This is a genomic window from Amycolatopsis sp. NPDC004625, assembly GCF_040609695.1.
Lineage (GTDB): Bacteria > Actinomycetota > Actinomycetes > Mycobacteriales > Pseudonocardiaceae > Amycolatopsis.
Genome location: NZ_JBEXKX010000011.1, coordinates 112318 through 222393, shown reverse-complemented (window position 1 = coordinate 222393; position 110076 = coordinate 112318). Strand labels below are relative to the sequence as shown.

Genomic DNA, 110076 nt, shown 5'->3' with positions numbered 1-110076 from the left:
CGATGTCGGCCACCGACGCCGCGGACGGCCGCTACACGCTGGGCCGGCTCGAGGTCGACGTGCACGACGGCGTCGCCACCCTCGCCGACAACGGTTCGCTGGCCGGCAGCACCCTGACGATGGACACCGCCTTCCGCAATCTGGTCGGGGGTGCGAAACTCGGCATCCTCGACGCGGTGCACGCGACGTCGCAACGGCCCGCGGAGCTGCTCGGCATCGCCGACCGCACCGGGATGCTGTGCTCCGGCTACCAGGCCGACATCGTGGTCCTCGACCAGGACCTGCGGCCGGCGAAGGTGGTGCGCCGGGGAGAATGGGTCGCCGAGGTGGGAACGGCTACCTTGAGCACATAGGTTTTCTGCGAGCGGACGGGCGGAGATGAGCGAGCCGAAGGACCCCGAGCAGCTGCTGGCGGACGCCCTTCGCGCGCAAGCCGTCTTCGCCCCGCAGGCGTCGCCACCGCCGTCGCCGCCTGCCGCCGAGCCGAGCACGGAAGCGGTTCCGACCAGCGCGATCAACGAGCTCCCCTCGGCGTACGGCCTGCTGTCGGGGGCGAGCGCGGACTCACTGGAGCGCGAACGAGCGGCCCTGGACGCCGAGGCACCCACGGCGTACGCCCCACGCCCCCCGGCCCCGACGCGCTCGTCGGCGCAGCTGCCCGCGTACTGGATCCTGTTGCTGGCGGTGCTGCTGGGACTGGCCGCGGGGTCCGTGGTGGGCCTGCTGACGCTGGTCTGACCGGGTCTCAGTAACGACTCAGGGTGACCCTGTACCGTTTTTGAGGTGATTCTCGCCCAGAGCACGGTCAACACGATGTCGCTGCTGCCGTCATGGCTGGACCCGCAGCACCTGCTGAGCGGCCTGACGACGCCGGTCATCGCGGTCCTGTGCCTGATCATCTTCATCGAGAGCAGCATCTTCCCGGTGCTGCCCGGTGACTCCCTGCTGTTCACGGCGGGCCTGTTCATCGCGAACGGCACGCTCGACGCGCCGTTGTGGCTGGTCTGCGTGCTGGTGACGGTGGCCGCCCTGCTCGGCAACGTGGTCGGCTACTACCTCGGGTACTTCGTGGGGCCGAAGCTGTTCAACCGCCCGGACTCGAAGTTCTTCAAGCGCGAGTACGTCGACAAGACGCACGAGTTCCTGGACAAGCACGGCCCGAAGGCCGTGGTGCTGGCCCGGTTCGTCCCGTTCGTCCGCACGTTCATCACGTGGATCGCGGGCATCGGCCGCATGGACCCGAAGCGCTACTTCACGTACACGGTGATCGGCGGCATCCTCTGGGCCGCGGGCATCACGATCCTCGGCTCCCTGCTGGGCAACATCTCGTTCATCCGCAACAACGTCGACGCGATCTTCGTGCTGATCGTGCTGGTGTCGGTGGTCCCGATCGGGTTGGAGTTCCTGAAGTCGCGGCGCGAGAAGAAGGCGGTCGCGGAGGCGGATCCCGAGGTCACGCAGCGGATTCCGCGCATCAAGGACTGATGTCCGCGCCCGGGCTGTCGGTCGGCAGCCCCATCGCCTCGGCCACGGCCAGCAGGCGTTTGTCGTAGGTGACAAAAGCCGTGAGCTGAGTGCCGAACCCGGCGTGTGCGGTCGCGAGGTGGACTGCGTCCAGCGAGCGCGGGCACTTCGACTTCGGCCGACGTCGACGTGACGAGCACGGTGCCAACTAGACGAGTAATGCGTAACTCGCTCAGCGGTCGTAGGCGGTCAGGGATCGGTGACGGGTTGGCCGGTGGCGCGGTTGTGCCAGATGGCGGCGGTCAACGCGAGGAGGCGTTGGGCGATGCTTCGCATCACTCGTCTAGGTCATCGAGAACATCGAGCCGGGGTTGAACAGGTTCTCCGGGTCCAGGGCCCGCTTGATCTCCTGGTGCACCCGCAGCCCCACCGGGCCGATCTCCCGGGCCAGCCACTCCCGCTTGATCTTCCCCACCCCGTGCTCCCCGGTCACCGTCCCGCCCAGCGACAGCCCGACCTCGAGGATCTCGTCGAACGCCCGCTGCGCCCGCGCGAACTCGTCCGGGGAGTCCGGCTGGTAAACGATCGTCGGGTGCATGTTGCCGTCGCCCGCGTGGCCGACCACGGCGATCCGGAGTCCCACCTCCGCGCTGATCTTCTCGCAGCCACGGATCAGCTCCGCGATCCGCGTCCGCGGCACGCAGACGTCGTCCGTCAGCCACTGGCCGTACGTCTCCAGGGCCGTCAGGACCACCCGGCGGGCCTGCAGGAGCATCCGCCCCTCTTCGAGGTCCTCCGTCGTGTACGCCAGGTCCGCGCCGCAGTCGACGCAGATCTGCTCCAGGGCTGCCAGTTCGCGCCGCGCGACTTCGCCGCCCGCGTCCGACTGGCCCAGCAGCAGCGCCTGGCAGTCCGAGCCCGCGCCGAGGTCCGTCTTCAGGTACGCCTCCGCCGCCTTGATCGAGGACGCGTCCATGATCTCCAGCAACGACGGCACCAGGCCCTCGCGCACCACCCGCGCCACCGCCTCGCCGGCCGCCTCGGTCGTCGAGAAGCCCGCGACCAGGGTCGCCGGGGCCTGCGGCAGCGGTTTGAGCTGGACCGTCGCCTGGGTGATCACGCCCAGCGTGCCCTCGCTGCCCACGAACAGCCGGGCCAGGTCGTAGCCCGCGACGCCCTTGACCGTCCGGCGGCCCGTCTTCAGCAACGACCCGTCCGCCAGGACGACCTCCAGGCCGAGCACCGAATCCGTCGTCACGCCGTACTTCACGCAGCAGAGGCCGCCCGCGTTGGTCGACAGGTTGCCGCCGATCGTGCACCAGTCGTAGCTCGACGGGTCCGGTGGGTAGAACAGCCCGTGCTTCTCCACCGCGTTGCGGAAGTCCAGGTTGACCACGCCCGGCTGGACGACCGCCAGCCGGTTGCCCGGGTCGATCTCGACGATCTCGTTCAGCTTGGTCAGCGACAGTGTGACGCAGCCGTCGATGGCGTTGGCCGCGCCGGACAGGCCGCTGCCCGCCCCGCGCGGCACGATCGGCACCTTGGCCTCGGCACACGCCTTGACGACCGCCTGCACCTCCGCAACGTTCGCGGGCAGCACCACGGCGAGCGGCGTGCCCGACGGTGCCAGCGGCATCATGTCGCGGGCGTAGGAAGCGGTGACGTCGGTGTCGGTGAGCACGGCGTTCTTGCCGAGCAGGTCGCGGAGCCGGGTGACCAAAGCTTCGTTGCTCATGGCCTCATCGTAAGCCCGGCCAGTCCGCAGTGCGGAAATTTTGTTTCGAATCCGGCCGGATCGGAGCAGCGTCAGCGGACGAGACCCAGGAGCTTGTCGATGTGGATGGTCAGCACCACCCGCTGGTCGGCGACCATCGCCGAGCGGTATTCGGCCCAGTCGGAGTGCTCGCCCGCCGCGCGCCGGTAGTAGGCGACCAGCGCCTCCACCGTTTCGTCGTCGGCCGCGGCGGCCGGCGCGGTGAGGGAGGCGCGCCCCTCGGCGACGACGTAACTCCAGCCGTCCTCGCTCCCGACGTGGTAGGTCACCCGGGGGTCGCGGCGCATGTTCTTCGCCTTCGCCCGGGTTTCGGTGATCGACGCCGTGATCGTGTTCGACTCCGGGTCGTACAGGTGGGTGATGGTCGACAGCTGCGGCCGGCCGTCGCGGCGGATCGTGGCCAGGACGCCGTGGCGACGGGCCGCGAGGAAGTCCTTGAACGCTGTGTCGTCGGTCATACCCCTTGAAACCGGCGACCGCCCGCTTTGTTCCGAGGAGAGCCCGGACGAAATCTGCTTGCATACGGCAACTAAAGTGTGTTGCACCACAACACGAGGTACTCCGCTTGCAGAAGAGCTGATTAAGGCACATCCTTGCGTGAGGCAACTAGTTGCAGCCGCCAACCAACGCCGTGAAGGATCACCATGGCACCCACCAGCTCCGCCACCCGGCCCACGGCCGAACTGGACCTCGCCGACCAGCTCGGGCACGAGCTCGTCCGCCTGGTCCGGCTGATCAACAAGGCGAAGTCCCAGGTCGCCAAGCAGGGTCCGGACGGCATCGAACGGGCGGCGTACGCGATTCTCTTCACCCTCATCCACGAGGGCCCGCAGCGCACCAGCCGGCTCGCCGAGTCGCTCCACTCGGAGATCTCGACGATCAGCAGGCAGTCGAGCTCGCTCGTCCAGCACGGCCTGGTCGAGCGCCAGGCCGACCCGGAAGACGGGCGGGCCTGCCTGCTCGCGCCGACGACCGAGGGCATGCGGGTGTTCGAAGAGAACCGCAAGCAACGCAACCACTGGCTGGCCGAAGTGCTCGGGGACTGGACTGACGGGGACATCCAGACCCTGAACCGGCTCTTCGCCCGGCTCAACACAGGTATCGAGAACCACTCTCCACAGCTGGCCGACGCGCACGCGTCCGCCGGTGCACCGGCCAAGGGGACCAACGCATGAGCACCACCACCGTCGAACAACCCGTGTCGAAGGAACCACCACGGCTGAGCCACCGCCAGATCGTCACGATCCTGAGCGGCCTGATGTGCGGCATGTTCCTGGCCGCGCTCGACCAGACGATCGTGGGCACCTCGATCGTCAAGATCGCCAACGACCTGCACGGCTTCGACCTGCAGGCCTGGGCGACCACGGCGTACCTGATCACCTCGACGATCGTCACGCCGATCTACGGCAAGCTCTCCGACATCTACGGCCGCAAGCCGTTCTACCTGGCCGCGATCGGCATCTTCGTCGCCGGTTCGCTCGCCTCGACCTTCGCGACGTCGATGTACCAGCTCGCCGCGTTCCGCGCGGTGCAGGGCCTCGGCGCCGGCGGTCTGATGTCGCTGGCCATGACCATCCTCGGCGACATCGTGCCGCCGCGTGAGCGGGCCAAGTACCAGGGCTACATCCTGGCCGTGTTCGGCCTGTCCACCGTGCTCGGCCCGGTGCTGGGCGGCTTCTTCGCCGGCATCGACAGCCTGGCCGGCCTGCACGGCTGGCGCTGGGTCTTCCTGATCAACGTCCCGATCGGCGTCATCGCGCTGTTCGTCGTGGCCAAGGTGCTGAACGTGCCGCACGAGCGCCACGAGCACAAGATCGACTGGTGGGGCGCGCTGACGATGATCGTCGCGGTCGTGCCGTTCCTGATCGTGGCCGAGCAGGGCCAGAAGTGGGGCTGGGGCGACCAGAAGGCCATCCTGTGCTACGTCGTCGGCGGCGTCGGCGTGATCGCGTTCATCGTGGTCGAGCGGCTGATGAAGGACGCCGCGCTGATCCCGCTGCGGCTGTTCAAGAATTCGACGTTCACCGTGGCGATCATCGGCGGTGTCATCGTCGGTGTCGCGATGTTCGGCGCGATCACCATGATCCCGCAGTTCATGCAGGTCGTGCAGGGCTACACGCCGACCGAATCCGGCCTGCTGATGCTGCCGCTGATGGCGGGCATCATGCTCAGCTCCATCGTGTCCGGCCGGATCACCGGGAAGACCGGGCGCTACAAGGTGTTCCCGATCGTCGGCACCGTCATGATCGCCGGCGGCGCGTTCTTCTTCGCCCAGGTCAAGTACGACTCGGCGCTGTGGCACCCGCTGGTCGCGGCGGCCATCATCGGCCTCGGCCTCGGCCAGTGCATGCAGACGCTGATCATCGCGGTGCAGAACGCGGGCCCGCGCAGCGACATGGGCGTCTCGACCGCGTCGGCGACGTTCTTCCGCCAGATCGGTGGTACCGCCGGTGTCGCGATCTTCCTGACCGTCCTGTTCAACACGCTGCTGCCGAACATCACGAAGGCGTTCGGCGGGCAGCTGCCGGCCGGCGCCGGCGCGGGCATCGGCAGCCTGTCGGAGAACACCAGCGGCATCCAGAGCCTGCCCGAGGCGATCAGGACCCCGGTGCTGATCGGCTTCACCGAGTCGATCACCACGGTGTTCTACATCGCGGGTGCGGTGGCCCTGCTGGCGACCGTGGTGCTGCTGTTCATGAAGGAGATCCCGCTGACCAACGCGGCCCCGGCCGCGGCGGCCATGGAGGGCGGCGAGGCGCTGCTCGAGGCGGACGACCACGCCGACGAGCCGACCGAGATCGTCGAGCCGGTCAAGCCGGTCGACCGCGAGCCGGCCCTGGTCGGCGGCGGGCGGCACGCGCTGAGCAACGGCCACGGTGACTACCAGGCCGTGTCGGGTGCGCTGCCGATCACGAACTCCGTGGGCCAGGCCGAGCTCGACACGCCGGTCGGCGCGGGCGGCCTGCCGGTGACCGGCCACGTCCGCCGCCAGGACGGCAGCCACGTCGCCGGGGCGGCGCTGACCCTGATCGACCAGCGCGGCCGCCAGGTCGCGCGGGCCACCGGGGCCACCGACGGCAGCTACTCGGTGCCCAGCCAGGGTCCGGGCGCGTACGTCCTGATCGTGTCCGCGCACGGCCACCAGCCGCAGGCCTCCAGCGTCGTGATCAGCAACGGGCCGGCGACGGTCGACGTCACGCTCACCGGGTCCGGCGAGCTGACCGGCACCGTGAAGGAGGCCGCCACCGGCGCTCCGCTGCCGAACGTGACGGTGACGCTGACCGACGGCCGGGGCGAGGTGAACGGCGCGTTCATCACGACCACCGACGGCACCTACGCCTTCGTCGGGGTCGGCGCCGGGGCCTACACCCTGGTCGCCAGCGGCGCGGGCTACCGGCCCGTCGCGCTGACGCTCACCGTGCCCGACAGCGGCGTGCTGCGCCACGACGTCGAACTCGCCAGCTCGGTGCTGCTCGCCGGCACCGCGCGGACCGAGGGCGACCGGATCGTGCCGGACGCGCGGATCACCGTGCTCGACGCCGAAGGCAACGTGGCCGCGGTCGCGCGGACCGACGGCGAAGGCCGGTACGTGGTCAGCGACCTGCCCGCGGGCGCGTACACCGTGGTCGCGAGCGGCTACCCGCCGGCGACCAGCCAGGTGGAGCTCACCGGCGGCGAAGCCGACCACGACGTCCGGCTGAGCTACGACCAGGCCCTCGACGAGCTGGTCGACCGGTCATGACCGGCCTGCGCGCCACCCTGCGCACGGCCGAGGGCTGGGTGGTGGAGCACGCGGTGCTCACCGTCACCGACCCGGCCGGGCGGCAGGTCGCGCGGCAGGCGGCCGACGTCCGCGGCGAGGTCGTCACCGACGCCCTCGCGCCGGGCGTCTACACCGCCGTCGTCACGGCGGCCGGGTACACCCCGGTCGCCCGGACGGCGCAGGTCGCCTCGGACGGCAGCGGCTCGCTCGGCGACGTCGTGCTGGCCCCGGTCGCCGAGGCGATCGAGCTGCCGCCCGCCGGGCCGTGGGTGATCGACCCGATCCACTCGTCGGTGGTCGCGACCGCCCGGCACCTGGGCATCGCGAGCATCAAGGCGCGGTTCCCGGACGTCTCGGGCCGGATCGAAATCGGCCGCCCGGCCGAGCGGTCGTCGGTGCACGCCGAGATCAAGGCGGCGAGCATCGAAACCGGCATCAAGATGCGCGACGACCACCTGCGCTCGCCGGACTTCCTCGACGTCGACGTGCACCCGGTGATCACGTTCACCAGCACCGGGCTGCGCCAGCGCGGCGTGGACTCGTGGACGCTGCTGGGCGAGCTGACGCTGCACGGCGAGCACCGCGAGATCGAGCTCGAGCTGACCTACGGCGGCTGGGGCCCGGACCCGTGGGGCGGCGTGCGCACCGCGTTCCACGCCGAGACGACGCTGCACCGGAACGACTTCGCGATCAACTACAGCGCGCTGGCCCGGGCCGGTGTCGCGGTGGTCGGCACGACCGTGAAGGTCGAGCTGGACATCGAAGCGGTGCAGGGCGAGACGCTGCCGCAGTTCTGAGTTCACCGGCCGGAGGCCCTCTCACCACTGGGTGAGGGGGCCTTCACCGTTCGTGAAAGCTGAAACTTCCGGAGAGCTCGATTTGACCGTTAGCCGCGGGCCGTTCACCCGGGCCACGTAGGCTCGCGGGGTGAACGTCGTGAGCATCGAGGCCGCGGGCGTCGGCGTGAGCTGGCTGGACACCGCCGGGCCGCTGCTCGTCTGGGTGATCGTGCTGAGCTTCGTGCTGGTCGAGTGCGCGCTGATCATCGGGCTGTTCCTGCCCGGTGACTCGCTGCTGTTCGGGGCCGGCGTGGTGCTGGCGCAGCACGGTTCGGACGCGAACGCGTGGTTCCTCTCGGGGGCCGCGCTGATCGTCGCGGTCCTCGGCAACCAGATCGGGTACTACATCGGCCGCGGCAGCGGGACGAAGCTCATCGCGCGCCGCGACGGCAAGGTGCTGAACCGCCACAACCTCGAGCGCGCGCAACGGTTCCTGGACCGGAAGGGCTTCTTCGCGATCGTGGCGGCCCGCTGGATCCCGTGGATCCGCACGCTGGCCCCGCTGATCGCCGGCGCGGCCCGGATGGACCCGCGCCGCTTCATGGCGGCGACGGCGCTGGGCGGCCTGCTGTGGGTACCGACGCTGGTGCTGCTCGGCTACTACGGCGCGGGCCTGCTGGACGCGTTGCCGTGGCTGAAGACGGCGGCGCTGTGGATCAGCATCGCGTTCTTCGTGTTCGGCACCGGCTACGGCGTGCTGCGCTACCGCCAGGAGATGCGCCGCCCGGTGGACGAGCGGGACGACGCACGGGCCTGACGCAGCGTCAGAGCTGCGGGTCGGTCCAGATCTCCAGCTGGATGCCGTCCGGATCGCGGAACACGATCACGCGCGATCCCTCGAACGTGCGGGACGGCGCGACCGGCACGTAGGACACGCCGAACTCCTCCAGCCGGCTCTCCCATTCGGCCAGCTCGGCGGCCGAATGCACGCGGAAGGCGACGTGGTCGAGGCCGGTGCGGCGCTCGTCGAACCCGCGCCGCCCGGTGTCCGCGTGCTGCACCAGGACCACGGAGAACTCGTCACCGGCCGAGCGCAGCACGACCTTGCGCAGCCCCGTGTCCGGCTCTTCGCGCCGGGTGACCTCCTCGAGGTCGAGAACACGCACGTACCACGGCACGCTGCGGTCCACGTCGGTCACGGTGAGCGCGAGGTGGTGCACGGACATGAGTTTGGCCATGGCTTCCGAAGCCGTCCTTTCACGTGGCGGCTTCCCAGAGTTGCACAGCGTTCGACGCGCAAAACGCGAGTGACCAAGTTCCCCGTCCGATCGTGATCTCGCCGTCTCCGGCCGTCTCAGCAGGCGGACAAAACCCACCCAGCGCAACTGCTCTCTTACACGAGGTTACGGATACGATCCAGCACGGCGAGCCGTCCCTCGCGTTCGATGCGCCGGGTCGTCACCCGGTCCGGGTAACAGCGCGTGAACATGTTCGTGAAGTGCGTCCCGTAGTGGATGACCTCGTCCCCGCCCGCCAGCGGCCGGACGCTGGTGCCGAACGACGGCTCGTGGAAGTACGCCAGCGTGTACCGCTCCCGGGTGGCGAGGCGCACCTTGTGCGGCGTCGACAGGAGGCGGCCACCGGTGAGGAACTGCAGGATGTCGCCGGGAAAGACGGTGAACACCGCCGGCTCGGGCTCGACGAAGTGCCACGGCTCGTCGTCCTGGTACACCCCGGCAGTGCTCTCCCCCGGCAGCCAGTTGCGGTTGCGGTGTTCGCCGGGCACGGGCGGCCGGACGAACAGGCCACCGACGTCGTCCTGCGCGGCGATCACGAGCAGTCCGTAGTCGGTGTGCGCGCCGATCCCGCGTTCGGTGGTCGCGGACCGGGCCGGGAACCGCAGCACGCGCATGTGGTGCCAGCCTTCGCGGGTGAGCCGGGTCAGCCGGTCGATTTCCACGCCCAGCCCGAGCGCCACGAGCTGCAGCAGCCGCTCGCCGATGCCCCCGACCTCCCGCAGGTGGGCGGTCATCGCCGCCCGGTAGCCCTCGTCCGGCCACGGCACCGGCCCGTGGCACGGCCAGCCACCGGTGACGCGGGGATCCTCGGGCGGGATGTCCGGACAGACGGTGAAGATCTCGGAGAAGTCGGCTTCGCCCGCGGTCACCTCTTCACCCGAAGCGATGTACCCGCTGTAGGTCAGATCGCTGACGAACTTCACCTTTTCCGGTAACGACCGGGCGAAGAACCGGCGGCTTTCGGCAAGCGCCTCCCGGGTGATCCGGTCCTGCTCGCCGGTGGCCGCGACCTGGAAGATCCCGTCGGTTTCCCAGGTGCGGACCAGCTGGCGGCCCAGGATCCGGTCGACGGTCCGCCCGCCGACGGAATCGGGCAACTCGAACGTACGCATGGCTGTTCACCTTTCGCGCGGTGGTGGGAACGCACCCCACACGAAAGCCGGGAAAAGCCGGTTCACAAGGATCAGCGGCCCCCGCCGAGTTCCAGCACCGCCCCCGTCGTGAACGACGCCGCCGCCGACAGCAGGAACAGCACCGCCTCGGCGATCTCCGCCGGCTGCCCGGCCCGCCCCATCGGAATCTGCGGCGCGTACTTCGCCATCCGGCCCGGCAAGCCGGCGGCCGCGTACAGATCGGTGTGGACCATGCCGGGCCGGACGGAGTTGACCCGGATTTCCTCGCCGCCGACCTCTTGGGCGAGCCCGAAGGTCAGCGTGTCGACGGCGGCCTTGGACGCGGCGTAGTGCACCCACTCCGCAGCAACGACTGCGCGAGATGAATGAGTGGATCACCTCGCTCGACTACGGCGGCATCGCCGGCGATGGCGTCGCCCTCAGGCGAATCGGAGATGCGATGCTGCGCTCCCTGCAGTCCGAGCAACAGCTGGTCGAGGCAGTGAGCACGGCGCGCGCCACCGGCCACACTTGGAACCAGGTGGCAGCCGTGCTCGGAGTGTCCCGTCAAGCAGCCGCGGAGAAGTTCGGAGCGCCGGCCGCGGGTCAGTAGCCTCGCGGCCGGCTTCCTACCGGGCGACGACGAGCGTCAAATCGCGAAGTTCGCCAGCGGCAGGTTCTCCAGCACCAGGTCGGCCCGGTCCCGGGTCTGCGAGATCAGGTCGGCGTTGCGCTGGTCCGAGCCGAGCGCTCGCTGGCGGGCCTCGACCAGCGAGCGGCCGTAACGGCGGTGGCGCGACACGAGCCGTTCGATGCGCTCCGGTTCGTCCGGGGCGAGGAACCAGGCCTCCGTCAGGAGTGGCCGGATCGCGCTCCACGGGTCGTCCGGGAGGAGCAGGTAGTTGCCCTCGGTGATCACCAGCTGGACCTCCGGTGGCACCGCCACCGCGCCGGCGATCGGCTCCTCGATCTCGCGGCGGAACTCCGGCGCGTACACCGTTTCGCGGCCTTCGGCCAGGCGGCGGATCAGGTGGTAGTAGCCCGCGGCGTCGAACGTGTCCGGGGCGCCCTTGCGGTCGGTGCGGCCCAGCCGGCGCAGCTCGACCTGCGCGAGGTGGAAGCCGTCCATGCCGACCACGGCCGCGCGTGAGCCGAGCGCGTTGGCCAGCGCCCAGGCCAGCGTGGTCTTGCCGGACGCGGGCGCGCCGATGATGCCCAGCACGTTGCGCTGCCCGCGCACGGTCAGGCCCTCGGCCCGGGCCAGCAGGTCGTCGAACGCCGTCATGTCCTGTTCCTTCCTGCGATCGCGGTCGTCCACGACCGCGGTCCCACATGCCGCACCCGTTCGGCGGCCACCTCGTTGGCGAAGCGGATCCGGTCACTCACCGTCGGTTCGCGCACCACGGCCACGGCGAGCGCGCCGTGCCAGACGTCGCCCGCTCCTAGTGTGTCCCGCGCTTCCACGGCGGGCACAGGCACCTCACCCGAGGCGCCGTCCGCAGTGGACCAGCGCACCGGGCCGGGGCCCGCGGTGGTGATCACGGTCGGGACGCCGCGCTGGTGGAGGCCGGGTTCCGGCGCGGTGAAGTGCGCGGAACACGCGGCGACGTCGACCAGCGGCAGCAGCTCGCCGAGGACGGGCTTCCAGCTGCCGGCGTCGAGCACGACCGGGACGTCCCCGGCCGCCCGGGCGACCGACAGCGCGAGGTTGGGGTGGTGGCCGTCGACGAGCACCACGTCCGCGTCGACCGAGCCGCGCCAGGAGGCTTGCGACCCGGCCGCGTTGCGGGAGACGACCGTGCGCTCGCCGTCGCGGTCGCGGACGGCCACCGCGCTGACCGGCGGCGGGTCGGGCAGCTCGGGCGCGAGGTCGACCAGCCGGACCCCGTGCGCTTCGAGGTCGGCGCGGACGAGGGCCGCCAGCGGGTGTGCACCGAGGACGGTCAGCAGGGTCGCTTCGGCGCCGAGCGCGGCCGCCGTCACCGCGGCGTTCGTCGCGGGCCCCCCGGCCGCGACGTCCACCCGCAGCGACTGGACCTTCTCACCCGGCGCCGGCAGCTCGTCGACCCGCTGGACGACGTCCACAGTGCACAAACCCGCCAGCAGCACCTTCACTTCAAGCCGGCCACGTGTGCCGCCCCGGCTTCTTCGACTTCGCCGTTTTCGTTGAGCCGCAACGCTCCCGTGAGCAGGCCGACGACCTGGTTCATCGAGTGCGTCTTCGGCGAGACGACCGCCACGCGCTTGCCGAGGCGGTGCACGTGGATGCGGTCGGCGATGTCGAACACGTGCGGCATGTTGTGGCTGATCAGCACCACCGGCAGGCCGCGGTCGCGGATCCGGCCGATCAGGTCGAGCACCTTGCCGGACTCGGCGACGCCCAGAGCGGCGGTCGGCTCGTCCATGATCACCGCCTTGGTGCCGAACGCGGCCGCGCGGGCCACCGCGACACCCTGGCGCTGACCGCCGGAGAGCGTCTCGACCGGCTGGCTGATCGACTTGATGTTGATGCCCAGCTCGTCGAGGATCCGCTGGGCCTCGGCCCGCATGGCCGCGGTGTCGAGCTTGCGGAACAGCCCGAGTGGCCCCTTGAGCCGCTTTTCCCGGCCCAGGAACATGTTCGACGCGATGTCGAGCGCGGGCGCGACCGCGAGGTCCTGGTACACCGTCTCGATGCCGAAGTGCCGAGCGTCCAAAGGGGACTTGAAGTGGACGGTCCTGCCGTCCACTTTGATCTCGCCTTCGTCCGGGATCACCGCGCCGGACAGGGTTTTGATGAGCGAGGACTTCCCGGCGCCGTTGTCGCCGACCACGGCGAGCACCTCGCCGGGCAGCAGGTCGAAGTCGGCGCCGTCGATGGCGGTCACCCGGCCGTAGCGTTTCACCAGGCCACGGGCCTGCAGGATCGGTTCGGTCATGACTGCTGCTGCCTCCTCGCGATCCGGTCCACCACGACGGCGGCGATGAGCAGGGCGCCGGTGGCGAGGTCCTGGTAGTTGCCGTCGACGTTCATCTGTGTGAGGCCCGACCGCAGCACGGCCACGACCAGCGCGCCCATCAGCGTCCCGAGCACCGAACCGCGGCCGCCGAACAGGCTCGTGCCGCCGAGGACGACGGCGGTGATCGAGTCGAGGTTGCCGAGCTGGAACTGGTTCGGGTCGGCGTTCGGCGTCCGGCCGAGCGCCTGCCAGGCCGCGATGCCGAAGGTCAGCCCGGCCACGATGTACACCGACAGCACCGTGCGGTTGACCTTGATGCCGGACAGCCGCGCGGACTCCGGCGCGTTGCCGACCGCGTAGACGTGCTTGCCCCACGCGGTTTTCGTCAGCGCGTACCAGATGCCGAGGTACATCAGCAGGGCCAGCGTCATGCCGTAGGTGATCGGGATGCCGCCGAAGAGGTAGCGCTTGGTGCCGAGCCACTGCAGCAGCCCGTCGGTCACCGGCACGGCCTGGCCGCCGGCGATCAGCTTCGACACCGCGGTCAGCATGGTGAACGTGCCGAGCGTGATGATGAACGCCGGCAGCTTGATCCGCGTCGCGAGCCCGCCGATGAAGATGCCGACGATGATCGTCAGGACGACGCCGGCGAGCAGCGCGACGAAGCCGTTGGTGCCGGCCGCGGCGAGTTTCGCCATGATCAGCGTCGCGACGACCATCGAAGCCGCGTTGGACAGGTCGATGCCCGCGATGAGGATGACGAGCGTCTGTCCCAAAGCGAGCGTCCCGACGACCAGCGACTGCTGGACCACTGTGGACAGGTTGTCGAGGTCGAAGAACGTGTCCGTGGCCAGCGAGAACACCACGATCGCGACGACCAGCGCGAGCGCCGGGCCGACCGCGGGGGCGCGCAGGAGGAAGTCGCCGAGGGATTCCCGGTCCTTCGGTGCCACTGCCGTTGTCATTTCGCTCCTCCCCAGCAGTTCTGCAGGCCCCAGGCCGAGTCGTGGCTCTCGATGCCGGGCAGGGGCTTGTCGGTGATCACGGCCGACCCGGTGTTCACGAACCCGGACGGCTTCTTGCCGGTCTTCGCGTATTCGACGGCGGCGAGCACACCCTGCTCGGCCATCTTCTTCGGGAACTGCATGACGGTGGCGGCGAACTGGCCGTCCTTGACGTTCTGGACGCCTTCGCAGCCGCCGTCGATCGAGCCCATGACGATCTGGCCGGTGAGCCCGCGGGCCTTGAGCGCCGCGTACGCGCCGCGGCCCATCGGCTCGTTCATCGAGTAGACGGCGTTGATGTCGGTGCTGCGCTGCAGCAGGTTCTCCATGCCCTGCTGGGCGAGGCTCTGGTCGCCGTTGGCCGCAGTGTGGCCCCTGATCTCCGGCGAGCCGTCGGTCAGCCCGATGCCCTTGAGGAACCCGCCGTGGCGCTGGGTGTCGACCGAGCTGCCGGCCGTGCCGTCGACCATCAGCAGCTTGGCCGGGACGCCCTTGAGCGCGGCCTTGACGTAGGCGCCCTGCTGCTCGCCGGCCGCGAAGTTGTCGGTGGCGAAGGTGGCGTCGACCGCGTCGGCCGGTTCGGTGGCCGTGTCGAGGGCGATCACCAGCACCCCGGCGTCGCGGGCGTCCTTGATCGCCTTGAGCACGCCGGTCGACGAGCTGGGCGTGATCAGGATGGTGTTCGCGCCCTGCTGGCGGAGGTTCTCGATGGCGCGGACCTGGCCGTCGTTGTCGCCGTCGAACTGGCCGGCGAGCGCGCTGAAGTCGGCGCCGTTGGCCTGCGCGGCGGCTCTCGCGGCGTTGCGGAGTTCCACGAAGTAGGGGTTGGTGTCGGTCTTGGTGACCAGGCCGACCTTCGCCTTGCCGCTCCCGCCGGTGTTCGTGTTGCCACCCCAGTGGCGTTCGACCGTGCACCCGGTCGTCGCGGCGAGGACGGCGGCCAGCGTGAGCGCGGTGAGACTTCGCTGTCTCATGGGTTCCCACCCTTTGTTCGGTTCGAGGCTTGCCGATGGACCGGAAGGTAGACAGACTGCTGCGTGGACGCAAGCGTTTGCGCAAACGCTTGCCGGGAAGGATTGGTATGCCTCAGCCGAGATCTTCGCGGCCGACCCAGCGGGACATCGCCGAGCTCGCCGGCGTCTCGATCACGACCGTGTCGCACGTCGTGAACGGGACGCGCGCGGTCGCCGAGGACACCAAGGCCGCGGTGCTGCGGGCGATCGAAACGACCGGCTACACCGGTGACGCGATCGCGCGCTCCCTGGTCACGGGCGGCACGCGGTCGATCGGGATGGCGATTTCGCTGGTGGCCAACCCGTACTTCGCGACGCTGATGCAGGCGATCGAGCGGGAGGCGTCGCTGCACGGCTACACCGTCCTGCTGGCCGACACCCACGACCGTGCGGACACCGAGCGTGACACCGTGCGGGCGCTGCGCTCCCGTCGCGTCGACGGCCTGCTCATCACCCCCGCCCCGGGGGACGGGCCGGTGATCGGCGAGCTGGTGTCCCTCGACGTGCCGACGGTGCTGATCGACCGGCTGTCCACCCGCACCGACGTCGACCAGGTGGGTTCGGAGAACATCCAGGCGACGTCGGCGCTGACCGCGCACCTGGCCACCCTCGGGCACCGGCGGATCGGGATGATCAGCGGGGTGCCGGGGCTGTCGACGAGCGAGGAGCGCGTGCTCGGCTACCGGCTGGGGCTCGGCCGGTCCGGGCTCACCTGGTCGTCGGACCTCGTGGCCTGCGGAAACTCCTCGCGCGAGGGCGGCGCGCTGGCGTTGAGCACGCTGCTGGCGCTGCCCGAGCCGCCGACCGCGCTCGTGGTCGGGAACGACAGCATGATGGTCGGGGTGCTGCACGAGGCGCGCCGGCGCGGGCTGCGGATCGGGCGCGACCTGCCGGTGGTGGTCTACGACGACGTCGAGTGGGCGGACCTGGTCGACCCGCCGCTGACGACGATGGCGCAGCCGATCGAAGAGATCGGCCGGCAGGCGGTGCGGCTGCTGCTGGCCCGGATCAACGACCCGGCGCGCAAGGCCGAAACGGTCCGGCTGGCACCCACCCTGCGTCACCGTGAGTCGTGCGGCTGTCCCGCGGTTCACTCACTTCAGTGAATCTGGGTTCCTGACACTCCCGCGCGGCCGTTCAGCGGATACGTTTCCGCTGAGCGTCTGCGAGGGCTTATGACCGCACTTTCGCCGGAGCTCCGGTTGTGGGACCCCCCGGTCACCTACCGGATCGGCGTCGCGATGGGGATTTCCGCGAACCCGTACGCGGGTGAGCTGCTGCGCGCGATCAGGGCGGCCGCGGCGCAGGCGGGGTGCGACGTCGTGCTGGCCGACACCGGCGACACCGCGAGCGAAGAGGCCGCGGTCGTGCGCGAGCTGCGCGCGGACCTGGTGGACGGCGTGCTGCTGGTCCCCTCGGCCGGCGACGAAGCGGTGGTCAACGGCCTGGTCCGGATGGGCGTGCCGACGGTGCTGGTGGACAGGGTGGCCGCGCGCAACGACGTCGACCAGGTGGGCACGGAAAACGTGCACGCGGTGGCGTCGCTGGTCCGGCACCTGACGTCCCGCCGCCACCGGAAGATCGGCCTGGTTTCGGGCGACGAGGGCCTGGAGGTCAGCCGCGAGCGCGTCCGCGGCTACCGGCTGGGCCTGGAGCAGGCGGGCCTGCGCTTCAACCGCGAGCTGGTGGAGTGCGGTTTCTCGAACCCGGGCGGCGCGACCCGGGCGACGGCCAAGCTCCTGGACGGCTGGCCGTCCCCGACGGCCCTGGTGGTGGCGGACGAGTCGATGCTGGTGGGCGTCCAGTACGAGGCCCACCGCCGCGGCATCCACATCGGCTCGGAGCTGGCCGTGGTGGGCTACGGCGACATGGACTGGGCCCGCCGGGTGAGCCCGGCGGTGACGACGCTGGTCCAGCCGGTGGCGGACCTGGGCCGCCGGGCGGTGCAGCTGCTGATGTCCCGCATGGCCGACCCGGACCGGCCCGCCGAGTCGGTCTGGCTGGCCCCCAAGTTCCTGCACGGCGCTTCCTGCGGCTGCTGACCTCTGCCGCGGCCCTCGTGAGTGGTAAGGAGCGTTCTAACTCGCCTTAACACTCACGACAGCGTGGCTGCGGCTTCGAGGAGCATCCAGCCGCCCACCTGGACCGACATGTCCCGTTCGGGGGCGTCCTCCGGCAACGGCCAGGGAGCCGGGCGGTCCCAGTACGCGCTGAACACCAGGCCGGTTGCCGCACCTGACCAGCAGGCCTCCGCCGACGTCAGCACCAGCGAGCGGGCCGTCGCGGCTTCCGGTCCTGGCAACGCGTGTGCCGCCAACGCCAGGTACCGGGCCAGGATCGCCGCGAACAACCCGCCGTCGCCACCGCTCTGGCCGCGGATCACGCCGCCGGGCGCGCAGTGTTCCGCCACCGCACGGACCGTCCGCGCCGCATCGTCCATCAAGGACAGCTCCAGGCACGCACCCAGGTAAACCCCTTGGCAGTACGTGTAAATGTGCTTCACCAGTTCGCCCGTGTCCGAGTGAATGCCGTCCCAGACCAGACCGGACTCCGGATCGACCAAAGTGGACGTCAGCCACGAAGTCATCTCGCTGGCCCGCGCGAGATTCCCCGACCGGGCGTGGAAGATCGCCGCCGGGCCGTTGGCCGGGGCGTTCTTGAAGTCGTCTCCGCGACGCCACCAGATGCCGCCGCCCGCGGCCGGCGTCCAGCCCGACAGCAGCTGCGCGTCGATCGCCGCCAGGGCCGGGCCGACGTCGATGCCCAGCGACGAAACCCGTTGCAGCGCAAGGCCGAGCCACGCGATGTCGTCGTAGTAGTCGTTGGTCCAGCGACCGAAGTTGCGCAGCCGGACCGAACGCACGAAAGACCGGATCAAGGCGAGCCGAGCGGAAGCGGGGGCACGCAGCTGCGCGTCGACCAGGGTGTCCAGCAGGTGGGCCTGCCACCAGTAGTTCCAGTGCCAGTGCAGCCGCTGGTCCACCGCGGCCGGCCAGCGGCTGCGGCCGAGGACCGTGCCGGGCAGGCCCCACACCCGGCGCAGGTGCCGCGAAGTCACCGCGCGTTCCGCGGCCGAGACGTCCATGTCGCAATCGTGCCTTGCCGATCGACATACCGCTCGGTATGTTCGGTGGTCATGACGACCGCCCACGTCACCTGCCCGCTGTGCGAAGCCACCTGCGGCCTCGAAGTGACGCTCGACGCGAACCAGCAGGTCACGCGGGTCAAAGGGGACGAGAAGGACGTCTTCTCCCGGGGCTACATCTGCCCCAAGGGCGCGTCGCTCGGCGCCCTGCACCACGACCCCGACCGGCTGACCGCGCCGCTGCTCAAGCGCGACGGCGAGTTCGTCGAGGTCAGCTGGCAGGAGGCGTACGACGAGATCGCGCGCCGCGTCCCGCCGATCATCGAGCAGCACGGCCGGGACGCGGTCGCGGTGTACGCGGGCAACCCCGGCGTGCACAACATCGCCCTGACGCTCTACGGCCGCGTGCTCTACAAAGCGTTGGGCACCAAGAACTTCTACAGCGCGACCTCGGTCGACCAGCTGCCGAAGCACTACTCCGCCGGCACCATGTTCGGTGACCCGCTCGCCATCCCGGTGCCCGACCTCGACCGGACGCGGCACCTGCTGATCCTCGGCGCCAACCCGCTCGTCTCCAACGGCAGCCTGATGACCGCGCCGGACATCCGCGGCCGGCTGCGCGGGATCCGCGAGCGCGGCGGCAAGATCGTCGTCGTCGACCCGCGCCGCACGCGCACCGCCCAGTTCGCCGACGAGCACCACGCCATCCGGCCCGGCACCGACGCCCTGCTGCTGTTCGCGCTGGTCAACGTCCTGTTCGCGGAGAACCTCGTCGCACTCGGACGCCTGGAAGCACACCTCAACGGCCTCGACGACGTCCGCGAGCTGGCCCAGCCGTTCACGCCGGAAGCCGTCGCCTCGCGCACCGGCATCGACGCCGGAGAGATCCGCCGGATGGCACGGGAGCTGACCTCGGACAACGCCGTGGTCTACGGCCGGATCGGCACCACGACCCAGGCGTTCGGCACCATCGCGAGCTGGCTGGTCGACGTCCTCAACGTGCTCACCGGACACCTCGACGAGCCGGGCGGCGCGATGTTCCCGCTGGCCGCGTGCCAGCCCACCGGGAACCGGCGGCCGTTCGCCGTCGGGCGCTGGCGCAGCCGCGTGCGCGGCCTGCCCGAGGTCGTCGGCGAGCTGCCGGTCGCGACGCTCGCCGACGAGATCGAAACCCCGGGCGAGGGCCAGGTCCGCGCGCTGATCACGGTCAGCGGCAACCCCTGCCTGAGCACGCCCAACGCCGGCCGGCTCAGCGAAGCCCTGAAGCAGCTCGATTTCATGATCTCGGTCGACGTCTACCTCAACGAGACGTCCCGGCAGGCCGACGTCATCCTGCCCGGCCCGTCGCCGCTCGAGCGCCCACACTTCGACCTGGCCTTCTACCAGCTGTCGATCCGCAACGTCGCGAACTGGACGCCCGCCACGCTGCCATCGAAACTGCCGCAGGAGTGGGAGACCATGCTGCGGCTCACCGGCATCGTGGCCGGTCAGGGCCCCGAGGCCGACGTCGCCGCGCTCGACGACTTCGTCGCCGCCGACGTCGCCCGCCGCGCCGGGCTGGAAGTCACCCACGACCGGAGCGGGCCCGCGCGCCTGGTCGACCTGATGCTGCGCGCCGGGCCGTACGACGTCACGCTGGCCGACCTCGAAGCCGCGCCGCACGGCATGGACTTCGGGCCGTTGAAGCCGCGGATCCCGGAGGTGCTGTGCACCGCGTCCGGGCGGATCGAGCTGGCGCCCGGGCCGATCGTCGCCGACGTGCCGCGGCTGCGGGACGAACTCGCGAAGCCCGCGGACGAGGGTCTCGTGCTGATCGGGCGGCGGCACCTGAGCTCGAACAACTCGTGGATGCACAACCTGACGCCCCTGGTCCGCGGCGGCAACCGCTGCACGGTCCTGGTCCACCCCGAAGACGCCGCACGGCTCGGGCTCACCGACGGCGCCCTCGCCTCGGTGACGTCCCGCGCCGGCAAGCTGGAGGTCCCGGTCGAGGTCACCGACGAGGTCCGGCCGGGCGTGGTGAGCATCCCGCACGGCTGGGGCCACGACCTCGACGGCGTCCGGACCCGGGTGGCGCGCGCGAACCCGGGCGTCAACTCCAACCTCGTCGCGGACGAGACGCTGCTGGACGTTCCGTCCGGAACGTCGGTGTTGAACGGCATCCCGGTCGAGGTCGCCCCCGTCTGACGCTTGACACCGAGCGGGCGGCGGGCGCATCCTCGGCCGGCATGTTGACGTAAACATCGATCATCGGACATCGGAGTTCGCATGACCTTCCTCCGTCGCTGCCTGCGCGCCTTCGCCGTCGCGGCCCTCGCCGCGCCCCTGCTCGCCGTCCCCCAGAGCGCCTCCGCCGCCACCAGCTCCTTCCGCGGTGTGAACTGGGCGGACGCCCGCGACAACTACGTCGACGGCTGGGTGATCCCGACCGGCCTCACCGCCGGGGACAGCTACGCGAGCGTCCGCAGCAAGGCCGACGGGATCATCGGCGGCTTCCAGCAGAAGCTCGGCGCGAACACCGTGCGGCTGCCGATCAACCCGCAGAGCGTGAACTCGGACTGGTGGGGGCGGTACAAGGGCGCCGCCGACTCGGCGCTGGCCCACGGCATGAAGGTCATCTTCGGCTACTGGGAAGCGAACAAGGACGGGTTCGTCGACGACGTCACCGCGTGGAACACCATGTGGGACAAGGTGACCGCCGACTACGGCGGCAACGGCAACGTCTACTTCGAGCCGATGAACGAGCCGTTCGGCTACAGCCTGAACGCCTGGGTGTCGTTGTGCTCGGCCTGGCTGTCCCGGCACGCGAACATCCCGCGCGGCCGGGTGCTGGTCAGCGGCACCGGCTACAACGACAACGTGACGGGCGTCGGCGCGGCGAGCGCCCTGGACGGCACGCTGCTGTCGCTGCACTTCTACGGGTTCTGGGCCTCGGACACGACCCGCTCGGCGTGGACGGCGAACCTCAGCAACCGGCTCGGGTCGTACTCCGGGCGCACGATCATCGACGAGGCCGGCGCCCCGATGACGACCGGGCTGGACTACTCGGCCGGGCACCAGGACGGCAACAACTTCACCGCGTACTTCGCCGCCACGACGGACCTGGCCCGCTCCCGGCAGATGGGCGTCGTCTACTGGCCCGGCCTGCGGTCCGGGGACACGTACTCGATCACGCGCCAGAGCGGCAGCGGCCTGGAGACGAACAACGCGACCGGCGTGGTCCAGCTGCGCTGGGGCTGGGGCCTGTAGGTCACCAGGCGCGGCCGAGGTCGGCGTGCTGCCGGATCCAGGCGTGCATGACGATCCCGGCCGCGACGCCGGCGTTGATCGAGCGGGTCGTGCCGAACTGGGCGATCGACACCACGAGCGACGCGGCTTCCTGCGCCTGCGCGGAAAGGCCGGGGCCTTCCTGGCCGAACAGCAGCACGCAGTCGCGTGGGATTTCGGCCGTCTCGACCGGTTCGGACCCCGGCGTGTTGTCCACCGCGACGACGGCGAGACTCCGGTCCGCGGCGAAGGCCACCAAGCCGGAGACGTCGTCGTGGTGGCGCAGGTGCTGGTAGCGGTCGGTGACCATGGCCCCGCGCCGGTTCCAGCGCCGCCGGCCGACGATGTGCACCTCGGCCGCGGCGAACGCGTTGGCCGTCCGGACGACGGTGCCGATGTTGTGGTCGTGCTGGAAGTTCTCGATGGCGACGTGGAAGGGGTGCCGCCGGCTGTCCACATCGGACACGATGGCTTCGCGGCGCCAGTAGCGGTAGGCGTCGACGACGTTGCGGCGGTCGCCCTCCCGTAGCAGTTCGGGGTCGTACCGCTCGTCCGCGGGCCACGCACCCGGCCACGGGCCGACGCCGACCTCTTCGCGGCTGACCCATTCGGTGGGTCCGGGTGTGGTGTTCACCCGGCGATTGTCGCCTAGCCCAGGTGGACCGGGCGCACGTGGGTTTCCTCGTCGTGGCGGTGGCGCCAGCGGTGGTAGACGCCGACGTAGGAGTAGGCGACCACGACGATCGCGACGATGCCGATCGCCGGCAGCCACGACTGGGGGAAGACGGTGCCGTAGAGGTAGTACGCGTTGAAGCCGCCGGGCAGGTCGCCGAGGCCCTCCTGGTGCCGGAAGAAGTTCTCCAGCGCGGTGAGCGGGCACGGCACGGGCGTGACGTTGACGAGGACGCCCCAGGCCGCGGCGAACATGTGGACGAAGATCAGCTTCGGCCACCGCCACGCGAGGAAGCCCCCCAACCCGATGAGCAGCAGGGCCAGAATGTGCACCACGACGGTCACGTCGGCCAGGAACTTCGCCATCGCACCCCCCTCCACCGATCCCCCTACCAGCGACTTTACTCCGCCGAGTGGGGTCGCCCGCGGTTATGGATGCCCAGCGGGGTGATGTTCAACCCTGCGGAGCAACCAATTCACCTCGGCGGTGACGGAGGCGTCACACCGGGTGGGAATTCCGGCGGCCGCTTCGCGGGGTACTGCGTGGGCTCCTCGTGCGGGTACTGGTCCGGCGCACCGTCCGGTTTCGTCCGGTTCGGGTCGGCTGGGCGCTGCGGTTCCGGCGGCTCCTCCATGCCCCGACGGTACGCCCGGACCACGCCCGGAGCAGCCGGATTTCACTGAACGCGATCACTGACCGCCGGCTCGTCGTCGCCGGGGATGTGGACGTCGGTGACGTTGATGTTCACCTCGACCACCTGCAGCCCGGTCATCTGCTCGATCGCCGTGATCACGTTGCGGCGCACCGAACGCGCGAGGTCCGCGATGGCGGCGCCGTACTCGACGAGCACCTGCAGGTCGACCGCGGCCTGCTTCTCGCCGACCTCGACCGACACGCCGTGGCCGATGCTGGCGGACGCGCCCGGGATGCGGTCGCGGATCGCGCTCAGCGCCCGTGCCGCGCCGCCGCCGAGGTCGTGCACCCCGCGGACCTCGCGGGCGGCGAGCCCGGCGATCTTCTGCACCACCGTGTCGGCGATGGTCGTGGTGCCCTGCTTGGTGACGAGCGTGGTTTCGGTGGTGGCCACGGTGTTCTTCTCGGCCGTCGCGGTCATGGTGGTCCTCCCTGTATGTGCTGCGGGACAAGGCTTTCCGCCTTGTTCGTAGCTAAGGACACGACCGGCGGGCGACCCTCACTGTGGTCTGCCTCACAGGAACGCGGCGCCGTCGAGGTCCGTGACCTCCAGCCGCAGCCGTGCTTTTTCCCACTCCGTGCCGGCCAGCACCGGGCGCACCGCGGCCGCCGCGCGGTCCAGCAACGGCGGGATCGGCAGCCGCGTCGCGATCAGGCGGATCCGGACCAGCTCCGGGCTCAGGTCCACCGCCATACCGTCCCAGTCCACCGGCAGCCACGTGGTTTCCGGGGAAACCGGCGTCGCCGGGCGAAGGCCGTCCACTTCCTTGAGCACGCCGACGATCTTCTCGACGGCTTCGGCCGCCGTCACCGGTCCGCCGGCTCGATGTCCATGATGGACACCGACACCTCGTCGACGACCAGGCCGGTCTGCTCGGCCACGAACCGCGTCACCGCGCGCTGGACCGCCCGGCCCACCGCCGCCGCCTGGTCGGCCGCCGCCGCGACGAGGTCGATGTGGACAGTCACCCGGCCGTCCGCGGTGCGGACCCGGACGCCGTCCGCCGGGGCCGGGTCGAGGCCCTTCCAGCGCTGGCGGGTCGCGCGCGTCCACGCCGTGACCAGGCCGCGCAGGCCCGGCTCGAGCCGCACGACCCCCGGCGTGGTGATCGCCGCCCGTGCCGCCACGCTGGCGATCACCGGATCGGCGACCACGTAATCGACGCTCATTCCCCTGGCTCCCCGGCGGTGTCGTCCCCATAGATGTCGTCCACGATCAGGTCGAGCTTCGCGAGCGTCAGGCCCACCCGGGCCGCGGCCGCCGCGGTCACCCGCTCCCGCACCCGCGCCAACGCTTCGCCGCCCGCGACGTTCCGCAGGTGCACCGCGAGGGTGAGGTCCACCTCGACGCCGCCGGGAACGGGCCGCACCCGGCAGCGCCGCGCCCGGACGCCGTCGACGGTGTCCGCCGCGTACCGCAGCACCGCCGCCACCGCCTGCTCGCTGACCTCGACGAACCCCGGTTCCGGGGTCGGCAGCCGCACCATCGAGCCGCGCCGCACCTCCGCCCGCACGGCCGACATGATCCGGCCGAACAGGTCCGGCGGCGGCGCGTCCTCTTCGGCCACCAGTTCCGACGTCGCCTCGCGCAGCGCCAGCAGGCTCTCGCGCGCGGCCCGGCAGTGCGGGCAGGTCAGTTCGTGTTCGTCGGCCAGCCCGGCGCCGACCGCGTCGAGCCGCTCCCACACGTGTTCGACATCGCGTTCGCAGGGCAGTTCGTAGTCCGTCATCGCCACGGCTTCATCACCTCCGCCAGCTGGGCGCGGGCGCGCGCGATCCGGCCGCGGACGGCCGTCGCGTTCGCGCCGACGGTTTCGCCGATCTCTTCGTAGGACCGGCCGTGCACTTCGCGCAGCAGCCAGCACGCCCGTTGCTCGGGGGTCAGCTGCGCCAAGGCCGCGTTCAACGCCGCGAGCTGGCTGCTCACCTGCACGGCCCGCTCCGGCTGGAGATCGGTCCGCGGCGACGCGGCGGTGTCGAGGTCGACGTCGGCCTGCGGCTTGCGCGCGCGGATCACGTTGAGACACCGGTTCGTGGTGGCCCGGTAGAGCCAGCCGACGAAGGCGGCGTCCTCGCCGAGCTGGTCGAGCTTGCGCCAGGCGTTGAGGAACACCTCCTGCACGACGTCCTCGGCGTCCCCGCGGTGCGCGAGCATCTTCGCGGCGAGGCGGAACATCGGGCCCTGGTAGCGCAGCACGAGCTGCTCGTACGCCCGGACGTCCCCGTCCCGCGCGCGGCCGACGAGGGTCACGTCGTCGAGCGGCGTAGTCGTCGTCACGGCACCTCCTCGGAGGAAGGACACCGGCGGGCGGAAATCGTCACGCACCGATTCTGGGTGACGACGGTCACCGGGGCGAATCCACGGATCCGCCCCGGTGCGGATCAGTCCAGGCCGAGGTCGTCCTTGCCGAGGACGTACCGGTACTCCAGGCCTTCCTTCTCGATCGCCTCACGCGCGCCCGTGTCGCGGTCGACCACCGTCACCACGCCGATCACGTCCGCGCCCGCCTCGCGCAGGGCCGCGACCGCCTCGAGCACGCTGCCGCCCGTCGTGGACGTGTCCTCCACCGCCAGCACGCGCTGGCCGCGGACCTCCATGCCCTCGATGCGCCGCTGCATGCCGTGTTCCTTGACCGACTTGCGGACGACGAAGGCGTCCAGCACGACACCGTCGTTCGCCGCCGAGTGGAGCATCGCCAGCGCGACCGGGTCGGCGCCCAGCGTCAGGCCGCCGGCCGCCACGTAGTCCCAGTCCGCCGTCAGCTGGCGCAGCAGCTTGCCGATCAGCGGCGCGGCCGCGTGGTGCAGCGTCGCCCGCCGGAGGTCGATGTAGTAGTCGGCTTCCTTGCCGGACGCCAGGGTCACTTTTCCGTGCACCACGGAAAGATCGGTGACCAGCCTGGCCAGTTCGAGTTTCGCCGCTTGATCCAACCCGGGGTTCGCCACGGCCGTGAGTCTTACACACGGCCGGGTTCACTCACCGGCGGATGTGGCCTCGACCGCACGCCCGCGCGTCGCCGCCCAGGCCGGGACCAGGATCGCCACCAGCGAAAGGACCACCGCGACCGCGAGCACCACCAGGTAGACCGCCACCGGGCCGGACGGCAGCGGCGAGCCGGTCACCACCAGGCAGAACGGCACGATCGCGCCCGCCGCGACCAGCGTCCCGAGCAGCACCGCGATGGTCGCGATCAGGCCGCCTTCGACCCCCGCCATGCGCAGCACCTGGCCGCGCGTGAAGCCGCTCAGCCGCTGCACCCCGAACTCCCGGCGCCGTCGCGCGGTCGCCATCACCAGCGTGTTCACCACGGAAATGACCGTGTACGCCAAGATCATCCCGACCAGCAGGTAGTTGACCCAGGCGCCGATCTCGTTGCCCTTCGCGTGCGCAGCGATGAGCGTCTCCCGGTCGCCGACGAACACCGGCAGCCCGGCCGTCGCCTCACGGAGGCGGGCCGTCAGGGTCGCCGGGCCGACGCCGGGCGCGGCGCGGACCAGCAGCTGCGGCGCGAGGCCGAGCGTCGTGTGCGGGGCCAGCAGTTCCGCGGGCAGCACGAGCCGTTCGAAGCCGGGGCGCTGGTTCACGACGGCCGACACCCGCACGTCCACCGGTGTGCCGTCGCCGAGCTTCAGCGACAGCGTGTCGCCGACGTGGTGGCCGAGCATCGCCGGCACCTCGACGGCGGTCCCGGTCAGCTCGCTGACGCCCAGCGCGGGCCGGCCGTCGTCGTCCTGGCCGCCGTCGAACGGCTTCTCGACGAACACCGTGCTCGTCACGTACTCCGACGCGCCGGCCACACCCGGCACCGCACGGACCCGGTCCAGCACCGCCGGGTCCAGCCCGTCCGGCGCGCCGACGACGGCGTCCGCGCGCAGGTCCTCGGTGAAGGCCTGGTTCGAGGCCGCTTCCTGGGTGGTCTGCAGGTAGATGTTGGCGGTCGCGATGCCGACCGCGAGCATGATCGGGGTGACCGCGCCGGCCGCCCGCACCGCGCCGACGCGGGTGTTGCGCAGCGCGACCCGGCCGTTGACACCGGTGAGCGCTTGCACCGGCCACTGCAGCAGCGTCGCCACCAGCTTCGTGACGCCGGGGCTGATCGCCGCCAGGCCGAACGCCCACAGCATCACCGCCGGGCCCGCCGTGCTGGCCGCGACCGGGCCGGTCATCACGGCGACCGTCACGATGGCCAGCGCCGTCCCGCCGCCGAAGCACAGGATCGCGGTGACCAGCCGGACCGGCGTCAACCAGCGCCGCTCGACGGCGGCTTCGGCGAGCGCCTCGGTCGGGCGGACCCGCGAGGCACGCCGCCCGGCCACGAAGGACGCGACCACGACGGCCAGCAGCGACGCGCCCGCGGCGACCGTCGCCGGGACCCAGCCCTGCTCGAACCGGAGCACGTCCGGCACGACGCCGTGGTCGGTGAGCTGCCCGAACAGCCAGTTCCCGAGCGCCGGGCCGAGCGCCACCGCGCCGCCGACGGCGAGCAGCCCGACGACGAACGCCTCGCCGAGCACCATCCGCCGCAGCTGGCGCGGAGTCGTCCCGACCGCTCGCAGCAGCGCGAGTTCGCGCTGGCGCTGCTGCGTCGACAGCGTCAGCGTGCCCGCCACGACGAACACCATGACCAGCGCCGACAGCCCGCCGGACACCGCGGCCAGCACGATCAGGTTCTCGCCGCTCTTGCCCGTCTCCGGGAATTCCAGGGCACCGCGGTCGACGCCGGTGGTCACGACGCCCGCGTTCCCGACGGCCGCCGACACCGCGGCGACGTCGCCGCCGAAGACGCCGATGGCGTCGAAGCGTCCCGGGTGCCCGGAGAGTTTTTCGGCGTCCGAAGGCGCGAAGAACACCGCGGAGTCCCGCATGGCCTGCGGCGCCTCGGCGATCCCGGAGATCCGGTACGGGCCGACACGGCCGTGCGCGGCGACCGGCAGCGTGTCCCCGACGGCGAGCCCGAGCCCGGCGTCGACGACGACTTCGCCCGGCTTCGGCGCTTCGCCCTTCAGCGCGTACGGCGTCAGCACGGCGGAGTCCCAGGCGTGCCCGAGCGCACTCGCGGAGCCGATCTGCGCGGGGAAGCTGACCTCGCCGACCACGTTCGTGACGCCGGGGACCGCGCGCAGGCGGTCCGCCACCGCCGCGTCGAGCCGGACGCGCTCGGGCAGGGTCGCGGTCTCGGACCGGTGCTTGTCCTCCGGGTCGAGCGTCGCCGGGTCCTCCCGCGGCTGGTCGAACGTCTGCTGCCCGCCGACCACGATCGGGGCCGCGGCCAGCCGCTGCACCGGCGTCTCGGACCGGATGCCGGTCTCCATCAGGCCACCGCACGCCGAAATGACCAGCGCGCCGAAGAACACGGCGACGAACGTCGCCAGGAACCCGCCCTTGCGCAGGCGGAGGGTCCGCAACGCCAGCTTGAACATCAGGCCGCCACCCGGCCCCAGGCCCCCAGGTGCGTCATCCGCTCGGCAACGGCTTCGGCGGTCGGCCGGTCCAGCCGCCCGGCGATCCGGCCGTCGGCCAGGAACACGACCTGGTCGGCGTAGGACGCGGCGACCGGGTCGTGCGTCACCATGATCACCGTCTGGCCCGCCGAGCGGACGGAGTCGCGCAGCAGGCCGAGCACCTCGGCGGCGGTGCGGGTGTCGAGCGCGCCGGTCGGCTCGTCGGCGAACAGCACGGCCGGCTCGGTGACCAGGGCCCGCGCGATCGCGACGCGCTGCTGCTGACCGCCGGAGAGCTGGCCGGGCAGGTGCTTGCGGCGCCCGTCGAGCCCGACGTGCGCGAGGATCCGTTCCACCAGCCGCCGGTCCGCGCGCCGGCCGGCCAGCTGCAGCGGCAGCACCACGTTCTGCTCGACCGTCAGCGCCGGGAGCAGGTTGAACGACTGGAAGACGAAGCCGACGCGGTCGCGCCGCAGCTTCGTCAGGTAGGTCTCGTTCTTGCCGTCGAGGTCCTGGCCGTCGAGCACGACCCGGCCCGACGTCGGGCGGTCGAGACCGGCCGCGCAGTGCAGGAACGTGCTCTTGCCCGACCCGGACGGGCCCATCACCGCGGTGAAGCCGCCGCGCGGGAACGCGATCGAAACCCCGTCCAGCGCGACCACGCCGCCGTACACCTTGCGCACGGCCTCGAGCCGGACCGCCTCAGTCGTCATGCTCGAAACGCTAGGGTGGCGCGGCCTCCGGCACAGTGATGAACACCGGAGTCTTCGGGTGGGGTAAACCCCACCCCTCAGGTGCGGCCCTTGCCGCCGAAACCGCCGCTGACCCGGCGCAGCACCGCGCGCGGCAGCAGCCCGCCGAGCGCGACGACGGCCTTGTACTGCAGGCTCGGCACGGAGATCACCTTGCCGCGGCGCAGGTCCGCGAGCGCCTCACGGACCACCTGTTCGACACCCAACCAGGCGATTTTCGGGCCCGGTTTGCCGATGCCGGCGCGCTCGTGGAACTCGGTCGCGGTGAAACCGGGGCAGAGCGCCATCATCCGGACACCCTTGGGCAGCGACGCGGCGATCCCTTCGGTGAACGACGTGACCCAGTTCTTGCTCGCGGTGTACGTCGAGCCGCGGCCGCTGAAGAAGCCCGCCACGCTGCTGACCTGGATGATTTCGCCGTGCCCGCGCTCGATCATGCCGGGCAGCACGGCCCGGGTGAGCCGCAGGACGGCGGTGACGTTGACGTCGAGCTGGCGCTGCAGCGCGTCCGGCGGGATGGTCCAGAAGTCGCCGTTCAGCCCGAACCCGGCGTTGTTCACCAGGAGGTCCACCGGCCCGGCCGCGAGCCGCTCCTCGACCGCCGCCCGTCCGTCCACTTCGGACAGATCGGCGGGGAGCACCTCGACCGCGACACCGTGGCGTTCCCGCAGTTCAGCGGCGTACGCCTCCAGCCGCGCAACGTCACGGGCGACGAGCACCAGGTCGTACTTCTCGGCGGCGAGGGTGCGCGCGAACTGCGCGCCGATGCCCGCCGTGGCGCCCGTGATGAGGGTGGTGGTGGTCATGTGAGTGAACATACCCGCTGGTCACGGGCGGACGTGCGTTCGATCCGGCGGGGAAGTATGGTCCGCCGCATGGGTAAGCACAGCAGGCGCAAAAGCGGCTATCTGCCCAAGGTCGCCGCGGGCGCGGCGCCCGTGGCGCTCCTCTTCGCGGCCCCCGCCACGGCGCTGGCGAGCCCGGCCGAACTGACCCTGCCGCTCGACCACCACGACGACAGCACGTTCGGGCGGGACGTCTCGACGACCGGCGACGACGGCTCGTCGGTGGTGCGCGAGACCGTCACCGCGACCCGCCACGACTTCCTCGCGAAGGAGATCGCCGGCGCGGTCCTGGCCAGCGACCTCACGGAGTCCTCGACGACCGACCGTGAAGAGCAGCAGACGGACACGTCGGCGGCGACCCAGGAGAGCGAAACGCTCAGCCGCGCCGGCCGGCACACCCTGCGGCTCGGCCAGGTCCGCGCGGTCACCGCGAACAACCAGCGGCTGGGCCACGCCGCGGTGCGGGACCTGTCCCTCACGCCCCTCGACGGCTCCGCCGGGCGCCGGGTCGGCCTCGGCGAGGGCACGAACCACGGGGTCTGGCTGGCCGACGGCGTCGACGTGCTGAGCCAGAACGCCGAACAGCTCGACACCGGCCTGCACGGCACCTTCGCCGGCGACCTCCAGGGTGCCCTGTCGGTCCGCCGGTCCTCCGGCCAGGCCGTCGACCTCGGCCGCGTGGGCGCGGTCGGGATGACGTCCGAGCAGCACGCGACCGGCCAGCTCACCGGCGTCCTCGACGTGGGACAGAAGCACGAAGCCGGCGGTCAGCTGGGCCCGGCCTGGGGCCTGGTGAAGACGGGCCAGTCCCTCGGCCCGGCCGGCCCGGCGGGCTCGATCCGCGGCGACCTCGGGGTCGACCACGTGGTCCACGCCGAAGGCGGCACGACGTCGGTGCGCGGCACGCTCGACCGGCCGGTGTCGCTCAGCGTGCTCGACCAGCCGGCGCTCGGCTCCTAGCTTTCGGCGGGCGGTTCCGCGGGCGGCGGCACCGGCGTCCCGGCCGCCGGGGTGCCCGGGGCGGCGGGCGCGGTGGCCTCGGACGGGACCGGGGCGCTCGCCTGGTGCCGTCCGGCGTCGTAGTCCTCGTCGAACGGGTCGACGATGTCCGCGATCTCGCCCAGGTCGCGCAGCAGGCGCTCCAGCCGTGACGGCCCGGCGGTCGGGACGACGCTGGCGAGCACCCACTCGTTCTCCAGCCAGGCCACGCCGACGTCGCCGCCGAGCTGGTCCGCGGCGTCGACGAGCTCCTGGGTGATCACCGCGCGGGCGCCGTCGGCGTCGTCGGCGAAGGCGTAGCGCGCACCGATCGGGCCGAGCATCTCGGGCATGTCGGCGCGCTGGAACGGCACGCTCGACAGCCACATCTCGATCGGGATCCGGTGCTTCTTGTTGCAGCGCACGGCGACGACGACCGCGGGGATCTGCCCCTCGGTCTCGATGTCGAAGATGAACACCGGGCGGCGGCCGTCGGAGGTGAAGGTGGACCCCGCGACGACGTTCACCGCGGCGTCCGCGCCGAAGTAGCCGATCGCGCCGTTGGACCACTGCTGCGGCAGCCGCTCGTCCTCCTCGACGAACTGCCAGCCGCGCAACTGCGCCCAGCGCATGCGCTCGCGGTTGCGCGAGCCCTCCTTCGCCCGGTCGGCGGCGAGCAGCCCCAGCCCCGCCACCAGGGCGACGGCCGCGATGACGAACCAGATCCACGCCGGAATACCCACGACGGCCAGGGTATCGCCTGTTACGCCGGAGGGATGATCGCCGGTCCCCGTGTCGCCGGGCCCATTCGGAGCATTTTGCGCCGGCCCGGGTCGACAAATCGCCACAAGCCACTGTGGACGCCCCAGGCTTCGCAGTCTGCCGCGGCTGTCGTGAGTGGTAAGGCGGGTTAGAACCCGCCTTACCACTCACGACGAGGTGACCAGGGCATACGGTGAGGCGCATGGACGACTGGACGCCCCGCACCAAGGCCATCGCCGCCGGCCGGCCGCACGGACCCGGTGAGCCGCTGAACACCCCGCTCGTCGCCACCAGCACCTACCAGGCCGGTGGCGATTTCGTGTACGCGCGGGGCGACGGGACACCGACCTGGCACGCCCTCGAGGAAGCCGTCGGGGCGCTCGAAGGTGGCGAGGCGACCGCGTTCGCGTCCGGGGTCGCCACCCTGTCCGCCGTCCTGGACCTGCTGCCGGTCGGGTCGCGGGTCGTCGTCCCGACGTTCAGCTACGCCGTGACCCGCGGGGTGCTGGCCCACGCGCAGAAGCTCGGCAAGCTCGCCGTCACCGAGCTCGAGCCGGCCGACACCGAGGCGTGGGTGGCCGAAGCGGCGACGTCCGACCTGGTCTGGCTGGAGTCGCCGACCAACCCGACCCTCGACGTGATGGCCATCGAGACCATCGCGGCCGCCGCGCGCGGCCGGGTCGTCGTCGACAACACCTTCGCGACGCCGCTGCAGCAGCGGCCCCTGGAGCTCGGCGCCGACGTCGTCGTGCACAGCGCGACCAAGCTCATCGGCGGGCACAGCGACCTGCTGCTGGGCATCACCGTGGCCAAGGACCCGGCCGTCGCGGCCGAGCTGCGCGGCGCGCGGACGCGGGTCGGGTCGACGCCGGGCGCCCTCGAAGCCTGGCTCGCCCTCCGGGGCCTGCGGACCATGCCCGTCCGGCTCGCGGAGCAGTCCCGCACCGCCGCGCTGCTGGCCGCGCGGCTCGGCGAGCACCCCGCGGTGCAGCGTGTGCGTTACCCGGGGTTCGGGATGATGATCGCCTTCGACCTGGCCGACGCCGAGACGGCGGACCGCTTCTGCGCCTCGGTCCGGCTGATCCGCTCGGCGACCAGCCTCGGCGGCGTCGAAAGCCTGGTCGAGCGGCGGGCCTGGCTGGCGGGTGAAGAGCGCGTCCCGCCCGGGCTGGTCCGGTTCAGCGTCGGGTTGGAGGATCCGGCTGACCTGTGGCGCGACCTCGCGTTCGCCCTCTCGGAGTAACACGGGCGGGCGAATCGTCGATAGTCGCGACATCGCAGGTCAACCGCCGTTGGGAGTGTCTCGTGGGTAGAACGCTGAGCCGGGTCGCGGGGATCGTGTCCGCGGGCGCGCTGATCACCTTCGCCGCCGCGCCGGCCGCCTCCGCGCAGACCGAGACGGAAACGACCACGGCCTCGTCGCCCTCCGAGACGGCCCCCGGTACGACGACGGCCACCGAGACCACGACCCCGTCGACCCCGGTCACGACCACCGCCACCACGTCGGCGACGGCCACCACCGAGGTCACGCCGACCACGACGCCGAAGACCACCACGACGACCACGACCACGGAGGCGTCCGAGCCGCCGAAGGACGACTACCAGGACAACGTCGGGCACGGCTTCGTCGGCCTCGGCGGCGAAGGCGTCCTGGTCATCGCCTGCGCGTCCGGGGCGCCCGGCAACGTGGCGACGCAGTACCTGAGCGTCACCGGCGGCCCGGACCAGGACGAGTCCGACGGCCGCTACTGGAACTACAGCGTGCGCGTCGACAACGCCCCGGCCGGCACGACCACCGCCAAGTTCAGCTGGACCTGCAACGGCGTCGAGGGCAACGGCACCGTCGAGTTCCAGCAGGAAGCGCCGCCGGTGACGACCACCAGCAGCAGCACCGTGTCGTCGAGCACCGCGCCGATCACCACGGCGACCTCCAGCGCGGCGACTTCAAGCACCGCCCCGGCCGGCAATGCCGCACCGAAGGCCCAGGTCAAGGTCACGCCCAAGGGCGGGGTCGAGACCGGCTTCGGCGGCACGGCGGGATGACCGTCCGCCGGGCGGGTGCCGCACTCGCGCTCGTCCTGACGCTGGCCGCCTGCAGCACGCCGGAACCGCCCCAGGCCGCGCCGGTGCCGTCGTCGGTGCCGGTGACCGCGCCGTTCAAGGGCCTGCGGCCGACGTCGGTCAAGATCCCGAAGATCGGCGCGGAGTCGAGCCTGCTCGCGGTGGCGGTCAAGACCGACGGCTCGATCTCCGTCCCGTCGGTGCACACGCCGATGCAGGCGGCCTGGTACAAGCTCTCGCCGGTGCCCGGCGACGTCGGCCCGGCGATCGTGCTCGGGCACGTCGACGGCGACAAGAAGCCCGGCATCTTCTACAAGCTGAAGGACCTCGCGCCCGGCGACGAGGTCGACGTCGACCGCAGTGACGGGAAGAAGCTGAAGTTCGTCGTCGACCGCGTCACGCAGGTCCCGAAGGACACGTTCCCGCGCGACGCCGTCTACGGCAACAGCGACAAGCCCGAGCTGCGGCTGATCACCTGCGGTGGCGCGTTCGACCACGCCGAACACAGCTACAAGGACAACATCGTCGTCTACGCGAACCTAGCCAACGCCTGAGCCGGGGTACGGGAAGTCCTTCGGCGCGATCGCGGCGGGGTCGACCCACTTGCGCATGCCGGCGTCGCAGGCGGCGTAACCCCAGTTGATCAGCTGCTCCTGCAACGTGCCGGACAGCTTCGTGAGCCGGGTCTTCGTCTCGGCCAGTGCGTGGGTCCGCTCGACCGGTGCGGGCAGCGCGTCCGGCAGCTGGAAGTTCTCGATGTCGCTGTAGGTGGCCCAGTACGTTCCGGCGAACTGCCGGTCCTTGAACGCCTTCAGCAGCGGGTCGGTGCGCAGCTGCCGGACCTGGTTGTCCATCACGGACAGGACCCGCAGCAACTGCAGCAGCCAGGTGCGGTGCGGGTTCTCCTCGCGCTTCATCTTCTTGCCGGCGTCGCTGACGAGCACGATGGCGTGCTGGTTCTCGATCGGGTCCAGGCCCAGGTTGTCGTACACGCCCGCGTCGCTGAGCACGACCTTGCGCCCGCGCCCGAGCGGGTCGGGGATCACGACCGGCGAGAGCATCGGGGGGAAGGCCGAGGACGCGGCGACCGCGGTCGCCAGCGGCACCTGCCCGTTCGGGCCGGCCTCCCGGAAGAACCACCACAGGGTGCCGTCCTGCAGGTTGGTGGCGGTGAACACGAACCGGGGACCGGCCGGATCGAGGTCCGCGAGGCAGCAGTCGCCGAAGAGGTGCTTCGCGTACTGGCGCGCGAGTTCCTCGCCGGCACTGCGCCAGGGAATGAACATCGCCTTCAGCGTGACGGGGATGTCGAGCTGGATACCGGCCAGCTTCCGGATCGGCTGCGTGACCTCTTCCTCGAAGTTCGCGGCCACGCCGTCGCCGTCGAACCGCAGCCTGCGCCACGCGTGCGCCAGCACGCCCGCGGCGATCGAACCGCCGGAAACGCTGGAAACCGTGGTCAGCTTCGGCAGCCAGCCCAGTTCGTTCAGGCGCCGGAGCGCGCCGGCGTGGAAGAGCATCGCCCGGTAGCCGCCGCCGGACAGGGCCAGGCCGACGCCGGACCGTTTCGTGGACTCCATGGCCACCCCCAACGAGTGCGAGTGTAGGGGGAGTCGCGGGCGGTGCGGCCACCGTTACCGCAGCAGCGGCGCCAAGAGCGGGCGCTGCCCGGCCGGGACGTACTCGGCGTAGTTGTCGTACAGCGCCTGCTTGGCGAGCCGGGCCGCGCCGTCGCCGTCGGCCGCGCGGATCGCGTCGAGCACCTCGGCGTGGTGCGCGAGCCACGCGCGCATCAGCGACGTCCGGTTGCTGGCGTGCTCGAGCTTGTCCTCGATCAGTTCCAGCACGACCCCGCGCACGACCTCCTCGCTGACCACCAGCAGCGGGTTCCGCGAGATTCGCGCGATCACCTCGTGGAAGGCCACGTCCGCGCGGCTGAACTCGGCGTACCCGCGTGAGACGCCTTCGCGCATCGACTCCAAAGCCGTGTCGAGGCCGGTCAGGTCGTCTTCGGTGCGGAGCTCGGCGGCGAGCAGGTGCGCCGAGCCGTCGAGGATCATCCGGAACTGCAGGAGTTCCGCGAGCCCGACGTGCTCGGCGCGGGCGAGCCGGTGCATCGAGCGGTGCAACGCGGCGGGCGAGGCGGCCAGCACCTCCGGGCCACGCGGGTCGCCGGGCCGCGACCGGATCATCTCGGCCGCCTGCAGCACGCGCAGGGCTTCGCGGATCGTCGAGCGGCCGACGCCGAACTGGATCATCAGCTCGCGTTCGCTCGGCAGGCGTTCGCCCGGCTTGAGCGCGCCGCTGACCACGGCCTGCTCGATCTGCTCGACGACCCGCTCGTACGCGCGGACCGGAGCCACCGGTTCGAACCGCATCCCTTGACCTCGACGTCCGTCGCGTGCAGGCTACTGGTCAGACCAGTGTACCGACCTGGAGGCCGAATGAAAGCCCGGATTCCCGCGGTGGCAGCGGTGCTGCTGCTCGCGGTGACCGGCTGCTCGGCCGGCTCGTCGGCCAGTGTTTCCGCTGGTCCGGGCACGCTTTCCGTCGGCTTCACAGCCGAACCGGCGAACTTCGACTTCACGCGCACCGACGGCGCCGCCATCCCGCAGGCGCTGCTCTACAACGTCTACGAAGGGCTCGTGAAGCTCGACGCGCAGGGCCGGATCGTGCCGCTGCTGGCGAAGTCGTGGACGATCAGCCCGGACCGGAAGACCTACGACTTCCAGCTGCAGCAAGGCGTCAGGTTCAGCAACGGCGCCCAGTTCACCGCCGAGGACGTCAAGTTCTCGCTCATGCGCGTGAAAACCGCGTGGACGATCTCGATCAAGTCCACCATGGACGTCGTCGACCACGTCGACGTCGTCGCGCCGGACCACGCGCGGGTGGTGCTGGCCAAGCCGTCCAACGGCTGGCTGTTCAGCCTCACCAGCCGGCTCGGCGCGATGTTCAGCCCCACCGGCGTCGCCGACCTGGCGAACAGGCCGGTCGGTACCGGGCCGTACGTCGTGGCGGCCCGCAAGCGCGGCGATTCCGTGGTGCTGAAGGAAAACCCCGGGTACTGGGGCCGCGAACCGGCGTACTCGACGGTGGTGCTCAAGTACATCAAGGACCCGACGGCGCTGAACAACGCGTTGTCCAGCAACGGCATCGACGTCATCTCCGCGGTCACCGCGCCCGACTCGGTCCCGCAGTTCCAGGCCGACGACCGGTTCCAGGTCATCCAGGGCACGTCGAACAGCGAGGTCACGCTGGCCATGAACAACCAGCGGGCGCCGCTGAACGACGTCCGCGTGCGCCGGGCCCTGACCTACGCGATCGACCGGAAGGCGCTGCTCGACACGGCGTGGGCCGGCCGCGGCACGCTGATCGGCAGCATGGTCCCGCCGACCGACCCCTGGTACGAGGACCTGGCGAACGTCTACCCCTTCGAACCCGCGAAGGCGAAGGCGCTGCTGTCCGAAGCCGGCGTGACGAACCTGAACCTGCGGCTGCGGATCCCGAACCTGCCGTACGCGGTGTCGGCCGCGCAGGTCGTCCAGTCGCAGCTCGCCGACGTCGGCGTGCGGACCACGATCGAGCCGCTCGACTTCCCGGCGGTGTGGTTGAAGCAGGTGTTCACCGACCACGACTACGACCTGTCGATCATCCAGCACGTCGAGGCCCGCGACATCACGACGTTCGGCAAGCCGAAGTACTACTGGGGTTACGACAGCAAGCGCGTCCAGCAGCTGCTCGCCGAGGCCGACAGCGGGACGCCGGAGCAGCAGGTCGCGGACATGAAGCAGGTGGCGCGGCAGCTCAACGCCGACGCCGCCGCGGACTGGCTGTTCCTGTTCCCCAACGTGATCGTCGCGAAGGCGAAGGTCGGCGGCTTCGCGGCGAACCAGGTCAGCGAGTCGTTCGACCTCACCGGGCTGGCGCCGCGATGACGGCCAGGGTGCTGCGCCGGGTGGCGATCTTCGTGGTCAGCGTGCTCGCCGCGTCGATCGTGGTGTTCCTGTTCATGGCCGTGCTGCCCGGCGATCCGGCGCAGGTCGCGCTCGGTGTCAACGCGACGCCGGAGCTCCTCGCGAAGACCCGCGCGGAGTTCGGCATCGACCGGCCGCTGGTCACGCAGTACTTCGACTGGATCGGCGGCGTGCTGCACGGCGACTTCGGCCGCTCGTACGTCACGCGGGACGCGATCGGGCCGCAGCTGCTCGACCGCCTCGGCGTCACGTTGTGGCTGGTCGGCGCGGGGATGCTGGTGGCGCTGGTGATCGCGGTCCCGGCCGGGACGTTCGCCGCGGTCAAGCACCGGAAGGCGTCCGGGGCGGGGGTTTCCGGGCTGTCGCAGATCGGCGTCGCGATCCCCGCGTTCCTTGCCGGGATCATCCTGGTGCAGATCTTCGCCGTCCAGCTGCGCTGGCTGCCCTCGGGCGGCTGGACCCCGCCGGACCAGAACGCGGGCGAGTTCCTCCGCGGGCTGATCCTCCCGGCGTTGTCGCTCGGCCTGGTGCAGGGCGCGGTGCTCACGCGCTATGTCCGGTCCGCCGTGCTCGACACGCTCGGCCAGGACTACCTGCGCACCGCGCGCTCCAAGGGCCTGCGGCCCGGGCAGGCACTGGTGCGCCACGGGCTGCGCAACGCGTCGGTGCCGGTGGTGACGGTGCTCGGCCTGCAGCTGGCGACGCTGCTGATCGGCGCGGTCGTCGTCGAGCGCGTGTTCGTGCTGCCCGGCCTGGGTTCGATGCTGCTGGACGCGGTGTCCGCGCGTGACCTGCTGACCGTGCAGGGGATCGTCCTGGTCCTGGTGGCCGGCGTGCTGCTGGTCAACTTCGTCGTCGACGTCCTCTACACCGTGCTCGACCCGAGATTGCGGGGTTCGTGATGCGCAATCTGGTGCTGGGCGGGATCCTCGTCGGCCTGGTCGTGCTGGCCGCGCTGCTGTCGTTCTTCTGGACGCCGTTCGACCCGGTGAAGGTCGACGCGACCCACCGGCTGCTCGGCTTCGGCGCGTCACACTGGTTCGGCACCGACAAGTTCGGCCGCGACCTGCTGAGCCAGCTCATGGTCGGCGCCCGCACGACGCTGTACGTCGGGGTCGTCGCCGTCGGCATCGCCGCGGTGATCGGGACGCCGCTGGGGATACTGGCCGGGATGTCGCTGCGGTGGCTCGGCGAGTTCGTCATGCGCGTCAACGACCTCGTGCTGGCGTTCCCCGCGCTGCTGCTGGCGATCATGTTCGGCGCGGTGTTCGGGGCGGACACGCTGACCGCGATGGTCGCGATCGGCATCGCGACCATCCCGTCGTTCGCGCGGATCGCCCGGTCCGGGACGCTGCAGGTGATGAGCACCGAGTTCGTGCTCGCCGCCCGGGCCGGCGGCCGCTCGCGGGTGCACATCGCCGTGCGGCACGTGCTGCCGAACGTCTCCGGCCTGCTGATCGTGCAGGCGTCGGTGTCGTTCGCGATCGCCGTGCTCGCCGAAGCGGCGCTGTCGTTCCTCGGCTTCGGGACGCGGCCGCCGACGCCGTCGTGGGGCCGGATGCTGCAGGAATCCCAGGAACTCCTGACCGTGCAGCCGCGGCTGGCGCTGGTGCCGGGCATCGCGATCGCCGTCGCCGTCCTCGGGTTCAACCTCCTCGGCGACGGCCTGCGCGACCGCCTCGACCCCCGGTTGGCGGCCCGCGTATGACGCTCTCGGTCTCTCGTCTTCGCGTGGGTTCCCTGGTCCGGGACGTGTCCTTCGAGATCGGCGCGGGGGAGCGCGTCGGCCTGATCGGGGAGTCCGGGTCCGGGAAGTCGTTGACGGCGCTGGCGATCATGGGCCTGCTGCCCGAGGAGCTGCGTGCGTCCGGCTCGATCTCTCTCAGTGGCCGAGAGCTGCTGGGAATGTCCGAAAAGGACCTTTCGCGGCTGCGCGGCGACGAGCTGGCCATGGTGTTCCAGGAGCCGATGACGGCGTTGAACCCGGCCATGCGCGTCGGCCGCCAGGTCACCGAGCCGGGCCGGATCCACGGCCGCCGTCACCGCGCCGAGGACCTGCTGGCCGCGGTGGGGCTCCCGGACACCGCGCGCGCGTACCCGCACCAGCTGTCCGGCGGGCAGCGGCAGCGGGTCGTGCTCGCGATGGCGCTGGCCAACGAGCCGTCGCTGCTGATCTGCGACGAGCCGACGACCGCGCTCGACGTCACCGTGCAGGCCCAGATCCTTTCGCTGATCAAGACGTCGTTGCCGCCCGAGAGCGCGCTGCTGTTCATCACGCACGACCTCGCGGTGGTCGCTTCGGTGTGCGAGCGCGTGCTGGTGATGCTGGACGGCGAGATCGTCGAAGCGGGCTCGACGCGCGAAGTGCTGACATCGCCTTCGCACGCCTACACGCGCAAGCTCCTCGACGCCTCGGACCTGGAGGCCCGGCGATGATGCTCGAAGTCCGCGACCTCGAACGCCGGTACGCCCGGCGAGACGTGCACGCGCTGCGCGGAGTCAGCTTCGACGTCGAAGCCGGGCAGCGGTTCGGCATCGTCGGGGAGTCCGGCTCGGGCAAGTCGACGCTGGTCCGGCTGCTGGCCGCGCTCGACAAGCCGACCGCGGGCACGGTGTCGTTCCAGGGGAAGCGCATCGACAACCTGCCCGAGCGCCGCCTCGGGTTCCTGCGGTCCGAGCTGCAGATCGTCTTCCAGGACCCGATGGGTTCGCTCGACCCGCGGATGCGTGTCCTCGACATCGTTTCCGAGCCGATCGGCCGGCGCGAGCCCGACCGCGTCGCCGAGCTGCTGGCCGCCGTCGGCCTTCCCGCGGACGCGGCGGGGCGGTACCCGCACCAGTTCTCCGGCGGGCAGCGGCAGCGGATCTCGATCGCCCGCGCCCTGGCGCCGAACCCGAGCGTGCTGATCGCCGACGAACCGGTCAGCGCCCTCGACGTCTCCGTGCGCGGCCAGATCCTCGACCTGCTCGCGTCCCTGGTCGAGCAGTTCGCCTTGACGCTGATCTTCGTGTCGCACGACCTCGGTGTCGTCCGGCACGTCTGCGACCGGGTCGCCGTGATGCGCCGCGGCGAGATCGTCGAACTCGGCGACGTCACGCAGGTCTACGACACACCGCGGCACGAGTACACGCGGGAACTGCTGGCCGCCGCGCCGAACCTGCGCGCGGAGCTGGCCCGGCTGAGCGGAGGCGACGATGGCTGAATACCCCGGCGGCCTGCCGGTCGGCGGCGGCTGGGTGTCCACTGTGGATACCGAAGAAATCGTTTTCCCCTACGACGCGAGCGTCATCGGCCGGGCGCCGGTCGGTACTCCCGAGCTGGCTGCTCGCGCTGTCGACGAGGCTGTCGCTGTTGCGCGCGAAGTGGCTTCACTGCCTTCGCGGGTCCGCCGGGCTCTGCTGAACGACGTCGCCGCAGCGGTTCGTTCCCGGCGCTCGGAATTCGAAGACCTGCTGGTGCTGGAGACCGGGAAGCCGCTGGTCGACTGCCGCGTCGAGGTCGCGCGCACCATCGTCACCTGGGAAGCCGCCGCCGAAGAGGTGTCGCGGCTGCACGGCGAGACCGTGCCGCTGGACCTCCTGCCCTCGGGCGACGGGCTGGTCGGGTTCTGGACGCGCAAGCCGATCGGCGTGGTCGTCGGCATCGCGGGGTTCAACTACCCGCTGCTGCTGGCGTCGCACAAGATCGCCCCGGCGATCGCCGCGGGCTGCCCGGTGATCGTCAAGCCGGCGCCGCAGACCCCGCTGGCCACGCTGTGGCTGGTGCACCTCGTGCGTTCGGCCGCCCCGGTGCCCGCCATGGTCCAGCTGGTCACCGGGGACGCGTCCGTGGGTGCCGCGCTGACCACCGACCGCCGCGTCGGCGCGGTCTCCTTCACCGGCTCGGCCGCGGTCGGGCACCGGATCGCGCGTGCCGCGGCCCCGACGAAGACGCTGCTGGAGCTGGGCTCGAACGCGGCCCTCGTGGTGGCCGAAGACGCGGACCTCGACGCCGCCGCGGACGCCGTGCTGCGCGGCGGGTTCTACGCGTCCGGGCAGGCCTGCATCTCGGTGCAGCGGGTGCTCGTCGTCGCGTCGGTGGCCGCGGACTTCACCGATCGGCTGCTGGCCCGGCTCGACGAGGTCGTCATCGGGGATCCGCGCGACGAGCAGACGCGGGTGTCCGCGCTGATCGACCCCGCCTCGACCGAGCGCGTCGCCGCGTGGATCTCGAAGTCCGGCGCTCGCCAGGTCGGCGGGGGTGTCGAGGGCACCGTGCTGCGGCCGACCGTCCTCCTCGACGTCCCGGACGGCGTCGAAGCGTGGGACGAGGAGATCTTCGGGCCGGTCGTCTGCGTGCGGACGGTGTCCGATGTGGACGAAGCGTTCGCCGCGGTGAACGCGTCCCGCTACGGCCTGCACGCCAGCGTCTACAGCAGGTCCTTGAAGACGGCGTTCCGGGCGTTGGACGAGCTCGAAGTGGGCGGCGTCGTGATCAACGAGGTGCCCGGCTTCCGCTCGGACACCATGCCCTACGGCGGTGTGAAGGACTCCGGCATCGGCCGCGAGGGGCCGCGGTTCGCCGTCGAAGAGCTGACCGTGACCAGGATGGCGGTGCTGCGCCCGTGAACTATTCGACGTTGTTCCGCCTGGACGGCCGCCGGGCCGTGGTGCTCGGCGCGGGCGGCATCGGCCGTGAAGCCGCGCGGGCCCTCGCGGCACACGGCGCCGACGTCGTGTGCGCCGACCGTGACCTCGAAGCCGCGCGAGAAGCCGGTGTCGGCGAGGCGTACCCGCTCGACCTCCTCGAACCGGGGGCCCTCGACCGTGCCGCGGCCGAGCTGGGCGACGTCGACGTCGTCGTGCTGACCGCCGCGACCAACGTCCGCAAACGTTTGCTGGACTACACGCGCGAGGAGTTCGACCGCGTCATCGCGCTGAACCTCGGCGTGACGTTCGAGGTCGTTCGCGTCTTCGGCGCCGGCATGGTCGCGCGCGGCCGGGGCAGCATCATCGGCTTCTCGTCGATCCGCGGCACCACCGTCGAGCCGGGCCAGGGCCCGTACGCGGCGACGAAAGCCGGGCTCGTCCAGCTGTTCCGGACGGCGGCCGCGGAGTTCGGGCCGGCCGGCGTGCGGGTCAACGCGATCGCCCCCGGCGTCGTCGAGACCCCGCTGACCGCGCAGATCAAGGCGAACCCGGAGTGGTACGACGCGTACGCGGCGAAGGGCGCGTTGGGCCGCTGGGCGCGTCCGGACGAACTCGCCGGCGCTGTCGTGTACCTCGCTTCGGACGCTTCGTCGTTCGTGACCGGCTCAGTGCTCGCGGTGGACGGCGGCTGGACCGCTGTCGACGGCCGCTTCGACCCGCCTGCCTCGTGAAGGAGCGCTCATGACCGAGCTGCCCGACCTGACCGCCGTCGAGCTCGTTGCGCAGTACCGCGCGAAGACACTCTCGCCGGTCGAGGTGACCGAAGCCGTTGTCGCACGCATCGAAGCGCGAGAGCCGCAGCTGCACGCGTTGTACGCGTACGACCATTCAAGCGCACTCGACACCGCGAAGGCGTCCGAAGCGCGCTGGACGGCGGGCGAACCGCTGGGCGTGATCGACGGCGTCCCGCTCACGCTGAAGGAAAACATCGCCACGCGCGGCACGCCGGTCCCGCTCGGCACGGCGGCCACGGCGCTCACCCCGGCCCCGGACGACGCCCCGGCGGCCGCCCGGGTCCGCGAGGCCGGCGGCGTCCTGCTGGCCAAGACGACCATGCCGGACTACGGGATGCTGACGTCCGGGCTGTCGAGCTTCCACGCCACGGCCCGCAACCCGTGGCAGCCCTCGGCCACGCCGGGCGGCTCGAGCGCGGGCGCCGGCGCGGCGGCCGCCGCGGGATACGGCCCGCTGCACGTCGGCACGGACATCGGCGGCTCGATCCGGCTGCCGGCGGGCTGGTGCGGCCTGGTCGGGCTGAAGCCGAGCTTCGGCCGGGTGCCCGTCGCCCCGCCGTTCCTCGGCCGCGTCGCCGGCCCGATGACCCGCACGGTCGCGGACACGGCGTTGCTGATGGGCGTGCTTTCGCGCCCGGACGCGCGTGACCACCTGTGCCTGCCGCCCGCGGATCTCGACTGGTCGTCGCTCGATCTCCCCGTGGCGGGCCTGCGCGTCGGCCTGCAGCTGGAGTCCGGCCCGGGTCTGCCGGTGGACCCGGCGATCGCGGACGCCGTCACCGCGGCGGCCCGGGCCTTCGAAGCCGCGGGCGCGGTCGTCGAGCCGGTCGAGCCGTTCCTGACCCGCGAAATGCTCACGGGCCTGGACGTGTTCTGGCGGACGCGAGCCTGGTCGGACCTGGCGGCCCTGCCCCCGGACCGCCGCGCGAAGGTGCTGCCGTACATCGCGGACTGGGCGGCGGCCGGCGCGGAGGTGTCCGGCGTGGACGTCTACCGCGGCTTCGCCCAGATCGACGCGATGAGCGTGGCGGCCCTGCAGGCGACCTCGGCGTTCGACGTGGTGCTGTCCCCGACGTGCCCGGTGGCGGCACCCCCGGCGGAGTGGGCGTCCCCGACGAACGACCCGGCCAGGCCGTTCGAGCACATCGCGTTCACCGTGCCCTACAACATGTCGGGCCAGCCGGCGGTCTCGCTCAACTGCGGCTACACCGACGACGGCCGCCCGATCGGCCTCCAGCTCGCGGGCCGGCGCTTCGACGACCTCGGCGTCCTCCGCGCCGCAGCGGCGTACGAGCGGCTCCGCCCGCCGCAGCGGCCCTGGCCGGCGGGGTAGGGAAGAAGTTCCGGCCCCGCGGCGAAGTGGTGGTGGAACTGCCGCCGGCGGGAAGGAACCCCATGACAGAGGCAGCCCCGGTGACTGGCGTCGACCAGTTCACCGAGGTGCACGATCGCCACTTCGCCGAGATCTACCGCTACATCGCCGGCCGGCTCGGCGCGCAGGCCGCGGAGGACGTCGCCGCCGAGACGTTCCTGGTGGCGTTCGACCGCCGCGGGAAGTTCGACCCCGCCCGCGGCGACCTGCGCGCCTGGCTGTTCGGCATCGCGACGAACCTGGTGTCGAGACACCGCCGCAAGGAAGCCCGCCACTACCGCGCCCTCTCGCGGCTCGACCCGCGCGAGGCCGCCGAAGGGCACGAAAACCGGGTCGTCGATTCGGTCGCGGCCGCGCGGGTGGGGAAGGCGCTGACCGGCCTGTCCGCCGGCGAACGCGATGTCCTGCTGCTCGTGGCGCTCGGCGACCTCGGCTACGCGGAAGTCGCCGAAGCCCTCGGCATCTCCCCGGGCACGGTCGGTTCCCGGCTGAACCGCGCCCGCAAGAAGCTCGCCCCCGTCCTCGCCCAGGAGGCTTCCGATGAATGACCTGCAGACCCTGCGGGCCGCGCTGCTGCCGGCCGAACCCGCCCCGGACGTCGCCGACCGGAGCCGGCACCGGCTGCGGAACCGGATGCTCGGCGCACCCCGCCGCCGGGTCCGCCGCCCGCTCACGATCGGCATCGGCTTCGCGGCCGCGGCGGCCGCCGCCGCGGTGGTCGTGGCGACCCTGCCTGCGACCCCGGCCCCGCCGCCGCCGCCCCAGGCGGTGGCGCCGGTCGACCCGGGCCGGCAGATCCTGCTGGCGGCCGCCACGGTCGCCGAGCGCGCCGACGTCGGGACCGGCAAGTACTGGCACTCGACGACGAAGGTGGGCAAGGAGACCTGGGAGTACTGGACCACCGTGGACGGGCACGAGTGGTACCGCGACGCGAAGACCCACGGCAAAGCGGTGCCCCAGCCGCGCCCCCGGCCCATCCGGCTGAACGGCGACGACGACGTCACGATCAGCGGAATCCTGGCCCTGCCCCCGGATCCGGCGGCCCTGCGGAAGTGGCTCGTGGAGGGCCTGACCCGGCACGGCACGCCCGCGAACCAGCGCGACACGGCGGTCCTCCAGTCGCTGATCGACCTGGTCTCCGTGGTGCCGTCGCCCCCGGCGGTCCGGGCGGCGGCGTTCCGCGCGATCGCCGCCGACCCGGGCGTCCACGCCACCCCGGACGGCAAGGGCGTCACCCTCCCGGGCGGCGGCCGCCTCATCGTCGACCCGGCCACCGGCCAGGTCGATGGATCATCGGTGTTCCTGGGCCCGGACGGCAAACCGGCCAGGGACACGAAGGGCCACACGTACGCGGTCAGTGCCGAGTGGACGGACGACCTGCCGAAGTGACCCCGCCGGCCGGGGCCGTCAGCCCTTGACGGCCTCGGCCAGCGCCAGCACCCGCCGCGCGTTGTCGACGTGCAGGTTCTCGATCATCCGGCCGTCCACTGTCACCACGCCACGGCCTTCCTTCTGCGCTCCTTCGAACGCTTCGATGATCCGCCGTGACCGGTCGATCTCCTCCTCGGACGGCGCGAAGATCCGGTTGCACGGCTCCACCTGCGCCGGGTGGATCAGCGTCTTGCCGTCGAACCCGTACTGGCGGCCCTGCTCGCACTCCGCCTCGAACCCCTCCAGGTCCTTCACGTCGTTGTAGACGCCGTCGAGGATGACGCGACCGGTCGCGCGCGCGGCCAGCAGGCACAGCGAAAGCCCGCCCAGCAACGGGCCGCGGCCCGGGACGAACTCCGCGTGCAGTTCCTTGGCCAGGTCGTTTGTGCCCATCACCAGCACGGTCAGCCGCTCCGAGGCCGCCGCGATCTCCGCCGCGTGCAGCATCGCGACCGGCGTCTCGACCATCGCCCAGATCTTCGTGTGGTCCGGCGCGCCGCCCAGCTCCAGCGCCCGCTCGATGTTGTGCACCTCGGCCGCCGAGTTCACCTTCGGCACGACCACCGCGGCCGGGCCCGCCGCCGCGGCCGCGCGCAGGTCGGCGTCGTGCCACTCGGTGTCCAGGCCGTTGACCCGGATCGTCACCTCGCGGGAACCGTACGAACCCACCGCGGCGCACACCCGGTCGCGCGCGGCTTCCTTGGCGTCGGGGGAGACGGCGTCCTCGAGGTCGAGGATCAGCGCGTCCGCCGGGATCGTCTTGGCCTTCTCCAGCGCACGTTCGTTCGCGCCCGGCATGTACAGGACGGAACGCCTCGGCTTCACCTCGGTCATCCGAGGGCCTCCTTCGTGGCCGCGTCGTAGGCCGCGGCGAGTTCGGGGTCGTCCGCCGCGAGGGCGTCCGCCAGTTCGGCGACCACGCGGCACTGCTTCACCGACGCGTCGTCCTGCATCTTCCCGTCGATCATCACCGCGCCCGTGCCGTCGCCCATCTCGGCGATCACCCGGCGCGCCCAGGCCACATCGGACGGTGAAGGCGAGAACACCTTCTTCGCGATGTCGATCTGCACCGGGTGCAGGCTCCACGCACCGACGCAGCCGAGCAGGAACGCGTTGCGGAACTGGTCCTCGCACGCCACGACGTCGCGGATGTCCCCGAAGGGCCCGTAGTACGGCAGGATCCCGTGCATCGCGCAGGCGTCCACCATCCGCGCGACCGTGTAGTGCCAGAGGTCCTGCTGGTAGGTCGTCCGGCCTTCGTCGAGGTCCTCGCCGGTCGGGTCGGTGCGCACGAGGTAGCCGGGGTGCCCGCCGCCGACGCGGGTCGTCTTCATCCGGCGGCTCGCGGCCAGGTCGGCCGGGCCGAGCGAGATGCCCTGCATGCGCGGGCTGGCGCCGGCGATCTCCTCCACATTGGCCACGCCGCTCGCCGTTTCGAGGATCGCGTGCACCAGCAACGGCTTCGTCAGCCCCGCGCGCGCCTCGAGCTGGGCCAGCAGCCGGTCGACGTAGTGGATGTCCTGCGCGCCTTCGACCTTCGGCACCATGATCACGTCGAGCTTGTCGCCGATCTCGGTGACCAGCGTGACCAGGTCGTCGAGCACCCACGGCGAGTCGAGGCTGTTGATGCGCGTCCACAGCTGCGTCTTCCCGAAGTCGTTCGCCTTGGCGATCGCGACGAGCCCGGCGCGCGCGGCCTCCTTGCGGTCGGCGCGGACGGCGTCCTCGAGGTTGCCGAGCAAGACGTCGACCTTCTTCGCGATGTCCGGCACCTTGGCCGCCATCTTCTCGTTGCCCGGGTCGAAGAAGTGGATCATCCGGGACGGCGTCACCGGGATCTCCCGCACGGGGGCGGGCGCGCCCAGGGCGAGCGGGGCGAAGAAGTCCTTCGGGGAGCGCATCGGTCCTCCAAGGCGGGGGCTAAGTAACTGGTGGGTAACTTTAGTCCCCGCGCGCGCGTGACCGCTGCGGCGTAGCTCACCGCCGGCCGGGTGACACCGGACATCCGCAGCTCAGCGGCCTGCGTCCACAGTGGATGACCGGCGGTTTGCGCCGAACGGGCTAGTCCCGGCCGGGTGATCACCGATGGCCGCCTTCTGCTCGGGGTAGTCGGTTGCCGCCGGACGGTAATGCCACTCACCTCGCTCTCACTCGGTTGGCCGCACCGTTCGACCGAAGTCCGATGACCGCCTACCGACCGGTCATCGACCGCTGGGCGCCGCCGATCGCAGCCACTCGCACTACCCGGCGACGCCGCGCCGCCGCGCTGTTAGACAGGTTGGGTGCCGGTTTCCCCCGGTCACGAAGCGGTGCAGGTTAGAAGGAGGCGGACTCGTGGCGGCTACACCTCAGAACACCGAGCGCTCGACGGTCGCCGGTGGCGCGAAGCGCAGCCGGTCGATGCCGAGCCGCGTGGTGCCGCCGATCGAGCTCCCCGCGAGCGTCGACGAGCTCGCCCGCGCCGCCGCGGCCCAGCTGGGCTGGAACGGCGTCGTGCTCCCCGAGATCACCATCCTGGGCCGCAAGGTCTGCGTGGTCGCCAAGCTCCGCACCGACGTACACGCCGAGCGCATCGCGATGGGTGCCGGCCCGGTGGCCGACCGCGCCACCGTCGACACCTGGACCTGGCCGGAGCTGGCCGGAACCGCCCCCGCCCCGGCCGCCGAGATCGTCGGCGTCCTGGCCGTCGCGCGCCACTGGCGCACCGCGATGGCCTCCGCGGTTCCGTTCGCCCGCTACGGCGAGGCCGCGATGGTGCTCCCGTCGCCGGCCGTCCTCACCGAGGACTACGTCGGCAACTGCCTGCCGCGCGCCCGCGCGTACGGCCTCGCCGTCGTGACCGCCGACCCGAACGCGGTCGTCGACCTCGACCTCGAAGGCCGCACCGAGCGCGTCGTGCTGGCCGAGGACCCGGTCTCCCGCCTGGTCAACGAGCTCGTCTACGACCACCTGCTCCGGACCGCAGAGGCGCCCGCTTCGCACTAGGGTCGGCTCCATGCGAGTCGTCATTGCTGGTGGACACGGTCAGATCGCGCTGCGGCTGGAGCGGCTGCTCGCCGCGCGCGGGGACGAAGCGGTCGGGATCATCCGGAACCCCGCCCACGCGGCGGACCTCGAAGCCGCCGGCGCCCAAGCCGTCGTGCTCGACCTCGAAAACTCCGGTGTGGACGCCGTCGCCGAGGTGCTCAAGGGCGCCGACGCCGCGGTGTTCGCCGCGGGCGCGGGGCCGGGCAGCGGCACCGCCCGCAAGGACACCGTGGATCGCGGCGCCGCGGCGCTGTTCGCCGAAGCGGCCGAACGGGCCGGCGTCCGGCGGCACGTCCAGGTCGGGTCCATCGGCGCCGACAACCCGGAAAACCCCGACGTCACCGAGGAGTTCCGCCACTACCTGCGCGCCAAGCGCGCGGCGGAGGACGACCTGAAGGCCCGCGACCTCGACTGGACCATCCTCCGGCCGGGGCAGCTGACCGACGACGCCGGAACCGGCCTGGTCCTGCTGGCCGACACGGCCGGCCGCGGCCCGATCCCGCGTGACGACGTCGCCGCGGTGCTCGTCGGCCTGCTGGACACCCCCGCTTCGGTGCGCCGCACCCTCACGCTCATCTCGGGCGAGGACGCCATCGGCGAAGCGATCTCGGCGCTGTGATCACCCAGGCATCGAGAGAGATCGCCGTCTTCAGCGGCAGTGCGCACCCTGAGCTGGCCGAGGAGATCTGCCGGCACCTCGGCGTGCCGCTGCGGCCGGTCGAGATCCAGCGGTTCGCCAACGACTGCCTCGAGGTGCAGCTGCAGTCCAACTGCCGCGAGCGGGACGTCTTCATCATCCAGCCGCTGGTGAAGCCGGTGCAGGAGCACCTCGTCGAGCTGCTGCTGATGCTCGACGCGGCGCGCGGCGCGTCGGCGTCCCGCATCACCGCCGTGATCCCGCACTACTCGTACGCGCGCTCGGACAAGAAGGACGCCCCGCGCATCTCGATCGGCGGCCGGCTGGTCGCCGACCTGCTGGTGACCGCCGGCGCGAGCCGGGTGCTGGCGATGACCCTGCACTCGCCGCAGGTCCACGGCTTCTTCAGCGTCCCGGTCGACCACCTGCACGCGCTGCAGGAGCTGGCCAAGCACTTCCGGCAGTACGACCTTTCGCGCGCCACCGTCGTCTCGCCGGACCTGGGCAACGCGAAGGAGGCGTCGCACTTCGCGCGGCTCCTCGGCGTCCAGGTCGCGGCGGGGGCGAAGGAGCGCTTCCCGGACGACCGCGTCCAGATCACGTCGGTGATCGGCGAGATCACCGGCCGGGACGTGATCGTGCTCGACGACGAGATCGCCAAGGGCAGCACGGTGCTGGAGCTGCTGGACCGGCTGGCCGAACTGAACCCGCGCTCGATCCGCGTCGCCTGCACGCACGGGCTGTTCGCGGCGAAGGCCATCGAACGCATCGGCAGCCGGCCGGAAGTGCTGGAGATCGTCTGCACCAACACGGTTCCGGTGCCCGAGGAGGAACGCACCGAGAAGTTGAAGATCCTGTCGATCGCGCCGGCGATGGCCGAGGCGATCCGCCGGATCCACAACGGCGAATCGGTGTCGGCGCTCTTCTAGACGTAGCCGAGCACGCGGTCCAGGTAGGTGTTGGTGAAGACGCCGTCCGGGTCGGTTTCCTTGCGCACGCGCAGGAAGTCGTCGAAGTGCGGGTAGCGCGAGCGGAGGACGCCGGCGTCGAGGTCGTGCATCTTGCCCCAGTGCGGGCGGCCGCCGACCGCGCCGGCGATCTTCTCGAACGCGCCGAAGTACTCGCGGTACGGCATGCCGACGAACTGGTGGATGGCGATGTAGGCGGAGTCGCGGCCCTGCGCGGTCGAAAGCCAGATGTCGTCGGCCGCGGCCACCCGCACCTCGACCGGGAACATCACCGGGTCCTTCAGCGTCGGCACCACAGCGCGTAGTTCGGCGAGCACGTCGAGCACTGATTCACGTGGAACAGCGTATTCCGTTTCGGTGAACCGGACGTTGCGCGCGGTGACGAAGACGCGGTGCGAGACGTCGCTGTACTCGCGCGCGGAGAGCATGTTGGACGCGAAGTTGTTCAGCGGGCGCACCAGCCGCGGCATCAGCCGCCCGGTCCGGCAAAGGCCGCCGAAGGCCACGTTCTCCATGATCTGGTAGTCGACGAACTCCCGGACCTTGCTCAACGGCTGTGCGGTTTCGCACCGGTTGTTGCGCTTGACCAGGGCGTTCTTGCCGTAGGGGAACCAGTAGAACTCGAAGTGGTCGTTCTCGGCGGCGAAGTCGTGGAAGCCTTCGAGGACCTGCTCCAGCGGCTCGGGGCGTTCCTGCGCGCGCAGGTAGAAGGCCTTTTCGCAGCGCAGGGTCACGGTGGTGATCACGCCGAGCGCGCCGAGGCCGACGCGGGCGGCGGCGAAGAGGTCGGGCTTTTCGTCGGCCGAACAGGTGACGACCGAGCCGTCGGCGAGGACGAGTTCGAGCGCGGCGACCTGCGTCGCGATGCCGCCGAGCTGCGCGCCGGTGCCGTGGGTGCCGGTGGAAATCGCGCCGGCGATGGTCTGCGCGTCGATGTCACCGAGGTTGGCCATGGCCAGCCCGAGCGCGTCGAGTTCGGCATTGAGCTGTTTGATCGTCGTGCCCGAGCGGACGGTGACGTGCCCGGTTTCGAGGTCCACCTTCTCGACACCGGTCCAGTGCCGCAGGTCGAGCGCGTCGGAGTCGGCGACGGCGATCGCGGTGAAGGAGTGCCCGCTGCCCCAGGGGCGCACGGTGCGGCCGGCCCGGGCGACGCTCTCGACGGCCGCCGCGATCTCAGCCGCGTTGCGCGGCTGGTGCACGTGCTGGGGCGAGGCGGACGCCGTGCCCGCCCAGTTGGTCCACCGGGTCATGCGCGCACCCTTCATCGTCGAGTGCCCGAAACAGTAAGTGAATAGTATTCGCGTTTCAAGCCTTCGTGTCGTACTTTAGACCTCGTGACCAGTGCGACGGTGTACGACTTGGCGACCAAAGACCTCGATCCGCCCCTGGCGGTGGTGGACCTGGCCGCCTTCGACGCGAACGCCGACGACCTCCGCCGCCGCGCGGCGGGCAAGCCGATCCGCGTCGTCAGCAAGTCGGTGCGCTGCCGTGCGCTGCTGGAGCGGACGCTGGCGATGCCGGGTTTCGAGGGCCTGATGTGCTACTCGCTGGCGGAAGCGGTCTGGCACATCGAGCAGGGCACGACCGATGACATCGTCGTCGCCTACCCGACGGCCGACCACGAAGCCCTCCGCCGCCTGGCCGCCTCCGAGCAGGCCCGCGCGTCGATCGCGATCATGGTCGATTCGGTGGCGCACCTGGACCTGGTCGACGCGGCCCTCGGCCACGGCCACCCGGAGATCCGGGTGTGCCTGGAGCTGGACGCGTCCTGGCGCCCGCTCCCGGGGGTCCACGTCGGCACGCGCCGGTCACCCGTGTTCACCCCGAAGCAGGCCTCGGCGTTCGCCCGCCAGATCGTGGCCCGCCCGGGCTTTTGCCTGGTGGGCGTGATGGCGTACGAAGGCCAGATCGCGGGCCTCGGCGACGCGGCGGGCCGCCGCCTCAACCGCCTGGTGGTCGGCTGGATGCAACGCCGATCGGCGGCCGAGCTGGCCCGCCGCCGCGGCGCCGTGGTCCGGGCGGTCCGCGAGGTGACGGACCTGGAGTTCGTCAACGGAGGAGGCACGGGCAGCCTGGAGTCGACGGGCGCGGACGCGGTGGTGACGGAGATAGCGGCGGGCTCGGGCCTGATCGGCCCCACGCTCTTCGACGGCTACACGCGTTTCAAGCCCCGCCCGGCGGCCCTGTTCGCACTCCCGGTGGTCCGCCGCCCGACCCGCAACATCGCGACGCTGTTTTCGGGCGGCTACATCGCTTCGGGCCCGACGGGCCCCTCCCGCCAACCGCAGCCGTACCTGCCGGCGGGCTTGAAGTTCCTGGGCTTCGAGGGAGCGGGCGAGGTCCAAACTCCGGTAACGGGCCGCGCGGCCCGCGGCCTGCAGCTGGGCGACCGGGTGTGGCTGCGGCACGCGAAGGCGGGCGAGCTGGCGGAGCGGTTCACGCACTACCACCTGATCAGCGGGGACCAGGTGGAACGCACGGTGCCTACGTACCGGGGTGAGCACCAGAACTTCGGCTGACCCAGCCGCCGAACCCCACCTGGCGGCGGGCGAGGTCACGCATCCGCTGAGCGAGCTGGAGTACCGCCGCGGGGTTCCGCCGCCACGTGCACTCGCCTTTCTCGGCCGGGTGTTCGCGTCCCCGGCATCGCGGGTGGCTGACCCTGCGGGAGAGCGCATTCCCCGCATCGCGGGTGGCTGACCCTGCGGGAGAGCGCATTCCCCGCATCGCGGGTGACTGACCTGCGGGAGAGCGCATTCTCTCGACCGCGGGCGACTAACCGGCGGGAAGCGCGCGCGTCCCGGCACCGCGGGCGTCTGACCTGCGAAAAGAGCGCATCCCCAGCGCCGGAGAGCAAGCCGCAAATGCGATCCCCGGCACCCAGGCCGGCCGCCACGCGCGCGCCCGCCCTCCCTGGGGGAACCCCCACATCCAGTCTATCGGCCCCCACCGACAACCCGCCCCGAAACACCTCAGTTGTCCACAGCTGTGCATACCTGTGGACAACTTCTGTGGACAGCTACGACTGCTCCCCGAACCGGGCCGCCAAATACCCCTTCACCACGTACTTCGCCTCGGCGACGATCTTCTCGTCCCCGCTGGGTTCCTTCCGGAACGCCAGCTTCAGCAACGCGTCCGCCACCTCGTTCGCGATTCCGATCGCGAACCGCAGGTCCTCCACCGGGCGGTCCACCTGCGTCGACACCAGGTCCGTCAGGGAATCCACGATCACCGCGTTGTTGTCGCGCGTCTCGTCGAGCAGCTGGCGGTCGATGATGTCGCCGAAGTGGACCTTGGAGAAGCCGGGGACCGTGCGGTGCATCTCCAGGTAGATGTCGAGGATCGAGTCCACGACGTCCCACCAGTGCTCCGGGCCGAGCTGCTTCAGGCGCTCGTTCACCGCTCCCACGAAACGGTCCAGGTTCCGGGCGGTGAGCGCTTGGACGACCGCTCTCTTGTCCGGGAAGAACTGGTACAGCGAACCTACGGCGACCCCCGCGCGCTTGGCGATCAACGTCGTCGTCAGCGCGTCGTAACCGAGCTCGTCGATCAGCGCCGCGCTCGCGTCGAGCATCTGCTCGACCCGCTTCGCGCTTCGCTGCTGAACCGGCTGACGGCGCAAGGGGGTGGCTTCTGCCGGCACCTTCGCGGCCTGGATGTCGGACACGGCGCTCCTCCTCGTCTGATCTGCGACTTTATCGTGCCGACGGGCTTCCCCACGGACGAGTGAAGACCTAGTATATGAGAACTTTTCATGTTCACCCGTACGGGTGGCCTGACGAAGGGGTCAGCAGCCGGTGCAGAACCCGATCTTCCCGCCCGACTTCCTCTGGGGTGTCTCGACATCTGCGTTCCAGATCGAAGGCGCCACCAGCGAAGGTGGGCGCGGACCGTCCATCTGGGACACGTTCACCGCGACCGAGGGCAAGATCGCCCGCGGTGAACAAGCCAACGTAGCCGCCGACCACTACCACCGCTACCCCGAAGACATCGCGCTGATGGCCGAGCTCGGCGTCGGTGCCTACCGGATGTCCATCGCCTGGCCCCGCATCCAGCCCGACGGGAAGGGCGCGCCCAACCCCGAAGGGCTCGGCTTCTACGACAAGCTCATCGACGCCGTCTGCGAAGCCGGCATCGCTCCCGCCGTCACGCTCTACCACTGGGACACCCCGCAAGCGATCGAAGACGACGGCGGCTGGCTCTCCCGGACGACCGCTGAGCGCTTCGCCGAGTACGCCCAGATCATCGGAGACCGCTTCGCCGATCGGGTGAAACTGTGGATTCCGCTCAACGAGCCCATGGTCATGTCGATCTTCGGCTACGGCATCGGCGAGTACGCGCCCGGCAAGGTGCTCCTGCTCGACGCCATTCCCACCGCGCACCACCAGAACCTCGCCCACGGCCTCGCCGTCCAGGCCCTGCGCGCGGCCGGCGCGACGAACGTCGGCACGGCCAACAACCACTCGCCCATCTGGCCCGCGGACGACGACGCGCACGACGCCGCGGACTACCTCGACGCCCTGCTCAACCGGCTCTACGCCGACCCCATGCTGCTCGGCAGCTACCCCGAACAGCTCCACGAGCACCTCCCGGCCGGGTTCGCCGGCGACCTGCCCACCATCGCGCAGCCGCTCGACTTCTACGGCGTCAACTACTACGAGCCGCAGGGTGTTGCGAAGCCCGGCCCGGGCAACCCGCTGCCCTTCGAGCTGCGCGACATCGAGGGCTACCCGATGACGACGAACGCCTCGCCGATCGTCCCGCACGCCCTGCGCGAGCTGCTGCTGGACTTCCACCACCGCTACCAGGACAAACTGCCGCCGATCCAGATCACCGAGAACGGCTGCAGCTTCGCCGACGAAGTCGCCGAAGACGGTGGGGTGCACGATCCCGAACGCATCGACTTCCTGCACAGCCACCTGGTCGCGCTGCGCGAGGCGATGGACGCCGGGGTCGACGTCCGTGGCTACTTCTGCTGGTCCTTGATGGACAATTTCGAATGGTCCAAGGGTTACGCGCCGCGCTTCGGCCTGGTGCACGTCGACTACGAGACCCTGCGGCGGACGCCGAAGGACTCGTTCCACTGGTACCGGAAGCTGGTGCGGCATGAGTGAGCTTGCGAACGAATCAGATCGGCGCGTGAGTGAAACGACCCAGACCCTGCCGGAGGCGCTCGCCGAGCCCACCGAGCGGGTCCGGCCGGGCTGGATGAGCCTGCTGTTCTTCGCGAACATCGCGCTGTGGCTGGGCGTCTACGCGCCGATCCAGGTGCTGCTGCCGAAGCAGGCCGAGCTGCTCGACAGCGCGAACAAGGAAGCCGTGCTCGGGCTGGTGATGGGGTTCGGTGCGGCGGTGGCGCTGGTCGCCAACCCCGCGATCGGGCTGCTGTCCGACCGGACCTGCTCCCGGTTCGGCCGTCGCCACCCGTGGACCGTCGCCGGCGCGATCTTCGCCGCCGCCGGGCTGGTGGTGCTGGCGCTCGCGCCGACGGTCGCGGTGATGATCATCGGCTGGTGCCTCGTGCAGGGCGGGCTCAACGGCATGCTCGCCGCGCTCATGGCGGCCTTGCCCGACCGTGTCCCGGTCAAGCAGCTGGCCGTGGTCGGCGGCCTGGTCGGCATCGCGCAGATGCTCGGCACGGTGCTGGGCGCGGTCGTGGTCGTCGTCGTGCTCGGCCTGGCGGGGCTGCCCCTGGCCTACGCGGTCTGCGCCGGGATCGTGGTGATCGGCGCCGCGTTCTTCGTCCTCCGGACGCCGGACGCGCGGCTGCCGCTCGAGTTCCGCCCGCCGTGGGCGCTGCGCCCGGTGCTGCGCGACTTCTGGGTTTCGCCCCGGAAGTACCCCGACTTCGCGTGGGCGTGGAGCTGCCACTTCATGATCAACCTCGGCAACGCGTTCGGCACGCTCTACCTCCTGTACTTCCTCCAGGACGCCGTGCACTACGCGGATCCGGAGAACGGCCTGCTGATCATGATGGGCCTGTACGGCGTCGCGCTCGTCGCCGGCGCGGTGCTCGCCGGGCACTTCTCCGACAAGTCCGGACGGCGCAAGCCGTACGTCCTGGCGGCCTCCGGTGTGATGGCGCTGGCCGCCCTGCTGCTGGTCCTCTGGCAGAGCTGGCCGGTCGCGCTCGCCGCGTCCCCGCTGCTCGGCGTCGGTTTCGGGGCGTACATGGCGGTCGCGCTGGCGATGCTGACGCAGGTGCTCCCGGCGGCGCAGAACCGGGCCAAGGACTTCGGCATCATCAACATCGCGAACTCGCTGCCGCAGGTGGTCGCCCCGCTCGTGACGCCGCTGGTGCTCGCCTACCTCGGCGGCTACTCGGGCCTGTTCGCGGCTTCGGCGGTCGCGACGCTCTTGGCCGCGGTGCTCGTGCTGCGCGTGAAGGCGGTTCGCTAAGCCCCACAAGCCTGAAGGCCACCCTCGGACTATCGAGGGTGGCCTTCAATGCTTTTCGGGGATGGAACCGCGGGCCGGTGCCGGTCGGGGGAGGGGAGTGCAACGGCACCGGCCCGCGGAATTCGAGGGCCGCTCGGGGCGGTCAGCGGTGAACCAGTGGTCCATACCGCTTGTGATGATCAATCTAGCGGGGGATTACCCCCTGGGCTAGGGCTAACGCGGAAAATTTTCGATTAATCGCGGAGGGGACCGGGATGATGGCCGAGGACTGGTTCGCGCTGCTCGGGGGTGCGGGCGAAACAGTCCTCGGCCGGGGCGAGTGCGGGTGCGGGTCCGATGGGGCGATCGGTCGGCCGCGCTCGCCGGTCTGGGGTCAGGCCGTGACCGCTCGGCGCGGGTTCACCAACGCGTGGCGACCGGTGGTCTCGGCCGCGGTGGGCGGCGCGGGGTGCGTCGGCACCGGGCTCTTGCGACGGCCCTGGAACCGGCTGTCGGTTGCGGACTGTTGCTGCGGGGCCAGGCCGCCGGCCACGAGGTGTTCGTGTGCGACCTGCCAGACCGAGCACGGCGCCTTGCAGCGGTGCCACCGGGTCGAGCAGGTCGGGCAGTCGCCGCGCTCGTCGGGCTCGTGCATCTTCAGCATCGCGCGCCACGCCTCCGTCAGGCGGGGCAGTTCGGAGCGCGCAACCGAGACGAGCGACTGGGCGTCGGCGCGGTTCGCCAGGTCGGTCAGCATGTCGAGGCGCTCCCAGACCGCATTGCGGAGGACCTGCCCGAGTACCTGATCCATGTCAGCTCACCGTTACCTTTCCGCCATCTTGGCGGCTTCGTTGAGCGCGGCGCGCAGCTGTCCGAGCTGGCCGGACGTCAACCGCGCGGTCTCACCGGGAGGCGAGACCAGTACCACCTGGTTGTCTTCGACGAACACCGTGACCGCCCGCTCCCGGCTGATCAGGTCGCCGCACTGCACGCGCCAGACGAGCTGACCGCCTTCGTAGTGGCGGACGCTCGCGGTGCGGGGGTCCACCGCGGCGGCGGGGGTCACGGGGCGGACGGCGGAGACGGGAGAGACCGTCGCGACCGCCGGCCGCACGGCGCGGGCGGCCATGCCGGCATGTCCCCCTGCGAACGAGTCCACGAACTCCACGCCCTTCTCCGCTCTGTCGACAGTCTTCGAAGATGCCTTCTGCAACATCGCACCTTGCACAACGCTGCGGTTTTTCGTAGCTCTCCGTGATCGCTACCGGTGTCCGGGCGGTGACGGAGATCTGACAACTACAGTGAGGTGAAACCGGGTGCGATAGAAGGTGGAATCGGCGTCATAGCGGTGACTGGGCTCGGTTCCACGGTAAGCGGTCAACGGACTTCGCCCCGACCGATCAGGGCACCAGTTCGGCTGTTCACACGGTTCCGCAGGTTTGCCTACGCTGTTTCTCAGACGCCCGACCGGACAGTGGAGGGGGCGCGATGGACGCCAGTAACGGTGGCAGTGCCGAAGCCCGGCAGAGCCACGCAGTTCCCGCTGACGCGTGGGAGCAGCCGGAGATGAGAACGGCTCTCGCGTCGCGCGAGATCAGCGCCGTCTACCGGCTCCTGCGCAAGCACGGTGTCTCGCAGCGCCAGATCGCCGCGATGACCGGCCAATCCCAGTCCGAGGTGTCGGAGATCCTCAAGGGTCGCCAGGTCATGGCCTACGACGTGCTCACGAGGATCGCCGACGGCCTGGGCGTTCCCCGTGGGTACATGGGCCTCGCCTACGACGAGGCCACGGCGATACGCGTCGTCGGCTCCGCCGACGGCCAGCAGGCTGAGGAGGACGAGTCCGTGAAGCGACGGAGGTTCCTCGCGCACGCGGCCCAGGTCACGATGGGCGCGGCGGTGTTCGGCCCGGAATCCGGCACCTGGGCGGCCGGGCCGGCCAGGACGCCGGCGCCCGGGCGCATCGGCATGACCGACGTCCGCCAGGTGGAAGCCGCGACGCGGGCGCTGCGGGCGCTGGACTACCAGTACGGCGGCGGGTTCTGCCGCGACGCCGTGGTGGCGCAGCTGTCCTGGGGCCAGCAGATGCTCGAGGCGCACGGCACCGAAATCGTGAAGAACCGCCTGTACGTGGCGCTCGCCGACCTCCACTCGCTGGCCGGCTGGACCTCCTTCGACACCGGCCTGATGGACTCCGCCCGCGGCCACTTCGCGAACGCGCTGGACCTGGCCAAGCAGGGCGAAAACCATCCGCTGGTGGCGAACGTGCTCTACCGCATGGGCCGCGTCTACCTGCACCAGGACGCTCCGAACGACGCGCTCAAGCTGTTCCAGCTGGGCCAGATCGCGGCTCAGGAAAGCGGTTCCGAGCTGGCCGTCTCCGTGCTCTGCGCGAACGAGGCCTGGGCCTACGCGATGATGGGCAACGAAGAGCAGGCGGTGAAGCTGCTCGGCCGGAGCAAGGACGAGTTCGAGCGCGCCAACCTGGCCGAAGCCGAGTCCTGGGTCAAGTTCTTCACCGAGACCGACGTCTACGCCATGGTCGGCACCGTCCACACGGTCCTCGCGCAGAAGAACGCGGAGCACACGAAGTACGCGATCCCCGCGCTGACCAAGGCCGTCGAGTCCTATGACGACGAAATGGCCCGCTCCAAGACCTTCATGCTGAGCGCGCTGGCCACCAACCACCTGCTCGACGGCGACCTCGACCACGGCGCCAAGGTCGGCGGCAAGGCCATCGACTGCGCCGAGGGCATCAAGTCCGAGCGGGTCAAGGACCGGATGCGGCCTCTGCAGGAAGAGGCCGAGCGCCGCCGCAACAACGCCGACGCCCGTGACCTCGCCGACCGCCTCCACGCTTTCTACGCCGCCTGACCCCGAAAGGGCCGGCGCGGTCTTGGACGGCCGGTTCACCTCGGAGAAGCTGCGTGGCGTGCTGGCCGAAACCAGCGCGCTGCTGGGTCTCGACCCGGCGGGCGCGCGGTTGCTGCGGTTCACCAACAACGCGGTGTACGCGCTGGTCACGGCACCGTTCGTGATCCGGATCGTCGGCTCGACGCAGCTGCGGCACCGCGTCGGCACGGTCGTGCGGGTGGCCCGGCACTTCGAGGAGCACGGCGTCCCCGCGATCCGGCTGCTCGGCGACGTCGAGCAGCCGCTGGAGGTCGGCGGGCACCTGGTGACCGTGTGGCACCGGGTGCCGAGCATCGGCCGCCCGGCGACGTCCACCGACCTGGCCCGGCTGCTGCGCCAGGTGCACGCCCTGCCCCCGCCGGAGGGGCTCGCCGAGTGGGCGCCGTTCGCCGCGGTGCGGGCTCGGGTGTCCGACGCCGAGGAGCTCGGCGACGCCGACCGGGAGTTCCTGCTCGACCGCTGCGCCGAGCTCGAGGCGGAGCTGGCCGAGCTGGCCTTTCCGCTGCCCAGGGGCCTGGTCCACGGCGACGCGTACCCCGGCAACGTCATCCCCGGCCCGGCGGGCCCGGTGCTGTGCGACTTCGATTCGTCGTGCGTCGGCCCGCCGGAATGGGACCTGACGCCGCTCGCGGTCGGCCGCGAGCGGTTCGGCGACCCGCCGGTGCGCTACCGGATGTTCGCCACGGCGTACGGCTTCGACGTGACGTCGTGGCCCGGGTTCGCCGTGCTCCGGGGGATCCGCGAGCTGAAGCTCACGACGAGCGTGCTGCCGATCCTGCGCAGCCGGCCGCAGGTGCGCCCGGAGCTGTACCGGCGGCTGGACGACTTCCGCAACGCGCGGACCGACACGCGGTGGACGCGTTACCGCTGACCGTCATCTGTCACTTGGTGTGATCGACACCACAGCCTGCACGTGCATTCGCCGACTGCAAATGACCGTTCGTCGCATCCAAAAGGGCGCCCGCTCAGGGTAGAAAGTTCTGCCCGACCGGTCACCCCCAATGGATGCCGAGTCATCCCAATGCGCAAGTTGCAGCTACTCGCGGTGACTTCGCACCGGGTCCTACCTGCGGCAACGACGTTTCAGGAGGCGACGACCGGCGCCCGCGTCAGCACGACGGCGAACCCGAACGCCAGTCCCATCACGGTCAGCTCGAGCGTCGCCCAGGCGGCGAGCGCCGTGCGGTCGTGCCGGACGATCCGCGGCAGCAGCCGCCAGCGGACGTTCGCGCCGAGCAGCGCGATGACGCCGGTGCACACGACCTTCAGGATGAGCAGCTGCCCGTACGGCGTCGTGAAGATCGCCGTCCAGAAGCCGATGGTCGGGTTGAGCGAGATCTCGGCCAGGCCGTTGAACAGCCCGGTCGCCACCGAGAGGACCAGGCAGAGCGTCGCCAGCTTCGAGAACCGGGGCAGCGCGTGCGCCAGCAGCGTCCGGTTCGCCACCAGCAGCACGGTCATCGCGCCGAGGCCGCCGGTCCAGGCGACGGCGCTCATGACGTGCAGCTCCATCGAGATCATCGTGTAGTCGTGGTAGTTCCAGTTCGACGCGTGCCCGGTGACCGGCAGCGGCAGCAGCGCGAACAGGCCGAGCCCGACCCGGACCTCGGCGGGCACCTTCTCGCCGAAGCGCAGCGCCAGCGCGCCGATCCCGGCGTGGACCAGCGCGAGCGCGGCGACGATGACGAGCGCCTTCCCGGCGCCGACGTTCGCGATGTACTGGCCGATGTCCGACGGCGAGAGCGTCGGCGAGCCCGGCTTGTACTCCGCGGTCTGCAGGACCAGCGCGACGACCGCGGCGGTGGCCCAGACGAGCGCGGCCGCCACGCCGGCCGGGCGGGCCAGCCGCATGACCGGCTCGGTGAGCTTCGGCCGGTCGTAGCCGACGAGCACGGACAGCAGGGCGAGCCCGATGGTCGTGACCGCGGCGAGGTCGAGCAGCACGCGCACGACCGGGATCCCGGCCGAGACCACCGCGCTGGGTTCCACCACCCCGGGCACCGGGGCGGTGGACATGAGCGCGACGCCGACCAGGGCGCCGAGCAGCCCCGCCGTCACGACGCACAGCAGCGTCGAATAGCGGGGTTTCGCGGTGGTCTCGGCCTGGGTCATCAGTTCTTCTCTTCGACTTTGCCGCCCGACCGCAGGGCCACGGTCAGGCCGATCGCGAGCAGCACGACGGCACCGGCGATCCACACCCAGATCGGGACGCCACCCGAGGTCGACGACGTGGACGCCTGGGCGGAGCCGCCCGGCGACCGCGCCGCGTCGACGGTCGCCGGCGTGCCGGAGCCGGCGGTCGTCAGGGTGAAGGTGAGCTCACCGGTCACCGGGTGGCCGTCCGCGGAGAGCACCCGGTAGCCGATGGTGTACTTCCCGGCCGGGCCGAGCGGCCGCAGCGGCGCGCTGATGACGTTGTTCACCACGCTGATCGGACCCTCGGCCCACTGGCCGCCGCCGGGTCCGGTCACCGCGATCTGGTTGACGTCCGCACCCTGCACGTACTGGTCGAACGTCAGGCTGATCTTCGGCGGGCCGGCCGCGACGGACGAGCCGTTCGCCGGGTCCGAGGAGATCAGCACGTTGTGGGCCAGCGCCGGGGTGGCCGTGCCGAGCACGGCCACCGCGGTCAACGCCAGCGCGACGAGCACACCGCGCATTTAGCTGTTGCCTCCCGACTTCGCCGTGGCCTTGCGGGCCCGGATGGTCGCGCCGGCCCCGACGCCGAGGCCGATCGCGCCGACGAGCAGGCCGGCGCCGCCGAGCCAGCGGGCCGTGTTGTCCGACGTCGCCGCGGCTTGAGTCTGCTCCCCGCTGCTGGAGGCCGTGTTCGCGGCCATCCCGGCGTGGTCGCCGTCGCCCTCGGCCTTCGCGGCCAGCTTGACCGACGGCGTCGGGTGCTCCGGCTCTTCGCCGTTCGCCGGCGTCGGCTGGTTCCAGTCGACGACCTTGCCGTCACTGTAGGTCTGGTGGGCCGGGAACTCGACCTGGTCCACGTTGGTCGGCAGGGGGCCGAAGCTGACCGAGAACTCCTGGTAGTCGGTGGCCTTGAGCTCGCTGCCCGGCTGCGCGGTCCAGGTCACCGCGGTCACGGCCTCGGTGATCTGCGTGCCGTTGTCCTTGGTGATCGGGGCCGGCAGCTTCGACTTGGTCACCTGGGCGGTCCAGCCGGGGACGGGCTTGGTGCGCACCGAGCCGATGCCGTAGTCCGCCTTGAAGTCGACGGCGACCTTCGTGGTGGTGATCGGGTCCTTCTCCTCGCTCGGCACGCGGAACACGACCGCCGCGTAGCCGCCCTTCGTGGGCTGCGGGCCGTAGACGTTGGCGGTGACGTGCGCGGACGCGACGCCGGCGCCGAGCAGACCGGCGACACCGACGGTGGCGGCCAGGAAACCGGCGCGCTTGAAGACGTGCTGGGACATGGGTTCACTCCTGATGAACTCAAGAAGGGGCAGCGGACTCGGGGGTCCGCTGGTTCGGGGACGAGCTGGGTTCAGGAGTGGACGGGTGGGCCGCGCCGCCCGCGGATCCGGCGCAGGTCGACGCCGACGAGGTGCCCGGGCGCGTCGACGCGGACGGGCACGAGCGCGGGGGCCGCCGGCACCGGCAGCGGCGTGAGCAGCCGCGGCAGGAACGCGCGCAGCACGGCCAGCACGGTGAGCAGCATCGTGTCCGCGCGGGCGAGCAGGAGCGCGGTCACCAGCGTGGCGGCGGCGTGCGCGCCGATCATGCCGAGCCCGGTGCGGCCGGGCATCGCGTACATGTCGTGGTGGCCGGCGAGCGTGGTGAGCAGCAGGTGCATCACCAGCTGGGCGATCCCCAGCAGGGTGATCGTGGCGACCGGGCCGCGGGCCTTGCGGGCGAACGCGGCCGCCGTCCAGCCGAAGAGGCCGGTGAGCAGCGCGGTCATCGCCGGGTCCGGCAGGCCGCCGTCGGCGAGCCGGTGCGCGGTCACGGAAAGCGCGGCGGCGCTCACGGCGAGCAACACTTCGCGGGTAGCACCCAGCACGGCGGGTCGCCGTGCCGGAACGCTCATGCCGAGCAGCCTAAGGGACCTGTTCGGGCGTGAGCGTGTGATCCCGTGAAGTGAGCACACAAGGAGTTCACGTCCCGCGCCACGCCGTGGTTCAGCCCACTTGTTGCCGATCTCGGCGAGGTGGGCCACGGTGGGCCGGAGCCGGGGGTTTCGGCGGCCCGTGCCGTGGGTACTGAGCCGTCGGTCAGGAACTAGCCCGTTCGGGTGAAGGCCGGCGCGAAGGGCGGGAGAGCGACACGGATGAACCTCTTCGACTACATCTCCGACCGGGCGAGCAAGCTGTGGCTGGAGGCCTACCTGCACACCAGCATGGTGGTGCAGTGCACGATCATCGCCGCGGTCCTCGGCGTGCTGATCGGGGTCGCGGTGTACCGCAGCCCGATCGGCTCGGCGGTGGCCACGGCGCTGGCGAGCACGATCCTGACGGTCCCGTCGTTCGCCCTCCTGGGCCTGCTGATCCCCCTCTCGGGGCTCGGTCCGACGACCGCCGTGATCGCGCTGGTGCTCTACGGCCTGCTGCCGATCGTCCGGAACACCATCGTCGGGCTCGACGGCGTCGACCCGGCGATCACCGACGCCGCCCGCGGCATCGGGATGAGCCGCTTCGGCGTGCTCACCCGGGTCGAGCTGCGGCTGGCGTGGCCGGCGATCCTCACCGGGATGCGGGTGGCCACCCAGATGCTGATGGGCATCGCGGTGATCGCCGCCTACGCGAAGGGCCCCGGCTTCGGCGCCGAGGTCTTCTCCGGGCTCACGAACGCGGGGAGCACGAACTCCCTCAACCAAGCCGTCACGGGCACGGTCGGGGTCGTCATCCTCGCCCTGCTGCTCGACGGCGTCTACGTCCTGATCAAGCGCTTCACCATCTCTAGGGGTGTCCGTGGCTGAGAACGAGGAAGTCTCCGGCGTCGAAATCGAGCTGGAGCACGTGACCAAGCGGTACCCCGGCACCCGTGAAGCGGCGGTCGACGACTTCTCGATGGTCGTGCCCGCGGGCAAGATCGTCGTCTTCGTCGGCCCGTCGGGCTGCGGCAAGACCACGACCATGCGGATGATCAACCGGCTGGTCCAGCCGACGTCGGGCAAGATCACCATCGGCGGCGAGGACGCGCTGAGCCTGGACGTCGACACGCTGCGCCGTCGCATCGGCTACGCCATCCAGCAGGCCGGGCTGTTCCCGCACTTCACCGTCGCGCAGAACATCGCGGTGGTGCCGGGCCTGCTCGGCTGGGACAAGAAGAAGGTCAACGACCGGGTCGAGGAGATGATGGACCTGGTCGGGCTGGACCCGGCCGACTTCCGCGACCGCTTCCCGCGCCAGCTCTCCGGCGGCCAGCAGCAGCGCGTCGGCGTGGCACGGGCGCTCGCCGCGGACCCGCCGGTGCTGCTGATGGACGAGCCGTTCGGCGCGGTCGACCCGATCACCCGCGGCAACCTGCAGGACGAGCTGCTGCGCCTGCAGAGCGAGCTGAAGAAGACGATCGTGTTCGTCACGCACGACTTCGACGAGGCCGTGAAGCTGGGCGACAAGATCGCGGTGCTCGGCAACCAGTCGACGATCCTGCAGTACGACACCCCGGAAGCGATCCTGGCGAACCCGGCGGACGACACGGTCGCGGGATTCGTGGGCGCGGGCGCGTCCCTGAAGCAGCTGACGCTGCTGCGCGTCCGGGACGTCGAGCTGGAGCAGGACGCCCTGACCGTGACCGCGGACGAGTCGCCCGCTTCGGTGCGGGAGAAGCTCCAGTCGTCGCGCAAGCACTTCGCGCTGGTGCTGGACGCGCGCCGCCGTCCCACGCGGTGGGTGCACGTCCGCGAGCTCACGTCGGCGACGTCGCTGGCGAACCTCGGCAAGCCGCTGCGGGACGTCGTCAGCCTGCAGTCGACGCTCCAGGACGCGCTCGAGGCGATGCTCGCCGAGGGCGGCTCGGTACCGGTCACCGGCGCGCGCGGCGAGTACGCGGGCACCATCCAGCTGGACACCGTGATCGCGACCATCCAGCAGCTGCGCGACGAGCACACGAACGGCGAAGAGGTGTCCGCATGACGGCGGCCGCCGTCGACACCGGCTTCAGCACCGAGTCGGGCTCGCGGCGCGCGGAACGCGTCCGGCTGTTCGCCCAGCCGGTCGCGGTGCTGGTGATCGTCGCGGTGACGCTGGTCTCGGTGTTCTCCAGCGGGCTGAACGCGACGGAGAAGGAGACCCTCAACGCGTCGACGCTGCTCACCGCGTTGTGGGACCACGTGCTGATGACGCTCGTGGTGACCGCGATCGTCGTGCTGGTCGCGGTGCCGCTCGGGGTGATCGTGACGCGGCCGTGGGCGCGCTTCCTGGCGCCGATCTTCCTGGCCATCGCGAACATCGGCCAGGCCGCGCCCGCGCTGGGCGTGCTGGTGCTGTGGTTCATCGTCACCGGCGCGACCGGCGGGATCTGGGTGGCGGCGCTGCCGCTGGCGTTCTATTCGCTGCTGCCGGTGCTGCGGAACACGATGGTCGGCATCCAGCAGGTCGACCCGGCCCTGATCGACGCGGGCCGCGGCATCGGCATGTCGGCGGGCGCGGTGCTCTGGCGCGTCGAGCTCCCGCTGGCCGTCCCGCTGATCCTGGCCGGCCTGCGCACGTCCCTGGTGCTGGCGGTCGGCACGGCGACGTTCGGCATGTTCGTCAACGCGGGCGGCTTCGGGCTGCTCATCGACACGGGTTACAAGCTGAACCTGACGTCGGTGCTGGTGACGGGCTCGGTGCTGGCGGTCGCGCTGGCGCTGCTGGTGGACTGGCTGGGCGCGGTCGCCGAACAGTACTTCGGACCGAAGGGGCTGCGATGAAACTCCGGCGACTGGCAGTCGTGGCGCTGCTGGGGGTGACGCTGTCGTCCTGCGGGCTGACGGTCAACCAGGCGGTCCCGTACGACATCAAGCCGGGCTCGATCCAGCCGATCCCGTCCCTGCAGGGGGTGAAGGTGACGGTGGGGTCGAAGGACTTCACCGAGAACATCATCCTGGCGTACATGGCCGAGATGGCCCTGACGGCCGCGGGCGCGGACGTCGTGGACCTCTCGGACATCAAGGGGTCGAACTCGTCGCGCCAGGCCCTGCTGTCGGGCCAGACGGACGTGACGTGGGAGTACACGGGCACGGGCTGGATCAACTACCAGGGCAACGAGCTCCCGGTCCCCGGCGGCGAGCAGGCCCAGTACGAAGCGACGGCCAAGGCGGACGAGGAGAAGTTCGGCGTCACCTGGCTGAAGTACTCGCCGCTGAACGACCAGTACGCGTTCGCGGTGACGGAGAAGTACGGCGCCGAGAACAACCTGAAGACGACGTCGGACCTGGCGGCGTTCATCAAGCAGAAGCCGGACCAGGCGGTGTTCTGCCTGGAGACGGAGTTCACCAGCCGCCAGGACGGCTTCCCCGCCGCGGTGAAGGCGTACGGCTTCCAGAACCCGACGGTGAAGAACTTCGGCATCGGCACGATCTACTCGGCGGTGGCGAGCGGAACCTGCCCGGTGGGCGAGGTCTTCACCACGGACGGCCGGATCTCGGGGCTGAACCTGCGGGTGCTGGAGGACGACAAGAAGGCGTTCCCCCAGTACAACGCGGTGGCAACGCTGCGAACGGAGTGGCTGAAGCAACACCCGGAGGTTCGCGGCCCCCTGGAGAAGATCAGCGCGGCGATCGACAACGAGCAGATGGTCGAGCTGTGCAAGCAGGTCGACGTGGACGGCGAGGACGCGGGGAAGGTCGCCCACGACTGGATGGTGAAGAAGGGCTTCATCCAGTAACCCCTCGTGAGTGGTAAGGCGGGTTAGAACCCGCTTTACCACTCACGAGCGTCAGATCCCCAGCCGGTGCAGCAGCTGTCCTTCGAGCCGTTCCAGCTCTCCGGCGACCGCGCGGTGTACCGACTTCCGCCGTGCCGCCGGCATCCGCTCCGACGCCCGGACCGAAGCCGACAGCTGCTCCAGCGTCCCCAGTGCTCCCGCGGCGAACTCCCGGTCCGCGGCCGATGCCTTCTCCGACTTCTGCAGGTCGCGGCAGCCCTCGGCCACCCCGGCGATGCGGGCGTGCAGGGCCGCGCCGCGGCCGGTGTACTCGCCCAGCTTGTCGACCGAGACTCCGAGCTTGCGCGCCTGGTAGCGGTCGTACGCCTCCCTGGCCGCGCCCGCCGCGCGGACCGCCAGCGGTGCCACCACCGGGATCACCGCCGGGCCGAGCACCTTCGCCACCGCGACCGCGTTCTTCGCCCTCTTAGGGGTGAACCTGGCTTCACCCTCGACCTTGGCCTTGCGCGCCATGGCACCTCCTGCGACGTGTCGACGTCGAACTTACTGGTCGCCCGGGTGGCGGGCATGTCGGCTCGGCGGTGGGAATCTAGAGTGATCTCCATGAACACCGAGGTGGTACTCGACGCGGGCGCGGTCAGCCGCTGCCGTCGGCGCGTGCACCTCGAGCACGACCCCGCCATGCGCGAGGTACCGCTTTCCCCGCCCGACCCCACCGCGCAGCAGCGGATCGCCGACGCCACCGCCCACCGCGAGGACATCGTCACCCGGCTGATGGCCGCGAACGACGACCACTGGGTGAAGATCGGCCGCGACCTGCCGGCCGCCGAGCGCGTCGAGCAGACGTTGCAGGCCTTCGCCGACGGCGCCCGCTACATCTGGGGCGCGCTGCTGCCGGTCGACGCGGCCGGGCACCGGCGCGGCGGCATCGACCTGCTCGTCCGCAGCGGCCGCGGGTACGTCCCGGTGCTCGTCGTGCGCCACCGCATCACCGACCGCGGGGCCGGTGCCATCGTCACCCCGATGACCGATCTCGACCCGGGACACCGGAAAGCCGACGAAGGCCGCAAGGTCCGCTCGCAGCCGCGTGACCAGCTCCGTCTGGTGCACATCCGCCGCATGCTGCAGACGCTCGGGCAGGCCGACGAGACCCGCACCCTCGGCGGCGTCATCGGCCTCGACGCCGACGTCGTCGTCTGGCACGACCTGTCCGCGGGCACCTGGCCCGGCGGCCGCACCGCGCTCACCGAATACCAGGCCCGGTTCGCCGACCGGCTGGCCATCGCGACCGCCGCCGCGAACGGCGAGGAGCCGCTCGCCGAGCCGTCGCGCGTGCTGGAGTGCCGCCGCTGCCCGTGGTGGCCGACGTGCGAGGTCGTGCTCACCGAGACGCGGGACGTCAGCCTCGTCGTCCGCGGCGAGGACGCCGTCGAGCTGCGCCGGGCCGGTGTGTCCACTGTGGACAAGCTGGCCGCGCTCGACCCGGCGGGCGAGCCGCCGGCGGTGAACTGGACCGGCGTCACGTTCCCGGACGCGGTCGTGCTCGCCCGGGCCTGGCTGGCCGACCTGACGCTGGTGCGCCGGGTGGATCGGGTCGAGGTGCCGCGCGCCGACGTCGAGGTCGACGTCGACATGGAGAGCTTCGGCGACGCCGGTGCGTACCTCTGGGGCTGCCTGCTGACCGGCGCCGACATCGGTGTCACGCCGGGCTACCGCGCCTTCGCGACGTGGGACCCGCTGCCCACCGACGACGAGGCCCGCTCGTTCGCCGACTTCTGGGCGTGGCTCACCGACGTTCGCGAGCGCACCGAAGCGGCCGGCCTGACCTTCCGCGCCTACTGCTACAACGCGCTGGCCGAGAACCGCTGGCTCTTCGGCTCCGTCGAGCGCTTCGGCGACCACCCGGGCGTCCCGGCGAAGAAGGACATCCAGTCCTTTGTGGATTCCGAGCAGTGGGTGGACCTCTTCCGCAGCGTCACCGACCAGTTCCTGTGCTCCCACGGCAAGGGCCTGAAGGTGATCGCACCGGTGGCCGGGTTCTCGTGGCGCGACCCCGAGGCGGGCGGCGAGGCGTCGATGCGCTGGTACCGCGACGCGGTCGGCATGGACGGCGAGAAGCCGGACGACGACCAGCGCGAGCGGCTCCTGCGCTACAACGAAGACGACGTCCTCGCGACGCGGGCGCTGCGCGAGTGGATCGACGCGCGGGCGCAGGCCGAAGTGCCGTACATGCTCGACCTCTGAGTATTTCGCCGACTAAGACACTTGCCTGCTGGCGCGTCCTGCGTAATACTCGTCTGCGAGTACTCGTAGACGAGGAGTCGAGATGAAGCGGCGGAAGGTCGGCAACGTCCTCGGGTTGGCCGTGCTGTCCGTCGTGCTGGAACGCCCCATGCACCCGTACGAAATGGCGGCCGTGCTCAAGCAGCGCGGCAAGGACGCCGACCTGCCGATCAAGTGGGGCTCGCTCTACACCGTCGTCGCCAACCTGGAGAAACACGGCTTCGTCGAGGCGGTCGAGAGCGTGAAGGACGGCGGACGGCCCGAGCGGACCGTCTACCGGATCACCCCGGCCGGCCGCGACGAGTTCGAGGACTGGGTGCGCGAGCTCGTCGGCACGGTCGACCGGGAACCGCCGCGGTTCAAGGCCGGGCTGTCGATGATCGGCGTCCTGGGTCCGGACCAGGCGATCGGCCGGCTGCGGGAGCGGCTGGAGCAGCTCGGTGCCCGCGCGGAGGCGCACCGCGCGGCGCTCGAACAGCTGCGGCCGCTCATGCCGCGGCTGTTCTTGGTGGAGGTCGAGTACGACCTCGCGATGACGGAAGCCGAAGCGCGCTGGGTTCGCGGCTTCCTCGAAGAACTGACCACCGGCGCCCTGCCGGGCCTCGATGCCTGGCGGCGCTACCACGAAACCGGCGAATTCCCGGACGACCTGGGGGAGTTCGTGGAGAGGTAGGAACCGATGGAGACGACCCGCAAGCACAGGGTGCCCGAGATGGAGGGCTTCCAGGCCCGCTGGTACGCCAAGAACCGCGGCACCGAGGCCCAGCTCGCGCAGTACCGGCGGCAGGCGGCCGAAGTGACCGCCGGGCTGGCCGACGGCGCGGAAATCCTGGAGGTGGCGCCCGGCCCCGGCTTCTTCGCCGTGGAGCTGGCGAAGCGCGGCTACCGCGTCACCGGGCTCGACATCAGCCACACCATGGTCGAGATCGCCCGCGAAAACGGCGCGGGTCTCGACGTCGACTTCCGGCAGGGCGACATCACGCACGCGCCCTTCGACGCCGGGTCGTTCGACTTCGTGATCTGCCAGGCCGCGTTCAAGAACTTCCGCCAGCCGGTGACGGCGCTGAACGAGATGCACCGCGTGCTGCGCCCGGGCGGGTTCGCGGTGATCCACGACCTCAACCACGAGGCCACCGGCGCGGACATCGACCGCGAGGTGGCCGGGATGAACGTCGGCGTGGTCGCCGGGTTCACCGTCCGGCAGACGCTGGGCTGGCTGCGGCGCCGGGCGTTCACGCGGGAGCAGTTCGAGACGCTGGCCGCGGAAAGCGCGTTCGGCGGCTGCTCGGTCACCGCCGACGGCGTCGGCCTGGAGGTCCGGCTGACCCGCTGACCGGGTGGGGGCGGCACTTTCCCGGGGGAAGTGCCGCCCTCCGGGGTCAGCGCGGAGCCATCCGCAGCGAGCCGTCCATCCGGACGACCTCGCCGTTCAGGTAGTCGTGGTCGATGAGCGACAGCGCGAGCTGCGCGTACTCGTCCGGCCGCGCGAGGCGCTTCGGGAACGGGACGCCGGCCGCGAGCGACGCGCGGAAGTCGTCGCTGACCGTGGCGAGCATCGGGGTGTCGACGATGCCCGGCGCGATGGTCAGCACGCGGATGCCGTGCGAGGCCAGGTCACGGGCCGCGGGCAGCGTCATGCCGACGACACCGCCCTTGGACGACGAGTAGGCGACCTGCCCGATCTGACCGTCGAACGCGGCGATCGAGGCGGTGTTGATGATGACGCCGCGGGCGTCGTCTTCGAGCGGCTCGGTCTTGGCGATCGCCTCGGACGCGATCGTCAGCACGTTGAACGTGCCGACCAGGTTGATCTGGATGACCTTCGCGTACAGCGCGAGGTCGTGGCGGCCCTTCTTGGACAGGATCCGTGCGGACGGCCCGATGCCGGCGCAGTTCACCACGGTCCGCAGCGGCACGCCGGAGCCGGCCGCGGTCGCGACGGCGGCCTCGACCTGCTCGACGTCGGTGACGTCGGCCTCGACGTAGGTGATCCCGTCGACCTGCTCGGCCTTCTCGATGGACGAGGCCAGGTCCAGCGCGAACACCCGCGCGCCCTTCGCCGCGAGGGCCTTCGCCGTCGCCCCGCCGAGGCCGGACGCGCCCCCGGTGACGAGCGCCGCGGTGTCGGTGATCTGCATCTTTGCGGTTCCCTTCGTCTTCACGTTCGCGGAGACAGGTTAACGCTCGTTCGCATGCGGGTGGCTCGTGTCTTCGCTCACCGCTCTCGGGCCCGACCGGTTCCGTTAGCGTCGTGGTCAACTCGGGCTGTCACCTTCAGCAGCATGACGCCAGCTCGCATCGTGGTGGTAGGAACCGGATACGTCGGCTTGACCACGGGGGCCTGCCTGGCCAGTCTCGGGCATTTCGTCACCTGCGTGGACGTCGACCGCGCGAAGGTCTCCCGCCTGGCCGCCGGCCGCGTCGACATCCTCGAACCCGGCCTCGACGACCTGGTCAACCGCGGGCTCGCGGCCGGCCGCCTCCGGTTCGTCGTCGGCGCGCGGGACGCGGTCCGCGACGCGCAGGCGGTGTTCCTCTGCGTGCCGACGCCGATGGGCGCCGGCGGTTCCGCGGACCTGCGCGCGGTCGAGGCGGTGACGGCCGAGATCGGCGACGTCCTGCCCGCCGGCTGCGCGCTGGTCACCAAGTCGACCGTGCCGGTCGGGACGTCGAAGCGGATCCAGGCGCTGGTCGGGCGGACCGACGTGCCGGTCGTGTCGAACCCCGAGTTCCTGCGCGAAGGCACCGCGGTCGCGGACTTCCTCGGCCCGGACCGGATCGTCGTCGGCTCGGACGACCTCGCCGCAGCGCGCTGGGTCGGCGAGCTGTACGCCCAGCTCGACGCGCCGGTCGTCGTCGCCGACGCGGCCAGCGCGGAGCTCGTCAAGTACGCCGCGAACTGCTACCTCGCGCTGAAGCTGTCCTACGTCAACTCGATCGCCGAGCTGTGCGAACGGCTCGGCGCGGACATCGACCTCGTCACCGAGGGCATGGGCTACGACCGGCGCATCGGGCGGACGTTCCTCAAACCCGGCCCCGGCTGGGGCGGCTCCTGCCTGCCGAAGGACACCAGCGCGCTGGTCAAGGTGGCCGAGTCGGTCAACTACGACTTCACCATGCTGACCTCGGCCATCGACGAGAACATCGCCCAGCGCGACCGGATCGTCGCGAAGATCGCCGGCGCGGTCGGCGGGACGCTGGCCGGCGCCCGGATCGGCGTGCTGGGCCTGGCGTTCAAGGCCGGCACGAACGACCTGCGCGACTCGCCCGCGCTCGCCGTCTCGTCGGTGCTGGGTGCGCTGGGCGCGGAGCTGACCGCCTACGACCCGGCCGTCGACGGCGAGATCGCCGGGATGACCGTCGTGGACGACGCCTACCAGGTGGCGAAGGACGCGGACGTCGTCGTCGTGCTGACCGAGTGGGCCGAGTTCAAGCACCTCGACTGGGCCGCGATGGCCGAGCTGATGGACGGCATCGACGTCGTCGACACGCGCAACCTGCTCGACCCGCGGGTGATCGTGGCCGCCGGGCTGTCCTGGCAGGGCGTCGGACGGCCGCGGGCGGCGGCGAAAATCAAGGTGTCCTGACCGCGTGACGCTGGCTACGATCCGGAATCGTGCCAGTATCCGTATCCGTCGAACTCAACCACCTGATCATCCCGTCCCGGAACAACCGGGAATCCGCCGAATTCCTGGCGACCCTGCTCGGCCTCGAGGTCGGGGAACAGTGGGGTCCGTTCATCCCCGTCGAGACGCGCAACGGCGTCCGGCTGGACTTCGCGAGCGTCCCCGAAGCGGACCTCCGCCTGCAGCACTACTGCTTCCTGGTCCCGGAAGACGACTTCGACGCCGTCTTCGCGCGGCTGGTCGAATCGGGCGTGACCTATTTCGCCGATCCGCAGATGAAGCAGGTCGGCGAAATCAACCACAACCACGGCGGCCGTGGCGTCTACTTCCTCGATCCCGGCGGCAACGGGCTGGAAATCATCACGCAGCCGTACGAACCCGAGCGGCGTCGTCCGACGGCTTGGTAATTCGTTAGCTTTGCGTACTATCGGGGTATGTTCACGACGAGGCCGGAACTGACCGGCACCTTCGGGATGGTGGCATCGACGCACTGGCTGGCTTCGGCCACCGGGATGGCGGTGCTGGAGGACGGCGGCAACGCGTTCGACGCGGCGGTCGCGGCCGGCTTCGTCCTGCAGGTCGCCGAGCCGCACCTGTGCGGCCCGGCCGGTCAGGTACCCGGCCTTTTCGTGACGGCGGACGACCCGACCCCGCGGGCGCTGGCCGGCCAAGGCCCGTCGCCCGCGGGGGCCACGCCGTCGCACTTCGCCTCGCTGGGCCTGGACCTGATCCCGGGCAGCGGCCTGCTCCCGGCGACGGTGCCGGGCGCCTGGGACGCCTGGCTCCTGCTCCTTCGCGACTACGGCACGAAGCCGCTTCGCGAGGTGCTGTCGTACGCGATCGGCTACGCACGCAACGGCGTCCCGCTGGTGTCGCGAGTCGGCGACACGATCAACGCGGTGTCGCGCCTGTTCACCGAGCACTGGCCGACGTCGGCGGCGCTCTGGATGCCCGGCGGCAAGCCGGCGTCCGGCCTGCACCGGAACCCGGCGCTGGCCGACACGTGGGAGCGGCTGCTGCGCGAGGCGGAGTCGGTCCCGGGCCGCGAAGCACAGCTCGACGCGGGACGTCGTGCCTGGTCACAGGGTTTCGTGGCGGAAGCGATCGACGCGTTCAGCCGCCAGGCGTTCCGCGACGACTCCGGCCGCGACCACGCGGGCCTGCTGACGGGAGACGACCTGGCGTCGTGGTCGGCGACGTACGAGACCCCGGCGTTCGTCGACCTCGACGACTGGCGCCTGGTGAAGCTGGGCGGCTGGACGCAGGGGCCGGCCCTGCTGCAGCAGGCGCTCCTGCTGCACGGCTTCCGCGACGAGCTGTCCTATGTGGACGGAATCCCGTCGGAACGCACGGTGCACCTGGCGACCGAAGCGGCGAAGCTGGCGTTCGCGGACCGCGAGGCGTGGTACGGCGACACCGACGTACCCCTGGACGTGCTGCTCTCGGCGTCGTACACGGACTCCCGCCGAGCGCTGATCGGTGAGTCGGCTTCGGCTGAGCTCCGCCCCGGCGACGCCCGCGGCCCGGCTCGTCTCCCGGCGATCCTGGATTCCCTGCAGGGCATCGAAGGCGGCGACGGCGCAACGGGCGAGCCGACGGTCGGCCCCCAGGGGCAGACCCGCGGCGACACGGTCCACTTGGACGTCGTCGACGCGGCGGGCAACCTGGTGTCCCTGACGCCGTCGGGCGGCTGGCTGCAGTCGAGCCCGACGATCCCTTCGCTGGGCTTTTGTTTGGATTCCCGCGGCCAGATGTTCTGGCTGGAGCAGGGTTTGCCCAATTCCCTGGCCCCGCGCAAACGCCCGCGCATCACCCTGTCCCCGTCCCTGGCCCTGCACGACGGCGTCCCGACGTTGGCGTTCGGCACCCCCGGCGGCGACCAACAGGACCAGTGGCAGCTGTGTTTCTGGCTGGCCCACGTGTACGGCGGCTTGAACCTCCAGGAGTCGATCGACTCCCCGGCCTGGCACACGACGGCGTTCCCGAGCTCGTTCTACCCGCGCTCGTGGAACCCGCGCGAACTGGTGGCGGAGTCACGGCTGGGCGCGTCCACTTTGGACACCCTGCGCGCCCGCGGCCACCAGCTCGTGGACGCGGGCGACTGGGCCCTGGGCCGCCTGTCGGCGGTTTCCCGCGCGGACGGCGTCCTGCGGGCGGCCGCCAACGCGCGCGGAATGCAGGGCTACGCGGCGGGCCGCTAGGGCTTCTCCCACAGCCAGAACTCGATGCCCTGGTCGTCCGTGCAGTCGGCGGTGTTCCCGTACGGGTGGTTCTCGACGTCGCCCGCCCGACCACCCTGCTCGCGGACGCGGGTGAGCGCCGACGCGAGGTCGTCCACCGCGTACATCAGCTTCCAGCCGGTCTGGCGGTCGCCGCCCCACAGGCCGCCTTCGAGGGCGGGGCCCGAGAAGCCCCACGCGTCCGGCACCGAACCCGGCGTGAACTGCCAGCCCAGCACCGACCCGTAGAACGTCTTCGCGCGCTCGTCGTCGGGGACCTGGAACGTGAAGTACATGGCTTCGCCGTGCCGCGCCGGCTTCGGGCCCGCGGCCGGCGAAGGGGCCTGGGCGAGCAGCCACTTCTGGCCGAACGGGTCCTTGATCGTGCCGGCGAGGCCGTAACCGCGGTCCTCGACCGGACGCAGCAGCTCGGCACCCAGCTCGACCGCCTGCTGGGCCGTCGCGCGCGGGTCCGGGACCTCGATCCGCACCAGCGGACCGCCTTCGGGCGCCACGACGTGGCCCAGCTCGGGGTACTCCTCGGCCAGCATCAGCACGCTGTCGCCGATGGCCACCTCGGCGTGCCCGACCCGCCCGTCGTCCATCACGATCGGATCGGCCCGCCGGACCGCACCGAACGCTCCGACGTAGAAGTCGAGCGCGGCGCGGGCGTCCGTCACCACGAGGTAGGGCGTCAGCGAACGCAGGGCGGCGGCAACCGGCGCCTCGGAAGTGGTCGTCATATCGGCTCCGTTCAAGATCAGGCGACGCAGGTCGTCGCGCAGTTCGGCGGCGAAGGCCGGGTCCGGGGCGACCCGCGCGGAGGGACGGCGAAGCGCGTCGAAAGGCTCAGGCATCGCGACCCTCCTTCTCCTCGTAGTGGCGCCGGAACGCGGCGCGGGCCCGGACGAGCAACGCCTCCGTGGCGTGCACGCTGCGCCCCAGGTGCCCCGCGACCTCGGGCACCCCGAGGCCGTCGACGTACCGCAGGGTCAGCGCGGCCCGGTGGTGCGGCCCGAGCGCTTCGAGCACCTGTCTCGCCCGCAGGGCGTCGAGCTGCTCGTCCCACGGGTCCTCGACGTCCGGCTCGCTGTCGTGCACGAGCCGCAGCCCGCGTTCCTCACGCTCTTTGCGCCGCCAGTGGTCGGCGAGCTTGTGCCGGGCAACGCCGATCAGCCACCCGGTGCTCACTGGAGGTGCGTACTCCTTCCGACAGGCGGCAACCGCCCCGAGGAACGTCTCGGACGTCAGCTCCTCGGCGAGCGTGCGGTCACCACACCGGGACAGCAGGTACCCGTAGACCTCCGGCAGGGCGGTTTCGTACAGCCCGAGCAGCGCGAAGGCCGGGTCCGGTCGTACCCGAGGTTCCGTCACACCCTCATCGTCGCTCCGCACGCCACTTTTCCGACGGGTGAACTTCGGATTTTTCCGGCCAGCGTTTCCGGACCAGGTACGCGTACTCCGTTTCGAGCCGGACGGCCCGGTCCCGGTACCGATCACGGCGGTGCTGCAACTCCCGCTCGCCGGGATCGCCGTCGCTGCCCATGCCGGCAGGTTCTCGCCGCGAACCGGCGTGGACGAAGCCGCAAACGGGAATCCCGCATCGGATTGCCCGCTTTACGATGCGTGGTTGACCGACGGCGAGGAGGTGAACCATGGACCGCCCGGCCAAGCCCAACTACCGGCGGCGCCAGCTCGGCCGCACCCTGCGCAAGTTACGCGAAGCGGCCGGGTTAAGCCAAGAGGACGCGGGCCGCCCGCTGCGGTTCTCGACGTCGAAGATGAGCCGCATCGAGCAGGGCTACATCCCGGGCTACAACGACTTCCTCGCCCTGCTCGACCGCTACGGGATCATCGCCGCGGACTACGCCGAATACGTGCGGATGTTCGACTACGCCAAGGAAAAGGGCTGGTGGCATGTGTTCGGCCTGAGCGACCGCGGGTTCGTGAGCGTGGAGGCCGAGGCGTCGCGAATCCGCAACTACCAGCTCGGGCACGTCCCCGGCCTGCTGCAGACCGAGCCGTACATGCGTGCAACCTTCGCTGGAGCGCGGGACCCCTTCGACGGGCGCAAGCTGGAGATCGAGGTGCAGGTCCGGCTGCGCCGGCAGCTCCGGTTGGTCGAGCCCCCGAAACTGGAGCTGCACGCGGTGATCGACGAATCGGTGATCCGGCGGGCGCCGTGCGACGCCGGGCAGCTGCGCCGCCTGCTCGAGGCCACCGAGCTGCCGAACGTCCAGCTGCAGGTGCTGCCGCAGTCGGTGGGGTCGCACGAGGGGCTGTACAGCAACTTCATCATCGCGAGTTTCCCCGACCGGTCCGAGCCGGACCTGGCCTATGTCTCCTACGGCTTCGGAGCCCTGCAAATCGAAAAGGAGCCGGAGGTGCGGGCGGCGGGCCTGATGTTCGACCACCTGGCCGCGCTGGCACTGGACCAAGCAGACTCGCGCATGTTCATCGCTAAGATCCTCGCCGAGATCCAAGGAAGACCGAGAGGCGATTGTGGACTGGCGTAAGAGCAGTTACAGCGGGTCCGGCGGCAGTGACGACTGCGTCGAGGTTGCCTTCACCGGCACCACCATCGCCACCCGCGACTCGAAAGCCCCGGCGGCCGGGGCACTCGAGGTGCCGCCGGCCGCGTGGTCCGCCTTCCTCTCCGCCGTCACACCCGCGGGTCCGGCAACCGCCGCCCGGTGATCGCGACGATCGTCGCCAGCACCGCCACCGCGCCGATCACCAGCGCGAACGCCTCGCGCGCCCCCAGCGAACCCGACAACGCCGCGTACAAGCTCCCCAACGTCGCCACCCCCAGAGCCAGCGACGTCTGCTGGTTCGTCGTCATAACGCCCGACCCCACCCCCGCCAGGTCCGTCGGCACGTGCGACAGCACGATCCGGAACAACGTCGTCATCGCCAGCGCGTTCCCCACGCCGATCGCCACCATCGACGGGGCCAGGTCCAGGATCGTCACGTTCGGCCACGCCGACAGCGTCGTGCACAGCAGCGCCACCATCCCCACCGCCGTGATCGCGCCGCCCACCGGGACGACCTTCTGGCCGTAACGCGCCACCAAACGGCTGCTCAGCATCGACACCGTGAAGTACGCGACCGCCAGCGGGGTCAGCGCGCCGCCCGCGCCCAGGGGGCCGTAGTGCAGGCCCTCCTGGAGGGTCATCGCGAACACGAACATGAACGACCCGAACGCCGCGAAGAACGGGATGCCCACCATCAGCCCGCGTCGCACGCTCGGCAGCCTCATCACCGACGGCGGCAGCAGCGGCGTGCCGCCCAGGCGCTCCAGCCGGCGTTCGACGTGCACGAACGCCGCCGCGGAAAACGGCGAGACGACCAGCAACACGATCGCCCACGCCGGCCAGCCCAGTGCGCGGCCCTCCATCAGGGGGACCAGCAACGACAACAACGTCAGCGCCAGCAGCGCCGTCCCGAGCCGGTCGACGCCCAGGGGGTTGTGGGCGCGGCTCTCCGGCAGGCGGCGGGCCATGACCAGGACCACCAGACCGATCGGGACGTTCACCAGGAAGATCGGCCGCCAGCTCGTGCCCCACAGGTCCGCCGCCACCAGGCCGCCGCCGAGGAGCTGGCCGACCACCGTCGAAATTCCGCCCGTCGCGCCGAACAGGCCGAGCGCGCGGGACCGCTTTTCGCCCGTTGTCGTCGCCTGGATGATCGACAGCACCTGTGGCAGCAGCAGGGCCGACGCCGCCCCCTGCGCGGCCCGGGCCACCACCAGCGTGCCGGCCGTCGGGGCGATTCCGCAGGCCAGGGACGTCAGCGTGAACAGCCAGAGGCCCGCGAAGAACAGCCGGCGCCTGCCGAACGAGTCACCGAGGCGGCCGCCGACCACCAGCAGGACCGCGTACGCGATGCCGTACGCCGCCACCACCAGTTCCAGCGTCGCGGTGGAGGCGTGGAGGTCGGCATCGATCGTCGGGAGGGCGACGTTGACGATGAAGAAGTCGATGATCGGCAGCGCTGCCCCCAGCAGCACCGTGGCCAGGCCGGCGGGGGTCAGTCCCGGCCGGGCGGGGGCGCCGGTGGTGATCGGCGCAAGGGAAGTGCTCATGACTACTACGATCGACCCGCGCGGAAACTGGTACCAGTTGTTGTTTATCCAGGTACCAGCCACTACCTGGTACCAGTTTCCAGGGCGTGCCATCCTGGCACCATGACCACCGCCGTCGAATCCGACCTGCGCCGCCAGGAGCTGGCGAGGTTCCTGCGCAGCCGTCGCGAGCGGATCACGCCCGAGCAGGTCGGCCTGCCGATCTTCGGCCGCCGCCGGACGCCGGGGCTGCGGCGCGAAGAGGTCGCGCAGCTCGCCGGGGTCGGGGTCACCTGGTACACCTGGCTCGAGCAGGGCCGCGACATCAACGCGTCCGAACAGGTGCTGCAGGCCATCGCCCGCACGCTGCGGCTCGACCCGCACGAGCACGTCCACCTCTTCCGCCTGGCCGGGGCACCCGAGCCGGAGGGCGAGAAGGACTGCCAGGTCATCACGCCGTCGATGGAGCTCATGCTCAAGAAGCTGGAGCCGTACCCGGTCGCGATCCGCAACGCCCGCTGTGACCTGCTCGCCTACAACCGCGGCTACACCTGGCTGATGGGCGAGGTCGACGCCATCCCGTTCGCCGACCGCAACACCCTGGTCCAGTGCCTGCTCAACCCCGAGTGGCGCAAGCGCATGCTCGACTGGGAGACGAACATCCCGCGCGTCATCGCGTCCTTCCGTGCGGCGATGGCCGACCACGTCGCCGAGCCGGCGTGGAAGCAGCTGGTGAAGCGCCTGAAGGCCGAGTCGCCGCTGTTCGCCGAGCTGTGGCCGCACCACGACGTCAACTCGGAGCCGATCCGCACCAAGCGGTACCTGCACCCGGACGTCGGGCTGCTGCAGTTCAACTTCACCTACCTCTACTACGGCCGCCGGTCCGAGATCACCATGTCGACCTACACCCCGGCCGACGCGGAAACAGCGGCGAAGCTGCCGCTCGTGTTCGACTGACGACGTACGCCGGCCGGCCGCTCCGGGACGGACGCGCCGCGGCCGGGCGCCCGGTAGTTTTCGCGGTATGAGAAGGCCGCCGTGGGCAGGACGCTTGGCGCGGACCATCGCCGTGCTGGTCTTCGTGCTCGGGGCGACCAGTGCGTCGTCGCGGTGGCAGCCCGGCGCGTCGCCGCTGACGCCGATCGGTTTCGCGTGGCTCGCCGCCACCGTCCTCACGCTGCTGTTCGTCCACCGCTTCCCGCTGACGCTCTTCCTGCTCACGGCCGCCTCCGCGTTCGGCTACTACTTCTCCGGCCTGCCCGGTGGGCCGGTCATCCTGGTACCGACCATCGCGTTGTTCGTGCTGACCCGGCAGCGCGGGCCGCGCACCGCCGGCATCACCGGCGCCTCGGCGCTCGCCGCCGCCTACCTCGTGCACGTCGTCACGACCAGGTCCTTCGCGTTGGAGGCCGGAGCCGCGTTCGTCGTCGTCTGGCTGGTCGCGGTGATCGGGGTCGGCACCGCCGTCCGGTACCAGCTGGACGCGCTCGCCGCCCGCCGCGGCCAGGCCGACGAGCACCGGCACCGGCTCGCCGAGCAGGAACGCCTGCGCATCGCCCGCGAGGTCCACGACGTCGTCGCGCACAGCCTCGCGATGATCAACGTCCAGGCCGGGGTCGCCGCGCACGTCGCCGACCGGCGGCCCGAACAGGCGAAGGAAGCGCTGCTCAACATCAAGGCGGCCAGCGCGTCCGCGCTCAACGACCTGCGCGCCACCCTGGCCGTCCTGCGGTCCGGGGAGGACAAGGCGCCGGCGCCGAGCCTCACCCAGGCCGGCGAGCTGCTGGACCACGCGCGCGACGCCGGGCTCACGGTCGAGGTCCACGGCGAACCCGGCGACCTCCCGGCCCCGGTCGACGCGGCCGCCTACCGGATCCTGCAGGAGTCGCTGACCAACGTCGTCCGGCACGCCGACCGGCCGGAACGCGTCGACGTCCGGTTCGGACGGCGGCCCGGGGGCCTCACCCTGCAGGTCCGCGACGACGGCCGCGGCACCGCGCGGCCGACGCCGGGCCACGGCCTGCGCGGCATGTCCGAACGCGCCGCGGCGCTCGGCGGCCGGTGCACCGCGGGGCCGGTCGACGGCGGTTTCGAAGTCCGCGTCGAGCTACCGATCGAGGGGGAAGCATGATCCGCGTCCTGCTGGCCGACGACCAGGTCCTGGTCCGCGCCGGGTTCCGCGTACTGCTGGAGACCGAGGACGGTTTCGAGGTCGTCGGCGAGGCCGGGGACGGCGAGCAGGCGGTCGCCGGGGCGGTCGAGCACCGGCCCGACATCGTCGTGATGGACGTCCGGATGCCCGGGGTCGACGGTCTCGAGGCGACCCGCCGGATCACCGCCCACCCGGACCTCGCCGCGACGAAAGTGCTGGTCCTGACCACCTTCGACGTCGACGAGTACGTCTACGAGGCCCTGCGCGCGGGCGCCAGCGGGTTCCTGCTCAAGGACACCGAGCCGGTCGAGCTGCTGCGCGCGCTGCGGGTCGTCGCCAACGGCGAGGCACTGCTCGCGCCGACGGTCACCCGCCGGCTGATCCAGGAGTTCGTCGGGCGCCCGGAGCAGCGGCGCATCGACACGAGCGCCGTGCGCGAGATCACCGACCGCGAACGCGAGGTGCTCGGCCTGGTGGCGGGCGGCCTGTCCAACGACGAAATCGCCGCGCACCTGGTGATTTCCACGGCCACGGCCCGCACCCACGTCAGCCGCATCATGACGAAGATCGGCGCCCGCGACCGCGCCCAGCTGGTGGTGCTGGCTTACGAGTCCGGGCTCGTCACACCGCGTCGCCCCGCCTGACCCGGCGCACCACGCGGACCGCACGCACCAGGAACACCACGGCGAGGACGCCGACCAGGCCGATCCAGATCACGGCGCCTCCTCTCCCGGCCGATGCTCTGCCCATAGGGCGTCCGGGAGAGGGACGACGTTCAGTGACACGCGCCAACGTCACCCAGAAGGGTCAGTTGTTCGTACGCTCCGTCGGCGGGGCCTTCTGGACCTGCGCGGTCAGCAGCGTCTTGAACGAGCTCAGCGTCGCGTCCTTCGACGGGCCGAACGAGTCGATGATGATGACCCGGCTGTAGAGCACGTAGACCGCGCGGTACACCTGCTGGCTGCTGTCCGCCGCCGAGAACACCTGGACCCCGTGGAGGGACAGGTTGCGGTTGACGGTCAGGCCGCCTTCCTGCTCGGCGTTGCCGTACTCGGCGGCCACCGCGGCGGCGGCCTGCGCGTTCGGCAGCTCCAGGGCGAACAGGCCCAGCGTGACGTCGCCGTCCTTGGTCGTCTTGAGCAGGCCCTCGGTCATGCCGCTCTGCTTGAGCTTCTCGATGACCGTGGTCGGCAGGTACTTGGCCGACTGCAGCTTGTCCATGTCGAACTCGCCGCCGCCGGCGCGGGTGGTGCCGGCCGGGGTGACCAGCGCCGACGAGTTGTCGCCCGGCTCCGGCTTGGCCGCCGGCGGCTCCGGGAGCGGCTTGACGGTCGGCGCGGGCGGCGGCTGCGGGCTCGAGCTCTGCGCCACCGGCGGCGTCGACCCGCCGCCGTCCTTGATGAACAGCGCCCAGACGCCGAAGCCGAGGCCGGCCACGACGAGCACCGCGACGATGGCGAAGGCGATCTTCTTGCCCTTGCCCGACGACGGCTGCGTCTGGAAGCTCTCCGGGCCCTGGCTGATCCAGTCCGCGTTGTTCGACGGCGGCGCCAGCGGCGGGAACTCCGAACCGCCCCACGGCGGGCTGGCGTCCTGCTGCGGCGCGCCCCACGGCGTCTGCTGCTGCTGCATCGGCTGGGCGAACCCGCCGGCCGGGGAGTGCTGGGCGTACGGGGGCGGCGGCTGCTGCATCATCGGCTGCGGGAACCCGCCCGAGGGCGAGTTCGGGTGCTGCTGCTGTTGCTGCCACTGCGGGACGACCTGGGTCCGCTCGCCGCCGCCGGCGTCGGCCGCGGAGACGACCTGGGTCGCCTCGGCCGCGTTCTCCTGCTGGGCCGGCTGCCCGGGCGGGGACACCGGGGCGATGATCTGCGTGTCGGCGGCGGTGCTCGGCACCTGCGACTGCGCGGGCTGGGCCGGGGCCTGGGCCTGGTTCGGATCGCCGGTCGAGACGGCCATGGACAGCACCCGGTCACGACGCGCCCGGTATTCGTCGGCCGTCAGGTTTCCCGCCGCGAGCTCCTCGTCAAGCCTGCGCAGCTCTTCCTGCCAGGTCACCCCGGTACCCCCTTGGGTATGTCGCTTTGTGGGTGCTGCTCACGCGGAGCGTGGCCGCACGGAGTCATTGTGCACGGGTGCGCTCACCTGTTCGTCGCCCACCACCCCGTCGTTACCTCCACGTGGCGGAGGGTGTGCCGCGGGTCAGCGGGGGTGCGCGGCCAGCACCTGGCCCAGCAGGTCGATGGTCTGGTCGCGCAGCAGCGCCGACGATCCGCCGATCACGCTGCGTTCCACCAGCTCGAAGGTGACGATGTCGCGGTCGGCGAACAGGCTCGTCATCTCCTGCGCGGTGCTCTGCGCCACCGTCTCGGCGTGCACGATGGTGACGTCCTGGCAGGTCGCGGCCAGGAACGGGCTCGCGAACTGGGTGAACGAGTCGGCCACGACCGCCATGTTCGGGGCGATCGAACCGGCCGGGGTGGCGCCGTCGGGCTGGGTCAGCCGCAGCGGGCTCTTGAAGTCGCTGGCGATGTAGCGCGTGCGGTCGGCGCTGCCGTCGGTGGAGAGGCTGTAGGTCGTCAGCTGCCGCTGTTCGTTGCGGCCCAGCACCCGGGCCAGGTCCGCGGGCCACGGCCGGACGCCGTTCGGCGCGGCCTGCCAGCCGGCCGTGCTGCCGGGCGCGATCGCCGCACCCAGCGCGTACGTCATGACCAGGCCGCCGTCGAACGACCAGTGCGTGTCGTTGCGGTCGTACAGCGGGTGGCCGACGCGCTTTTCGGCGTCGGCGAGCGCGGGCCGCAGGTCGATCGCGCCCGTCTCGCGCGGCACGCGGTTCCAGAACTCGGCGGTCCGCGCCTGCGCGCACGGCTTGCCGACGTAGGTGTCGGGCAGGTGCGCCGGCTCTTCGCTGTACTTGTCCGGCGCGATGACCAGCTCGAACTTGCGCCCCGACTTCTCGACGGCGGCCCGCAGCTTCCGCAGCGCGCCGACGACGTGGTCGGTGTCCATCACCGGACGGCAGCGGGCGTTGACGTCCTCGCCGAGGTACAGCCAGTTGTCCTTGCCCGGCAGCACGGTGGGGTAGACGTACCCCGGGACGTCGCCGTTGTCGGGTTTCCCCTGGTCGACGCCGACCGTGCCGCCGTTGTGGTTCGAGCCCTGGCCGGAGCCGGGCGGGTCGCCGAACACGCCGGTGCTGACGGCGTCGGCGGCCTGGACGCCGGCCTGCCGCAGCGGCAGGTGGTCGGTGGCCCAGCCGGACAGGCCGGTGAAGAAGCCCCAGCCGTCGGACAGGCTCGGGAACTCGCGCAGCGGCCGGTTTTCGAAGGCCGCCGGGTGCACGCCGACCGCCGACAGGAACAGCGGCGTCACGAAGAAGAAGGCCGCGCAGGCCAGGGCCGTGCGCTGGCGCTTGCTGTGCCGCGGCCGGTAGAGGTTGTGCTCCTTGGGGAGGAACGACTCCGGCGTCCTCGGCAGGCCCGCCTCGGTGGGCAACTGCGACGGAGGACGGAACGACACAGCCGTATCCTAGCGCCGGGCCGGTGCCGAGCGGCTCGAACGGGTGAACGCGAGGGGACGGGCGATGCGAGGGCCGGGTTACGACCAGCGGCTGGCCAGGGAACGCGAGACCTTCGCCGGCCAGGAGGAGATCCACGGCAACCTGCCGCCGTCGGCGCACCGGTGGTCGAACCGGCACGTGCGCCCGAAGCTCGAAGCGCTCGGCGTTCCGGGGCTCGACGAGCTGATCGTCGGCCAGATCGCCGAACGCGCGCGGAACCTTTCGCGGGACGCCGTCGTGCTGTCGCTGGGCAGCGGCAACGGCGACCAGGAACTGGGCTGGCTGCGCGGCCTGGCCGCCGAAGGTCTGGACAACGTCCGGCTGCGGCTGCTCGAGCTGAACCCCGAGATGCAGGCCCGCGCCGAGGCGTCGGCCCGCGAGCAGGGCGTGGCCGACCGCGTCGAGCTGATCACCGCCGACTTCAACACCTGGCGCGCCGACGCCGGGCACGACGTCGTCGTCGGGTTCCAGGCGCTGCACCACGTCCTGGACCTCGAACACCTCTACGGCCAGATCAAGGACAGCCTCGCCGCGGACGGCGTCCTGGTGGTGCACGACATGATCGGCCGCAACGGGCACCGCCGGTGGCCCGAGGCGCACGAGGTGGTCGACCGGATCTGGGCGACGCTGCCGCCGGAACTGCGCCGCAACGGGCTGACCGGGCAGGTCGACGAGCAGTTCGTCGACGTCGACTGCGCCGCGGACGGCTTCGAGGGCATCCGGGCGCAGGACGTCCTGCCGGTGCTCCTCGACTTCCTCCACCCGAGCCTGTTCCTGCCGTACGGCAACGTGATCGACCCGTTCGTCGACCGCATCTACGGCCACAACTTCGACCTGGACAACACCGCGCACGCCGCGTTGATCGACGAGATCGGCGTGCTCGACGACAGCCTGCTCGACCTCGGGCTCGTCACCGGCACGCGGCTGACCGCGCTGTTCCACCCCACGCCGCAGCCGCTGCGCGTGCACGGCAACCGGACGCCCGAACGCTCGGTGCGCGACACCCGGGTCGTCGACCCCGCGGGCCGCGTCTCGTTCCGGCCCGGCGGCACCAACGGCGAACGGCTGGTCGGCGGCGCGGGGCTCGTCACCGGTCGGATGAACGGCATCGCCCACGACGACTGGGCCGCGCCCTCGGTCGAGTTCCCGCTGCTCACCACGGCCCCGGTCGAGACGATCGAGCTCAAGACCTACCTGCCGGACGACGCCACCGAGTACGGCAGCGTCACGGTGTCCGTGGACGGCGTCCCGGTCGCCAAGGCCGACGTCCACGCGGGGCTGACCGAGCAGGTGCTGCCGGTCCGGCTCGACGCCCACCGGCAGGTGCGGCTTTCGTTCGACGCGGACTGGTCGATCACGGCCGGCGGCGACCGCCGCACACTGGCGTACGTCCTGGTCGGACTGAGCCTCCGCTAATCTGCCCGCCATGGGCAAGGGGACGAGCGGTGAGCGCCTGATCGAGTGGACCGGCGAGCGGTGCGTGCCGTGGACCGACGACCTCCAGGTGATCTACGAGCACTACCACCGCTACGCGTTCGCGGCCCGCTTCGCCGACGGCAAGCGCGTCCTGGACCTGGCCGCGGGGGAGGGCTACGGATCTTCCCTGCTCTCGCGGTCCGCGGCCGGTGTCGTCGGGCTCGAGATCGACCCGACGACCGTCGAGCACGCCCGCAACCGCTACCCGCACGTCCGGTTCGAGGTCGGCTCGATCACCGACCCGGCCGCGCTCGACGGCGAGGTCTTCGACGTCATCACCTGCTTCGAGGCCATCGAGCACGTCGACGAGCAGGACCGGCTGATGGAGCTGGTCCGCAACCGGCTCGCGCCGGGCGGGGTCTTCCTCTGCAGCACCCCGGACATCGAGGTCTACACGCACGACCACGGCAACGAGAACCCGTACCACGTGCACGAGCTGACCGAATCGGCGTTCCGCTCGCTGCTGTCCGCGAGCTTCGCGCACGTCGCCGTGCTGCGGCAGAACGTCGCCGTCGGCTCGCTGATCCACGACGACGGCGCCGGCACCGGCGCCGAGGTGCTCACCCTGCAGGCCGACGACGCCGACGGCTGGGTCGTCGAAGCCGGGGCGCCGCACACGTACTTCGTCTCGGTCGCCTCGGCCGAGCCGATCGACGTGCCCTCGACGTCGGCCATGATCGACCCCAAGCTGACGCTCGTCGCCCGCGCCGCCGCCGAGGCGGGCCGGCTGCGCGACGGGCTGGGCCGCGCGGAAGCCGAGCGCGACCGGGCGACGGCGTCCGTCACCCGCCTCACCTCCGAACTGGCCCAGGTCACGGCGGCCGAACAGCGCGCGGCAACCGAGCGCGACGAGGCGCTCCGGCAAGCCGAACGCGCCCGTGAAGACCGCCAACGCGCGGCCGGCGAGCTGAGCCGCCTGCAGCGCAAGGCGGGCTACGACCGCGAACGCCTGGACTGGCTGGCCGGCAACAACACCAGCCTCAGCGAAACCATCGGCCGGCTCGCCGCCGAGAACGAAAAGCTGCGCTCCGAGACGTCCGCGCTCGTCCAGCGCGCGATCGGGAAGTACCGCGGCACGATCGAGCGGTACGCCCCGCGCGGCACCCGCCGCCGCGACTTCTACGAGACGGCGCTCGGGCGCCCGGCCGGCGTGCTGCCCGGCGAGCCGGTCGGCGTCCCGGGCCCGGTCGCGGTGACCACCAGCGACCAGCCGATCGTCAGCGTCGTCATCCCGGTCTACGGCAACTGGCGGTTCACCCGCGGCTGCCTCGACTCGATCCAGCGCTACCTGCCGTCGACGCCGTTCGAGGTGATCGTCGTCGACGACCGGTCGCCGGACGACTCCGCCGACCGCGTCGCCGGCTGCGCCGGGGTCCGGCTGGTCCGCGCGCCGCAGAACCTCGGGTTCGTCGGCGCCTGCAACCTCGGCGCCGAGCACGCGCGCGGCGACTTCGTCTTCTTCCTCAACAACGACACCGAGGTCCGGGCCGGCTGGCTGGACGAGCTCGTCGCCGTCGTCGAGACGCGGCCCGACGTCGGGCTCGTCGGCTCGAAGCTGGTCTACCCCGACGGCCGGCTGCAGGAGTGCGGCGGCATCATCTGGGCCGACGGCACCGGCTGGAACTACGGGCGCCTGCAGAACCCGGACGCGCCCTGGTTCCAGGCTCTGCGGGACGTCGACTACTGCTCGGGTGCAGCCCTGCTCGTCCGGCGGGAACTGTTCGAGCGCATCGGCGGCTTCGACAAGCGCTTCGCGCCCGCGTACTACGAAGACACCGACCTCGCGTTCGCCGTCCGGGCGGCCGGGTACCGGACGATGGTCCAGCCCGCGTCCGTCGTCGTGCACCACGAAGGCATCACCAACGGCACGGACGTCTCCTCCGGCGTGAAGCGCCACCAGGAGCTCAACCGCGGCGTCTTCGTCGACAAGTGGAGCGTCCAGCTGCGCGACCACTTCCCCGAGGCGAGCCCGCGCGCGGTGTGGGCCGGCCGGCAGCGCACGAAGGACGGCCACCGCGGCGGCACCGTGCTCGTCGCCGACCACCAGGTGCCGATGCCGGACAAGGACTCCGGCTCGGTGCGGATGTTCCGCATCCTCGAACTGCTCGTCGGCCTCGGCGAGCGGGTCGTGTTCATGCCGCTCAACAACGCGCTCCCGGAGCCGTACGCCGAGGCGCTGTACCGCGCGGGCGTCACCGTGGTGACCGGGCTCGGCGAGCAGCTGGAGTTCCTGCGCGACGCCGGCGCGGACCTGCGCCTGGCCGTGCTGTCGCGGCCGCACGTCGCCTGGCAGCTGCTGGAGCAGGTGCGCGAGCACGCGCCCGACTGCGTCATCGCCTACGACACGGTCGACCTGCACTTCGTCCGGCTCAACCGCCAGGCCGACCTGGCCGCGCAGCTGGGCAACACGCGTGAGGAACTGACGCTGCGGCGGCGCGCCGAAGTGCTGCGGGAGTCGGAACTGGGCCTGACCCGCGCCACCGACGTCACCTTCGTCGTGTCCGATGTGGAGCGTGCGCTGCTGGGCGAGCTCGTGCCGTCGGCGCGGGTCGAGGTGCTGTCCAATGTGCACTACGCCGACGGCTCGGTCGCGGTCCCGGAAGGCCGCTCCGGCGTGCTGTTCGTCGGCAGCTTCGACCACCTGCCCAACCGGGACGCGGCGCGCTGGCTGGCGGAGGAGATCATGCCGCTGGTGCGCCGCCGCCGTCCGGACGCGGTCGCGCAGATCGTCGGCAGCAACCCGCCGCAGGAGGTGTTCGACCTGGAACGCGACGGCGTCGTCGTCCGCGGCTGGGTGCCGAACCTCGACAGCGCTTACCGCGAGGCCCGGGTCGTCGTCGCGCCGCTGCGCTTCGGGGCCGGGGTCAAGGGAAAGCTGGGCGAGAGCCTCGGCTACGGCGTGCCGGTCGTCGCCACTCCGCTGGCGGCCGAAGGCATGCACCTGACCCACGGGCGGGACGTGCTCGTCGGCGGCTCGGCGCCGGAGCTCGCGGACGAGATCGTCACCGTGCTCGAGGACGACAAGCTGTGGCAGCGGCTGTCCGAAGAGGGCAAGACCGTGGTGGACCGCCTCTTCGGCGCCGACGTCGCCCGGGCCACGCTGGCCGGGGTGCTCGACCGGCGCGGGTGATCAGCTCGGCGGCAGCGCTTTCTTGAACACCGCGACGGCGTTGTCGAGGCTCGTCTTCAGCTCGTTCTTGTCCTTGGCGAAGGGCTGGGACGCCCACAGCACGATGGCGACCTTGCCCGAGGTGTACCAGGTGCCGTCCATCCGCAGGTCGCCGTTGCGGCCGGTGACCATGGCCTGGTCGGCCGGGATCGGGGCGAACCCGCCCGCGCCGGCCGCCTCGCGCAGGTAGTCGACGATCGCCTTCGCGCCTTCCTCGTTTTCGGCGGGGATCGCGTAGCCGAGGAAGCCGGTGTCCCCGGCCGAAGAGGCGCGGTACACGAACTGCGTGACGCCGTGCTGCGAGAAGACCTGGGCCGCCTCCTTCGGGTACAGCCCCAGGTCCAGGCCGCGGGCCAGCGACATCGCGGCGCTTTCCGGGTGCGGCATCCCGGGCAGCGGCGGCACCTGGTCCTCCAGCTGCGGCTGGGCCGCGGCGGCCGGGGGCTGCGTCACGACAGGAGTGAACGTGGAGAGCGCGTTGGGCTTTTCGTCGCTGCCGCCGAGCCAGAGCGTCGCGCCGATGACCACGCCCAGCGCCACGAGCACGCCGAGGGCGATGAACGGCCACGGCCGCCCGGAGCGCCCGGCCGGCTCGCCGTCGGTGGCCCAGCGGTGCTTGCCGGACGGCTCGTCGGGCTCGGGGAGCGGCTGCGGCGGGCGCGACTCGCCGCCCGGCGGCGTGATCGGCGGGAACCGGCTGCCCGGGCCGTGCTCCGTCGGGCCGTCGACGCGCAGGTAGCGGGTCGGCGTGATGTCGGCCGGGCTCGGCGCGGTCGTCATGTGGTCGGGGATGGCCGGCACCTGGCTGGTCGACAGCGTCTTCGGCAGCCCGGTCCGCTGCCACGGCGGCGGGGGGACCGACGGCCGCGGCGACTCCATGCGCTGCGGCGGCAGGACCGGGTGGACGGGCGGAGCCGGCGGGCCGGGTGCCGGGCGGTTCGCCGGGTTGGCGCTCCGCCAGGTTTCACCCGGACGGCGCAACGGCGAAGGCACCGGTGACGGCACCGTCGAACCGGAGGCCTGCGCGAGCAGCTCGTCCCGCTGTTTGCGGTGGTCAGCCGGCTCGATCCGACCTTCGGCAAGCTCCGCGTCAAGACGGCGAAGCTCTTCCTGCCAGCTCATCCTTCTGGACCCCCATCCACCGTTCGGGGCATCAGTCTGGCACGCAAGGCCGACCTGCAAGGTTGCGGTTTGAGGTTGATCGGCAACGTAGCGCAAGTCCGGCGTTTGCGGGAGACCTCCCGCGTCACCCGCCCGGGTCACCCGTCAGGCTCCGGAAACTGTCGTACATATGTTCTAAAATTGGCGTTGTCCAGGGGAGATGCCGCCCGTGAGCGCGGGCGGCGTGATGGAGGAAGGCAGGGCCATGGCCTACATCACCCTGTCCACGTTCGTGGGCTACAGCGCGAGTTCCGGGCCGTCGCGGTCGTCGTTCGTCCGGCGGCAGCGCCGGCAGTACGAAGATCCGGCGCGGGCGGCGTTCAACTACTACCGGCGGGCGGCCAACGCGGTGCGGTCCGGGCGGGCGGCGAACCAGGACGAGGTGGCGCTGCGCGCGCTCGTCAACGCCGCCGACGACCGGACGAAACCGCACTACGCGGCGATCGCGGAGGGCTGGCTGCGGTACCTCGGCCGGAAGTCGCCGAAGCTCGTCGACATCGGCCGCGGCCGGTGCCGGATCGGCGAGCTGGAGATCGGCGTCAGCCCGCAGATGGGGCTGCGCAAGAGCGACGGCCGCCGTTACGCGACCTGGCTCTACTTCAAGGAGGAGCCGCTGGCGAGGGATTCGGCGCAGCTCGCGCTGTGGGTCATGGAGCAGGCGATGCCCGACATCCTGCCCGGCGGCGAGGCGCTGGTGATCGACGTCCGCCGCGCGAAGGAGTACCAGCTGTCCGCTCGCGACCGCGAACGGCTGCGGCCCTGGGCCCGCAGCGAGGCGTCGGCGTTCCTCACGTTGTGGGACGCAGCCTGAGCAGCACCCCGGCCACCAGGTCCGGCCGGGTGACGAAGGGGTGGTGCGCCACCGGCAGTTCGACGACGTCGGTGGCGCGCGCCGCCTGGGCCCGCTGGGTCCCGGGCAGCGTCGCGCGGTCTTCGCCGCAGACGACGTAGGTCGACGGGACGTCCCGCCACGCCGCCCGGGTCGCCGGCTGGCCGAACACCGCCTCGTTCTGGGCGGTGAGCCGGCCGGCGGCCCCGGCGTAGGTGTGGTCGTCGAAATCCTGGGCGAAGAGGGGCCGCACGAGCTCCTCCCGGACACCGGCGGTGCCGTCGCCGTGGCTCACGTGCCACGGCGGCGGCTCGCCCGTGCCGAAGTCCGCGAGCGCCTCGCCGACGTCCGGCAGGAACGACGTCACGTAGACCAGGCGGTGCACCGCGGGGTGCTCACCGAGTGTGGTGATCACCATGCCGCCGTAGGAGTGGCCGACGAGCAGGGCGGGTTCGCCGGAGGCGTCGAGCAGGGCGCGGACAGCCTCGGCGTCGGCGTGCAGGTCGCCGCGCGGTTCGCCTTCGCAGCTCGGCAATACTGCCGCTGAGCTGCGCAAACCGTGTCCTTCGAGTACGTCGGCCGTCGGCTGCCACCACCAGGCGCCGTCGCGGACGAAGGCGCCGTGGACGAAGAGAACCCGCATGGTGACAACTTGGCAGAACCCACCCGGTCGAGTGACACAGTTCGCGGCGGGCGGACGAGGACTGGACAAACCGGAGGCCGAACACGAAGCTTTCGCGTGTTCTTCCGTGCCTGGCCGACTTGAGGTCTCAATCGTGAATGCTGCCTGGGAAGCCGTCTCCCGCGTCGTGGACGAGCCCGCCTGGTACTGGGTGTACGACAAGCTGGCGTTCTGGCCGAGCACCTACGCCCACGCCTGGCCGGGTTTCCGCGAGCCGGCGCCGTCGCGGACGTGGGACCTGTCGCCCGGGAACCTGGACCGGTCCTCCGCCGAGTTCCGCCTCGGCCCGTACGCGGTCGAGGAGCACCAGGTCGCGACGATCGCGCTGGCCGCGTTCCGCGAGGTCTGCGGCCCGGACGAGTGGATGTGGGCGCTGCACTGGCAGCACCAGTCCTACCGCGTCCGCCCGCACCTGATGTCCGGGAGCGCCCGGTGGCCGGTGCCGGTGTTCCCCCGCGCGGACTACCACCTGTTCCTGGCGGCGGACTTCTCCTACGGCACGCTCGGCCACCCGTGGGAGCGGACGCTGTGCGTGTTCGGCGAGAAGCTGGTGCCGGCGTTCGAGCGGCTGAGCGAAGGCGTGCTGTCGAACGTGCTGCGCCGCGACGGAAAGCCCTCCGAGACAATCGGGGCCTAGCCCCGAGCCGGGGGCTCCGCCACCCGACCCCCCGAAGAGCCGTCCGAGCTGGCCCCCTGAGCGGCCCGTCGATCTCTTGCTACCGTTCTGCGGGTGTTCGAATATCACGGCTGGGTGACCATCCAGGCGACCGCGAGCGGCGACGACGACGCGGCGCTCCTGGAGCGCCTGGTCGACCGCGTCCACCGCGCGATCCGCGACGCGGGCGACTTCGACCTGGTCGACCTCCGCTGGAGCGCGGGCATGCCGATGCTCCACTTCGGCGGCTTCGACAAGCACGGCGGCCACCTGGCCCCCGACCTCCTGACGTTGTTCACCCGAGCAGGTGAACTCGCCCCGGGCTCGTACGGCCTCTTGTACACCTGGGACGACCAGGACACGGAGAACGACAACAACTTCCGCGTCTACCGGATGGCCCGAGGCCAGGTAACCGAACGCGAAGACCCCCACCTGACCCCGGTGGCCCCCACGGTCCTGGACACCTACGAGCTCTGAGCGCACCCGCTCAACGCACCCCAACGCGCTCAACGCGACCGACGCGGAGCAGGGGCACCCTCCCAAAGTCCGGCAAAGGCACCGTGGGGGGTCCGGGGGGCTCGGCCCCCCGGGTGAAATGGCGAAGGGGTCGTGGTCGGCGTTTTCCGCCGACACGACCCCTTCAACCCCGAGCGGATGACGGGATTCGAACCCGCGACCCTCACCTTGGCAAGGTGATGCGCTACCAGCTGCGCTACATCCGCGTTGTCTTGCTGATGTAGGGAACTCTATACCCTCCGTTCAGGGGCCCGGTGACCGGGTCCCCCTGTGCCCTGACCCGGTGCTTCGGTGTCACAGCTGGCGTACAAGGGGTGACGACGGCTGTTTCCCTCCGTATGGTGTCTCCATTCGACCGAATGGGGAGACCTTCGGGGAGGAGGTGCCGGGCCGGATGACCGAGCTGGGCACGGTGCCGCCACAAGCGGCCTCGGAATCCGACGAACAGGCACTGCTGCAACGGCTTCGCGACGGTGAGGACGCCGCGTTCGGGGAGCTGTTCGAGCTGCACGCCGCCGCGGTCCGCCGGCTGGCGCAGAGCCTGGCCTCCGACCGGTCGGAGGCGGAGGACATCACCGCGGAGACGTTCTTCCGCGTGCTGCAGGCGCTCCGGCGGGGTGCCGGTCCCCGCGACTACGTCCGCGCCTACCTGCTGACCGTGGCCCGCCGGGTGTCGTGGGAGTGGCACGGGGCCCGCCGGGACGTCCCGGTTTCGGACGACGAGCTGACCTTCCGCGCCGGGGCGGGTGCCGACACGCACGCCCGGACCGCCGAGCACACGCTGATCACGACCGCGTTCACCAGCCTGCCGGAGCGCTGGCGGACGGTGCTGTGGCAGACCGAGGTCGAGGGCGAGCAGCCCGCGATGGTCGCGCCGCACTTCGGGCTGAGCGCGAACGCGACGGCCGCGCTGGCCCGCCGGGCGCGTCAGGGGCTGCGTGCGGCCTACCTCCAGGCACACCTTTCGGTGAACCGCGGCCCGGATTCGTGCCGCGCGGTCGTGGAAAAGCTCGGCGGGTTCACCGCGGGCAGCGTCACCGGCGCCGAAGCCGAGCGGATCAAGGCGCACCTGCACGGCTGTCCGTCGTGCCGCGCCACCCAGGACGAACTGCGCGACGTCTGCTCGTCGCTGCGCGCGCACGCCGGGGTGCTGGTGCTGCTGGTGCCGGCCGCCGCGTCCCTCGGTGGCGGCGGGGTGCTGGCCGGCCTCGGCGCGACGATCAAGGGCGTGCTGGTCGGGTCCAAGGTCAAGATCGGGCTCGCGCTGGCGTCGACCGCCGCCGTGGGTGCCGTCGGCGTCGCGGCCGGGCCGGTGCTGTTCGGGTCCGCGCCGGTGCAGGACGTCGGGCTGACCGGGGGCGCGCCCGAACTCGTGGTGGTTCCGCCGTCGGTGCCGCACCAGGAGCCGCCGCCGCAGGGGCAGCCGGAGCCGCGGATCGGCATCGGGGTGCTCAACGGCCGCGGTACCGGGGTCGCGGTCCCGGCGCGGGCGAAGGGCGGCGAGCCGCACGTCGCCGCGAACGAGGTACCGGACGTGCCGGTCGCCGGGGACGTCCCGGTCGGGAACGTCGGCGGTCCCGTCGGGCAGCCGATCCCGCGTGAGGACCTGACGTCGTCGACGTTCAGCGCGTCCGACCACCCGGCGACCTCGCCGCGGCTGGACACCTCGAAGCCCGACCTGACGATGACCACGGAGTCCACCGACGCGACGTCGCCGAAGGACGCCGAGGTGCCGGAGCTGTCGCCGACCAGCCGTCCCGGCGAACCGACCCTCGCCGAGAAGCCGGCGCCGAAGGACGACGAAACCCCGGTCACGGACCCGACGTCGACGGTGACGCCGACCTCGGGGAAGCCGTGCCCGAGCAGCGCCACCTCCGACGTCACCGCGTCGGGTGAACCGTCGGATCCGGCGCCGGCTTCCGACCGCCGGTGACCTCTTCCGCGGGGCGGGATGTCCGGTTCCGATCTCGCGCGGGTGCGGCCGGGCACGGTACCGTTGAGGCGCTCACCCTGCGGGCGCCCCGGGAGGCAACTGAATGAACCGGCTGGTACGCGGCGAAGACGGCCGCGACTGGGTGGTCCGTGCCCAGATGGAATGGCGCGCACCGGCGACGGCCGACGACTTCGAGCACGACGTCGCGGGCAGCTACGGGCCCGGTATCGCGATGATCGTGGTGACAGCGCTGCTGGCCGTGATCCTCGTCGTGTGGACGCCCGACCAGGTGAACGTCCCGGCGTGGGTGCTGCTCGCGCTGCTGCTCGTGGTGCTGTTCTTCCCGCTGCGGTGGATCCTGCGCCGTCCGTGGACGGTGGTCGCGGAGACCGAGGGCGACGTGACCGGCGACCGGCCGTCCGAGCGCTGGGTCGGCACCATCCGCGGCATGTTCACCGTGCAGGGCGAGGTCAAGAAGATCTCCAAGACCATCCAGCGGCATTCGCTCCCGGATTTCGACGGGCCGCTTCACCCGGTCGAGTAGGACACTGAGGCCATGCCCGAGCTACCCGAGATCGAAGCACTGGCCCACTACCTGCGCGAAAACGCCGTGGGGCAGACGATCTTCCGCATCGATGTCGCATCGCTGAGCGTGCTGAAGACGGCGACCCCGCCGTGGACCGAGCTGCACGGCCGCGAGATCACCGGTGCGACCCGGCACGGCAAGCACCTCGACGTCGTGGCCGGTGACCTGCACCTGGTCATCCACCTGGCCCGCGCGGGCTGGCTGCGCTGGTCCGACGGCCTGGCCGCGACACCGCTGAAGCCGGGGAAGGGCCCGATCTCGCTGCGCGTGCACCTCGAGTCGGCCACCGGGCCCGGCTTCGACCTCACCGAGGCCGGCACGAAAAAGGGCCTGGCGGTGTGGATCGTCCGCGACCCGCAGGAGATCGCGAGCGTCGCCCGGCTGGGGCCGGACGCGCTGACGCTCGACGCGGCCCGGCTGCGCGAGCTGTTCGCCGGCAAGAACACCCGGCTGAAGTGGGCGCTCACCGACCAGTCGCTGATCGCCGGGATCGGCAACGGCTACTCCGACGAGATCATGCACCGCGCGAAGCTCTCGCCGTACGCCACGGTCGGCAAGCTCGACGAAGGCGCGCTGGAGACCCTCGCCGAGGCGATCCAGGAGGTCGAGACCGACGCCGTCGAGCGCTCGGTGGGGCAGAAGGCGGCCCGGCTGAAGGGGGAGAAGCGGTCGGGCCTGCGGGTCCACGCGCGGACGGGGCTGCCGTGCCCGGTCTGCGGCGACACGATCCGGGAAATTTCCTTCGCCGACAAATCGTTCCAGTACTGCCCGACCTGCCAGACCGGCGGCAAGCCGCTCGCCGACCGGCGGATGTCCCGCCTGCTGAAGTAGGTGCCGGACGGACGCTCGGTAGGGTCGTGCCCACCCTCAGTCGTCACAGTTGGACAGAAAGTGGGATTCAGGCCTTGCACCCGGTTGGTCGAGCGCAGAGCATGGACGCCGTGTCCGGGTTCCCGATTGCGCAGATCGTCCCGTGGGCGGTCGCGGTGCTGCTCGCCGTCGTGGTGGTCGTGCTGCTCGTGAAGCAGCGCCGGCCGGCCAGCGTGGTCGAGGACGCGATGCTGCAGGCGGTGCACCGGATGTCGAAGGCGGCGCCGAACCTCCGCTCCGGCCTGGACGAGGACGCCGCCGACAAGATCACCACCCAGCTGCTGCAGATGCTCGACTGCGTCGCCGTCGGCATCACCGACAGCGAGGGCACGCTGCTGTCGTGGGACGGCGAAGCGAACGAGCACTACGTCGACCTCGTCGAGGCGATCGGGGCGGCGATCCGCAAGCACCGCCGCGAGGTCGTGGCGCACGACCGGATGCCGTGCAACCACCGCGGCACCTGCCGGATGAAGACCGCGGTCATCGTGCCGCTGCTGGTCGAGGGCGAGACGGAGGCGGCGCTGATCGTCGTCGGCCGCACCCGCGGCCGGCTGGTGCAGATGGCCGACGCCGTCGCCCAGTTCGTCTGCACCCAGTTCGAGCTGGCGCGGCTCGACGAGTCCAAGCACCAGCTCCAGCAGGCCGAGATCAAGGCGCTGCGCGCGCAGATCTCGCCGCACTTCGTCTACAACGCGCTGAACACGATCTCCGCGCTGATCCGCACGGACCCCGAAGAGGCGCGAGAGCTGCTTCAGGACTTCGCCGACTTCACGCGCTACTCGTTCCGGACGTCGGGCATGTTCACCTCGCTCGCCGAGGAACTGCGCAACATCGACCGCTACCTGACCATCGAGAACGCCCGGTTCGGCGGCCGGCTCGAGGTGCGGATGAAGATCGCGCCCGAGGTGCTCAGCGTCGTCGTGCCGTTCCTGATCATCCAGCCGCTGGTGGAGAACGCGGTCAAGCACGGGCTGGCCAGCAAGCCCAGCGGCGGCTGCGTCACGGTGATCGCGCAGGACTACGGCACCGAAGCGCTGATCAGCGTCGAGGACGACGGCATCGGCATGGACCCGCGGCGGCTCAACGAGCTCAAGAGCGCCCACCGCACCGGTGCCCACGTCGGGCTCGGCAACATCAACCAGCGCATGCAGCAGGTGTTCGGCAGCGACTACGCGGTGATGGTCGAGACCGCGCCCGGCGCCGGCATGAAGGTGACGCTGCGGGTGCCGAAGTTCGTCCCGGGCGTCCGGCCGAACATGCCGGACTACAGCTCCGACACCGAGGCCGACGTCCCGGCCCAGGGCGGTCCCGCCCAGCTGAACGGCGCCGAGGTGAACGGCGTCAACGGCACCCGCTCGGGCATCCTCCCCATGGGCTGAATCCGGCTGTGACATCCGGGGCGTCGCCCCGGGCCGGGGGCTTCGCCACCCGGACCCCCGAAAAATCCGGCTAGCCTGGCGGTATGAGCGTTACGGACAAACTGGCTTCGCGGATCCCGGTCCTCGCCGACCGCGTCGAGCGCAAGGACGTCGTGGCCGTGGTGAAGCTGCACGGCGTGATCACGCCGTCGCCCTCCCCGCTGGCCAGGGGCGCGATCAACCTGGCCGCGGTGGAATCGGCGCTGACCAGGGCGTTCGGTCACGACCGGCTGAAGGCGGTCGCGCTGCTGGTCAACTCACCGGGCGGCGCGCCGACGCAGTCGGGCCTGGTCGCCGAGCGCATCCGGCAGCTGGCCGACGAGAAGGGCGTCCCGGTCCTGGCGTTCTGCGAGGACGTCGCCGCCTCGGGCGGCTACTGGCTGGCGTGCGCGGCCGACGAGATCTACGCCCACCGCACGTCGATGGTCGGTTCGATCGGCGTGATCAGCGGCGGCTTCGGCTTCACCGGCCTCCTGGAGCGCTTCGGCATCGAGCGCCGCCTGCACACGGCGGGCGCGAACAAGTCGCGGCTGGACCCGTTTTCCCCGGAGAAGCCCGAAGACGTCGAGTGGCTGAAGAAGATGCACAGCCAGCTCCACGAGCTGTTCGTGAACTGGGTCAAGGACCGCCGCGGCGACCGCCTGACCGCCACGGAGGACCTGTTTACGGGCGACGTCTGGCTGGGCGAGAAGGCGGCGCAGCTGGGCCTGATCGACGGCCTGGGAAGCCTCCGGCAGATCATCACCGAGCGCTACCCGGAGGCGGAGATCTCGGTGGCCGAGCCGAAGAAGCCCCTGCTGGCCCGCTTGGGCCTGGGCGCCCCGGCGGCAGCGTCGGCGGTCCTGGACGCGGTGACGCAGAAAGCGGCGTGGTCCCGCTTCGGCCTCTGACGCCGATGTCCGATTCGGGTACTTCCGGGCAGACTTTGTGACCCAGATCACTCAACCCGTGTAACGCCTCTGGAATCGCGGTTCCGCCTCGGGTCTCCTTGTCGACGGGCTTTGTTGTGAACGGCAACAAATCCGGTCGACAAGGAGGTCGTACCCGATGCCCCACTCCCGCAGACTCGCCCTCGGCGCGGTGCTCGGCGCCGCGCTCATCGCCGTCCCGCTGACCATCCCCGCCGCCGCCTCGATCCCGCCGCCCGAGTCCGGCTGGACCACCGTCTTCGCCGACGACTTCACCGGCGGCTCCGGCTCGCTCCCGTCCAGCGCGAACTGGATCATCGACACCGGCCACAGCTACCCCGGCGGCCCCGGCAACTGGGGCACCGGCGAAATCCAGAACTACACCGCCAGCACCAGCAACCTCTCCCAGGACGGTGCCGGCAACCTCCGCATCACGCCGCTGCGCGACGGCGCCGGCAACTGGACGTCGGCGCGGATCGAGACCCAGCGCACCGACTTCAAGCCGCCGGCCGGCGGGGTCATGCGGATCGAAAGCCGGATCCAGATGCCGAACGTCACCGGCGCCGCCGCGCTCGGCTACTGGCCCGCGTTCTGGGCGCTCGGCGGCCCGTACCGCGGCAGCTACTGGAACTGGCCCGCCATCGGCGAGTTCGACATCATGGAGAACGTCAACGGGATCAACTCCGTCTGGGGCGTCCTGCACTGCGGCGTCAACCCGGGCGGCCCGTGCAACGAGACCACCGGCCTGCCGAACAACCGCGCCTGCCCCGGCAGCAGCTGCCAGTCCGCCTTCCACACGTACCGCTTCGAATGGGACGCGAGCACCAGCCCGCAGGTCCTGCGCTGGTTCGTCGACGGGCAGCAGTTCCACTCGGTCAGCCAGAACCAGCTCGACGCGACGACCTGGGCGAACATGACCACCCACCAGGGCTACTTCGTGCTGCTGAACGTCGCCATCGGCGGCGCGTTCCCGAACAACAACTCCGGCACCACCACCCCGGGATCCGGGATCGTGCCGGGCCGCCCGATGGTCGTCGACTACGTCACGGTGTCCACCCGCGGCGGCGGTGGCGGCACGACGACCCCGCCGACCACGACCACGCCGCCCTCCGGTGGGGGCAGCGCCTACAGCACCATCCAGGCCGAGTCGTTCAGCCAGCAGTCCGGCGTGATCACCGAGACCACCACCGACACCGGCGGCGGGCAGAACATCGGCGCGGTGGGCAACGGCGACTGGGCGCTCTACCCGAACGTCGACTTCGGCGGCAGCGCGGCGACGAACTTCCAGGCGCGCGTCGCGTCCGGCGCGGCAGCCGGCGTCAGCGGGCTCGTCGAGGTGCGGCTCGACAGCCGGTCCAACGCACCGATCGGCAGCTTCGCGGTGGGCAACACCGGTGGCTGGCAGAGCTGGCGGACCGTCCCCGCGAACATCAGCGCGGTGACCGGCGTCCACAACGTCTACGTGACGTTCACCAGCGGTCAGCCCGCGGATTTCGTGAACCTGAACTGGTTCACCTTCGTGCATTGAGAGCAGGGGCCCGCGGCCCCGGTCGCGGGTTCCCTCACTTAAGGCGGACGGGGGCTGGACATTGCACTCGGCAATGGGCAGGATGCGTTTCACTGTGAGTGCTCACGATGACACCCGGAAGCTCGTGGTCCTGGCCGTGGACGACGAGCCGAACGGTCTTGACGAACTCGTCCACTGCCTGCGCAACAGCCCGCACGTGGCCAAGGTGTTCCCCGCGATCGACGCGTCCGAAGCGCTGCGGTTGCTGTCCACCGACGACCCGCGGCTGCGCGAGCGCAAGGACCGCGGCCTGCCGATCGTCGATGCCGTCTTCGCGGACATCGACATGCCGGGCCTGTCCGGGATGGAGATGTCCCGGGTGTTCGCCGCCCTGCGGCCTTCGCCCGCGCTGGTGTTCGTCACCGGCCACGCCGAAGAGGCGGTCAACGCCTTCGACCTCGGCGCCCTCGACTACGTGCTCAAGCCGTACCAGCAGGACCGCCTCGACCGCGCGATCTCGCGCGTGATCGACAAGCTGGCCGCCGCCGCGGCGCCGCCGCCGGGCGCGCTGGGCGGCGAGCCCGGCGTGAAGAACGACGACGAGGTCATCCCGGTCGAGCTGGCCGGCACCACCAAGCTCATCCCGCGCTCCTCGGTCCGGTGGGTCGAGGCGCAGGGCGACTACGCGCGGCTGTTCACCACCGAAGGCAGCCACCTGGTCCGCATCCCGCTGGCCCAGCTCGAGGAACGCTGGGAGAAGGCCGGGTTCGTCCGGATCCACCGGTCGTTCCTGGTCGCGCTGCCGCTGATCACCGAGCTGCGCATGGGCCAGGGCGGCTACCAGGTCGTAATCGGCAACGAGGAGAAGGTGCTGCCGGTGAGCCGGCGGCACACCCGCGCGCTGAAGGACCGGCTGGTCGGTTCGGGCCGGAACGGCTGAGCCGAGCCCGCCCATGACCGACGACTTCTACGAGCGCCGCGCGAACGGCGTCCGCGAACCGGATCCGACGCTCGGCAGGCGCGCCCGGCACCGGCCGCTGCCGCAGCCGACGGACCGGGCCGTCGTCGAGTCGCTGCCGCCGGCGCCGGAGAACGAGCCGCCGCCGAAGCCGGAACACCACGCGAAACCCAAGCGGGAGCGGGTGATCCTCAACGATCCCCGCCGCGGCGCCGGCACCCTGCGCGCCCGCGTCGAGCTGGAGGAGCAGACCAGCTGGGGGAAGCTGCTGGTCCGCGACCACCTGGTGAAGGTGCAGCTGAGGACGGCGCTGCTGCTCGCGCTGCTCGTCGTCGTCGTGTTCGGGTCGCTGCCGGTGCTGTTCTACGCCGTGCCCGGGTTCTCCCGCGCGAGCTTCCTGGGCATCCCGGTGGCCTGGCTGATCCTCGGCGTGCTCCCGTTCCCGTTCCTGTTCGGGGTCGGGATCTGGTACAACCGGCTGGCCGAACGCAACGAACGGGCGTTCGTGGACATGATCGAAAACTAGTTTCGCACTGACCCGTGCGAGGATCCTCCCGTGCAGTTGAACCCGTGGGCCTTGACCGGCATCGTGCTGGTCGCCGTGGTGACGCCCTACCTCGGTCACCGCTCCTCGCGGTCGGCGACGAGCACGCACGACTTCCTGGTCGCGCGGCGCACCGTGCGCTCGCGCCGCAACGCCGCCGCGATCTCCGGTGAGTACCTGTCCGCGGCGTCCTTCCTCGGCATCGCCGGCATCGTGCTCAAGGACGGCGCCGACGCGCTCTGGTTCCCGATCGGCTTCACCGCGGGCTACCTGGCCCTGATGCTGTTCGTGGCGGCGCCGCTGCGCCGCTCCGGCGCGTACACGCTGCCCGACTTCGTCGAGATGCGGCTCGGCTCGAAGGGCCTGCGCCGGTTCTCCACGGCGTTCGTCGTGTTCATCGGCATCCTGTACATGGCCCCGCAGCTGCAGGGCGCCGGCCTGACGCTGGCGACGGTGCTGCCCGTGCCGGCCTGGGCGGGCGCGATCGCGGTGATGATCGTGGTCGCGTTCAACGTGATCGCCGGCGGGATGCGCGCGATCACCGTCATCCAGGCCTTCCAGTACTGGCTCAAGCTGTTCGCGATCTCGGTGCCCGCGTTCGTGCTGTGCATGGTCTTCTTCGCCGGCGGCGGCCCGGACGGCTTCCGCCCGCTCGGAGCGGCCGCGCCGCCGGTGTTCACCAGCGACACCACGGTCGACGTGCAGACCGACGTCACCCTGCAGGTCAAGACCGACACGTTCCTGTACGCCTACGGCCGCACCGACAACGGCCCGGCCGCGGGACCGACGCACTGGACGCCGCTGGCGCCGCACACGGTGTCCGAAGGCACCAAGCTGAAGTTCCTGGCCGGCACGCCGGTGCCGGTGGTCAGCGACTCGGTCGCGGACAACGCGAACTGGCTGCACCCGGGCTCGGGCAGCCTCACCGACCTGCTCCAGACGTACTCGCTGATGTTCGCGACGTTCCTCGGCACGATGGGCCTGCCGCACGTGCTGGTCCGCTTCTACACCAACCCCGACGGCAAGGCCGCGCGCCGCACGACTGTGCACGTCCTGCTGCTGCTCGGCCTGTTCTACCTGTTCCCGACGCTGCTGGGCGCGCTGTCCCGGATGTACGTGCCGGAGCTGCTGGTCACCGGCAAGACCGACGCGGCGATCCTGCAGCTGCCCTCGGCGATGCTGCCCGGCGTCGGCGGCCAGATCCTCGGCGCGGTCACCGCCGCCGGCGCGTTCGCCGCGTTCCTGTCCAGCACGTCCGGGCTGCTGGTGAGCGTGGCCGGGGTGGTGTCGACCGACCTGCTGCCGGGCCGGGTGCGCGACTTCCGGGTGGCCACCGTGCTGGTCGCCCTGCTGCCGATCGCGCTGGCGGTGGGGCTGCGGCCGGAGGACATCTCGCTGTCGATCGGGCTGACGTTCGCGCTCGCCGCGTCGACGTTCAGCCCGCTGCTGCTGCTGGGCATCTGGTGGCGCAAGCTGTCCTGGCCGGGCGCGCTGGCCGGGATGTTCGTCGGCGGCGGCCTGGTGCTGATCGCGCTGGTGGTCAACGTCGTGAGCGGCTACACCGGCGGCTGGGCGCCCTGGTTCGTCAACCAGCCCGCGCTGATCACCGTCCCGGCGGCCTTCGTGACGACGTACCTGGTCAGCCGGGTGACGGGGTACGGCCGCCCGGAGCACGTCCACGACATCATGCTGCGGCTGCACGCGCCCGATCCGCTCGGTTTCATGCGGGACAGGGCCGTCGCGCGGTTCGGCCAGGCCGAAGAAAAGACCCGGCTGCCCGGGCGCGGCAGGCACCGAAAGTAGCGCGCTGACCCTCCGTCAGCCTTGTTTTACCCGATCGAGTGAATTGGGATCTGGTATACCCGATTGGTCGAGAACGGGGAAGGTGGAGATCCGCGATGACCGATTGGGAAAGCGTCCAGGAAAGCCCCGAATTCACCGAACTGCGCCGCCGGTTGCGGGTGTTCGTGTTCCCGATGACGGCGTTGTTCCTGCTCTGGTACCTGCTTTACGTCCTGCTGGCCGACTACGCGCACGGCTTCATGAGCACCAAGCTGTTCGGCAACATCACCGTCGGCCTGGTCTTCGGCCTGCTGCAGTTCGTTTCCACGTTCGTGATCACCGGGCTCTACGTCCGGTACGCCAACCGGCGGCTCGACCCGGTCGCCGACGAAATCCGCGCCCGGGTCGAAGCGGAGCCGGGCCGGTGACCGCCGCCGCGGGGGTCGAAGGCAGCAACTCCACGCTCAACATCGTCATTTTCCTGATCTTCGTCGCGATCACGCTGGTGATCGTGTTCCGGGCCAGCCGCACCACGAAAACGGCGTCGGACTACTACGCCGCCGGCCGCGCGTTCACCGGACCGCAGAACGGCATCGCCATTTCGGGTGACTACCTGTCGGCGGCGTCGTTCCTCGGCATCGCCGGTGCGATCGCCGTCAACGGCTACGACGGCTTCCTCTATTCGATCGGCTTCCTGGTGGCGTGGCTCGTGGCGTTGCTGCTGGTCGCGGAACTGCTGCGCAACACCGGCAAGTTCACGATGGGCGACGTGCTGGCGTTCCGGATGCGGCAGACGCCGGTGCGCGCGGCGGCGGCGGTTTCGACGCTCGCGGTGTCGCTCTTCTACCTGCTGGCGCAGATGGCGGGCGCCGGCGGCCTGGTCAACCTGCTGCTCGGCATCTCCGGCGAGGCGGGGCAGGACGTCGTCATCGCCGTCGTCGGCGTGATCATGATCCTGTACGTCCTGATCGGCGGCATGAAGGGCACCACCTGGGTGCAGATCATCAAGGCGGCGCTGCTGATCGCCGGTGCCTTCGCGATGACGTTGTGGGTCCTCGGCAAGTACGGCTTCAGCCTGTCCGACCTGTTCCAGGCCGCCGTCGACAAGGGCGGCAAGGCGCTGCTCGACCCGGGCAAGCAGTACGGCAAGACGGGCACGACCAAGCTCGACTTCCTGTCGCTGGGCATCGCGCTGGTCCTCGGCACGGCGGGGCTGCCGCACGTCCTGATGCGCTTCTACACCGTCCCGACGGCCCGCGACGCGCGCCGCTCGGTGGTCTGGGCCATCGTGCTGATCGGCGTGTTCTACCTGTTCACGCTGGTGCTGGGCTACGGCGCGGGCGCGCTCGTCGGGCCGGACAGGATCTCGAAGGCGCCGGGCACGACGAACGCGGCGGCCCCGCTGCTGGCGCTGGAGCTGGGCGGCCCGGTGCTGCTCGGGTTCATCTCCGCGGTCGCCTTCGCGACGATCCTCGCGGTGGTCGCCGGCCTGACGATCACGGCGTCGGCGTCCTTCGCGCACGACGTCTACGCGAACGTGCTCAAGAAGGGCCAGGTCTCCACCGGCGGCGAGGTCCGGGTCGCCCGGGTCACGGCGCTGGTGATCGGGGCGCTGGCCATCGCGGGCGGCATCCTCGCGAAGAGCCAGAACGTGGCCTTCCTGGTGGCGCTGGCCTTCGCGGTCGCGGCGTCGGCGAACCTGCCGACGATCCTGTATTCGCTGTTCTGGAAGCGGTTCAACACCCAGGGCGCGCTGTGGTCGATCTACGGCGGGCTGCTGGTCACGATCGTGCTGATCGTCTTCTCGCCGGCGGTTTCGGGCAAGCCGGTGGACCCGAAGACGGGCAAGAGCGCGTCGATGGTCCAGGGCGTGGACTTCCACTGGTTCCCGCTCGACAACCCGGGCCTGGTCTCCATCCCGGCCGCGTTCCTGCTCGGCTGGCTCGGCACGATCCTGTCGAAGGAGCGCAACAGCGCGAAGTACGCCGAGATGGAGGTGCGCGCGCTGACCGGCGCGGGCGCCGAGAAAGCCGTCGCCCCCTGATGTCCACCTCACGCGCGGGCAACGCGCCCGCATGGCAGCATGGAGATCGTGGTGAGCCCTGCTGAACTGCCGACCGCCGAGGTCCGCGACCTGCCCAAGGACGGCCTCGTGCTGCTCGACGTCCGCGAAGACGACGAGTGGGCCGCCGGGCACGCGCCCGGCGCGGTGCACATCCCGATGGGCGAGCTGCCCGCGCGCGTCGGCGAACTCTCCGATCTGCCGGACGACCAGCCGATCCACGTGATCTGCCGCAGCGGCGGCCGGTCCGCGCGGGCGGCCGCGTGGCTCAACCAGAGCGGCTGGGACGCGGTGAACGTCGCCGGCGGCATGGGCGCGTGGCAGCGCGAAGGCCGTCCGATGGTCGGCGAGCACCCCGGCATCGAACCCGAAGTGATCTAGCGTTGCACCCGGGGCAGCCTCCGCAGGGCCGGCCGTACCCGCCCGGGTACTGGCCGCGTCAGGCGCCGCCGCCGTCGGCCCAGCAGCTGCAGGGCCGGACGCTGGCTGCCCAGCCGGAGCCGTACCCGTACCACCGCCGTCCGGTGCACCGGCCCAAGTTGCGCTGGGTGGCGACCCCGCCGCCCGGCGCGTGGCCGCGTCGCCGCGTGGTGGCACCCGAGCCGTACCTCGGCCCGCCGAGGTACCCGGTACCGCCGCGCTGGGGGTTCCCGAACCTGGTCTGGCGGCGCCCGACGTCGGTGCCGGGCACGGCGTCCGACGAGATCCGCCCGATCGACCGGGTGCCGGTGCTCAGCCGCAGCCTGGTCGTCGTGCTGTTCGCGTTCGCGGTGCTCTGCGCGGTCGCGGCCGGCGCGGAGATCTGGCGGTACGTGCTGCTCGCCGAGGGCCGCGACGCGGCGCTGTCCCGTTCGGTGGTGGCGTTTTCCGACGGGTTCGTGGTCACCGCCGGGCTGTTGGCGTCGATCCTCGCGCTGTTCCCGGCCGGGCTGTCGCTGTGGTGGCTGCTGGTCGCCCGCCAGGCGGCGGCGGACGTGTCGGGCGACGACCCGCCGCGGCCGCTGTGGCAGGTGCTGGTCGGCGTCCTCGTGCCGGTGGCGAACCTGCCGATGGCCCTGTCGGTCGTCGGCGAGCTCGAGCACGCGGTGCTGGGCCGCCCGCGTGACGTCCGGCCGAAGCCGTCGCGCCGGGTGCTCGTGTGGTGGGGCACCTGGCTGCTGAACTGGGTGCTGCTCGGCGTGTCGATCGGCTGGCGCTTCCGCGACGACGTGCAGTCGATGGCCGACAGCGTCGTCCTGGTCGCGCTGACCGACCTGTCCGCGGTCGCTTTGGCGGTGATGACCGCCCTGGTCGTGCGGCGGTTCTCGGCGCTGCTGGCGCCCTCGGACGCCCGGGACGTGCGCGAGATGCGCGTGCTGAAGGTCCGGGGCGCGCCCGAACCGGAGCTGCGGACTTCGCGGCCGGCCGGCGCCGCGCGCTAGTAGCCGCCGAAGGCCGGTTCGAGCTGGTCGAAGGCTTGTTCCGCGATCGGCCAGAGCTGGTCGACGACGGTCTTTTCGTCTTCCAGGGTCCGGTCGAAGACCTCCTGGAAGAGCACTCGCAGGACCGTGGCGAGGTGCGCGGCGGCGAGCACAGGTGCGACGTCTGCTTCGGGGTGACGGCGGACCAGCAGGTCGGTGAGCGTCGCCTCGCGCTCGCGGTGCATCTCGTGCAGCGCGTTGGTCAGGACCGGGCTCTCCTTGATCATCCGCACGAACCCGGGGCCGGAGAAGCCGACCAGTGCGTGTTCGGCGCCCAGCGCCTCGAAGTAGAGCTCGCGCGTGTCGTGGAAGACGCTGTCGCGGATCAGGGCGGCGGGCCAGGCCGCGAAGTCGGCGCGGATGTCGAAGACGAGGTCCTCCTTGCGGGGGAAGTGGTTCGTCACGGTCATCTTGGCGACCCGCGCCTCGGCGGCGATGTCCGCGATCGTCACGTCCTCGAAGCCGTTCCGGATGAAGAGCCGGGTGGCCACGTCGGAGATGGTCTTCCTGGTCTCGTGCTTCTTCCGGTCCCGGAGTCCCTCGCTCATGAAGTCACTCTACTGGGTCGGACCCAAGATTGGGCTTGACCCAATGAGTGGGTCGAACCTAATCTGAGGTCCGACCTAACCAACGGGGGTGAGCATGACGACGGCAGTCCGGCCGGATGCGGCACTGTGGCGGCTCGGCGGCGTCCTGATCATGGGAGCGGTGCTGTCGATCCTCGACGCGACGATCGTGACCGTGGGGATCGACTCGATCGCGCGTGACCTGGACAGCCCGCTGACGACGGTGCAGTGGGTGGCGAGCGCGTACTTGTTGGCGGCGTCGGCGGCGATCCCGCTGTCGGGCTGGCTGACCGACCGGTTCGGCGGCCGCGCGGTGTGGCTGGCGGCGGTGGCGATCTTCACCGCGGGCACGCTGCTGTGCGGCTTCGCGTGGTCGGCGCCGGCGTTGATCGCGTTCCGGGTGCTGCACGGGCTGGGCGGCGGGCTGATGCAGCCGGTCGGCCAGGCGGTGTTCGCCCAGGCGGCCGGGCCGGCGCTGGGCCGGATGATCGGGGTGATCACCCTGCCGGCGACGGTGGCCCCGGTCCTGGGCCCGATGCTCGGCGGCGCGCTGGTGGCGGACCTCGGGTGGCGCTGGATGTTCTTCGGCATCGTCCCCCTGGGCGTGGCGACGTTCCTGTTCGCCCGACGGTTGCTCCCGGCGCCTCCACCGGAGGGCGTGCACGCGGCGCTGGACGTCCGGGGGATCGCGTTGCTCTCGCCAGGCCTCGGCGCGTTCGTCTACGGCCTGGCCGAGGGTGTGGAGGTGGCATGGATGGCCGGCGCGTTGTTGCTGCTGGCGTACGGCATCCACGCGTCCCGGACCGCCTCGCCGGTGCTCGACCTGAAGCTGTTCCGGAACAAGGGATTCGCGGTGGCGAGCGCGAGCACGTTCCTGCTCGGGGCGTCGCTGTACAGCTCGATGCTGCTCCTTCCGCTGTACTACCAGCAGGTGGAGCACGCGAGCGCGTTGCGGGCCGGACTGCTCCTGGCACCCCAGGCCCTCGGTTCGGCGGCAGTCCTGCTGGCAAGCGGCCCCCTCCTGGCCCGGTTCGGCCCCCGCCGGACAATGCTGGCGGGCCTCGGTCTGTCCCTCCTGGGCACGATCGCCTTCACCCAGCTCGCCTCCGCGCCCAGTGCGCTCCTGCTGACACTGTCCCTGCTCATCCGCGGCGCCGGCCTGGGCGCAGCAACGGCCCCCGGCATGACAACGCTGTACGGCTCGTTGGAGCGCTCCCACATCCCCCGAGCAGCAAGCGCATTCAACGTGATCAACCGCATCGGCGGCTCCCTGGGCACCGCTCTACTGGCAGCAATCCTCCACACCCAGCTCACAACCACCCAGCCCCCACCAGCCGCGTTCGGCACCACGTTCACCTGGGCGCTGGCCCTGTCGGCGCTAACGCTGGTCCCCGCCGCCTTCTACCCCGCGAAGTCCCCGCAATGACCCACCGCTCCCCGTTCC

113 protein-coding genes, 1 tRNA gene and 2 pseudogenes (1 of these 116 only partly in view) are annotated in these 110076 nt (G+C 71.2%); 68 read left to right on the top strand and 48 right to left on the bottom strand.

What is annotated here, in order from left to right:
* The 3 genes in view from nagA to ABZW17_RS15645 are tightly spaced (at most 45 nt apart) and all read left to right on the top strand, a layout consistent with a single transcriptional unit that may run on beyond the window.
* Nucleotides 1–353 carry the final stretch of an N-acetylglucosamine-6-phosphate deacetylase gene (gene nagA / locus ABZW17_RS15655; protein ID WP_354813809.1) on the top strand. Its footprint begins 799 nt before the window's first position, so 353 of the gene's 1152 nt are visible here — the last part of the coding sequence; its start codon lies beyond the left edge, outside the window; its stop codon occupies nucleotides 351–353.
* Between the two features lie 25 nt (nucleotides 354–378).
* A complete protein-coding gene (locus ABZW17_RS15650; RefSeq protein ID WP_354813760.1) occupies nucleotides 379–738 on the top strand; it encodes a hypothetical protein in 360 nt (119 codons plus the stop codon).
* A 45-nt stretch (nucleotides 739–783) separates the two neighbouring features.
* Nucleotides 784–1485 carry a VTT domain-containing protein gene (locus ABZW17_RS15645; RefSeq protein WP_354813759.1) on the top strand — a complete coding sequence of 234 codons (702 nt, stop codon included), beginning with the start codon at nucleotides 784–786 and terminating at the stop codon, nucleotides 1483–1485.
* On the opposite strand, the pseudogene ABZW17_RS15640 reads toward ABZW17_RS15645, so the two are convergent.
* From ABZW17_RS15640 to ABZW17_RS15630, 3 genes and pseudogenes are all read right to left on the bottom strand, one after another.
* A pseudogene (locus ABZW17_RS15640) lies at nucleotides 1475–1624 on the bottom strand (VapC toxin family PIN domain ribonuclease); the annotation flags it as partial. The gene ABZW17_RS15645 and the pseudogene ABZW17_RS15640 overlap by 11 nt on opposite strands.
* Nucleotides 1625–1807: 183 nt before the next feature.
* A complete protein-coding gene (locus tag ABZW17_RS15635) occupies nucleotides 1808–3199 on the bottom strand; it encodes an FAD-linked oxidase C-terminal domain-containing protein (RefSeq protein WP_354813757.1) in 1392 nt (463 codons plus the stop codon).
* 71 nt (nucleotides 3200–3270) lie between these two features.
* Entirely contained in the window at nucleotides 3271–3696 is a 426-nt protein-coding gene (locus ABZW17_RS15630) for a PPOX class F420-dependent oxidoreductase (RefSeq protein ID WP_354813755.1), read from the bottom strand.
* Between the two features lie 186 nt (nucleotides 3697–3882).
* Here ABZW17_RS15630 and ABZW17_RS15625 point away from each other — a divergent pair, with 186 nt between their 5' ends.
* The 4 genes from ABZW17_RS15625 to ABZW17_RS15610 all read left to right on the top strand — a co-directional run bounded on the left by ABZW17_RS15625 (nucleotide 3883) and on the right by ABZW17_RS15610 (nucleotide 8597).
* The gene (locus ABZW17_RS15625; protein WP_354813753.1) at nucleotides 3883–4413 is read left to right on the top strand and encodes a MarR family transcriptional regulator; all 531 of its coding nucleotides are present in this window, start codon (nucleotides 3883–3885) and stop codon (nucleotides 4411–4413) included.
* Nucleotides 4410–6980 (top strand): MFS transporter, encoded by a 2571-nt coding sequence (locus ABZW17_RS15620; RefSeq protein ID WP_354813751.1) that lies wholly within the window; start codon nucleotides 4410–4412, stop codon nucleotides 6978–6980. The genes ABZW17_RS15625 and ABZW17_RS15620 overlap by 4 nt, the downstream gene beginning before the upstream one ends.
* Nucleotides 6977–7798: a YceI family protein gene (locus tag ABZW17_RS15615; protein WP_354813749.1), complete on the top strand. Its 822-nt coding sequence runs from the start codon at nucleotides 6977–6979 to the stop codon at nucleotides 7796–7798. The genes ABZW17_RS15620 and ABZW17_RS15615 overlap by 4 nt, the downstream gene beginning before the upstream one ends.
* Before the next feature lie 130 nt (nucleotides 7799–7928).
* Complete coding sequence (locus tag ABZW17_RS15610) at nucleotides 7929–8597, top strand: DedA family protein (RefSeq protein ID WP_354813747.1); 669 nt, start codon at nucleotides 7929–7931, stop codon at nucleotides 8595–8597.
* A 7-nt stretch (nucleotides 8598–8604) separates the two neighbouring features.
* Here the strand turns inward: ABZW17_RS15610 and ABZW17_RS15605 are convergent, their stop codons facing one another.
* The 3 genes and pseudogenes from ABZW17_RS15605 to ABZW17_RS15595 all read right to left on the bottom strand — a co-directional run.
* On the bottom strand, nucleotides 8605–9018 hold the full coding sequence (locus tag ABZW17_RS15605; RefSeq protein ID WP_103354042.1) for a VOC family protein: 414 nt from the start codon (nucleotides 9016–9018) through the stop codon (nucleotides 8605–8607).
* 155 nt (nucleotides 9019–9173) lie between these two features.
* A complete protein-coding gene (locus ABZW17_RS15600) occupies nucleotides 9174–10190 on the bottom strand; it encodes a 2OG-Fe(II) oxygenase family protein (RefSeq protein ID WP_354813745.1) in 1017 nt (338 codons plus the stop codon).
* Between the two features lie 71 nt (nucleotides 10191–10261).
* Nucleotides 10262–10585 (bottom strand): annotated as a pseudogene (locus ABZW17_RS15595) (SDR family oxidoreductase); the annotation flags it as partial.
* On the opposite strand from ABZW17_RS15595, the gene ABZW17_RS15590 reads away from it, so the two are divergent.
* On the top strand, nucleotides 10573–10803 hold the full coding sequence (locus ABZW17_RS15590; protein ID WP_354813743.1) for a helix-turn-helix domain-containing protein: 231 nt from the start codon (nucleotides 10573–10575) through the stop codon (nucleotides 10801–10803). The pseudogene ABZW17_RS15595 and the gene ABZW17_RS15590 overlap by 13 nt on opposite strands.
* A 36-nt stretch (nucleotides 10804–10839) precedes the next feature.
* On the opposite strand, the gene ABZW17_RS15585 is transcribed toward ABZW17_RS15590, so the two are convergent.
* Genes ABZW17_RS15585 through ABZW17_RS15565 form a run of 5 tightly spaced genes read right to left on the bottom strand, consistent with a single transcriptional unit; the run spans nucleotide 10840 to nucleotide 15107 of the window.
* Nucleotides 10840–11475 (bottom strand): nucleoside/nucleotide kinase family protein, encoded by a 636-nt coding sequence (locus ABZW17_RS15585; protein WP_354813741.1) that lies wholly within the window; start codon nucleotides 11473–11475, stop codon nucleotides 10840–10842.
* Entirely contained in the window at nucleotides 11472–12299 is an 828-nt protein-coding gene (locus ABZW17_RS15580; RefSeq protein WP_354813807.1) for a PfkB family carbohydrate kinase, read from the bottom strand. Before ABZW17_RS15580 ends, ABZW17_RS15585 begins: the two co-directional genes overlap by 4 nt.
* A 2-nt stretch (nucleotides 12300–12301) precedes the next feature.
* On the bottom strand, nucleotides 12302–13108 hold the full coding sequence (locus tag ABZW17_RS15575) for an ATP-binding cassette domain-containing protein (protein WP_354813739.1): 807 nt from the start codon (nucleotides 13106–13108) through the stop codon (nucleotides 12302–12304).
* Complete coding sequence (locus tag ABZW17_RS15570; RefSeq protein ID WP_354813737.1) at nucleotides 13105–14094, bottom strand: ABC transporter permease; 990 nt, start codon at nucleotides 14092–14094, stop codon at nucleotides 13105–13107. The genes ABZW17_RS15575 and ABZW17_RS15570 overlap by 4 nt, the downstream gene beginning before the upstream one ends.
* Nucleotides 14091–15107 carry a substrate-binding domain-containing protein gene (locus ABZW17_RS15565; RefSeq protein ID WP_354813735.1) on the bottom strand — a complete coding sequence of 339 codons (1017 nt, stop codon included), beginning with the start codon at nucleotides 15105–15107 and terminating at the stop codon, nucleotides 14091–14093. Before ABZW17_RS15565 ends, ABZW17_RS15570 begins: the two co-directional genes overlap by 4 nt.
* A gap of 107 nt (nucleotides 15108–15214) precedes the next feature.
* Here ABZW17_RS15565 and ABZW17_RS15560 point away from each other — a divergent pair, with 107 nt between their 5' ends.
* Both ABZW17_RS15560 and ABZW17_RS15555 read left to right on the top strand, forming a co-directional pair.
* Nucleotides 15215–16252 carry a LacI family DNA-binding transcriptional regulator gene (locus ABZW17_RS15560; RefSeq protein ID WP_354813733.1) on the top strand — a complete coding sequence of 346 codons (1038 nt, stop codon included), beginning with the start codon at nucleotides 15215–15217 and terminating at the stop codon, nucleotides 16250–16252.
* Nucleotides 16253–16321: 69 nt separating this feature from the next.
* On the top strand, nucleotides 16322–17188 hold the full coding sequence (locus ABZW17_RS15555) for a substrate-binding domain-containing protein (RefSeq protein ID WP_354813731.1): 867 nt from the start codon (nucleotides 16322–16324) through the stop codon (nucleotides 17186–17188).
* Between the two features lie 53 nt (nucleotides 17189–17241).
* Here the strand turns inward: ABZW17_RS15555 and ABZW17_RS15550 are convergent, their stop codons facing one another.
* Nucleotides 17242–18231 (bottom strand): glycoside hydrolase family 76 protein, encoded by a 990-nt coding sequence (locus ABZW17_RS15550; protein ID WP_354813729.1) that lies wholly within the window; start codon nucleotides 18229–18231, stop codon nucleotides 17242–17244.
* Between the two features lie 51 nt (nucleotides 18232–18282).
* Between ABZW17_RS15550 and ABZW17_RS15545 the strand changes: the two genes are divergently transcribed.
* Together ABZW17_RS15545 and ABZW17_RS15540 are read left to right on the top strand one after the other, a co-directional pair.
* Complete coding sequence (locus ABZW17_RS15545) at nucleotides 18283–20418, top strand: molybdopterin oxidoreductase family protein (RefSeq protein WP_354813727.1); 2136 nt, start codon at nucleotides 18283–18285, stop codon at nucleotides 20416–20418.
* Nucleotides 20419–20499: 81 nt separating this feature from the next.
* Nucleotides 20500–21480, top strand: coding sequence for a cellulase family glycosylhydrolase (locus ABZW17_RS15540; protein ID WP_354813725.1), 981 nt, complete (start codon nucleotides 20500–20502; stop codon nucleotides 21478–21480).
* A 1-nt stretch (nucleotide 21481) separates the two neighbouring features.
* On the opposite strand, the gene ABZW17_RS15535 is transcribed toward ABZW17_RS15540, so the two are convergent.
* From ABZW17_RS15535 to ABZW17_RS15485, 11 genes are all read right to left on the bottom strand, one after another.
* On the bottom strand, nucleotides 21482–22132 hold the full coding sequence (locus ABZW17_RS15535; RefSeq protein WP_354813723.1) for an RNA methyltransferase: 651 nt from the start codon (nucleotides 22130–22132) through the stop codon (nucleotides 21482–21484).
* A gap of 14 nt (nucleotides 22133–22146) precedes the next feature.
* On the bottom strand, nucleotides 22147–22536 hold the full coding sequence (locus ABZW17_RS15530) for a DUF2784 domain-containing protein (RefSeq protein WP_354813721.1): 390 nt from the start codon (nucleotides 22534–22536) through the stop codon (nucleotides 22147–22149).
* 311 nt (nucleotides 22537–22847) lie between these two features.
* Nucleotides 22848–23285: an Asp23/Gls24 family envelope stress response protein gene (locus tag ABZW17_RS15525; protein ID WP_354813719.1), complete on the bottom strand. Its 438-nt coding sequence runs from the start codon at nucleotides 23283–23285 to the stop codon at nucleotides 22848–22850.
* Between the two features lie 93 nt (nucleotides 23286–23378).
* A complete protein-coding gene (locus ABZW17_RS15520) occupies nucleotides 23379–23675 on the bottom strand; it encodes a hypothetical protein (RefSeq protein ID WP_354813717.1) in 297 nt (98 codons plus the stop codon).
* A complete protein-coding gene (locus ABZW17_RS15515) occupies nucleotides 23672–24034 on the bottom strand; it encodes an Asp23/Gls24 family envelope stress response protein (RefSeq protein ID WP_354813715.1) in 363 nt (120 codons plus the stop codon). The genes ABZW17_RS15520 and ABZW17_RS15515 overlap by 4 nt, the downstream gene beginning before the upstream one ends.
* Nucleotides 24031–24594 (bottom strand): Asp23/Gls24 family envelope stress response protein, encoded by a 564-nt coding sequence (locus ABZW17_RS15510; RefSeq protein ID WP_354813713.1) that lies wholly within the window; start codon nucleotides 24592–24594, stop codon nucleotides 24031–24033. The genes ABZW17_RS15515 and ABZW17_RS15510 overlap by 4 nt, the downstream gene beginning before the upstream one ends.
* The gene (locus ABZW17_RS15505) at nucleotides 24591–25142 is read right to left on the bottom strand and encodes an RNA polymerase sigma factor (protein ID WP_354813711.1); all 552 of its coding nucleotides are present in this window, start codon (nucleotides 25140–25142) and stop codon (nucleotides 24591–24593) included. Before ABZW17_RS15505 ends, ABZW17_RS15510 begins: the two co-directional genes overlap by 4 nt.
* Nucleotides 25143–25246: 104 nt before the next feature.
* Complete coding sequence (gene pyrE, locus ABZW17_RS15500) at nucleotides 25247–25810, bottom strand: orotate phosphoribosyltransferase (protein WP_354813709.1); 564 nt, start codon at nucleotides 25808–25810, stop codon at nucleotides 25247–25249.
* A 27-nt stretch (nucleotides 25811–25837) separates the two neighbouring features.
* The gene (locus tag ABZW17_RS15495; RefSeq protein WP_354813707.1) at nucleotides 25838–28285 is read right to left on the bottom strand and encodes an ABC transporter permease; all 2448 of its coding nucleotides are present in this window, start codon (nucleotides 28283–28285) and stop codon (nucleotides 25838–25840) included.
* Nucleotides 28285–29019, bottom strand: a complete 735-nt coding sequence (locus tag ABZW17_RS15490) for an ABC transporter ATP-binding protein (protein ID WP_354813705.1) — start codon at nucleotides 29017–29019, stop codon at nucleotides 28285–28287. Before ABZW17_RS15490 ends, ABZW17_RS15495 begins: the two co-directional genes overlap by 1 nt.
* A 77-nt stretch (nucleotides 29020–29096) precedes the next feature.
* Nucleotides 29097–29864, bottom strand: a complete 768-nt coding sequence (locus tag ABZW17_RS15485) for an SDR family oxidoreductase (RefSeq protein WP_354813703.1) — start codon at nucleotides 29862–29864, stop codon at nucleotides 29097–29099.
* Between the two features lie 69 nt (nucleotides 29865–29933).
* On the opposite strand from ABZW17_RS15485, the gene ABZW17_RS15480 reads away from it, so the two are divergent.
* Nucleotides 29934–30863 carry a hypothetical protein gene (locus ABZW17_RS15480; RefSeq protein ID WP_354813701.1) on the top strand — a complete coding sequence of 310 codons (930 nt, stop codon included), beginning with the start codon at nucleotides 29934–29936 and terminating at the stop codon, nucleotides 30861–30863.
* Here the strand turns inward: ABZW17_RS15480 and ABZW17_RS15475 are convergent.
* Entirely contained in the window at nucleotides 30860–31624 is a 765-nt protein-coding gene (locus tag ABZW17_RS15475; RefSeq protein ID WP_354813699.1) for a hypothetical protein, read from the bottom strand. The two genes, ABZW17_RS15480 and ABZW17_RS15475, sit on opposite strands and share 4 nt — an antisense overlap.
* A 221-nt stretch (nucleotides 31625–31845) precedes the next feature.
* Here ABZW17_RS15475 and ABZW17_RS15470 point away from each other — a divergent pair, with 221 nt between their 5' ends.
* From ABZW17_RS15470 to ABZW17_RS15460, 3 genes are all read left to right on the top strand, one after another.
* Nucleotides 31846–32886, top strand: a complete 1041-nt coding sequence (locus ABZW17_RS15470) for a PLP-dependent transferase (RefSeq protein WP_354813697.1) — start codon at nucleotides 31846–31848, stop codon at nucleotides 32884–32886.
* Between the two features lie 62 nt (nucleotides 32887–32948).
* Nucleotides 32949–33686: a hypothetical protein gene (locus ABZW17_RS15465; protein WP_354813695.1), complete on the top strand. Its 738-nt coding sequence runs from the start codon at nucleotides 32949–32951 to the stop codon at nucleotides 33684–33686.
* Nucleotides 33683–34258: a class F sortase gene (locus ABZW17_RS15460; protein ID WP_354813693.1), complete on the top strand. Its 576-nt coding sequence runs from the start codon at nucleotides 33683–33685 to the stop codon at nucleotides 34256–34258. Before ABZW17_RS15465 ends, ABZW17_RS15460 begins: the two co-directional genes overlap by 4 nt.
* Here ABZW17_RS15460 and ABZW17_RS15455 read toward each other — a convergent pair.
* Together ABZW17_RS15455 and ABZW17_RS15450 are read right to left on the bottom strand one after the other, a co-directional pair.
* A complete protein-coding gene (locus ABZW17_RS15455; RefSeq protein ID WP_354813691.1) occupies nucleotides 34244–35284 on the bottom strand; it encodes a patatin-like phospholipase family protein in 1041 nt (346 codons plus the stop codon). The genes ABZW17_RS15460 and ABZW17_RS15455 overlap by 15 nt on opposite strands.
* Before the next feature lie 54 nt (nucleotides 35285–35338).
* Nucleotides 35339–36082: a FadR/GntR family transcriptional regulator gene (locus tag ABZW17_RS15450; RefSeq protein WP_354813689.1), complete on the bottom strand. Its 744-nt coding sequence runs from the start codon at nucleotides 36080–36082 to the stop codon at nucleotides 35339–35341.
* A gap of 66 nt (nucleotides 36083–36148) precedes the next feature.
* Here ABZW17_RS15450 and ABZW17_RS15445 point away from each other — a divergent pair, with 66 nt between their 5' ends.
* From ABZW17_RS15445 to ABZW17_RS15400, 10 genes are all read left to right on the top strand, one after another.
* Nucleotides 36149–37639, top strand: coding sequence for an ABC transporter substrate-binding protein (locus ABZW17_RS15445; protein WP_354813687.1), 1491 nt, complete (start codon nucleotides 36149–36151; stop codon nucleotides 37637–37639).
* Nucleotides 37636–38580 (top strand): ABC transporter permease, encoded by a 945-nt coding sequence (locus ABZW17_RS15440; RefSeq protein ID WP_354813685.1) that lies wholly within the window; start codon nucleotides 37636–37638, stop codon nucleotides 38578–38580. The genes ABZW17_RS15445 and ABZW17_RS15440 overlap by 4 nt, the downstream gene beginning before the upstream one ends.
* The gene (locus ABZW17_RS15435) at nucleotides 38580–39386 is read left to right on the top strand and encodes an ABC transporter permease (RefSeq protein ID WP_354813683.1); all 807 of its coding nucleotides are present in this window, start codon (nucleotides 38580–38582) and stop codon (nucleotides 39384–39386) included. The genes ABZW17_RS15440 and ABZW17_RS15435 overlap by 1 nt, the downstream gene beginning before the upstream one ends.
* Nucleotides 39383–40114, top strand: coding sequence for an ABC transporter ATP-binding protein (locus ABZW17_RS15430; protein WP_354813681.1), 732 nt, complete (start codon nucleotides 39383–39385; stop codon nucleotides 40112–40114). Before ABZW17_RS15435 ends, ABZW17_RS15430 begins: the two co-directional genes overlap by 4 nt.
* Entirely contained in the window at nucleotides 40111–40881 is a 771-nt protein-coding gene (locus tag ABZW17_RS15425) for an ATP-binding cassette domain-containing protein (RefSeq protein ID WP_354813679.1), read from the top strand. The genes ABZW17_RS15430 and ABZW17_RS15425 overlap by 4 nt, the downstream gene beginning before the upstream one ends.
* Entirely contained in the window at nucleotides 40874–42286 is a 1413-nt protein-coding gene (locus tag ABZW17_RS15420; protein ID WP_354813677.1) for an aldehyde dehydrogenase family protein, read from the top strand. The genes ABZW17_RS15425 and ABZW17_RS15420 overlap by 8 nt, the downstream gene beginning before the upstream one ends.
* Nucleotides 42283–43038 (top strand): SDR family oxidoreductase, encoded by a 756-nt coding sequence (locus ABZW17_RS15415; protein ID WP_354813675.1) that lies wholly within the window; start codon nucleotides 42283–42285, stop codon nucleotides 43036–43038. The genes ABZW17_RS15420 and ABZW17_RS15415 overlap by 4 nt, the downstream gene beginning before the upstream one ends.
* A gap of 10 nt (nucleotides 43039–43048) precedes the next feature.
* A complete protein-coding gene (locus ABZW17_RS15410) occupies nucleotides 43049–44434 on the top strand; it encodes an amidase (protein ID WP_354813673.1) in 1386 nt (461 codons plus the stop codon).
* A gap of 62 nt (nucleotides 44435–44496) precedes the next feature.
* A complete protein-coding gene (locus ABZW17_RS15405) occupies nucleotides 44497–45021 on the top strand; it encodes a sigma-70 family RNA polymerase sigma factor (RefSeq protein ID WP_354813671.1) in 525 nt (174 codons plus the stop codon).
* Nucleotides 45014–45862 carry a CU044_5270 family protein gene (locus tag ABZW17_RS15400; RefSeq protein ID WP_354813669.1) on the top strand — a complete coding sequence of 283 codons (849 nt, stop codon included), beginning with the start codon at nucleotides 45014–45016 and terminating at the stop codon, nucleotides 45860–45862. Before ABZW17_RS15405 ends, ABZW17_RS15400 begins: the two co-directional genes overlap by 8 nt.
* An 18-nt stretch (nucleotides 45863–45880) precedes the next feature.
* Here the strand turns inward: ABZW17_RS15400 and ABZW17_RS15395 are convergent, their stop codons facing one another.
* Both ABZW17_RS15395 and ABZW17_RS15390 read right to left on the bottom strand, forming a co-directional pair.
* Nucleotides 45881–46738: a CoA ester lyase gene (locus ABZW17_RS15395; RefSeq protein ID WP_354813667.1), complete on the bottom strand. Its 858-nt coding sequence runs from the start codon at nucleotides 46736–46738 to the stop codon at nucleotides 45881–45883.
* A complete protein-coding gene (locus ABZW17_RS15390) occupies nucleotides 46735–47805 on the bottom strand; it encodes a CoA ester lyase (protein ID WP_354813665.1) in 1071 nt (356 codons plus the stop codon). Before ABZW17_RS15390 ends, ABZW17_RS15395 begins: the two co-directional genes overlap by 4 nt.
* A gap of 433 nt (nucleotides 47806–48238) precedes the next feature.
* Between ABZW17_RS15390 and ABZW17_RS15385 the strand changes: the two genes are divergently transcribed.
* The 3 genes from ABZW17_RS15385 to ABZW17_RS15375 are packed head-to-tail and all read left to right on the top strand — an operon-like array spanning nucleotide 48239 to nucleotide 50497.
* A complete protein-coding gene (locus ABZW17_RS15385; protein ID WP_310968275.1) occupies nucleotides 48239–48889 on the top strand; it encodes a hypothetical protein in 651 nt (216 codons plus the stop codon).
* A 10-nt stretch (nucleotides 48890–48899) separates the two neighbouring features.
* The gene (locus ABZW17_RS15380) at nucleotides 48900–49550 is read left to right on the top strand and encodes an NAD(P)H-binding protein (RefSeq protein ID WP_354813663.1); all 651 of its coding nucleotides are present in this window, start codon (nucleotides 48900–48902) and stop codon (nucleotides 49548–49550) included.
* Nucleotides 49547–50497, top strand: coding sequence for a ribose-phosphate pyrophosphokinase (locus ABZW17_RS15375; RefSeq protein ID WP_354813661.1), 951 nt, complete (start codon nucleotides 49547–49549; stop codon nucleotides 50495–50497). Before ABZW17_RS15380 ends, ABZW17_RS15375 begins: the two co-directional genes overlap by 4 nt.
* Here ABZW17_RS15375 and ABZW17_RS15370 read toward each other — a convergent pair.
* Nucleotides 50494–51789, bottom strand: a complete 1296-nt coding sequence (locus ABZW17_RS15370; RefSeq protein ID WP_354813659.1) for a D-arabinono-1,4-lactone oxidase — start codon at nucleotides 51787–51789, stop codon at nucleotides 50494–50496. The genes ABZW17_RS15375 and ABZW17_RS15370 overlap by 4 nt on opposite strands.
* 84 nt (nucleotides 51790–51873) lie before the next feature.
* Here ABZW17_RS15370 and ABZW17_RS15365 point away from each other — a divergent pair, with 84 nt between their 5' ends.
* On the top strand, nucleotides 51874–53058 hold the full coding sequence (locus ABZW17_RS15365) for an amino acid deaminase/aldolase (RefSeq protein WP_354813657.1): 1185 nt from the start codon (nucleotides 51874–51876) through the stop codon (nucleotides 53056–53058).
* A 500-nt stretch (nucleotides 53059–53558) separates the two neighbouring features.
* Here the strand turns inward: ABZW17_RS15365 and ABZW17_RS15360 are convergent, their stop codons facing one another.
* Complete coding sequence (locus ABZW17_RS15360) at nucleotides 53559–54206, bottom strand: TetR family transcriptional regulator (RefSeq protein ID WP_003069019.1); 648 nt, start codon at nucleotides 54204–54206, stop codon at nucleotides 53559–53561.
* 130 nt (nucleotides 54207–54336) lie between these two features.
* Between ABZW17_RS15360 and ABZW17_RS15355 the strand changes: the two genes are divergently transcribed.
* Both ABZW17_RS15355 and ABZW17_RS15350 read left to right on the top strand, forming a co-directional pair.
* Nucleotides 54337–55653 (top strand): GH1 family beta-glucosidase, encoded by a 1317-nt coding sequence (locus ABZW17_RS15355; RefSeq protein WP_354813655.1) that lies wholly within the window; start codon nucleotides 54337–54339, stop codon nucleotides 55651–55653.
* A 25-nt stretch (nucleotides 55654–55678) separates the two neighbouring features.
* Nucleotides 55679–56938, top strand: coding sequence for an MFS transporter (locus ABZW17_RS15350; protein ID WP_354813653.1), 1260 nt, complete (start codon nucleotides 55679–55681; stop codon nucleotides 56936–56938).
* A gap of 373 nt (nucleotides 56939–57311) precedes the next feature.
* On the opposite strand, the gene ABZW17_RS15345 is transcribed toward ABZW17_RS15350, so the two are convergent.
* Nucleotides 57312–57728 (bottom strand): hypothetical protein, encoded by a 417-nt coding sequence (locus tag ABZW17_RS15345; RefSeq protein WP_354813652.1) that lies wholly within the window; start codon nucleotides 57726–57728, stop codon nucleotides 57312–57314.
* A gap of 12 nt (nucleotides 57729–57740) precedes the next feature.
* Nucleotides 57741–58085 carry a hypothetical protein gene (locus tag ABZW17_RS15340; RefSeq protein WP_354813650.1) on the bottom strand — a complete coding sequence of 115 codons (345 nt, stop codon included), beginning with the start codon at nucleotides 58083–58085 and terminating at the stop codon, nucleotides 57741–57743.
* Nucleotides 58086–58405: 320 nt separating this feature from the next.
* Between ABZW17_RS15340 and ABZW17_RS15335 the strand changes: the two genes are divergently transcribed.
* Complete coding sequence (locus ABZW17_RS15335; RefSeq protein ID WP_354813648.1) at nucleotides 58406–59791, top strand: helix-turn-helix transcriptional regulator; 1386 nt, start codon at nucleotides 58406–58408, stop codon at nucleotides 59789–59791.
* 22 nt (nucleotides 59792–59813) lie between these two features.
* Nucleotides 59814–60701, top strand: coding sequence for an aminoglycoside phosphotransferase family protein (locus ABZW17_RS15330; protein ID WP_354813646.1), 888 nt, complete (start codon nucleotides 59814–59816; stop codon nucleotides 60699–60701).
* Nucleotides 60702–60913: 212 nt separating this feature from the next.
* On the opposite strand, the gene ABZW17_RS15325 is transcribed toward ABZW17_RS15330, so the two are convergent.
* From ABZW17_RS15325 to ABZW17_RS15310, 4 genes are all read right to left on the bottom strand, one after another.
* Complete coding sequence (locus ABZW17_RS15325; protein WP_354813644.1) at nucleotides 60914–61942, bottom strand: CopD family protein; 1029 nt, start codon at nucleotides 61940–61942, stop codon at nucleotides 60914–60916.
* Entirely contained in the window at nucleotides 61942–62490 is a 549-nt protein-coding gene (locus tag ABZW17_RS15320) for a copper resistance CopC family protein (RefSeq protein WP_354813642.1), read from the bottom strand. The genes ABZW17_RS15325 and ABZW17_RS15320 overlap by 1 nt, the downstream gene beginning before the upstream one ends.
* On the bottom strand, nucleotides 62491–63252 hold the full coding sequence (locus tag ABZW17_RS15315) for a YcnI family protein (protein ID WP_354813640.1): 762 nt from the start codon (nucleotides 63250–63252) through the stop codon (nucleotides 62491–62493).
* A gap of 71 nt (nucleotides 63253–63323) precedes the next feature.
* On the bottom strand, nucleotides 63324–63815 hold the full coding sequence (locus ABZW17_RS15310) for a hypothetical protein (protein WP_354813805.1): 492 nt from the start codon (nucleotides 63813–63815) through the stop codon (nucleotides 63324–63326).
* 291 nt (nucleotides 63816–64106) lie between these two features.
* On the opposite strand from ABZW17_RS15310, the gene ABZW17_RS15305 reads away from it, so the two are divergent.
* Genes ABZW17_RS15305 through ABZW17_RS15290 form a run of 4 tightly spaced genes read left to right on the top strand, consistent with a single transcriptional unit; the run spans nucleotide 64107 to nucleotide 67648 of the window.
* Nucleotides 64107–64754, top strand: a complete 648-nt coding sequence (locus ABZW17_RS15305) for an ABC transporter permease (protein ID WP_354813638.1) — start codon at nucleotides 64107–64109, stop codon at nucleotides 64752–64754.
* Nucleotides 64747–65913 (top strand): ABC transporter ATP-binding protein, encoded by a 1167-nt coding sequence (locus ABZW17_RS15300; RefSeq protein ID WP_354813636.1) that lies wholly within the window; start codon nucleotides 64747–64749, stop codon nucleotides 65911–65913. The genes ABZW17_RS15305 and ABZW17_RS15300 overlap by 8 nt, the downstream gene beginning before the upstream one ends.
* A complete protein-coding gene (locus ABZW17_RS15295; protein ID WP_354813634.1) occupies nucleotides 65910–66692 on the top strand; it encodes an ABC transporter permease in 783 nt (260 codons plus the stop codon). Before ABZW17_RS15300 ends, ABZW17_RS15295 begins: the two co-directional genes overlap by 4 nt.
* Nucleotides 66689–67648, top strand: coding sequence for a glycine betaine ABC transporter substrate-binding protein (locus tag ABZW17_RS15290; protein ID WP_354813632.1), 960 nt, complete (start codon nucleotides 66689–66691; stop codon nucleotides 67646–67648). The genes ABZW17_RS15295 and ABZW17_RS15290 overlap by 4 nt, the downstream gene beginning before the upstream one ends.
* A gap of 51 nt (nucleotides 67649–67699) precedes the next feature.
* Here ABZW17_RS15290 and ABZW17_RS15285 read toward each other — a convergent pair whose 3' ends face one another.
* A complete protein-coding gene (locus ABZW17_RS15285) occupies nucleotides 67700–68161 on the bottom strand; it encodes a DUF6474 family protein (protein WP_354813630.1) in 462 nt (153 codons plus the stop codon).
* A gap of 90 nt (nucleotides 68162–68251) precedes the next feature.
* Between ABZW17_RS15285 and ABZW17_RS15280 the strand changes: the two genes are divergently transcribed.
* The 3 genes from ABZW17_RS15280 to ABZW17_RS15270 all read left to right on the top strand — a co-directional run bounded on the left by ABZW17_RS15280 (nucleotide 68252) and on the right by ABZW17_RS15270 (nucleotide 71264).
* A complete protein-coding gene (locus ABZW17_RS15280) occupies nucleotides 68252–69892 on the top strand; it encodes a TM0106 family RecB-like putative nuclease (protein ID WP_354813628.1) in 1641 nt (546 codons plus the stop codon).
* A gap of 82 nt (nucleotides 69893–69974) precedes the next feature.
* On the top strand, nucleotides 69975–70604 hold the full coding sequence (locus ABZW17_RS15275; RefSeq protein ID WP_354813626.1) for a PadR family transcriptional regulator: 630 nt from the start codon (nucleotides 69975–69977) through the stop codon (nucleotides 70602–70604).
* 6 nt (nucleotides 70605–70610) lie between these two features.
* A complete protein-coding gene (locus tag ABZW17_RS15270) occupies nucleotides 70611–71264 on the top strand; it encodes a class I SAM-dependent methyltransferase (RefSeq protein WP_354813624.1) in 654 nt (217 codons plus the stop codon).
* Between the two features lie 46 nt (nucleotides 71265–71310).
* Here ABZW17_RS15270 and ABZW17_RS15265 read toward each other — a convergent pair whose 3' ends face one another.
* A complete protein-coding gene (locus ABZW17_RS15265; protein ID WP_354813622.1) occupies nucleotides 71311–72069 on the bottom strand; it encodes an SDR family NAD(P)-dependent oxidoreductase in 759 nt (252 codons plus the stop codon).
* Nucleotides 72070–72213: 144 nt separating this feature from the next.
* Here ABZW17_RS15265 and ABZW17_RS15260 point away from each other — a divergent pair, with 144 nt between their 5' ends.
* Genes ABZW17_RS15260 through ABZW17_RS15250 form a run of 3 tightly spaced genes read left to right on the top strand, consistent with a single transcriptional unit; the run spans nucleotide 72214 to nucleotide 75758 of the window.
* A complete protein-coding gene (locus ABZW17_RS15260; RefSeq protein WP_354813620.1) occupies nucleotides 72214–73518 on the top strand; it encodes a UDP-glucose/GDP-mannose dehydrogenase family protein in 1305 nt (434 codons plus the stop codon).
* Nucleotides 73519–73547: 29 nt separating this feature from the next.
* A complete protein-coding gene (locus ABZW17_RS15255; protein WP_354813618.1) occupies nucleotides 73548–73964 on the top strand; it encodes a VOC family protein in 417 nt (138 codons plus the stop codon).
* Between the two features lie 27 nt (nucleotides 73965–73991).
* Entirely contained in the window at nucleotides 73992–75758 is a 1767-nt protein-coding gene (locus ABZW17_RS15250) for a gamma-glutamyltransferase (RefSeq protein ID WP_354813616.1), read from the top strand.
* Here ABZW17_RS15250 and ABZW17_RS15245 read toward each other — a convergent pair.
* Genes ABZW17_RS15245 through ABZW17_RS15235 form a run of 3 tightly spaced genes read right to left on the bottom strand, consistent with a single transcriptional unit; the run spans nucleotide 75755 to nucleotide 77322 of the window.
* A complete protein-coding gene (locus ABZW17_RS15245) occupies nucleotides 75755–76633 on the bottom strand; it encodes a VOC family protein (RefSeq protein ID WP_354813614.1) in 879 nt (292 codons plus the stop codon). The two genes, ABZW17_RS15250 and ABZW17_RS15245, sit on opposite strands and share 4 nt — an antisense overlap.
* A complete protein-coding gene (locus ABZW17_RS15240; RefSeq protein ID WP_354813612.1) occupies nucleotides 76626–77150 on the bottom strand; it encodes a sigma-70 family RNA polymerase sigma factor in 525 nt (174 codons plus the stop codon). Before ABZW17_RS15240 ends, ABZW17_RS15245 begins: the two co-directional genes overlap by 8 nt.
* A gap of 4 nt (nucleotides 77151–77154) precedes the next feature.
* A complete protein-coding gene (locus ABZW17_RS15235) occupies nucleotides 77155–77322 on the bottom strand; it encodes a hypothetical protein (RefSeq protein WP_354813610.1) in 168 nt (55 codons plus the stop codon).
* A gap of 109 nt (nucleotides 77323–77431) precedes the next feature.
* Here ABZW17_RS15235 and ABZW17_RS15230 point away from each other — a divergent pair, with 109 nt between their 5' ends.
* The gene (locus ABZW17_RS15230) at nucleotides 77432–78292 is read left to right on the top strand and encodes a helix-turn-helix transcriptional regulator (RefSeq protein ID WP_354813608.1); all 861 of its coding nucleotides are present in this window, start codon (nucleotides 77432–77434) and stop codon (nucleotides 78290–78292) included.
* Nucleotides 78279–78473: a DUF397 domain-containing protein gene (locus ABZW17_RS15225; RefSeq protein WP_354813606.1), complete on the top strand. Its 195-nt coding sequence runs from the start codon at nucleotides 78279–78281 to the stop codon at nucleotides 78471–78473. The genes ABZW17_RS15230 and ABZW17_RS15225 overlap by 14 nt, the downstream gene beginning before the upstream one ends.
* Here the strand turns inward: ABZW17_RS15225 and ABZW17_RS15220 are convergent.
* Entirely contained in the window at nucleotides 78439–79860 is a 1422-nt protein-coding gene (locus ABZW17_RS15220) for an MFS transporter (protein ID WP_354813604.1), read from the bottom strand. The genes ABZW17_RS15225 and ABZW17_RS15220 overlap by 35 nt on opposite strands.
* A gap of 102 nt (nucleotides 79861–79962) precedes the next feature.
* Here ABZW17_RS15220 and ABZW17_RS15215 point away from each other — a divergent pair, with 102 nt between their 5' ends.
* The 3 genes from ABZW17_RS15215 (at nucleotide 79963) to ABZW17_RS15205 (ending at nucleotide 82635) form a co-directional block, all read left to right on the top strand.
* Entirely contained in the window at nucleotides 79963–80796 is an 834-nt protein-coding gene (locus ABZW17_RS15215; protein WP_354813602.1) for a helix-turn-helix transcriptional regulator, read from the top strand.
* A gap of 67 nt (nucleotides 80797–80863) precedes the next feature.
* On the top strand, nucleotides 80864–81970 hold the full coding sequence (locus ABZW17_RS15210) for a sensor histidine kinase (RefSeq protein ID WP_354813600.1): 1107 nt from the start codon (nucleotides 80864–80866) through the stop codon (nucleotides 81968–81970).
* Nucleotides 81967–82635 (top strand): response regulator transcription factor, encoded by a 669-nt coding sequence (locus tag ABZW17_RS15205; protein ID WP_354813598.1) that lies wholly within the window; start codon nucleotides 81967–81969, stop codon nucleotides 82633–82635. The genes ABZW17_RS15210 and ABZW17_RS15205 overlap by 4 nt, the downstream gene beginning before the upstream one ends.
* A gap of 163 nt (nucleotides 82636–82798) precedes the next feature.
* Here the strand turns inward: ABZW17_RS15205 and ABZW17_RS15200 are convergent, their stop codons facing one another.
* Complete coding sequence (locus tag ABZW17_RS15200; protein WP_354813596.1) at nucleotides 82799–84049, bottom strand: DUF1707 domain-containing protein; 1251 nt, start codon at nucleotides 84047–84049, stop codon at nucleotides 82799–82801.
* A gap of 144 nt (nucleotides 84050–84193) precedes the next feature.
* Entirely contained in the window at nucleotides 84194–85510 is a 1317-nt protein-coding gene (locus ABZW17_RS15195) for a hypothetical protein (RefSeq protein ID WP_354813594.1), read from the bottom strand.
* 64 nt (nucleotides 85511–85574) lie between these two features.
* On the opposite strand from ABZW17_RS15195, the gene ABZW17_RS15190 reads away from it, so the two are divergent.
* Both ABZW17_RS15190 and ABZW17_RS15185 read left to right on the top strand, forming a co-directional pair.
* On the top strand, nucleotides 85575–86966 hold the full coding sequence (locus tag ABZW17_RS15190; RefSeq protein ID WP_354813592.1) for a class I SAM-dependent methyltransferase: 1392 nt from the start codon (nucleotides 85575–85577) through the stop codon (nucleotides 86964–86966).
* 10 nt (nucleotides 86967–86976) lie between these two features.
* The gene (locus tag ABZW17_RS15185; RefSeq protein ID WP_354813590.1) at nucleotides 86977–90156 is read left to right on the top strand and encodes a glycosyltransferase; all 3180 of its coding nucleotides are present in this window, start codon (nucleotides 86977–86979) and stop codon (nucleotides 90154–90156) included.
* Here the strand turns inward: ABZW17_RS15185 and ABZW17_RS15180 are convergent, their stop codons facing one another.
* Nucleotides 90157–91317 carry a hypothetical protein gene (locus tag ABZW17_RS15180; protein ID WP_354813588.1) on the bottom strand — a complete coding sequence of 387 codons (1161 nt, stop codon included), beginning with the start codon at nucleotides 91315–91317 and terminating at the stop codon, nucleotides 90157–90159.
* Nucleotides 91318–91561: 244 nt separating this feature from the next.
* Here ABZW17_RS15180 and ABZW17_RS15175 point away from each other — a divergent pair, with 244 nt between their 5' ends.
* Nucleotides 91562–92167: a hypothetical protein gene (locus ABZW17_RS15175; RefSeq protein WP_354813586.1), complete on the top strand. Its 606-nt coding sequence runs from the start codon at nucleotides 91562–91564 to the stop codon at nucleotides 92165–92167.
* On the opposite strand, the gene ABZW17_RS15170 is transcribed toward ABZW17_RS15175, so the two are convergent.
* Complete coding sequence (locus ABZW17_RS15170; RefSeq protein WP_354813584.1) at nucleotides 92145–92828, bottom strand: alpha/beta hydrolase; 684 nt, start codon at nucleotides 92826–92828, stop codon at nucleotides 92145–92147. The genes ABZW17_RS15175 and ABZW17_RS15170 overlap by 23 nt on opposite strands.
* A gap of 133 nt (nucleotides 92829–92961) precedes the next feature.
* On the opposite strand from ABZW17_RS15170, the gene ABZW17_RS15165 reads away from it, so the two are divergent.
* Entirely contained in the window at nucleotides 92962–93504 is a 543-nt protein-coding gene (locus ABZW17_RS15165) for a DUF2716 domain-containing protein (RefSeq protein WP_354813582.1), read from the top strand.
* A gap of 93 nt (nucleotides 93505–93597) precedes the next feature.
* Nucleotides 93598–93999: an immunity 7 family protein gene (locus ABZW17_RS15160; protein ID WP_354813580.1), complete on the top strand. Its 402-nt coding sequence runs from the start codon at nucleotides 93598–93600 to the stop codon at nucleotides 93997–93999.
* Nucleotides 94000–94171: 172 nt separating this feature from the next.
* On the opposite strand, the gene ABZW17_RS15155 is transcribed toward ABZW17_RS15160, so the two are convergent.
* Nucleotides 94172–94244 (bottom strand) — tRNA-Gly (locus tag ABZW17_RS15155).
* A gap of 188 nt (nucleotides 94245–94432) precedes the next feature.
* On the opposite strand from ABZW17_RS15155, the gene ABZW17_RS15150 reads away from it, so the two are divergent.
* From ABZW17_RS15150 to ABZW17_RS15090, 13 genes are all read left to right on the top strand, one after another.
* The gene (locus ABZW17_RS15150; RefSeq protein ID WP_354813578.1) at nucleotides 94433–95971 is read left to right on the top strand and encodes a sigma-70 family RNA polymerase sigma factor; all 1539 of its coding nucleotides are present in this window, start codon (nucleotides 94433–94435) and stop codon (nucleotides 95969–95971) included.
* 103 nt (nucleotides 95972–96074) lie between these two features.
* A complete protein-coding gene (locus tag ABZW17_RS15145) occupies nucleotides 96075–96515 on the top strand; it encodes a hypothetical protein (RefSeq protein ID WP_003076880.1) in 441 nt (146 codons plus the stop codon).
* A gap of 12 nt (nucleotides 96516–96527) precedes the next feature.
* On the top strand, nucleotides 96528–97388 hold the full coding sequence (locus ABZW17_RS15140; protein WP_354813576.1) for a DNA-formamidopyrimidine glycosylase family protein: 861 nt from the start codon (nucleotides 96528–96530) through the stop codon (nucleotides 97386–97388).
* Nucleotides 97389–97489: 101 nt separating this feature from the next.
* Nucleotides 97490–98806: a histidine kinase gene (locus ABZW17_RS15135; protein ID WP_354813574.1), complete on the top strand. Its 1317-nt coding sequence runs from the start codon at nucleotides 97490–97492 to the stop codon at nucleotides 98804–98806.
* 83 nt (nucleotides 98807–98889) lie between these two features.
* Nucleotides 98890–99735, top strand: coding sequence for a S49 family peptidase (locus tag ABZW17_RS15130; RefSeq protein WP_354813572.1), 846 nt, complete (start codon nucleotides 98890–98892; stop codon nucleotides 99733–99735).
* 157 nt (nucleotides 99736–99892) lie between these two features.
* Nucleotides 99893–101281, top strand: coding sequence for a carbohydrate-binding protein (locus ABZW17_RS15125; RefSeq protein WP_354813570.1), 1389 nt, complete (start codon nucleotides 99893–99895; stop codon nucleotides 101279–101281).
* 82 nt (nucleotides 101282–101363) lie between these two features.
* Complete coding sequence (locus ABZW17_RS15120) at nucleotides 101364–102200, top strand: LytTR family DNA-binding domain-containing protein (protein WP_354813568.1); 837 nt, start codon at nucleotides 101364–101366, stop codon at nucleotides 102198–102200.
* Between the two features lie 13 nt (nucleotides 102201–102213).
* Nucleotides 102214–102744, top strand: a complete 531-nt coding sequence (locus tag ABZW17_RS15115; protein WP_354813566.1) for a hypothetical protein — start codon at nucleotides 102214–102216, stop codon at nucleotides 102742–102744.
* A 30-nt stretch (nucleotides 102745–102774) separates the two neighbouring features.
* On the top strand, nucleotides 102775–104565 hold the full coding sequence (locus ABZW17_RS15110) for a cation acetate symporter (protein WP_354813564.1): 1791 nt from the start codon (nucleotides 102775–102777) through the stop codon (nucleotides 104563–104565).
* Nucleotides 104566–104660: 95 nt separating this feature from the next.
* Entirely contained in the window at nucleotides 104661–104972 is a 312-nt protein-coding gene (locus ABZW17_RS15105) for a DUF485 domain-containing protein (protein WP_354813562.1), read from the top strand.
* Nucleotides 104969–106588 carry a cation acetate symporter gene (locus ABZW17_RS15100; protein ID WP_354813560.1) on the top strand — a complete coding sequence of 540 codons (1620 nt, stop codon included), beginning with the start codon at nucleotides 104969–104971 and terminating at the stop codon, nucleotides 106586–106588. Before ABZW17_RS15105 ends, ABZW17_RS15100 begins: the two co-directional genes overlap by 4 nt.
* A 39-nt stretch (nucleotides 106589–106627) precedes the next feature.
* A complete protein-coding gene (locus tag ABZW17_RS15095) occupies nucleotides 106628–106987 on the top strand; it encodes a rhodanese-like domain-containing protein (protein ID WP_003076909.1) in 360 nt (119 codons plus the stop codon).
* A gap of 2 nt (nucleotides 106988–106989) precedes the next feature.
* Complete coding sequence (locus ABZW17_RS15090; RefSeq protein ID WP_354813558.1) at nucleotides 106990–108027, top strand: DUF4328 domain-containing protein; 1038 nt, start codon at nucleotides 106990–106992, stop codon at nucleotides 108025–108027.
* Here ABZW17_RS15090 and ABZW17_RS15085 read toward each other — a convergent pair.
* Nucleotides 108024–108614, bottom strand: a complete 591-nt coding sequence (locus ABZW17_RS15085; protein WP_354813557.1) for a TetR/AcrR family transcriptional regulator — start codon at nucleotides 108612–108614, stop codon at nucleotides 108024–108026. The two genes, ABZW17_RS15090 and ABZW17_RS15085, sit on opposite strands and share 4 nt — an antisense overlap.
* Nucleotides 108615–108708: 94 nt before the next feature.
* On the opposite strand from ABZW17_RS15085, the gene ABZW17_RS15080 reads away from it, so the two are divergent.
* Nucleotides 108709–110058: a DHA2 family efflux MFS transporter permease subunit gene (locus ABZW17_RS15080; protein ID WP_354813556.1), complete on the top strand. Its 1350-nt coding sequence runs from the start codon at nucleotides 108709–108711 to the stop codon at nucleotides 110056–110058.
* The last annotated feature ends 18 nt before the right edge of the window (nucleotides 110059–110076 follow it).

Excerpts from the sequence above, each read along its gene's own strand:
- ABZW17_RS15650 (WP_354813760.1), top strand. The coding sequence starts at position 379 with ATGAGCGAGCCGAAGGACCCCGAGCAGCTGCTGGCGGACGCCCTTCGC.
- ABZW17_RS15635 (WP_354813757.1), bottom strand. The coding sequence starts at position 3,199 with ATGAGCAACGAAGCTTTGGTCACCCGGCTCCGCGACCTGCTCGGCAAG.
- ABZW17_RS15630 (WP_354813755.1), bottom strand. The coding sequence starts at position 3,696 with ATGACCGACGACACAGCGTTCAAGGACTTCCTCGCGGCCCGTCGCCAC.
- ABZW17_RS15625 (WP_354813753.1), top strand. The coding sequence starts at position 3,883 with ATGGCACCCACCAGCTCCGCCACCCGGCCCACGGCCGAACTGGACCTC.
- ABZW17_RS15620 (WP_354813751.1), top strand. The coding sequence starts at position 4,410 with ATGAGCACCACCACCGTCGAACAACCCGTGTCGAAGGAACCACCACGG.
- ABZW17_RS15615 (WP_354813749.1), top strand. The coding sequence starts at position 6,977 with ATGACCGGCCTGCGCGCCACCCTGCGCACGGCCGAGGGCTGGGTGGTG.
- ABZW17_RS15605 (WP_103354042.1), bottom strand. The coding sequence starts at position 9,018 with ATGGCCAAACTCATGTCCGTGCACCACCTCGCGCTCACCGTGACCGAC.
- ABZW17_RS15600 (WP_354813745.1), bottom strand. The coding sequence starts at position 10,190 with ATGCGTACGTTCGAGTTGCCCGATTCCGTCGGCGGGCGGACCGTCGAC.
- ABZW17_RS15590 (WP_354813743.1), top strand. The coding sequence starts at position 10,573 with ATGAATGAGTGGATCACCTCGCTCGACTACGGCGGCATCGCCGGCGAT.
- ABZW17_RS15585 (WP_354813741.1), bottom strand. The coding sequence starts at position 11,475 with ATGACGGCGTTCGACGACCTGCTGGCCCGGGCCGAGGGCCTGACCGTG.
- ABZW17_RS15575 (WP_354813739.1), bottom strand. The coding sequence starts at position 13,108 with ATGACCGAACCGATCCTGCAGGCCCGTGGCCTGGTGAAACGCTACGGC.
- ABZW17_RS15570 (WP_354813737.1), bottom strand. The coding sequence starts at position 14,094 with ATGACAACGGCAGTGGCACCGAAGGACCGGGAATCCCTCGGCGACTTC.
- ABZW17_RS15565 (WP_354813735.1), bottom strand. The coding sequence starts at position 15,107 with ATGAGACAGCGAAGTCTCACCGCGCTCACGCTGGCCGCCGTCCTCGCC.
- ABZW17_RS15560 (WP_354813733.1), top strand. The coding sequence starts at position 15,215 with ATGCCTCAGCCGAGATCTTCGCGGCCGACCCAGCGGGACATCGCCGAG.
- ABZW17_RS15555 (WP_354813731.1), top strand. The coding sequence starts at position 16,322 with ATGACCGCACTTTCGCCGGAGCTCCGGTTGTGGGACCCCCCGGTCACC.
- ABZW17_RS15550 (WP_354813729.1), bottom strand. The coding sequence starts at position 18,231 with ATGGACGTCTCGGCCGCGGAACGCGCGGTGACTTCGCGGCACCTGCGC.
- ABZW17_RS15545 (WP_354813727.1), top strand. The coding sequence starts at position 18,283 with ATGACGACCGCCCACGTCACCTGCCCGCTGTGCGAAGCCACCTGCGGC.
- ABZW17_RS15540 (WP_354813725.1), top strand. The coding sequence starts at position 20,500 with ATGACCTTCCTCCGTCGCTGCCTGCGCGCCTTCGCCGTCGCGGCCCTC.
- ABZW17_RS15530 (WP_354813721.1), bottom strand. The coding sequence starts at position 22,536 with ATGGCGAAGTTCCTGGCCGACGTGACCGTCGTGGTGCACATTCTGGCC.
- ABZW17_RS15525 (WP_354813719.1), bottom strand. The coding sequence starts at position 23,285 with ATGACCGCGACGGCCGAGAAGAACACCGTGGCCACCACCGAAACCACG.
- ABZW17_RS15515 (WP_354813715.1), bottom strand. The coding sequence starts at position 24,034 with ATGAGCGTCGATTACGTGGTCGCCGATCCGGTGATCGCCAGCGTGGCG.
- ABZW17_RS15510 (WP_354813713.1), bottom strand. The coding sequence starts at position 24,594 with ATGACGGACTACGAACTGCCCTGCGAACGCGATGTCGAACACGTGTGG.
- ABZW17_RS15495 (WP_354813707.1), bottom strand. The coding sequence starts at position 28,285 with ATGTTCAAGCTGGCGTTGCGGACCCTCCGCCTGCGCAAGGGCGGGTTC.
- ABZW17_RS15490 (WP_354813705.1), bottom strand. The coding sequence starts at position 29,019 with ATGACGACTGAGGCGGTCCGGCTCGAGGCCGTGCGCAAGGTGTACGGC.
- ABZW17_RS15485 (WP_354813703.1), bottom strand. The coding sequence starts at position 29,864 with ATGACCACCACCACCCTCATCACGGGCGCCACGGCGGGCATCGGCGCG.
- ABZW17_RS15480 (WP_354813701.1), top strand. The coding sequence starts at position 29,934 with ATGGGTAAGCACAGCAGGCGCAAAAGCGGCTATCTGCCCAAGGTCGCC.
- ABZW17_RS15470 (WP_354813697.1), top strand. The coding sequence starts at position 31,846 with ATGGACGACTGGACGCCCCGCACCAAGGCCATCGCCGCCGGCCGGCCG.
- ABZW17_RS15460 (WP_354813693.1), top strand. The coding sequence starts at position 33,683 with ATGACCGTCCGCCGGGCGGGTGCCGCACTCGCGCTCGTCCTGACGCTG.
- ABZW17_RS15455 (WP_354813691.1), bottom strand. The coding sequence starts at position 35,284 with ATGGAGTCCACGAAACGGTCCGGCGTCGGCCTGGCCCTGTCCGGCGGC.
- ABZW17_RS15450 (WP_354813689.1), bottom strand. The coding sequence starts at position 36,082 with ATGCGGTTCGAACCGGTGGCTCCGGTCCGCGCGTACGAGCGGGTCGTC.
- ABZW17_RS15445 (WP_354813687.1), top strand. The coding sequence starts at position 36,149 with ATGAAAGCCCGGATTCCCGCGGTGGCAGCGGTGCTGCTGCTCGCGGTG.
- ABZW17_RS15440 (WP_354813685.1), top strand. The coding sequence starts at position 37,636 with ATGACGGCCAGGGTGCTGCGCCGGGTGGCGATCTTCGTGGTCAGCGTG.
- ABZW17_RS15435 (WP_354813683.1), top strand. The coding sequence starts at position 38,580 with ATGCGCAATCTGGTGCTGGGCGGGATCCTCGTCGGCCTGGTCGTGCTG.
- ABZW17_RS15430 (WP_354813681.1), top strand. The coding sequence starts at position 39,383 with ATGACGCTCTCGGTCTCTCGTCTTCGCGTGGGTTCCCTGGTCCGGGAC.
- ABZW17_RS15425 (WP_354813679.1), top strand. The coding sequence starts at position 40,111 with ATGATGCTCGAAGTCCGCGACCTCGAACGCCGGTACGCCCGGCGAGAC.
- ABZW17_RS15420 (WP_354813677.1), top strand. The coding sequence starts at position 40,874 with ATGGCTGAATACCCCGGCGGCCTGCCGGTCGGCGGCGGCTGGGTGTCC.
- ABZW17_RS15410 (WP_354813673.1), top strand. The coding sequence starts at position 43,049 with ATGACCGAGCTGCCCGACCTGACCGCCGTCGAGCTCGTTGCGCAGTAC.
- ABZW17_RS15405 (WP_354813671.1), top strand. The coding sequence starts at position 44,497 with ATGACAGAGGCAGCCCCGGTGACTGGCGTCGACCAGTTCACCGAGGTG.
- ABZW17_RS15400 (WP_354813669.1), top strand. The coding sequence starts at position 45,014 with ATGAATGACCTGCAGACCCTGCGGGCCGCGCTGCTGCCGGCCGAACCC.
- ABZW17_RS15395 (WP_354813667.1), bottom strand. The coding sequence starts at position 46,738 with ATGACCGAGGTGAAGCCGAGGCGTTCCGTCCTGTACATGCCGGGCGCG.
- ABZW17_RS15390 (WP_354813665.1), bottom strand. The coding sequence starts at position 47,805 with ATGCGCTCCCCGAAGGACTTCTTCGCCCCGCTCGCCCTGGGCGCGCCC.
- ABZW17_RS15380 (WP_354813663.1), top strand. The coding sequence starts at position 48,900 with ATGCGAGTCGTCATTGCTGGTGGACACGGTCAGATCGCGCTGCGGCTG.
- ABZW17_RS15370 (WP_354813659.1), bottom strand. The coding sequence starts at position 51,789 with ATGACCCGGTGGACCAACTGGGCGGGCACGGCGTCCGCCTCGCCCCAG.
- ABZW17_RS15345 (WP_354813652.1), bottom strand. The coding sequence starts at position 57,728 with ATGGATCAGGTACTCGGGCAGGTCCTCCGCAATGCGGTCTGGGAGCGC.
- ABZW17_RS15335 (WP_354813648.1), top strand. The coding sequence starts at position 58,406 with ATGGACGCCAGTAACGGTGGCAGTGCCGAAGCCCGGCAGAGCCACGCA.
- ABZW17_RS15325 (WP_354813644.1), bottom strand. The coding sequence starts at position 61,942 with ATGACCCAGGCCGAGACCACCGCGAAACCCCGCTATTCGACGCTGCTG.
- ABZW17_RS15320 (WP_354813642.1), bottom strand. The coding sequence starts at position 62,490 with ATGCGCGGTGTGCTCGTCGCGCTGGCGTTGACCGCGGTGGCCGTGCTC.
- ABZW17_RS15315 (WP_354813640.1), bottom strand. The coding sequence starts at position 63,252 with ATGTCCCAGCACGTCTTCAAGCGCGCCGGTTTCCTGGCCGCCACCGTC.
- ABZW17_RS15305 (WP_354813638.1), top strand. The coding sequence starts at position 64,107 with ATGAACCTCTTCGACTACATCTCCGACCGGGCGAGCAAGCTGTGGCTG.
- ABZW17_RS15295 (WP_354813634.1), top strand. The coding sequence starts at position 65,910 with ATGACGGCGGCCGCCGTCGACACCGGCTTCAGCACCGAGTCGGGCTCG.
- ABZW17_RS15290 (WP_354813632.1), top strand. The coding sequence starts at position 66,689 with ATGAAACTCCGGCGACTGGCAGTCGTGGCGCTGCTGGGGGTGACGCTG.
- ABZW17_RS15285 (WP_354813630.1), bottom strand. The coding sequence starts at position 68,161 with ATGGCGCGCAAGGCCAAGGTCGAGGGTGAAGCCAGGTTCACCCCTAAG.
- ABZW17_RS15280 (WP_354813628.1), top strand. The coding sequence starts at position 68,252 with ATGAACACCGAGGTGGTACTCGACGCGGGCGCGGTCAGCCGCTGCCGT.
- ABZW17_RS15275 (WP_354813626.1), top strand. The coding sequence starts at position 69,975 with ATGAAGCGGCGGAAGGTCGGCAACGTCCTCGGGTTGGCCGTGCTGTCC.
- ABZW17_RS15270 (WP_354813624.1), top strand. The coding sequence starts at position 70,611 with ATGGAGACGACCCGCAAGCACAGGGTGCCCGAGATGGAGGGCTTCCAG.
- ABZW17_RS15265 (WP_354813622.1), bottom strand. The coding sequence starts at position 72,069 with ATGCAGATCACCGACACCGCGGCGCTCGTCACCGGGGGCGCGTCCGGC.
- ABZW17_RS15260 (WP_354813620.1), top strand. The coding sequence starts at position 72,214 with ATGACGCCAGCTCGCATCGTGGTGGTAGGAACCGGATACGTCGGCTTG.
- ABZW17_RS15250 (WP_354813616.1), top strand. The coding sequence starts at position 73,992 with ATGTTCACGACGAGGCCGGAACTGACCGGCACCTTCGGGATGGTGGCA.
- ABZW17_RS15245 (WP_354813614.1), bottom strand. The coding sequence starts at position 76,633 with ATGCCTGAGCCTTTCGACGCGCTTCGCCGTCCCTCCGCGCGGGTCGCC.
- ABZW17_RS15235 (WP_354813610.1), bottom strand. The coding sequence starts at position 77,322 with ATGGGCAGCGACGGCGATCCCGGCGAGCGGGAGTTGCAGCACCGCCGT.
- ABZW17_RS15230 (WP_354813608.1), top strand. The coding sequence starts at position 77,432 with ATGGACCGCCCGGCCAAGCCCAACTACCGGCGGCGCCAGCTCGGCCGC.
- ABZW17_RS15220 (WP_354813604.1), bottom strand. The coding sequence starts at position 79,860 with ATGAGCACTTCCCTTGCGCCGATCACCACCGGCGCCCCCGCCCGGCCG.
- ABZW17_RS15215 (WP_354813602.1), top strand. The coding sequence starts at position 79,963 with ATGACCACCGCCGTCGAATCCGACCTGCGCCGCCAGGAGCTGGCGAGG.
- ABZW17_RS15210 (WP_354813600.1), top strand. The coding sequence starts at position 80,864 with ATGAGAAGGCCGCCGTGGGCAGGACGCTTGGCGCGGACCATCGCCGTG.
- ABZW17_RS15205 (WP_354813598.1), top strand. The coding sequence starts at position 81,967 with ATGATCCGCGTCCTGCTGGCCGACGACCAGGTCCTGGTCCGCGCCGGG.
- ABZW17_RS15190 (WP_354813592.1), top strand. The coding sequence starts at position 85,575 with ATGCGAGGGCCGGGTTACGACCAGCGGCTGGCCAGGGAACGCGAGACC.
- ABZW17_RS15185 (WP_354813590.1), top strand. The coding sequence starts at position 86,977 with ATGGGCAAGGGGACGAGCGGTGAGCGCCTGATCGAGTGGACCGGCGAG.
- ABZW17_RS15180 (WP_354813588.1), bottom strand. The coding sequence starts at position 91,317 with ATGAGCTGGCAGGAAGAGCTTCGCCGTCTTGACGCGGAGCTTGCCGAA.
- ABZW17_RS15175 (WP_354813586.1), top strand. The coding sequence starts at position 91,562 with ATGGCCTACATCACCCTGTCCACGTTCGTGGGCTACAGCGCGAGTTCC.
- ABZW17_RS15170 (WP_354813584.1), bottom strand. The coding sequence starts at position 92,828 with ATGCGGGTTCTCTTCGTCCACGGCGCCTTCGTCCGCGACGGCGCCTGG.
- ABZW17_RS15150 (WP_354813578.1), top strand. The coding sequence starts at position 94,433 with ATGACCGAGCTGGGCACGGTGCCGCCACAAGCGGCCTCGGAATCCGAC.
- ABZW17_RS15145 (WP_003076880.1), top strand. The coding sequence starts at position 96,075 with ATGAACCGGCTGGTACGCGGCGAAGACGGCCGCGACTGGGTGGTCCGT.
- ABZW17_RS15140 (WP_354813576.1), top strand. The coding sequence starts at position 96,528 with ATGCCCGAGCTACCCGAGATCGAAGCACTGGCCCACTACCTGCGCGAA.
- ABZW17_RS15135 (WP_354813574.1), top strand. The coding sequence starts at position 97,490 with ATGGACGCCGTGTCCGGGTTCCCGATTGCGCAGATCGTCCCGTGGGCG.
- ABZW17_RS15130 (WP_354813572.1), top strand. The coding sequence starts at position 98,890 with ATGAGCGTTACGGACAAACTGGCTTCGCGGATCCCGGTCCTCGCCGAC.
- ABZW17_RS15125 (WP_354813570.1), top strand. The coding sequence starts at position 99,893 with ATGCCCCACTCCCGCAGACTCGCCCTCGGCGCGGTGCTCGGCGCCGCG.
- ABZW17_RS15120 (WP_354813568.1), top strand. The coding sequence starts at position 101,364 with ATGCGTTTCACTGTGAGTGCTCACGATGACACCCGGAAGCTCGTGGTC.
- ABZW17_RS15115 (WP_354813566.1), top strand. The coding sequence starts at position 102,214 with ATGACCGACGACTTCTACGAGCGCCGCGCGAACGGCGTCCGCGAACCG.
- ABZW17_RS15105 (WP_354813562.1), top strand. The coding sequence starts at position 104,661 with ATGACCGATTGGGAAAGCGTCCAGGAAAGCCCCGAATTCACCGAACTG.
- ABZW17_RS15095 (WP_003076909.1), top strand. The coding sequence starts at position 106,628 with ATGGAGATCGTGGTGAGCCCTGCTGAACTGCCGACCGCCGAGGTCCGC.
- ABZW17_RS15085 (WP_354813557.1), bottom strand. The coding sequence starts at position 108,614 with ATGAGCGAGGGACTCCGGGACCGGAAGAAGCACGAGACCAGGAAGACC.
- ABZW17_RS15080 (WP_354813556.1), top strand. The coding sequence starts at position 108,709 with ATGACGACGGCAGTCCGGCCGGATGCGGCACTGTGGCGGCTCGGCGGC.